At 55.2% G+C, this 108,054-nt stretch carries 134 protein-coding genes, 8 tRNA genes and 1 pseudogene (2 of these 143 only partly in view); 27 read left to right on the top strand and 116 right to left on the bottom strand.

All coding sequences use genetic code 11. From position 1 onward, the window contains the following. The 53 genes from B5F39_RS02800 to B5F39_RS02550 all read right to left on the bottom strand — a co-directional run. Nucleotides 1-318: the start of a DUF2612 domain-containing protein gene (locus tag B5F39_RS02800; protein ID WP_087363604.1), read on the bottom strand. It extends 354 nt beyond the left edge of the window; 318 of the gene's 672 nt are visible here — the first part of the coding sequence; the start codon lies at nt 316-318; its stop codon lies beyond the left edge, outside the window. Further along, nucleotides 311-1,519 (bottom strand): baseplate J/gp47 family protein, encoded by a 1,209-nt coding sequence (locus B5F39_RS02795; RefSeq protein ID WP_087363602.1) that lies wholly within the window; start codon nt 1,517-1,519, stop codon nt 311-313. The genes B5F39_RS02800 and B5F39_RS02795 overlap by 8 nt, the downstream gene beginning before the upstream one ends. A 15-nt stretch (nt 1,520-1,534) precedes the next feature. After that, nucleotides 1,535-1,891 carry a hypothetical protein gene (locus tag B5F39_RS02790; RefSeq protein ID WP_087363601.1) on the bottom strand — a complete coding sequence of 119 codons (357 nt, stop codon included), beginning with the start codon at nt 1,889-1,891 and terminating at the stop codon, nt 1,535-1,537. Nucleotides 1,892-1,910: 19 nt separating this feature from the next. Then, nucleotides 1,911-2,528: a hypothetical protein gene (locus B5F39_RS02785; RefSeq protein ID WP_087363599.1), complete on the bottom strand. Its 618-nt coding sequence runs from the start codon at nt 2,526-2,528 to the stop codon at nt 1,911-1,913. After that, entirely contained in the window at nt 2,518-3,393 is an 876-nt protein-coding gene (locus B5F39_RS02780) for a hypothetical protein (protein ID WP_087363597.1), read from the bottom strand. Before B5F39_RS02780 ends, B5F39_RS02785 begins: the two co-directional genes overlap by 11 nt. A gap of 11 nt (nt 3,394-3,404) precedes the next feature. After that, on the bottom strand, nt 3,405-3,728 hold the full coding sequence (locus B5F39_RS02775) for a hypothetical protein (protein ID WP_087363596.1): 324 nt from the start codon (nt 3,726-3,728) through the stop codon (nt 3,405-3,407). Continuing rightward, nucleotides 3,728-4,288, bottom strand: a complete 561-nt coding sequence (locus tag B5F39_RS02770; protein ID WP_087363594.1) for a phage baseplate protein — start codon at nt 4,286-4,288, stop codon at nt 3,728-3,730. The genes B5F39_RS02775 and B5F39_RS02770 overlap by 1 nt, the downstream gene beginning before the upstream one ends. A 277-nt stretch (nt 4,289-4,565) precedes the next feature. Continuing rightward, a complete protein-coding gene (locus tag B5F39_RS02765) occupies nt 4,566-6,356 on the bottom strand; it encodes a hypothetical protein (protein WP_087363592.1) in 1,791 nt (596 codons plus the stop codon). Between the two features lie 183 nt (nt 6,357-6,539). Next, nucleotides 6,540-7,031, bottom strand: a complete 492-nt coding sequence (locus B5F39_RS02755) for a phage tail assembly chaperone (protein ID WP_087363590.1) — start codon at nt 7,029-7,031, stop codon at nt 6,540-6,542. A gap of 23 nt (nt 7,032-7,054) precedes the next feature. Continuing rightward, nucleotides 7,055-7,504, bottom strand: a complete 450-nt coding sequence (locus B5F39_RS02750) for a hypothetical protein (RefSeq protein WP_087363588.1) — start codon at nt 7,502-7,504, stop codon at nt 7,055-7,057. Between the two features lie 13 nt (nt 7,505-7,517). After that, nucleotides 7,518-9,020 carry a DUF3383 domain-containing protein gene (locus B5F39_RS02745; RefSeq protein ID WP_087363586.1) on the bottom strand — a complete coding sequence of 501 codons (1,503 nt, stop codon included), beginning with the start codon at nt 9,018-9,020 and terminating at the stop codon, nt 7,518-7,520. Nucleotides 9,021-9,096: 76 nt separating this feature from the next. After that, nucleotides 9,097-9,699: a hypothetical protein gene (locus B5F39_RS02740; protein ID WP_087363585.1), complete on the bottom strand. Its 603-nt coding sequence runs from the start codon at nt 9,697-9,699 to the stop codon at nt 9,097-9,099. Then, nucleotides 9,674-10,129 (bottom strand): hypothetical protein, encoded by a 456-nt coding sequence (locus tag B5F39_RS02735; protein ID WP_087363583.1) that lies wholly within the window; start codon nt 10,127-10,129, stop codon nt 9,674-9,676. The genes B5F39_RS02740 and B5F39_RS02735 overlap by 26 nt, the downstream gene beginning before the upstream one ends. After that, on the bottom strand, nt 10,126-10,725 hold the full coding sequence (locus B5F39_RS02730) for a hypothetical protein (protein WP_087363581.1): 600 nt from the start codon (nt 10,723-10,725) through the stop codon (nt 10,126-10,128). Before B5F39_RS02730 ends, B5F39_RS02735 begins: the two co-directional genes overlap by 4 nt. After that, a complete protein-coding gene (locus B5F39_RS02725) occupies nt 10,706-11,092 on the bottom strand; it encodes a DUF4054 domain-containing protein (protein WP_087363578.1) in 387 nt (128 codons plus the stop codon). The genes B5F39_RS02730 and B5F39_RS02725 overlap by 20 nt, the downstream gene beginning before the upstream one ends. Nucleotides 11,093-11,109: 17 nt before the next feature. After that, nucleotides 11,110-11,454 carry a hypothetical protein gene (locus B5F39_RS02720; protein ID WP_087363577.1) on the bottom strand — a complete coding sequence of 115 codons (345 nt, stop codon included), beginning with the start codon at nt 11,452-11,454 and terminating at the stop codon, nt 11,110-11,112. Between the two features lie 183 nt (nt 11,455-11,637). Continuing rightward, nucleotides 11,638-12,666 carry a major capsid family protein gene (locus B5F39_RS02715; protein ID WP_204245020.1) on the bottom strand — a complete coding sequence of 343 codons (1,029 nt, stop codon included), beginning with the start codon at nt 12,664-12,666 and terminating at the stop codon, nt 11,638-11,640. A 24-nt stretch (nt 12,667-12,690) separates the two neighbouring features. Continuing rightward, complete coding sequence (locus B5F39_RS02710) at nt 12,691-13,365, bottom strand: hypothetical protein (RefSeq protein WP_087363575.1); 675 nt, start codon at nt 13,363-13,365, stop codon at nt 12,691-12,693. Nucleotides 13,366-13,379: 14 nt separating this feature from the next. Continuing rightward, the gene (locus B5F39_RS02705; protein ID WP_087363573.1) at nt 13,380-14,912 is read right to left on the bottom strand and encodes a DUF2213 domain-containing protein; all 1,533 of its coding nucleotides are present in this window, start codon (nt 14,910-14,912) and stop codon (nt 13,380-13,382) included. Nucleotides 14,913-14,960: 48 nt separating this feature from the next. Next, nucleotides 14,961-16,718 carry a phage minor head protein gene (locus B5F39_RS14390; protein ID WP_087363571.1) on the bottom strand — a complete coding sequence of 586 codons (1,758 nt, stop codon included), beginning with the start codon at nt 16,716-16,718 and terminating at the stop codon, nt 14,961-14,963. Between the two features lie 11 nt (nt 16,719-16,729). After that, complete coding sequence (locus B5F39_RS02695; RefSeq protein ID WP_087363569.1) at nt 16,730-18,355, bottom strand: DUF1073 domain-containing protein; 1,626 nt, start codon at nt 18,353-18,355, stop codon at nt 16,730-16,732. 3 nt (nt 18,356-18,358) lie between these two features. After that, nucleotides 18,359-19,789 carry a phage terminase large subunit gene (terL, locus tag B5F39_RS02690; RefSeq protein WP_204245019.1) on the bottom strand — a complete coding sequence of 477 codons (1,431 nt, stop codon included), beginning with the start codon at nt 19,787-19,789 and terminating at the stop codon, nt 18,359-18,361. Nucleotides 19,790-19,824: 35 nt separating this feature from the next. Further along, the gene (locus B5F39_RS02685) at nt 19,825-20,163 is read right to left on the bottom strand and encodes a hypothetical protein (protein WP_143330626.1); all 339 of its coding nucleotides are present in this window, start codon (nt 20,161-20,163) and stop codon (nt 19,825-19,827) included. A 153-nt stretch (nt 20,164-20,316) separates the two neighbouring features. Further along, a complete protein-coding gene (locus B5F39_RS02680; RefSeq protein WP_087363563.1) occupies nt 20,317-21,555 on the bottom strand; it encodes a DNA modification methylase in 1,239 nt (412 codons plus the stop codon). Nucleotides 21,556-21,973: 418 nt separating this feature from the next. Next, nucleotides 21,974-22,372: a type II toxin-antitoxin system HicB family antitoxin gene (locus tag B5F39_RS02675; RefSeq protein ID WP_239391050.1), complete on the bottom strand. Its 399-nt coding sequence runs from the start codon at nt 22,370-22,372 to the stop codon at nt 21,974-21,976. Between the two features lie 40 nt (nt 22,373-22,412). After that, nucleotides 22,413-22,607: a type II toxin-antitoxin system HicA family toxin gene (locus B5F39_RS02670; protein ID WP_087363559.1), complete on the bottom strand. Its 195-nt coding sequence runs from the start codon at nt 22,605-22,607 to the stop codon at nt 22,413-22,415. A gap of 63 nt (nt 22,608-22,670) precedes the next feature. Beyond that, nucleotides 22,671-23,183, bottom strand: a complete 513-nt coding sequence (locus B5F39_RS02665) for a hypothetical protein (RefSeq protein WP_087363558.1) — start codon at nt 23,181-23,183, stop codon at nt 22,671-22,673. Nucleotides 23,184-23,293: 110 nt separating this feature from the next. After that, nucleotides 23,294-23,494: a hypothetical protein gene (locus B5F39_RS14190; protein WP_087363556.1), complete on the bottom strand. Its 201-nt coding sequence runs from the start codon at nt 23,492-23,494 to the stop codon at nt 23,294-23,296. Beyond that, complete coding sequence (locus tag B5F39_RS02655; protein WP_087363554.1) at nt 23,491-23,745, bottom strand: hypothetical protein; 255 nt, start codon at nt 23,743-23,745, stop codon at nt 23,491-23,493. Before B5F39_RS02655 ends, B5F39_RS14190 begins: the two co-directional genes overlap by 4 nt. 84 nt (nt 23,746-23,829) lie before the next feature. Then, nucleotides 23,830-24,237 carry a VRR-NUC domain-containing protein gene (locus tag B5F39_RS02650; RefSeq protein WP_087363552.1) on the bottom strand — a complete coding sequence of 136 codons (408 nt, stop codon included), beginning with the start codon at nt 24,235-24,237 and terminating at the stop codon, nt 23,830-23,832. 714 nt (nt 24,238-24,951) lie between these two features. After that, on the bottom strand, nt 24,952-25,482 hold the full coding sequence (locus tag B5F39_RS02645; protein WP_087363550.1) for a single-stranded DNA-binding protein: 531 nt from the start codon (nt 25,480-25,482) through the stop codon (nt 24,952-24,954). Beyond that, complete coding sequence (locus tag B5F39_RS02640; protein WP_087363548.1) at nt 25,479-25,670, bottom strand: hypothetical protein; 192 nt, start codon at nt 25,668-25,670, stop codon at nt 25,479-25,481. The genes B5F39_RS02645 and B5F39_RS02640 overlap by 4 nt, the downstream gene beginning before the upstream one ends. A 191-nt stretch (nt 25,671-25,861) precedes the next feature. Then, nucleotides 25,862-26,068 carry a hypothetical protein gene (locus B5F39_RS02635; protein ID WP_087363546.1) on the bottom strand — a complete coding sequence of 69 codons (207 nt, stop codon included), beginning with the start codon at nt 26,066-26,068 and terminating at the stop codon, nt 25,862-25,864. Further along, nucleotides 26,059-26,700 carry an FAD-dependent thymidylate synthase gene (locus tag B5F39_RS02630; protein WP_087363544.1) on the bottom strand — a complete coding sequence of 214 codons (642 nt, stop codon included), beginning with the start codon at nt 26,698-26,700 and terminating at the stop codon, nt 26,059-26,061. The genes B5F39_RS02635 and B5F39_RS02630 overlap by 10 nt, the downstream gene beginning before the upstream one ends. Nucleotides 26,701-26,727: 27 nt before the next feature. Then, nucleotides 26,728-27,486 carry a DUF3310 domain-containing protein gene (locus B5F39_RS02625; RefSeq protein WP_087363542.1) on the bottom strand — a complete coding sequence of 253 codons (759 nt, stop codon included), beginning with the start codon at nt 27,484-27,486 and terminating at the stop codon, nt 26,728-26,730. Between the two features lie 170 nt (nt 27,487-27,656). Beyond that, nucleotides 27,657-28,130 carry a hypothetical protein gene (locus tag B5F39_RS02615; protein WP_087363539.1) on the bottom strand — a complete coding sequence of 158 codons (474 nt, stop codon included), beginning with the start codon at nt 28,128-28,130 and terminating at the stop codon, nt 27,657-27,659. Further along, on the bottom strand, nt 28,127-28,285 hold the full coding sequence (locus B5F39_RS14185) for a hypothetical protein (protein ID WP_158095907.1): 159 nt from the start codon (nt 28,283-28,285) through the stop codon (nt 28,127-28,129). The genes B5F39_RS02615 and B5F39_RS14185 overlap by 4 nt, the downstream gene beginning before the upstream one ends. Nucleotides 28,286-28,412: 127 nt before the next feature. After that, nucleotides 28,413-29,237 (bottom strand): hypothetical protein, encoded by an 825-nt coding sequence (locus B5F39_RS02610; protein ID WP_087363537.1) that lies wholly within the window; start codon nt 29,235-29,237, stop codon nt 28,413-28,415. Between the two features lie 87 nt (nt 29,238-29,324). Next, nucleotides 29,325-29,741 (bottom strand): YopX family protein, encoded by a 417-nt coding sequence (locus B5F39_RS02605; protein ID WP_087363535.1) that lies wholly within the window; start codon nt 29,739-29,741, stop codon nt 29,325-29,327. Further along, entirely contained in the window at nt 29,728-29,904 is a 177-nt protein-coding gene (locus tag B5F39_RS14180; protein WP_158095906.1) for a hypothetical protein, read from the bottom strand. The genes B5F39_RS02605 and B5F39_RS14180 overlap by 14 nt, the downstream gene beginning before the upstream one ends. Beyond that, nucleotides 29,901-30,275 (bottom strand): hypothetical protein, encoded by a 375-nt coding sequence (locus B5F39_RS02600; protein WP_087363533.1) that lies wholly within the window; start codon nt 30,273-30,275, stop codon nt 29,901-29,903. The genes B5F39_RS14180 and B5F39_RS02600 overlap by 4 nt, the downstream gene beginning before the upstream one ends. Before the next feature lie 147 nt (nt 30,276-30,422). Then, nucleotides 30,423-30,587: a hypothetical protein gene (locus B5F39_RS14175; RefSeq protein WP_158095905.1), complete on the bottom strand. Its 165-nt coding sequence runs from the start codon at nt 30,585-30,587 to the stop codon at nt 30,423-30,425. Continuing rightward, nucleotides 30,584-30,958, bottom strand: a complete 375-nt coding sequence (locus B5F39_RS02595; protein WP_087363531.1) for a hypothetical protein — start codon at nt 30,956-30,958, stop codon at nt 30,584-30,586. Before B5F39_RS02595 ends, B5F39_RS14175 begins: the two co-directional genes overlap by 4 nt. Beyond that, the gene (locus B5F39_RS02590; protein WP_143330624.1) at nt 30,955-31,359 is read right to left on the bottom strand and encodes a hypothetical protein; all 405 of its coding nucleotides are present in this window, start codon (nt 31,357-31,359) and stop codon (nt 30,955-30,957) included. Before B5F39_RS02590 ends, B5F39_RS02595 begins: the two co-directional genes overlap by 4 nt. 254 nt (nt 31,360-31,613) lie before the next feature. Beyond that, nucleotides 31,614-32,789: a DnaB-like helicase C-terminal domain-containing protein gene (locus tag B5F39_RS02585; RefSeq protein WP_087363527.1), complete on the bottom strand. Its 1,176-nt coding sequence runs from the start codon at nt 32,787-32,789 to the stop codon at nt 31,614-31,616. A gap of 4 nt (nt 32,790-32,793) precedes the next feature. After that, nucleotides 32,794-33,732 carry a hypothetical protein gene (locus tag B5F39_RS02580; protein WP_143330623.1) on the bottom strand — a complete coding sequence of 313 codons (939 nt, stop codon included), beginning with the start codon at nt 33,730-33,732 and terminating at the stop codon, nt 32,794-32,796. Nucleotides 33,733-33,867: 135 nt separating this feature from the next. Then, a complete protein-coding gene (locus B5F39_RS02575) occupies nt 33,868-34,287 on the bottom strand; it encodes a hypothetical protein (protein WP_087363524.1) in 420 nt (139 codons plus the stop codon). 63 nt (nt 34,288-34,350) lie between these two features. After that, nucleotides 34,351-35,283, bottom strand: coding sequence for an ATP-binding protein (locus B5F39_RS02570; RefSeq protein WP_204245018.1), 933 nt, complete (start codon nt 35,281-35,283; stop codon nt 34,351-34,353). 13 nt (nt 35,284-35,296) lie between these two features. Beyond that, complete coding sequence (locus B5F39_RS02565; protein ID WP_087363521.1) at nt 35,297-35,662, bottom strand: hypothetical protein; 366 nt, start codon at nt 35,660-35,662, stop codon at nt 35,297-35,299. After that, complete coding sequence (locus B5F39_RS02560; protein ID WP_087363519.1) at nt 35,662-35,967, bottom strand: hypothetical protein; 306 nt, start codon at nt 35,965-35,967, stop codon at nt 35,662-35,664. The genes B5F39_RS02565 and B5F39_RS02560 overlap by 1 nt, the downstream gene beginning before the upstream one ends. Then, entirely contained in the window at nt 35,964-36,146 is a 183-nt protein-coding gene (locus tag B5F39_RS02555; protein WP_087363517.1) for a hypothetical protein, read from the bottom strand. The genes B5F39_RS02560 and B5F39_RS02555 overlap by 4 nt, the downstream gene beginning before the upstream one ends. A 2-nt stretch (nt 36,147-36,148) precedes the next feature. Further along, on the bottom strand, nt 36,149-36,301 hold the full coding sequence (locus B5F39_RS14170; protein WP_158095904.1) for a hypothetical protein: 153 nt from the start codon (nt 36,299-36,301) through the stop codon (nt 36,149-36,151). Continuing rightward, nucleotides 36,298-36,561 (bottom strand): hypothetical protein, encoded by a 264-nt coding sequence (locus tag B5F39_RS02550; RefSeq protein WP_143330622.1) that lies wholly within the window; start codon nt 36,559-36,561, stop codon nt 36,298-36,300. Before B5F39_RS02550 ends, B5F39_RS14170 begins: the two co-directional genes overlap by 4 nt. Nucleotides 36,562-36,700: 139 nt before the next feature. Here B5F39_RS02550 and B5F39_RS02545 point away from each other — a divergent pair, with 139 nt between their 5' ends. Continuing rightward, the gene (locus B5F39_RS02545; protein WP_087363513.1) at nt 36,701-36,943 is read left to right on the top strand and encodes a hypothetical protein; all 243 of its coding nucleotides are present in this window, start codon (nt 36,701-36,703) and stop codon (nt 36,941-36,943) included. On the opposite strand, the gene B5F39_RS14165 is transcribed toward B5F39_RS02545, so the two are convergent. The 7 genes from B5F39_RS14165 to B5F39_RS02515 form a co-directional block, all read right to left on the bottom strand. Then, entirely contained in the window at nt 36,940-37,104 is a 165-nt protein-coding gene (locus B5F39_RS14165) for a hypothetical protein (protein WP_158095903.1), read from the bottom strand. The two genes, B5F39_RS02545 and B5F39_RS14165, sit on opposite strands and share 4 nt — an antisense overlap. 20 nt (nt 37,105-37,124) lie before the next feature. Then, complete coding sequence (locus B5F39_RS02540) at nt 37,125-37,430, bottom strand: hypothetical protein (protein ID WP_087363511.1); 306 nt, start codon at nt 37,428-37,430, stop codon at nt 37,125-37,127. Beyond that, nucleotides 37,427-37,756 carry a hypothetical protein gene (locus tag B5F39_RS02535; protein WP_087363509.1) on the bottom strand — a complete coding sequence of 110 codons (330 nt, stop codon included), beginning with the start codon at nt 37,754-37,756 and terminating at the stop codon, nt 37,427-37,429. Before B5F39_RS02535 ends, B5F39_RS02540 begins: the two co-directional genes overlap by 4 nt. Nucleotides 37,757-37,999: 243 nt before the next feature. Further along, nucleotides 38,000-38,248, bottom strand: coding sequence for a hypothetical protein (locus B5F39_RS02530; protein ID WP_087363507.1), 249 nt, complete (start codon nt 38,246-38,248; stop codon nt 38,000-38,002). Nucleotides 38,249-38,266: 18 nt separating this feature from the next. Next, complete coding sequence (locus B5F39_RS02525) at nt 38,267-38,788, bottom strand: hypothetical protein (protein ID WP_087363505.1); 522 nt, start codon at nt 38,786-38,788, stop codon at nt 38,267-38,269. Then, a complete protein-coding gene (locus B5F39_RS02520; RefSeq protein WP_087363503.1) occupies nt 38,763-39,866 on the bottom strand; it encodes a ParB N-terminal domain-containing protein in 1,104 nt (367 codons plus the stop codon). The genes B5F39_RS02525 and B5F39_RS02520 overlap by 26 nt, the downstream gene beginning before the upstream one ends. Before the next feature lie 106 nt (nt 39,867-39,972). Next, on the bottom strand, nt 39,973-40,206 hold the full coding sequence (locus tag B5F39_RS02515) for a hypothetical protein (protein WP_087363500.1): 234 nt from the start codon (nt 40,204-40,206) through the stop codon (nt 39,973-39,975). A gap of 412 nt (nt 40,207-40,618) precedes the next feature. Between B5F39_RS02515 and B5F39_RS02505 the strand changes: the two genes are divergently transcribed. The 5 genes from B5F39_RS02505 to B5F39_RS14160 all read left to right on the top strand — a co-directional run bounded on the left by B5F39_RS02505 (nt 40,619) and on the right by B5F39_RS14160 (nt 43,936). After that, nucleotides 40,619-41,518: a LexA family transcriptional regulator gene (locus tag B5F39_RS02505; protein ID WP_087363496.1), complete on the top strand. Its 900-nt coding sequence runs from the start codon at nt 40,619-40,621 to the stop codon at nt 41,516-41,518. Nucleotides 41,519-41,537: 19 nt separating this feature from the next. Beyond that, nucleotides 41,538-42,629 (top strand): type I restriction endonuclease, encoded by a 1,092-nt coding sequence (locus B5F39_RS02500; RefSeq protein ID WP_087363494.1) that lies wholly within the window; start codon nt 41,538-41,540, stop codon nt 42,627-42,629. Between the two features lie 9 nt (nt 42,630-42,638). After that, nucleotides 42,639-43,493, top strand: a complete 855-nt coding sequence (locus B5F39_RS02495) for a ribosomal protein L7/L12 (protein ID WP_087363492.1) — start codon at nt 42,639-42,641, stop codon at nt 43,491-43,493. A gap of 2 nt (nt 43,494-43,495) precedes the next feature. After that, nucleotides 43,496-43,714, top strand: a complete 219-nt coding sequence (locus B5F39_RS02490; protein ID WP_087363490.1) for a hypothetical protein — start codon at nt 43,496-43,498, stop codon at nt 43,712-43,714. 63 nt (nt 43,715-43,777) lie between these two features. Next, complete coding sequence (locus B5F39_RS14160; protein ID WP_158095902.1) at nt 43,778-43,936, top strand: hypothetical protein; 159 nt, start codon at nt 43,778-43,780, stop codon at nt 43,934-43,936. Here the strand turns inward: B5F39_RS14160 and B5F39_RS02485 are convergent. From B5F39_RS02485 to B5F39_RS02475, 3 genes are all read right to left on the bottom strand, one after another. Beyond that, the gene (locus tag B5F39_RS02485; RefSeq protein WP_158095901.1) at nt 43,928-44,602 is read right to left on the bottom strand and encodes a hypothetical protein; all 675 of its coding nucleotides are present in this window, start codon (nt 44,600-44,602) and stop codon (nt 43,928-43,930) included. The genes B5F39_RS14160 and B5F39_RS02485 overlap by 9 nt on opposite strands. Before the next feature lie 231 nt (nt 44,603-44,833). Continuing rightward, nucleotides 44,834-46,036, bottom strand: a complete 1,203-nt coding sequence (locus B5F39_RS02480) for an integrase arm-type DNA-binding domain-containing protein (protein ID WP_087363486.1) — start codon at nt 46,034-46,036, stop codon at nt 44,834-44,836. A 210-nt stretch (nt 46,037-46,246) separates the two neighbouring features. Next, a tRNA-Leu gene (locus B5F39_RS02475) sits at nt 46,247-46,330 on the bottom strand. Between the two features lie 180 nt (nt 46,331-46,510). Between B5F39_RS02475 and B5F39_RS02470 the strand changes: the two genes are divergently transcribed. The 3 genes from B5F39_RS02470 to B5F39_RS02460 all read left to right on the top strand — a co-directional run bounded on the left by B5F39_RS02470 (nt 46,511) and on the right by B5F39_RS02460 (nt 48,973). After that, nucleotides 46,511-46,735 (top strand): FeoA family protein, encoded by a 225-nt coding sequence (locus tag B5F39_RS02470; protein ID WP_087363484.1) that lies wholly within the window; start codon nt 46,511-46,513, stop codon nt 46,733-46,735. Next, nucleotides 46,732-48,777 (top strand): ferrous iron transport protein B, encoded by a 2,046-nt coding sequence (gene feoB, locus B5F39_RS02465; protein WP_087363482.1) that lies wholly within the window; start codon nt 46,732-46,734, stop codon nt 48,775-48,777. Before B5F39_RS02470 ends, feoB begins: the two co-directional genes overlap by 4 nt. 121 nt (nt 48,778-48,898) lie before the next feature. After that, nucleotides 48,899-48,973: transfer RNA gene (locus B5F39_RS02460), tRNA-Val, on the top strand. 77 nt (nt 48,974-49,050) lie between these two features. Here the strand turns inward: B5F39_RS02460 and B5F39_RS02455 are convergent. The 5 genes from B5F39_RS02455 to B5F39_RS02430 all read right to left on the bottom strand — a co-directional run bounded on the left by B5F39_RS02455 (nt 49,051) and on the right by B5F39_RS02430 (nt 51,245). Continuing rightward, nucleotides 49,051-49,497 carry a hypothetical protein gene (locus B5F39_RS02455; protein ID WP_143330621.1) on the bottom strand — a complete coding sequence of 149 codons (447 nt, stop codon included), beginning with the start codon at nt 49,495-49,497 and terminating at the stop codon, nt 49,051-49,053. Nucleotides 49,498-49,715: 218 nt separating this feature from the next. Then, nucleotides 49,716-49,967, bottom strand: a complete 252-nt coding sequence (locus B5F39_RS02445; protein ID WP_087363476.1) for a hypothetical protein — start codon at nt 49,965-49,967, stop codon at nt 49,716-49,718. Beyond that, nucleotides 49,945-50,289, bottom strand: a complete 345-nt coding sequence (locus B5F39_RS02440) for a hypothetical protein (protein WP_087363474.1) — start codon at nt 50,287-50,289, stop codon at nt 49,945-49,947. Before B5F39_RS02440 ends, B5F39_RS02445 begins: the two co-directional genes overlap by 23 nt. A gap of 4 nt (nt 50,290-50,293) precedes the next feature. Next, the gene (locus B5F39_RS02435) at nt 50,294-50,689 is read right to left on the bottom strand and encodes a D-Ala-D-Ala carboxypeptidase family metallohydrolase (RefSeq protein WP_087363472.1); all 396 of its coding nucleotides are present in this window, start codon (nt 50,687-50,689) and stop codon (nt 50,294-50,296) included. Nucleotide 50,690: 1 nt separating this feature from the next. Further along, nucleotides 50,691-51,245: a lytic transglycosylase domain-containing protein gene (locus B5F39_RS02430; RefSeq protein WP_158095900.1), complete on the bottom strand. Its 555-nt coding sequence runs from the start codon at nt 51,243-51,245 to the stop codon at nt 50,691-50,693. Nucleotides 51,246-51,319: 74 nt separating this feature from the next. Here B5F39_RS02430 and B5F39_RS02425 point away from each other — a divergent pair, with 74 nt between their 5' ends. Together B5F39_RS02425 and B5F39_RS02420 are read left to right on the top strand one after the other, a co-directional pair. Continuing rightward, complete coding sequence (locus B5F39_RS02425) at nt 51,320-51,562, top strand: type II toxin-antitoxin system Phd/YefM family antitoxin (protein ID WP_087363469.1); 243 nt, start codon at nt 51,320-51,322, stop codon at nt 51,560-51,562. Next, nucleotides 51,559-51,936 (top strand): type II toxin-antitoxin system death-on-curing family toxin, encoded by a 378-nt coding sequence (locus B5F39_RS02420; RefSeq protein WP_087363468.1) that lies wholly within the window; start codon nt 51,559-51,561, stop codon nt 51,934-51,936. Before B5F39_RS02425 ends, B5F39_RS02420 begins: the two co-directional genes overlap by 4 nt. Before the next feature lie 221 nt (nt 51,937-52,157). On the opposite strand, the gene B5F39_RS02415 is transcribed toward B5F39_RS02420, so the two are convergent. From B5F39_RS02415 to B5F39_RS02400, 4 genes are all read right to left on the bottom strand, one after another. Continuing rightward, nucleotides 52,158-52,823 carry a hypothetical protein gene (locus B5F39_RS02415; RefSeq protein ID WP_087363466.1) on the bottom strand — a complete coding sequence of 222 codons (666 nt, stop codon included), beginning with the start codon at nt 52,821-52,823 and terminating at the stop codon, nt 52,158-52,160. Between the two features lie 27 nt (nt 52,824-52,850). Then, the gene (locus B5F39_RS14685; RefSeq protein ID WP_204245017.1) at nt 52,851-53,402 is read right to left on the bottom strand and encodes a collagen-like protein; all 552 of its coding nucleotides are present in this window, start codon (nt 53,400-53,402) and stop codon (nt 52,851-52,853) included. A gap of 61 nt (nt 53,403-53,463) precedes the next feature. After that, the gene (locus B5F39_RS02405) at nt 53,464-55,068 is read right to left on the bottom strand and encodes a hypothetical protein (RefSeq protein ID WP_087363465.1); all 1,605 of its coding nucleotides are present in this window, start codon (nt 55,066-55,068) and stop codon (nt 53,464-53,466) included. 57 nt (nt 55,069-55,125) lie between these two features. Further along, complete coding sequence (locus B5F39_RS02400) at nt 55,126-63,633, bottom strand: hypothetical protein (protein ID WP_087363463.1); 8,508 nt, start codon at nt 63,631-63,633, stop codon at nt 55,126-55,128. 100 nt (nt 63,634-63,733) lie between these two features. On the opposite strand from B5F39_RS02400, the gene B5F39_RS02395 reads away from it, so the two are divergent. Beyond that, nucleotides 63,734-63,991: a type II toxin-antitoxin system RelB/DinJ family antitoxin gene (locus tag B5F39_RS02395; RefSeq protein WP_087363461.1), complete on the top strand. Its 258-nt coding sequence runs from the start codon at nt 63,734-63,736 to the stop codon at nt 63,989-63,991. A 54-nt stretch (nt 63,992-64,045) separates the two neighbouring features. Next, on the top strand, nt 64,046-64,450 hold the full coding sequence (locus B5F39_RS02390) for a hypothetical protein (protein WP_204245016.1): 405 nt from the start codon (nt 64,046-64,048) through the stop codon (nt 64,448-64,450). A gap of 234 nt (nt 64,451-64,684) precedes the next feature. Here B5F39_RS02390 and B5F39_RS02385 read toward each other — a convergent pair whose 3' ends face one another. Genes B5F39_RS02385 through B5F39_RS02320 form a run of 15 tightly spaced genes read right to left on the bottom strand, consistent with a single transcriptional unit; the run spans nt 64,685 to nt 77,349 of the window. Beyond that, nucleotides 64,685-66,376 (bottom strand): hypothetical protein, encoded by a 1,692-nt coding sequence (locus B5F39_RS02385; protein ID WP_143330620.1) that lies wholly within the window; start codon nt 66,374-66,376, stop codon nt 64,685-64,687. Between the two features lie 13 nt (nt 66,377-66,389). After that, on the bottom strand, nt 66,390-66,983 hold the full coding sequence (locus B5F39_RS02380; protein ID WP_143330619.1) for a hypothetical protein: 594 nt from the start codon (nt 66,981-66,983) through the stop codon (nt 66,390-66,392). Beyond that, nucleotides 66,983-67,459 carry a hypothetical protein gene (locus B5F39_RS02375; RefSeq protein ID WP_087363456.1) on the bottom strand — a complete coding sequence of 159 codons (477 nt, stop codon included), beginning with the start codon at nt 67,457-67,459 and terminating at the stop codon, nt 66,983-66,985. The genes B5F39_RS02380 and B5F39_RS02375 overlap by 1 nt, the downstream gene beginning before the upstream one ends. Before the next feature lie 2 nt (nt 67,460-67,461). Beyond that, entirely contained in the window at nt 67,462-68,535 is a 1,074-nt protein-coding gene (locus B5F39_RS02370; protein WP_087363455.1) for a hypothetical protein, read from the bottom strand. A 10-nt stretch (nt 68,536-68,545) separates the two neighbouring features. Beyond that, entirely contained in the window at nt 68,546-70,078 is a 1,533-nt protein-coding gene (locus B5F39_RS02365; protein WP_087363453.1) for a hypothetical protein, read from the bottom strand. Between the two features lie 4 nt (nt 70,079-70,082). Further along, the gene (locus B5F39_RS02360) at nt 70,083-70,757 is read right to left on the bottom strand and encodes a hypothetical protein (protein ID WP_143330618.1); all 675 of its coding nucleotides are present in this window, start codon (nt 70,755-70,757) and stop codon (nt 70,083-70,085) included. 28 nt (nt 70,758-70,785) lie between these two features. Further along, entirely contained in the window at nt 70,786-71,181 is a 396-nt protein-coding gene (locus tag B5F39_RS02355; protein WP_087363450.1) for a Bbp16 family capsid cement protein, read from the bottom strand. A 15-nt stretch (nt 71,182-71,196) separates the two neighbouring features. Further along, on the bottom strand, nt 71,197-72,204 hold the full coding sequence (locus B5F39_RS02350) for a major capsid protein (protein WP_087363448.1): 1,008 nt from the start codon (nt 72,202-72,204) through the stop codon (nt 71,197-71,199). A gap of 13 nt (nt 72,205-72,217) precedes the next feature. Further along, complete coding sequence (locus B5F39_RS02345; protein WP_087363447.1) at nt 72,218-72,892, bottom strand: hypothetical protein; 675 nt, start codon at nt 72,890-72,892, stop codon at nt 72,218-72,220. Nucleotides 72,893-72,906: 14 nt separating this feature from the next. Further along, nucleotides 72,907-73,245, bottom strand: a complete 339-nt coding sequence (locus B5F39_RS02340; RefSeq protein WP_087363445.1) for a hypothetical protein — start codon at nt 73,243-73,245, stop codon at nt 72,907-72,909. A gap of 11 nt (nt 73,246-73,256) precedes the next feature. Then, entirely contained in the window at nt 73,257-74,915 is a 1,659-nt protein-coding gene (locus B5F39_RS02335; RefSeq protein ID WP_087363443.1) for a portal protein, read from the bottom strand. Nucleotides 74,916-74,917: 2 nt separating this feature from the next. Next, nucleotides 74,918-75,145, bottom strand: a complete 228-nt coding sequence (locus B5F39_RS02330; protein WP_087363441.1) for a hypothetical protein — start codon at nt 75,143-75,145, stop codon at nt 74,918-74,920. 16 nt (nt 75,146-75,161) lie between these two features. Continuing rightward, the gene (locus tag B5F39_RS14150; protein WP_158095899.1) at nt 75,162-75,302 is read right to left on the bottom strand and encodes a hypothetical protein; all 141 of its coding nucleotides are present in this window, start codon (nt 75,300-75,302) and stop codon (nt 75,162-75,164) included. Nucleotides 75,303-75,313: 11 nt separating this feature from the next. Next, nucleotides 75,314-76,705: a hypothetical protein gene (locus B5F39_RS02325; protein WP_087363439.1), complete on the bottom strand. Its 1,392-nt coding sequence runs from the start codon at nt 76,703-76,705 to the stop codon at nt 75,314-75,316. Beyond that, nucleotides 76,702-77,349, bottom strand: coding sequence for a terminase small subunit (locus tag B5F39_RS02320; protein ID WP_087363437.1), 648 nt, complete (start codon nt 77,347-77,349; stop codon nt 76,702-76,704). The genes B5F39_RS02325 and B5F39_RS02320 overlap by 4 nt, the downstream gene beginning before the upstream one ends. A gap of 77 nt (nt 77,350-77,426) precedes the next feature. On the opposite strand from B5F39_RS02320, the gene B5F39_RS02315 reads away from it, so the two are divergent. Both B5F39_RS02315 and B5F39_RS02310 read left to right on the top strand, forming a co-directional pair. Beyond that, on the top strand, nt 77,427-77,711 hold the full coding sequence (locus tag B5F39_RS02315; protein WP_087363435.1) for a type II toxin-antitoxin system RelB/DinJ family antitoxin: 285 nt from the start codon (nt 77,427-77,429) through the stop codon (nt 77,709-77,711). After that, complete coding sequence (locus tag B5F39_RS02310) at nt 77,698-77,988, top strand: type II toxin-antitoxin system YafQ family toxin (protein ID WP_087363434.1); 291 nt, start codon at nt 77,698-77,700, stop codon at nt 77,986-77,988. Before B5F39_RS02315 ends, B5F39_RS02310 begins: the two co-directional genes overlap by 14 nt. Before the next feature lie 243 nt (nt 77,989-78,231). On the opposite strand, the gene B5F39_RS02305 is transcribed toward B5F39_RS02310, so the two are convergent. The 10 genes from B5F39_RS02305 to B5F39_RS02260 form a co-directional block, all read right to left on the bottom strand. Beyond that, nucleotides 78,232-78,672, bottom strand: a complete 441-nt coding sequence (locus B5F39_RS02305; RefSeq protein WP_158095898.1) for a sigma factor-like helix-turn-helix DNA-binding protein — start codon at nt 78,670-78,672, stop codon at nt 78,232-78,234. Between the two features lie 330 nt (nt 78,673-79,002). Then, the gene (locus B5F39_RS02300; protein WP_087363431.1) at nt 79,003-81,270 is read right to left on the bottom strand and encodes a VapE domain-containing protein; all 2,268 of its coding nucleotides are present in this window, start codon (nt 81,268-81,270) and stop codon (nt 79,003-79,005) included. 58 nt (nt 81,271-81,328) lie between these two features. After that, nucleotides 81,329-81,682: a hypothetical protein gene (locus tag B5F39_RS02295; protein ID WP_087363430.1), complete on the bottom strand. Its 354-nt coding sequence runs from the start codon at nt 81,680-81,682 to the stop codon at nt 81,329-81,331. Next, complete coding sequence (locus B5F39_RS02290; RefSeq protein ID WP_087363428.1) at nt 81,683-81,898, bottom strand: hypothetical protein; 216 nt, start codon at nt 81,896-81,898, stop codon at nt 81,683-81,685. After that, on the bottom strand, nt 81,895-82,146 hold the full coding sequence (locus tag B5F39_RS02285) for a hypothetical protein (RefSeq protein ID WP_087363426.1): 252 nt from the start codon (nt 82,144-82,146) through the stop codon (nt 81,895-81,897). Before B5F39_RS02285 ends, B5F39_RS02290 begins: the two co-directional genes overlap by 4 nt. Further along, nucleotides 82,143-82,535 (bottom strand): hypothetical protein, encoded by a 393-nt coding sequence (locus B5F39_RS02280; protein ID WP_143330617.1) that lies wholly within the window; start codon nt 82,533-82,535, stop codon nt 82,143-82,145. Before B5F39_RS02280 ends, B5F39_RS02285 begins: the two co-directional genes overlap by 4 nt. A gap of 179 nt (nt 82,536-82,714) precedes the next feature. Next, the gene (locus tag B5F39_RS02275) at nt 82,715-82,915 is read right to left on the bottom strand and encodes a hypothetical protein (RefSeq protein ID WP_087363421.1); all 201 of its coding nucleotides are present in this window, start codon (nt 82,913-82,915) and stop codon (nt 82,715-82,717) included. A gap of 14 nt (nt 82,916-82,929) precedes the next feature. Further along, complete coding sequence (locus tag B5F39_RS02270) at nt 82,930-83,307, bottom strand: helix-turn-helix domain-containing protein (RefSeq protein WP_087363419.1); 378 nt, start codon at nt 83,305-83,307, stop codon at nt 82,930-82,932. A gap of 108 nt (nt 83,308-83,415) precedes the next feature. After that, nucleotides 83,416-83,724, bottom strand: coding sequence for an aminopeptidase P family protein (locus tag B5F39_RS02265; RefSeq protein WP_143330616.1), 309 nt, complete (start codon nt 83,722-83,724; stop codon nt 83,416-83,418). A gap of 176 nt (nt 83,725-83,900) precedes the next feature. Next, the gene (locus tag B5F39_RS02260; protein WP_087363416.1) at nt 83,901-84,089 is read right to left on the bottom strand and encodes a toxin-antitoxin system HicB family antitoxin; all 189 of its coding nucleotides are present in this window, start codon (nt 84,087-84,089) and stop codon (nt 83,901-83,903) included. A 62-nt stretch (nt 84,090-84,151) separates the two neighbouring features. Here B5F39_RS02260 and B5F39_RS02255 point away from each other — a divergent pair, with 62 nt between their 5' ends. Together B5F39_RS02255 and B5F39_RS02250 are read left to right on the top strand one after the other, a co-directional pair. Beyond that, nucleotides 84,152-84,652 carry a DUF6864 domain-containing function gene (locus tag B5F39_RS02255; RefSeq protein WP_143330615.1) on the top strand — a complete coding sequence of 167 codons (501 nt, stop codon included), beginning with the start codon at nt 84,152-84,154 and terminating at the stop codon, nt 84,650-84,652. After that, nucleotides 84,645-85,013, top strand: coding sequence for a hypothetical protein (locus B5F39_RS02250; RefSeq protein WP_087363412.1), 369 nt, complete (start codon nt 84,645-84,647; stop codon nt 85,011-85,013). The genes B5F39_RS02255 and B5F39_RS02250 overlap by 8 nt, the downstream gene beginning before the upstream one ends. A gap of 157 nt (nt 85,014-85,170) precedes the next feature. Here the strand turns inward: B5F39_RS02250 and B5F39_RS02245 are convergent, their stop codons facing one another. Both B5F39_RS02245 and B5F39_RS02240 read right to left on the bottom strand, forming a co-directional pair. Further along, on the bottom strand, nt 85,171-85,386 hold the full coding sequence (locus B5F39_RS02245; RefSeq protein ID WP_087363411.1) for a hypothetical protein: 216 nt from the start codon (nt 85,384-85,386) through the stop codon (nt 85,171-85,173). Between the two features lie 38 nt (nt 85,387-85,424). Then, on the bottom strand, nt 85,425-85,691 hold the full coding sequence (locus B5F39_RS02240; protein ID WP_087363409.1) for a helix-turn-helix transcriptional regulator: 267 nt from the start codon (nt 85,689-85,691) through the stop codon (nt 85,425-85,427). A gap of 142 nt (nt 85,692-85,833) precedes the next feature. Here B5F39_RS02240 and B5F39_RS02235 point away from each other — a divergent pair, with 142 nt between their 5' ends. The 5 genes from B5F39_RS02235 (at nt 85,834) to B5F39_RS02215 (ending at nt 91,569) form a co-directional block, all read left to right on the top strand. Further along, nucleotides 85,834-86,388, top strand: coding sequence for a helix-turn-helix transcriptional regulator (locus B5F39_RS02235; RefSeq protein ID WP_087363407.1), 555 nt, complete (start codon nt 85,834-85,836; stop codon nt 86,386-86,388). A gap of 94 nt (nt 86,389-86,482) precedes the next feature. Continuing rightward, nucleotides 86,483-87,541 carry an HNH endonuclease gene (locus tag B5F39_RS13955; protein ID WP_143330614.1) on the top strand — a complete coding sequence of 353 codons (1,059 nt, stop codon included), beginning with the start codon at nt 86,483-86,485 and terminating at the stop codon, nt 87,539-87,541. Nucleotides 87,542-87,665: 124 nt separating this feature from the next. Then, a complete protein-coding gene (locus tag B5F39_RS02225) occupies nt 87,666-88,427 on the top strand; it encodes a hypothetical protein (RefSeq protein ID WP_087363403.1) in 762 nt (253 codons plus the stop codon). A 3-nt stretch (nt 88,428-88,430) separates the two neighbouring features. Then, on the top strand, nt 88,431-89,930 hold the full coding sequence (locus tag B5F39_RS02220) for an ATP-binding protein (RefSeq protein WP_087363402.1): 1,500 nt from the start codon (nt 88,431-88,433) through the stop codon (nt 89,928-89,930). A gap of 1 nt (nt 89,931) precedes the next feature. Further along, nucleotides 89,932-91,569, top strand: coding sequence for a hypothetical protein (locus B5F39_RS02215; protein WP_087363400.1), 1,638 nt, complete (start codon nt 89,932-89,934; stop codon nt 91,567-91,569). Between the two features lies 1 nt (nt 91,570). Here the strand turns inward: B5F39_RS02215 and B5F39_RS02210 are convergent, their stop codons facing one another. After that, on the bottom strand, nt 91,571-92,737 hold the full coding sequence (locus B5F39_RS02210) for a tyrosine-type recombinase/integrase (protein ID WP_087363397.1): 1,167 nt from the start codon (nt 92,735-92,737) through the stop codon (nt 91,571-91,573). 408 nt (nt 92,738-93,145) lie between these two features. On the opposite strand from B5F39_RS02210, the gene B5F39_RS02205 reads away from it, so the two are divergent. The 4 genes and pseudogenes from B5F39_RS02205 (at nt 93,146) to B5F39_RS02195 (ending at nt 94,673) form a co-directional block, all read left to right on the top strand. Next, on the top strand, nt 93,146-93,511 hold the full coding sequence (locus tag B5F39_RS02205) for a hypothetical protein (RefSeq protein ID WP_087363395.1): 366 nt from the start codon (nt 93,146-93,148) through the stop codon (nt 93,509-93,511). A gap of 143 nt (nt 93,512-93,654) precedes the next feature. After that, entirely contained in the window at nt 93,655-94,164 is a 510-nt protein-coding gene (locus B5F39_RS14380; protein WP_204245015.1) for a DDE-type integrase/transposase/recombinase, read from the top strand. Nucleotides 94,165-94,179: 15 nt separating this feature from the next. Beyond that, nucleotides 94,180-94,389, top strand: a pseudogene (locus B5F39_RS14375) (IS3 family transposase); the annotation flags it as partial. A gap of 59 nt (nt 94,390-94,448) precedes the next feature. Further along, nucleotides 94,449-94,673, top strand: coding sequence for a transposase (locus B5F39_RS02195; RefSeq protein ID WP_158095897.1), 225 nt, complete (start codon nt 94,449-94,451; stop codon nt 94,671-94,673). A gap of 33 nt (nt 94,674-94,706) precedes the next feature. On the opposite strand, the gene B5F39_RS02190 is transcribed toward B5F39_RS02195, so the two are convergent. From B5F39_RS02190 to B5F39_RS02165, 6 genes are all read right to left on the bottom strand, one after another. Then, a tRNA-Gly gene (locus B5F39_RS02190) sits at nt 94,707-94,781 on the bottom strand. A gap of 35 nt (nt 94,782-94,816) precedes the next feature. Next, nucleotides 94,817-94,893: transfer RNA gene (locus B5F39_RS02185), tRNA-Asp, on the bottom strand. Between the two features lie 23 nt (nt 94,894-94,916). Next, a tRNA-Gly gene (locus B5F39_RS02180) sits at nt 94,917-94,991 on the bottom strand. 10 nt (nt 94,992-95,001) lie between these two features. Beyond that, nucleotides 95,002-95,077: transfer RNA gene (locus tag B5F39_RS02175), tRNA-Phe, on the bottom strand. Nucleotides 95,078-95,083: 6 nt separating this feature from the next. Continuing rightward, nucleotides 95,084-95,160: transfer RNA gene (locus B5F39_RS02170), tRNA-Asp, on the bottom strand. Between the two features lie 17 nt (nt 95,161-95,177). Further along, a tRNA-Val gene (locus B5F39_RS02165) sits at nt 95,178-95,252 on the bottom strand. A 191-nt stretch (nt 95,253-95,443) separates the two neighbouring features. Between B5F39_RS02165 and B5F39_RS02160 the strand changes: the two genes are divergently transcribed. Then, nucleotides 95,444-96,364 (top strand): carbohydrate kinase family protein, encoded by a 921-nt coding sequence (locus B5F39_RS02160; protein WP_087363390.1) that lies wholly within the window; start codon nt 95,444-95,446, stop codon nt 96,362-96,364. A gap of 130 nt (nt 96,365-96,494) precedes the next feature. On the opposite strand, the gene ppdK is transcribed toward B5F39_RS02160, so the two are convergent. From ppdK to B5F39_RS02110, 10 genes are all read right to left on the bottom strand, one after another. Continuing rightward, entirely contained in the window at nt 96,495-99,128 is a 2,634-nt protein-coding gene (gene ppdK / locus B5F39_RS02155) for a pyruvate, phosphate dikinase (RefSeq protein ID WP_087363388.1), read from the bottom strand. A gap of 81 nt (nt 99,129-99,209) precedes the next feature. Next, nucleotides 99,210-101,264, bottom strand: a complete 2,055-nt coding sequence (gene glyS / locus B5F39_RS02150; RefSeq protein WP_087363386.1) for a glycine--tRNA ligase subunit beta — start codon at nt 101,262-101,264, stop codon at nt 99,210-99,212. Then, entirely contained in the window at nt 101,264-102,163 is a 900-nt protein-coding gene (gene glyQ, locus B5F39_RS02145; RefSeq protein ID WP_087363384.1) for a glycine--tRNA ligase subunit alpha, read from the bottom strand. The genes glyS and glyQ overlap by 1 nt, the downstream gene beginning before the upstream one ends. Nucleotides 102,164-102,207: 44 nt before the next feature. Further along, nucleotides 102,208-102,924 carry a DNA repair protein RecO gene (gene recO / locus B5F39_RS02140; protein ID WP_087363382.1) on the bottom strand — a complete coding sequence of 239 codons (717 nt, stop codon included), beginning with the start codon at nt 102,922-102,924 and terminating at the stop codon, nt 102,208-102,210. Continuing rightward, nucleotides 102,921-103,838 (bottom strand): GTPase Era, encoded by a 918-nt coding sequence (gene era / locus B5F39_RS02135; protein WP_087363380.1) that lies wholly within the window; start codon nt 103,836-103,838, stop codon nt 102,921-102,923. Before era ends, recO begins: the two co-directional genes overlap by 4 nt. 6 nt (nt 103,839-103,844) lie before the next feature. Further along, entirely contained in the window at nt 103,845-104,258 is a 414-nt protein-coding gene (locus tag B5F39_RS02130) for a cytidine deaminase (RefSeq protein WP_087363378.1), read from the bottom strand. Between the two features lie 4 nt (nt 104,259-104,262). Beyond that, nucleotides 104,263-104,754: an rRNA maturation RNase YbeY gene (ybeY, locus tag B5F39_RS02125; RefSeq protein ID WP_087363376.1), complete on the bottom strand. Its 492-nt coding sequence runs from the start codon at nt 104,752-104,754 to the stop codon at nt 104,263-104,265. Then, on the bottom strand, nt 104,729-106,849 hold the full coding sequence (locus B5F39_RS02120; protein WP_087363374.1) for an HDIG domain-containing metalloprotein: 2,121 nt from the start codon (nt 106,847-106,849) through the stop codon (nt 104,729-104,731). Before B5F39_RS02120 ends, ybeY begins: the two co-directional genes overlap by 26 nt. Beyond that, nucleotides 106,800-107,807 (bottom strand): PhoH family protein, encoded by a 1,008-nt coding sequence (locus B5F39_RS02115; RefSeq protein WP_087363372.1) that lies wholly within the window; start codon nt 107,805-107,807, stop codon nt 106,800-106,802. Before B5F39_RS02115 ends, B5F39_RS02120 begins: the two co-directional genes overlap by 50 nt. Nucleotides 107,808-107,821: 14 nt before the next feature. Next, nucleotides 107,822-108,054 carry the 3' portion of a NifU family protein gene (locus B5F39_RS02110; protein ID WP_087363369.1) on the bottom strand. It continues 1 nt past the right edge of the window, so only the last 233 of its 234 coding nucleotides appear in the window; the start codon is cut by the window's right edge — 2 of its three bases fall inside, at nt 108,053-108,054; it ends in the stop codon at nt 107,822-107,824.

The following is a 108,054-nucleotide window of genomic DNA, read 5'->3' as shown; positions in this document are numbered from 1 at the left end:
GGCTAGCTCGTAGAACTCGCCCAGGGTCGCGGAGTTGTAAAACGGCGCTTGGTTGAACGGGTTGAGCTGTGAGCCGTCGAAGCCGAAGTATTCGCCGCTCGGCACCAACATGCGGCGCGGAACGGCGACTATCTGCCCCCAGATGTCGAGTCCTATGCCTTCCGCCGTGTCGAGATTGAAAATCTTCTCGTAAAACGTGTTGATGTCGCTGTTAGGGTCTATACGCTTCGCCGCCGCCTCGATGATTCCGCGGAGGTGCGGGCTCGCGCCGTACTGAGACTGTATCGTCTCAAGGTTGAGCTCGTGAAAATCAATCATCGTTCTCGATTACGACGGTCACGTCGTCCTCCGTAAGCACCGGCTCGACGTTGCCCGGTATCGTGATGTAATTGGACAGAGCGCCGTTGTTAAGCCCTATCTGTATGTCCACTAGGTCAACGACTCCGGCGGTCTTGATGGCGGCTATCGAGAAGCGGGACGAGTAAACGACCTCCGCAAGCCCGACGCGCGTGTTGCCGCTATTTTCGTCGTTGCCGTAGAAGTCGTTGACTATCGCTGCCTTGAGGTCGTTGACTATCGTTGCGGGCGTGCGCTCCGTCGCGCGTATCGTCACCTGCACCTGCACCGGCTGGGGCGTGGGGCGCAGAATGTAATAGTTGTAGACTCCGCCAGTCTCGTTGGTGTACGTAACCTCGGTGTTCCCGGTCGTGCCGCAGCCGTTTCCGAGCTTCATGTAGATGGCTTCGGCTATCTCGTCGTTGTCGCCGCCGTAAATGCAGATGGCGACGGAATGCCCCGGTATTTCCACGCTCCACAGCGTCGTGGGCGAGTCACCCCTGTTTTCGAGCACTTCCACGTCGAGCACGCCGTTGATGTTAGCCAGCGTCCCGTAGACCGCCGCAACCGAGCCGTGCGCGTTGTTTGCCACGCTCGCGTAGCGCCGCGCCTCGAACTCCGCGCGGCTTTCCTCGTCGCGCCCAGGTACTCCTGCGACGGCGTTGTTCACGGTGTCCCAGCCGGGTATGACCGTGACTATCGTCGTGCAAGTGTTCGCGCCGACGTCGATAGGCCCTGTCTCCTCGAGCGCAAACTCGACGTTCGCGACGCCGGTGTCCGGGATTGTGGCCTCGCCGACCGAGGAAAGCCTGTATCCGTCCGTGTTCTGGATTATCGCGCCCTGCGGGATAACGGTACCCTGCAAGCCCGTACACTGGCACGTGACGACCGTCGGTTCGGCGGTCTTTCGCGTGATGAAATATATCTTCGCAATCGCGTCCTGAAAGCGTCCGTCCGCAACAAGCGGATTGAACTGATTTGCGATGTTGAGCAGCTCGGTATCCTTAGCCGTGACGAAGGCGGTCAGAGAGTCGATTATCTGCCCCGCCGGAGACTCCGGCTCGGTGTTGAGCGTCGCGTCTTCGTCGTCAAATATCGCCTGCCAGTCCGCGACTATCGCGGCGCGTATCGTCTCGCTGTCCTCTGCGGACAGCCCCGTCTGCGGGTCGAAAGTTATTGCCATTCGCTCACCTCCCCGTCACAGCTCCACGCGGAGGGCTTCGCCCTCGTCCGTTATCGCGTCTATGTAGCCCTCAAGCACGCGCCCCGGCGTTATGTCTGTTATCGTCACTTCGGAGTCCGCGATATTCTCGACTTCGTTCGCCGCTTTGCGGAAGCGCGAGCGGACGACCGACGCGGAGGGCATGAGCCCGAGGTCAATCGCGAAGTGCGGCACTCCCTTGTCCTTAGCGAGATATGCGTCGTTGGTGAAGAGCCGTACCGCGTTCGCGATGTTTTGCGCGTCACAATAAAGCCCGTCCGTGAGAGCTATGTCCCCGGACGGGCTTAGAAAGATGTCCCATTTGTCGTTGAGTAAGAGAGAGCGTTTTTTCATGTTTTCATGGCCTGCCTCCTTATAGCGGCGGCGACGTCTCGCCATGCACCCCCATATGGGTGTGGTTGACTAACGATTTTCCCGACGCTATCACGTCGCCGCTCGGCACCGTCACCGTAGGCGCGTTGACCGTCACGCCGCCCGATGCCGTTATGACTATGCTTTGGTCTTGCTTGACCTCGATGTAGACCGACGGCGCGCGGTTGAGGAAGCCGCCGATGTAAAAGCCGTCGGACATCGAGAACTTGCGGAACGACCCGGGCTGCACCGGCTTGTCCTGCATCTGCGCGACGTTGGAGCAGTCGGACTTCGCAAAGACCGCGAGGCCGACATCCCCGACAACTGGGTCGATTACCAGAGCCGCGACGCCGCCCTGCACGCGCGCGTAAGGCACTCGGAACAGCTCGGCGGGGTCTAACGTCTCGCCGAAGCCGTCCACCTGGCAGACGAGCGGTTTGACCGTGACGTAGCCCGTCGCCGCGCCCGCGCCGCCCGCGTCTACCGCCGTCACGATTACCGGGATGGCGGTGTTCACGAGCCCGAGAATCGTGTTACGTATGAGGAACTCCATCGCGTTGAACTCCGACGAGCCGGACGTGAGCCGCTTGTTGCCCTTGACAGCGCCGTTACTTGGCATTATTCCCGCCTCCTATGTAGGCCGCCTCGATGGCGGTGTTCCACGAGCCGCCACCCGTCACGTAGGCCGAGAGCTTGTGCGTGAGCTTCGTTATCTTCCAGCGCCCGGACGCGCGCGGCACGATGCTTTGCAGCTCTATTGCGCCGCCCTGCTTGAGGTTCGGGTCGTAAAAACACGAGCATGCGATGCCGTCCGACGTAAAGCTCGGATAGCCGACGAGCCCCGTCTCGACCGAAAGCGGCACGTTGTCGCCGCGCGGTTTGTCATACTCCATGAGCACCATCGTGTCGTCGTCTATAAGCAGCTCCGCGCCTACCTCGTCGGCAACGGCTTTGGCTTTCTCGATGGGCGAGCCGTTGAACGTGGCGTTGCGGACGCTCGCCGTCACGCCCTCATTGCGGAAGCTGTAGCCTATCTCCGTAGCGAACTGTTTGATAAGGTCGGCAGCGAGAGCTTCGCCGTTGACGCTCATAGGCTTCGCGCCTATCTGCGCCGCGTAGCCGCCGGATATAGCCTCGATTTTGAACCACACCTCCGGCGCACCGGAGAAGTCCGCGAAGGCGCTTGTTATCTCGCCTTTGAAAACGACGTCCAGCTCCTGTCCCTGAATCCCGGCCTCTATCGTAATCGTGTTTTTGAGCGATTGAAGCGGCTGGAACGCGAGGAAGGTCATCTGCTCCATGTCGTCAAGCCTAATGTTCGCAATCTTGACCGTCGCGCTGTTTTTCTCCGGCAGTCCGGGCTTTGAGACTTCGACCTCAGTGGCAAGCCCTTCGATTATCTTTGTGTTGCCGCCCGACGAGAACGTACCTTGCCCGAGCGTTATCGTCGTGCGAATGGTTTTTAGTGAGAACGACTGCGGCATCTCCGCGCCTCCTAGTACTGCAAGGCGAGCGGTACTTCCTCGCCCTCGGAGAGATAGAGCAGTACGTAGCGGTCTGCGAGCCCGTCCCACTGCGGCGATTTCTGGTTACCCTGCGTGTCCCAGAAGTGCAGCGAGCCGCGGAAGTAGAGCGACGGGAACTGCGTGATGCTCGCGCCGTTGCGGCAGATAGCGCCGCGGCATACAACGTTATCCCCGACGGTAAGGTCGAGGAACATCAGCCCGAAGCGCCAGTAGACGAATATCGTACAGTTCTGGTTATCGAGGACGACCTGAAACTCCTGCGACGGAAGGTTTTTGAGCGGTATCTGAAGCATTACGCACCGCCTCCAGTCAATGCGTCCTCCAGAGCCCTCGCCATCGTCCTGTTGTCTACGGACTCTTTTGTCTTATCACTTGGCTCCTTTGGCTGAGTGCGCCCCGTCTTCTGCTTGCTCGCGTTCGAGGCGTTTTTGCACTGTGTCGTCGTGAGCGTCGCCGTGCCGGTCTGCACCTCGCGTATCTCCTTGATACGCATATCGACGATGAGCAGCCCGTTGCCTTGCCTCTGGTTGCGCATGTAGTCGTAGGATTCGAGCGTGAGGTTTTCGTGCTCATAGTCCGGCGTGACGAGCGAGAACGTGTCCGTGCCGCTCTTGAGCTTCTTGAGCGTTTCCTGCGCCTGCTGGAGCTCCGAGGCGTCGCCCTCGATGGCGAGCCGCACGCGGAACACGTCGGAATACTGCGTGCGGTTGTAGGCCGCGAATGAGCCCTGTTCGAGCGCTTCTTCGGGTACAACGCTGTCGCTCTGGACGTGAGTCTCGAGCATGGAGGTGAACGTGATAAGCGTCCGTCCCTCCTGCATCAGCGTCCACTGTTCGCGGGTGTTGTCCGGCATTGGCAAACCACCTCCCTTAAAGTTATACTATGCGGGTTGCTGCTCCCAATCCGGCAACGGAAAGGGGGTGTATCTTGTGATATTCATCTCTTTTTTGGTCTCTGTCGCGGCAAGTGTAGCCGGTTACTACATTTGCAAATGGCTGGACAAGTAGGCTAGCAGCAATCAGCCAGCAACAAGAACGCCCCGGTGCTCACCCGGGGCGTTTTGGTGTATCTGTGATACTCATCTCTTGGTTAGCTATATTTTAACACCAAAGATTACAACGTCAAGCTAACTACTGCACCACCCCCGCGTTTACCTGATTAACGGTGAACTTCGCCACATTCTTTTGCAGCCCTTTACCGATGTCGCGGCTTATGCCCTCCGCGTCTGTCGCCTGCGTCTGCACTTCGATTTTCCCGATATTGACGCTCGTGTCGCTCGTGTAGCTGTTGCCGCCCGCCGCCACTCGCGCCGGAGATATAGCCTGTCCGGCTCCGCCGCCGAGCGGGCCGATGTGATTCAGGCCGCCGGTCGTGCCTGCCGCCTCGTCAAAACCGAAGAACCCCTTGACGGCGTTCCATCCCGATTTAACCTTCTCAAAAGCTGTCATAAACGGCCCTGCGATGGCGTCAACTATGCCGTCGAATATCCCCTTAAACCAGTCAACTGCGCCGGAGAAGATAGAGACAAGTCCGTCCCAGAGTGCTTGCGCGCCCTCCTTGACCGTATCCCAGTTCTTGTAAAGCAAATACAACGCGCCAATGAGAGCCATTATCGCGGCAACTACCCATGTTATAGGGTTGGCGAGCAACGCGGCTGTGAAGCTCACGACGGCGGGGATTACCGTCGAAATAATGACGGCTGCGACTTTGACAAGCTGCAATCCGAGAAGCTTTAAAACAGCTATCACCGCGCCCCCGACATTGCCGACAAGAGTAAAAACTTTTATCAAAGGTGACATTACGCCGCCAATGAGTTTGACTGCTCCGAATGCGCCGCGTAATGTCCAAAGTCCTGCGACGAGCGTAGCGATGACCTTTCCGACGCTTAGCACTGTCGGAAGAATGTTTTTGAGAGTAGCGATAAAATTTTCTACACTCGCCTTGACTTCCTCCGGCGTGCCGAACTTACTCCAAAAATCGCCGAAGGCTGCTTCTTTCCCGTTCATCCAGCCGAATAAGTCTTCCAGCGCCAGCGCCAGCGCGACGGCTCCCGCTATTAACAGCGTGAACGGATTTGTCAACGTCGCCTTTGCTAGGCGGGCAAGAGCCGGGAGCGCTACCGCTGTAATCGCTGCGGCGAACATTTTGAAAAATATTTCTACGGAATCTTCATGCTGCCGCATGAACTTCACGGCTTTGTCTATCCAGTCGACCATCTTCGTCATAGCCGGGACTATCATGCGCAAAATGACTGCGCTCCCGGCCTTCATGCTCTGCCACAAGTCCCCGAGCTCGCGGTTAAAGGTCTTCGCTATCTCCGCGTCGCGCTTTGTGTAGACGCCGAGCTCGCGCTGTTCGCGGAAGAGCTCTTCGAGCGCGTCGCGTCCCTGCTGTAAGAGAGCAATCATGCCGGGGTCGAAGGATAGCTGCATACCGTAGCCGGTAGCCTCCTGCGCGCCGACCGTCTGAAAAGCGTCAGCAAGGTCAAGCAGCACGGCCTCCGAGTTCCGCGCGGCTCCGTTTACGTCGGTCAGAGATATGCCAAGCTGTGCCGCTATCTCTTTGAGCGGGCCGGAGTCAAAGCGAGTCGCGTCCGTGATATAGTCGTTCATGTCGCGGAAGATGTTGCCTACCTCCTCCGCTTCGACGCCTGCCGTGCGCGCCGCGCCCTGCCACTCCTGCAAGCGCTCTATGTCCATGCCGAGGCTCTGCGAGAGACGGTCAAGCGCCGTCGCGCCGTTGACGTAGCTGTTAAACAGCTCGCTTGCGGCGAACGCTCCTGCTATCGGCGCGGCAATGTTTTTGACGAGATTGCCGATTTTAGACAAGCCGGACTGTATCATGCCTTCGGCCTTGTTCATGCCGTCTTTTACGCCTCTGGGGTCAAGCCCAAGCGAGATTACAAGTTCGTCTATTGTCACGGTCTCACCTCCCCCGCGGCTTCTGCGTTTTCAATATCTGGCGCTCGTTGTAGTTGTTGACGCAAATCACCTCATACATATCAAGCGCGTCATCATAGCTGTATATGGTCTGGAGTTCGTGGAGCGTCGCGAGCTTATGAGAGACTATCGTCCCTATAAGCCCGCTGACGTTGGGGTAGTCCGCTAAGCGCGGCGCGGGATTTTGAGGGTCGTTTCCGCCTTTGAGGATTTGAGCGGGGATTGCTTGCCGTTCCCGTCCGTGCTCTTCTGCGTAAAAAAACCGCCGAAGCACACCGACAACGCCTCCATTTGCAGCCGCACGATGGTCGTGAAGTTGGAGACATAGCCGTCTATGGATTCTCGCGTGCATGGATATTTCGCGTTGTCCACGACGCGCGAGCAGCAGGACAGAAGCTCGTCGAGCAGCGGCTGAACCTTCTCCGGCGCAAGCCCCTTGAAAAGCCCCAGCCCGTGCTCGCGGAACATTTTGCCAACCCACGCCATAGAGAAGTCCGTCTTTGTGTCTACTGTGATTCCGGCCTCGCCCGCACTCGCGGCAAGCAGAAGCCCGGCACGCAGCACCCAGTTGTACTGCTGCGTCGCCGACATCTGCGTTATTTCAAACGTGAGCGGCGCGTCACCGTCCATAAGCTCTATACGTTTTATTCGTCTCATTGTTGTACCCCCTGATTACCGCTTTATATCGTGCTCACGTCTAGGTTCTGGAAGTGGAATGTCCACTGCGTCGGGTCGAGCACGCGCGCGGCGTTCGGGACCCACGTCGCGTTATGCAGCACGCCCTCGCTCCACGTGAACACCTGTCCGATAGACGGAACGCGCGCGACTATCGTGCAGTTGTACGGCCTGCGGTTTCGCGTCTGCGCCATCGCTAGATTCTTGAACGTTTCGTAGAGCGGGCTGGACGCTTCAAGCGATATGGTCAGCGTCTTGATGTTCGGCGTCTGCCCCGCGGCGAGGTAGCCGTCCACGCCCATGCGAGTCTCAGCGAACTGCTCGTCCTCCGACGAGTACATCTGATCGGCAGAGAACTGCTGCACCGTGATGCCGTTCGGGCATATCTCTTCAGCCGAGAAAACAAGCTCGATATTTGCGGAAGTTATGTCGTTGCCAAAAGCGGATACTGACATTGTGCTTCACCTCCTACACAAGCGCAGTGCTCGCTACGACAATGCGCTGGACGCTGCCCGCATACGTGTACCAGACGCTTACGTTCGGGCTGTCGCGCGTCACGCGCACCTGAGCGCCCGCGTCCTCAACCTGTATGTAGTAGCCGTTAATCCACAACTCGTTGCTGATGTCGAGGCCGGCCTCGTTCATGACCTGAGCTTTCTGCGACTCGGAGAGCGTTACGCCCGTGTCTATGCAGCCGTTCTTGATAGCTCGGTTGATGGGGTCTTGCAGCCACGAGCGGATAAGCGTATAGCCGCGCTCGTTGTACGGGACGCGCCCCGCGCTGTTGAGTCCGTTCATAATCGCGACCTGCATGACGTTCTTCAGCCAGATTGAATTGATATACGTGTCAATCCAGTTGTAATCTCCGAACATCGCCCCCGGATAGAAGAACGTGAAGTCGTCGTTACGAGTGGCGTAGGTGCCGATATAGCTGCACTTCTTATTTTCAAGCAGGTTGGCGGTGGTCTCGTCCGTCACAGTCGCAGCGAGCCCGTCAACGTGCTTGAATGCTGTCGTGATAACGCCCTGGTTCCGGTTCCAATCGATGGACGCGACCGTACCGAGAACGAATACCGCCGTGTCCACGTTAGCGTAGACGAGCGCCGTAGCGCCGTACTCCGCCGCCTCTATCTGGTCTGCTATGCTCGACGTAGAGCCCTGCGTCGTGAGCTGCGGGTCTACGCTCCACGGGACATAGAGATAATCCACGCCCTGTCCGGACGCCCACTCTGCGAGTGCAAGTATCTCGTCGTCCTCCGCTTCGTAGAGCGTCGTAAACGTTACCCAGTTCTGCGTCTGCTGCTTGATAGCCGCCATGTTTGCGGTCTCTGACAGCACATCGCTGCCCTGGGAGAGCACCGCGCCGGTGGCTTCCGTTAGGCAGAGCAAGGCGGACACGTCCGTGCCGCTGTCGCCCGCCGAAGCGTAGCCTATCGTCGACTCCGCGCCGGTCGTCGGGCTGTTGATTTGGAACGCGCCCGTGAGGCTCGAATAGGTGACGGTCGTAGAGGGTAGTTCCCCCGCGAGCGCGGTCTGTATCGTCTCCGCCACGTCTGAATAGCTCGTGTCTGCGTTGAAATCAAGCCCCGTCACGGTGTAGACTGTGCCGTTGATGGTGACTTTCATCGCTCCGTCAGTGACCGCCTGCAACGAGGCGAGCGTGCCCGTGAACTTGCCGCCGCGTAAAAACGCAGCGCGGGCTTCGCTTACTCGCGCGCCGAACATGAGACGCTTCGGCTTCGCGAAAGAGTTGTTATAACCAAGGAAATACTGCGTCGCCTGTGCGTACTCCGCGCTGTCGAGGCCGAAGTACGAGCCTACCGCGTCGGCGGTCGTAAACTCCATGACCATCGACGAAAGCGGCATGAGCGTGTTCTCTGTCAGTATTAGCCCGTTAAACTCTAGGTCTGTGCCTCCGGGCTGTATCAGCCTCGGATTTATCGACACAATCCATGATGCCGGTATAGGCATATTTATCACTCCTTTTTGTGCGTTTGGCGTGTGTTTGCAACGCACGCCGTGCGTTTTTTCGTGTGTTTCGCGTGTGTTAGGGCTTGTGGTGTGCGTCCACGTTTTCAAGCCGCTTGAGGTTCACGGCGTCGAACCACGGCAATTCAGCCGAGACCGCCGTCCAGAAGGAGAGCCGTACGGTGGTCATCCAACGGCTGACGTACTGCTTTGCGTCACCGATGAAGCTCAAATCCTGCGCGTCCGTCGCGTATAAGCATCCCATGTCATATTGCGCGAAGAACTGCGGGCCGAAAGACGAACGCGCTACAGTCTCGATAGACTGCGCGCGCCGCCGCGCGAAGTCGCGCCCTGTGTGCGGGTCGGAGCAGAAATCTATCTGCACGTCGCAGAGTATCAGCTCCGAGGTAGTGAGTACGCCGTCCTCGTCTATGGCGGCCTGTGAAGCGTCGAAGGTCTCGACGTTCGTGCCGCGCCTAAAATGGCTGATGATAGACATGACGGCGTATTCGTTGTCGTGCGGCAGGCTCATACGGTTCGACCAGCCGCGGAAGATGCGCCCAGTCTTGGAGGCGTCCGCCATTGCCGGAAGCCCGAAGGTCTCGATGAAGTCATAGACGGCGCGGTACACGTCCGGCTCGTCTACGGCCTTGAAGTTAAGCGGCGGGGGGAAAGTCGCCATCGTCGCCGCCTCCCTCGTCTATACCGGCGGGCGGAAGCTCCTGCAATGTACCGAGGACGCACACCCAGCCGACGCCTGCGAAATCGTCCGGCGATGCGGTCACGAGCCACCATGTACCGTCAGCGCGCTTTATCATGTCGCCGTTTCGTGCGAACGGGCGATCTATCGGAGCGGGCGGCATTGCCGCGCTCGCGTAGAGATAGAACCGCATAATGACGGTGTTTTGGCTCGTCCGCTCGACAAGCTCAAGGTCTGCGTTGTTAGCGCTCTGCACCTGTGCTTTGACCGTCTGCGGTGCGGCGTATTGTGCAGTTACAACTCCGTAGCTGTTGACCTGTCCTGTAGACTGGTAGAGAGTCACCGTCTCGTCCGGGTGTACCGCCGTTATTGCGCCGCGCACGATGTTGTGGAGGTTGAGGCCGCCGCTCATCCTTCGACTACCTCGTAATCGACGGCTTCCATCATTTGGCCCGTGTCAATGAGCGGGTGTTCAGGGTTGGAGGTTTTGCCCCTCTTGAGTTTGGCCTTGATAGTTGCGGGCTTTAATGCCTTAAAGTTGCCGGATTCAATTTCCCTCTTAACGTCGGCTTTCATTGCCTCGCCGATTTTGTGCATCGCGGGTTTTGCCGTTCCCTTGGTGATTTCTCCCTTTAACATCTGCGCAAGCTCCTTGCACCATTCCTCCTGGCGGTGTTCGACCGTTTGCCGCAAGAACGGGCGTGTCGGCATTGTAAATGACGATTTTTTTACGTGTCCTTCAAGTAAGATAGTCGCCTTTTTACGCTTTACCATTTTCAGCTTGCCCGTTTTTTTATCCTCACGGAAAGGCATGAGCTGCGTATGCTCTGGGATTGGGATAGTCATGCCGAACTCATGGGCGGCGGCGTACTGGACTATAGACTGCCCCTCCGTCGTCGTCGAGCCCTGCAATATCCCGACTTTAACGCCGACCTTCTGCGCGGCTATCTTCGCGAGCAGCGCTTTATACTTCTCGCCGCCCGTGACTTTAACAACCTTTGTAGGCATAGTAACGCACCCCCACTCTGTACGGCCTCATGGCCTCCCAGTACGCAGCCCCGCAAGGGGTCTGCAAGTACCACCAGTTTTGGAGCGTGTACGGCGGTGCGGCGAAGCCGGAGGACACGCTGCCCTCGGTCGCGCTCGTGAGCGGCCCGACTACCGCCCCGCGCTGATAGAGCGTCGCGAGGTGGCAGACGAGCATGAAGAGTATGACCTGACGCGCGTCGAGGTCGCTGATTACGGAGCCGTCGCGGTTAAGCCCGCTGATAATGCAGGCTACATCCCAGAAGCCTTGAAGCTGCTCGTCCGATATGTCCGCAAACTGCGGATAGGCGGCGCGAAACGCCGCGATGTCGAAAGAGATAACAGCCATGCGGCGCGCCTCCTTTCTTAGTCGTCGGTCTTGGGCTCAGTGCGCGCGCGTTTCGGGTCTATAGGCTCGTAGCCGTTGCGCAGCCCGCGCCTGTCGTTGAGCTCAGACTTCGCCGCGTCTTCGGTCGAGACCGCGAAAATCAGCCCGTTGCGGAAAGCTGGCATCTTCGCGTATTTCGTCTCGACGGCCTCCCATAGCCCTCCGTCCACGTCCGGCGTGCGCCCGAAAGTCCCCGCCGCGGGCAGTATGCCCTTCGGCAGCCCGCGCAGGTTCGTCGCGTTGCCGTTGATGAGCAGCTTCTGCTCGACGCCGTGAGAGTCGAGCACAGAGAAGATGATGCTGCGCGGCGAGTTGTAAAACACGGTCACGCGCCCCTGATATTTCCGCGACGGTGCGGAAATAAAAGAGGCGGCGGAGTTTTTAGGCTCTGCCGCCTCAACAGAAGGAGGGGAGGTGATTGAGGATGTCGTGTTTATTTTTGCCGCTGATGTTTTTCGTTTTACCGTTGCCATAGTGTGCGCACCCCCTGTTGTATCAAGGCTCTATTAGAGCCCTTCCATCGTCGCTATCGCGAACGGGTAATAGACTATCGCGCCGTAGGTCGTCGCCGTGACCTTCTGCTTGTAGCTGGACAGCTCGCGGACGACCGGGAGCGCGCGGTACTTCTCGCCGAAAGCGAGCTGCGCCGTCGGTATACCGAGGATTTCCTTCGCGATGAGCATTATCGTGTTGCCGCTCGTCGCGTTGTAGAGTTCCGGCAGCTCTACGAAGTCGAGCCTGTCCCCGTACTCGTTCTTGAGCATCTGGCGGACGGAGAGCCCGAACTGGTTAATCTTGCCGAGCTGGGAATTGCTCTGCGGCGAGAGTACGAGCACGAGCGGCGTGTCCTCGGTGATGTTGCCCTGCGAGTTCTGACGCAGCGAGGCCGCGAGCGCGAGCACGTCGTTATATATCTCGTCGGCGGTCTTGTCCGCCCACTCCGTGCCGCCGCCGGTTGCGGCTGTGCCCGCCGTTATCGAGGCGTTGAGGTTCGGGTCGTTGAGCAGTCCGTATATTTCGCGTCCCTGCACGCCGAAGAGATAGAAACGGTTAGAGTCTATCTCGATAATACGCGCCGCCGCCTTCTGTTTCTCCGAAGCGAGATTCATCTTCGCGACGGAGGCCATGTCGGACTCGAGGTCGCCGTACTTGATGGTCGTCTGGAATATATACTGCTCGCGGGACGGCCAGTTCTCGTTGACTCCGGCAACGCCGCCGTCGGCATAGTCGCTGTACGGCGTCGTCACGCCCGTGTACTCCTGCACGCGGAACTTGAAGTACGGGGTCGTCCAGTCGCCTTTCTTGACTTCGGGGAATATCTTCTTCGCGTTCCTCGGGGCGGTCAGAATCTCGACGACCATCGGGTCAATATAGGCGAGGATTTCAGCAGGGACGGCGGTGTTCGGCGTGGTGATGAGCGCCGCGTCCTGTGCGAGCTGCTCCATATAGGCGTGGTCTTTGATGTTCATCCACGCGCGCGCCTGCGGGAAAATAAAACCGCCCTCGCGGGCGGCCTCAAAGGAAACGTTAATCATATCGTTATCACTCCTTGTCTCTCGTTATGCTCCGGTCGGGGTCGTCCACTCCGTGCCGTCCGCGCCGCTGTTGACGGTAAGCACCTGCCCCGCCGTACCTACCGCGGTCACGCCGGTGCCGCCGTTGGCTATCGGGAGCTGTCCAGTCACGTTGGAGAGGTCGGCCTTGGCGTAAGAGCTGAGGTCTGGCGAACTGCCGCCGGAAGAAGCTACAACCGGGGCCTCGTTGGAAATGATTATCATGTCGCCCTCATTGCCTGCAGTCATAGCGCGCCACGACGTTTCGACCGCGCCGCTCTGCGAGCTGCCCGCTTCCGCGAAAGTGGCCGCGCCGGTAGTCGTGTTTGCGAAGACCGCCATGCCGACGGTTACTGTCGTATTTGCCGGAATATAGAAGTCGCCACGAAGCGCGACGGCGGTCACGTTCTGGCCTTTGGGGATTATCAGCGTGCCTTCCGAGGTCAGGTCGTAGTTATAGACCGCCAGAATGCGCTCGACGAAACCGAGCGGAGCGCCCGTACCGGTGTTGAGTACCTGCTTCGGGTCTGTAGCCTCGGCGGACTCCCAGACGAACGAGCCGACAGTGATGTCCGCCCCTGCGGTGTAGTTCTGCGGAGTGTAGACGAACGGGTTCTGCGAAGCCCTATCCCCCTGCACCGCCGCAGCCTGATAAAGATTTACCGATTTCTGTAGTGCCATAGTTCACAGCCTCCTTACTTCTGGATTCGCGCGAGCCCGTCAAACGCGCCTTTGAGGAAGTCGCCGCCCGCGGAGTCGTTAGCCATCTGCGGGGCTCCCGCCGCCCTATTCTTGTTGCCGCGCACGAGTTTAAGCATCTGCGGGAACGCGGACGGGTGGACGTTGCGCACATCTACGCCTGCCGCCGTCAGGGCCTTGCGGTATATGTCGTCAGCGCTGTCGAACGCCATCGGGTCGGCGAGTATCCCGAGCACTGGGCGGCAGTCGTTGGCGGCCGCGTAAAGCGCCTTGATGTGGGCTTTCGTGTCCGCGGCGACCTGTTCTTTAGCTTTCTTGATAGCCGCGTCCATCGCCTCGCGCTGGTGTTCCAGTTCGCGCTTCATTCCTTCCGACTCGTGCTCGCGGTCAAGCTTTTCACGCTCCGCACGGTTGCGCATAAGGTTCTCGCCGTACTTAACGCCCTCAGCGAAGGCCTTGGAGCTTCCGGGGTCGTCCGCGTCCACGCCGCATTCGTCCATAGCGCGGCGCATCCCTTCGGATTCGTGTTCGCGGTCAAGTTTCCGGCGCTCTTCCGGGTCGCGTTCAAGCTCTTCACCGTATTTGACGCCCTCCGCGAACTCGCGGCTGCCCTTCTCGTCGTCCTTTGCCGGGGTAATAACGTCCGTGTCCGTGGCGGGCGCGGATTTAAGCTCTTCGAGCATCGCCGCTATCCCGGCCTTCGCGTCCTCGTCCGCTTCGGGGAAGAACTTGGCGACGATCTCGTCTATGCTTGCCCCCGCGTCTATGTCGAGGTTGATTGTGCGCGGGTCAAGCCCCTCGCGCTGCGCTTCCACAACCTGCACGGCCTTCATCATTGCGGCGAGATTGACTTCCATGCCCTCTATCGCGGGCACTGCGTCGAAGGCAAGCACGCCCTTCTTGGTCGTTTTTTTCATCTCTTTTTGCGTCCTCCTTTGAGGGGCCAGCGCCCCCAGTGATTTAGGTTTCGCGTCCGCGACGGCAACGTCCGGCCCCGCGCGCCCCTCTTTGACTAGCGCGACGTGATTGGCCCTGATGTCCGTCATGCGTCCGTCGTAATGCTCGCCGCCGAAGATGCCGCCCTGCATGACGGGCGTGTACTTATAAGCGGCGGAAAGCTCCTTGTAGTCCCCACGCTCTATCGCGTCTATCGCCTCGCCGTCCGTGATAATCAGTGAGTTGACGACGTAAGGCGAGCGGAACTCCGCGTCGGTGCCGAGACTGCCTATGACATACTCCTTAGCGGGGCACGCGGCGTTAGTCTGATGATGCTCGAAAAGCAGCGGCATCCCGTTAAAGCTGTCCGCAGCCTTCGCCAGCTCGTCCGCGGGGCGGTACATGTAGTAGAGCCGTCCAGGCTCGAGCCCCAGCCCCTGCCAGTCGGGGATTTCATTGCCGTAGTACGGCGCGACCTGCTCCTTGGTGATGTTCGACGCGTCCACGTGCAGATAGCCGTTGTCGTCCTTATGACGGCGGCTAGCCGCGGCGTCGAACGCAATGCGGTCGCTGCGGGGTCTGTCCCGTATCATGCAATCACTCCTTTGTGTGTTTCCGTGCGTTGCCTTACTAGCTAATCACTATGATATAATAGGTTTATAAGTACAACGGCAATTATGCGCAACGGTATGGTCTGCGATATACCAACCTAGCGAAGTCTGGAGGTTATAAACATGCCCAGAAAATTCACTGACGCGCTTATCAACGACGCGGTAAAACGTCTCTCCGAAGGTAAGATGCTTAAAACGGTTGCTGAAGAGCTGGGGGTCTGCCCCGACAACCTCTCCATTCATGTTAGGAAGCGTGGATTCACCATTCCACGAAACCGACGAACCGATGATAGAACACTTGTCCCCGAAGATGAGGTCATATCCATGTACAAGTCCGGCGTAAGCGAGCTGGAAATTGCCCGCCATTTTGGGTGTTCCCGCAATGTCATTCGTCGTCGCATTCTGCGAGCTGGGATTACCCCGAGAAATGGAAAAGAGGCAAACAAGCTCCGCTATCGTGAGACTACCGAGGAATACAGACAAGCGCTTACTCACGCTGCCCGTGAAGCTCGTCGCGGAGAAATGCCCCATAGCCAACGATGTCATTACGCATCCTCCCGAGAGGACACCGGCAATGCCTCTCACTTCGGACCTGGTGAAACCGAACTCGCGTCCTTTCTTGAACAAAGAGGTTTTCGTTTTGTCCGTCAAAAAGCTATTGACATCTATAACGTCGATTTCGCCATCGGACACGTCGCCGTGGAAGTCACACTCGGCACAACCAAATATCGAGGCAGAAGCACCATGTCCAACAAACGCCTCAAAAAAATTCTCGAATGTGGGTATAGCCCCATAACGATTGAGTTCTCTGACGTATCTGTCCTTAGCGCCTATCTGGAAAATATAATCTCCGCAATCAACGAGGCCGGCAGCCTTCCACCCTTCAAGAGTGAGTATTGGATGATTCGGTGTTACTCTAAGGACTACACCGTTTATCGTAACGAGCTCGGTCAGTTCGCCTCTGTAAAAACGCCTGTACAGCTTTTCTACGAACGGAAGTCCATACAACTTTGAATTGCCTGGGAAGCAGTTCACCAGCTCCCCCGGGAACACCTCGCGCCCCACCGCGCTGTCGTACATGCCTTTGGAGAGGTCGAACTCCTTGCCGTTCATCTCCACGTGCGTATGCCGGTACGTCTTCCCGGCGCTGGTGTGTATCCAGATGCCTTTCGTTATCCCGAGGCTCTGCATACGCGCGCGGGACAGGTTCTCCGTCGCCTTGTTTGTCTGGTCGCGCGCTATCATTGCAGCGCGGCGGCGCGTTATCTGGTAGCGCTTGCCGAGCTCGTCCGTCAGATAGCCGAGGTCTCGCCCGTTCTGCACGCACCGCTGCACAAGCCCCTGCACCTCCGTAAAATAGTGCTGAGGTATGGACTTTATCAGATTGACGTTCTCAATGATGATAGACTGCAGCACGTCGCGCTCGTGGCGGCTCATGTAGCGGAATTTGACCGTGAACAGCTCGGCTATCCCCGCCGCCTTGAATGCCTCGCGCGTGGAGTTGCGCACGTGCTGCGAGTTCTTATCCGCGAACCACTGTGCGAGCGTCTCAGCGGCCTCGTTGTACTTTTTGAGCCAGTCGCGCATGACGCTCTGCAGCTCCTGCGACAAGTCGCGCGCCGGGCCCGCGTCCTGCGTTATCTGGTTTTCGCGCCTGCGGTAAGCAGCGCGCATCCACCAGATGACCGAGCGCTGCATGTCGTCTATAAGCTTGTCCAGCTTCTCGCGGTACTCGCGCTCGAGCGCGGCAGCCGGACGTACCGCCCTCAGCGTCCTTTTAACAGCCATCTCCGCTCCTTCTAGTAGACCTGTCCGGCGAAGTCGCGGTCGTCAAGGTCTGAGCGCCCGGGCTCCTGCGCGCCCTCCATCGGGAGCGCGAGGTCTGGCTCCGGCACTTCCGCGCCCGGGTCTATGTTTGTAAACTGGCTCTTCGGGTCTTCCGCGAGCGCCTTGCGTACTTCCTCGCCGCTCACGATGCCGCGGTCGAAGAGCGTCGCCGCAGTGTTGGCCTTGACGAGCTGCGTGTCCGCTACAGCCTTGTCGTCGTCGTCCCCGAGCGGCGGGAAGGTGAAGGTCAGAGCGTCGTCGATAACGCCGAACTTGTTGAGCTGTAAGATGTCCAGCGCGTGTTTCAGCGGCTCACGGAATATCTTCTCCTGTATGCTGTTGATATGGTCGTAATGGTTCTGCATATCCGCGTCGCCTGTGGCGTTTAGCCCACCGGGGGTGACGCCCCAGAGCTTGACGACCGGCTCTCCGAACATCGCCGCGACTATCTCCATCGCCTGCCGCACGATGTCTGTAACGCCCGAGAGCGGAGTTTCGAGCTTTATCATGTCTTCCATGTCCTTGTCTATGAGCGCCACGCCGTCGTTATCGCACATCTGGACGAAGTACCTTATGCGCTTGTCAATCTCTCCGCTCGCGCCGCCTGCAAGCACCGCCTGCATATCCGTCTTGAGGACGGTCAGGCTGAACTTGGTAAGCAGCCTCGCTTCTGCCTCGCGGCAGCTCGTGAAGTGCGTGACCGCGTCGAGCACAATCTGCGCCAGTGGGATGCCGAAGAAGTTGTACGACGGGAGCAGCAGCGTCGGCGGGCGGTTCTCGGTGAAATACAGGAAGCGCGAGGCGTGTATCTCCGTGCCAAGCACGTACCACGTCTCAGGCCGGAAGTAACTCGCAGAGACCGGGTTGCTCGCGTTGTAGAAGCCAGGCGCGATGTTGAACGGCTCGACGAGACGGAAGCCGCGCAGCGAGCCCTGCGAGAACGTGTCGGCGTCAAGACGCAGCGGGGTTTTGAGGTCTTCGTCGGTCAGGTCGCCCACGTCAATGTAAGCCAGACAGCCGCCGAAGTAGCCGCTCATCGCGGCGGCCTCGCGGAACAGCCGCCTCAGCCCGAACGCCTCCATCTCGCCGTTGAGCGTCTGGATAATGCTGTCGCCCTCTGCCTCCGGCGTTACCGGGACAACGCCGCCCGACAAAAAAGGCGAGCCGTTAAGCCCGCCGTCTATTTCCTGCTCCTGCTCTTTCTGCGCCGCCGGGTCTTTGCCGTTGTACGTCAGCTCTATCCACTTGCGCGTCATTTCGTCGGCACGCATCTCGACGCCGGAGCGGATAAGCCCGTCCTGCGTGAGATTGGACAGCACGCCGTAGCCCACAAACTGCGACGCGTAGGCGAGCATCCCGTTGCAGAGCGTGTGTTGCAAAAGGTTGTACACGCCTGCGGAGTCGAGCGCCGCGCCCTGCGCAATCCTGGCGTTATCGGCACCGCGGAAGCCCAGCGTCTCGCACGGCTGAAACATGGCGCGGATTGCGCCGGGGGTGAGAACGCCCGCGCCCGCGCCGCGAGACGACAAAGCCTCCGCGGCTATCTTCATCGACGGCGTTCGGTATGCCGCCTTTGGTTTTCGTTGTTTTCGGCTCATGCCTTACCTCCTGTATAGTCCGCGCGGCTGTAGTATCGAGGGGTTAATGCGGATAGACGGGCGCGCCGTGAACTGCCTCAGCGCCTGCGTCGTAGCGTCAACCTGGTCGTCGTGCGCAGCCGTCGGGAACTGCGTCAGCTCGTCTATATACTCGCGCGCCCACTGGCACCATGACGGATTGGGGATATATACGTTCCCAGCCTCGAAAAGCGGCGTGACCGCGTAAGCCCGCGCCGTCTTTGAACCGTCCGGCTCTATAGGCACGATTCCCGGCACGTGAGACTTGAGCGCGCTTATCACCGCCGGGCCGTTGGCCTTGTCCTCAACGAGCTTCTTTAGCGCGCGCGGGTATTTCTGCGACAACGCGACAAACGCCTCCATAGTGGCGACAAAATCCATCTGCCGCCGCACCTGGTCGAGAAGGAAATAGCGCGCGTCCTTGCGCGCCCAGACCTGCCCGACAACGAAGTCCTTGTCGTCGCCCTCTTTGAAGGTCATATCCCATGAGATAATCGTTTCGTCGAAGCTCTGCGGCAGATCCGCCGGGTTATACAGCCTCAGCCACTCAGTGCGGAACACCGCGCCGCCCTCGACTGTCGGGTGCTGCTGATACAGCGCCTCCCAGTCGCGCGTGCCTATGGCGGCCTTGATGCGCATAAGCTGATCGAGCGGGTAGCGCTCTGGGTGAAGAGCCTCGCCCTTCTTGCGGTGCGCTTCGTCGCACGTCGCTATGGCGGGATAGTCCACTATCTCCCACTGGTCGCCCTCGCCTGTCTTCGCGGCCTCGATAAGCCGTCCCGTAAGGTCGTCCATGTGCCAGCGCGTGGCTATGACGAGTATGCCGCCGCCGGGCGCGAGGCGCGTGTAAAACGTCGAGGTGTACCAGTCCCATATCTTTTCCCGTATCGTCGGGCTGTCCGCCTCGGCGCGCGATTTGAAAGGGTCGTCGATTATCATAATGTCAGCGCCCATTCCGTTAATGCCGCCGCCGACGCCCGCGCTGCGATAACTGCCGTTGTGGCCGACTATCTCGAATATGTCATTGTTGCGGACGTAGCCGCTGCGCCCCGTCCTCGCGTTAGCCCCTGGGAGTCGCGTGTCAGAGAAGATGCTTAAGTATGGAGCATCGTCCATTATGCGCTGCACGTCGCGGTTTATACGCGACGCCAAGTCCGCCGAGTAGGACGCCGCTATAACGCTGATGTTCGGCTCGCGTCCGAACGCATAGGCCGGGAAGCGGCGCGAGGCCAGTTCTGACTTTCCAGAGCGCGGCGGCATACAGATAATGAGGCGCGGAGAGCGCCGCGCCCGCACATCGTCGAGAAACCTATCCAGCCGCAAGCATATCTCTTCGTGGCACCAGCCCATGAGATATGACGGATATGTATAGCGGACGAAGCCGGACATGGAGTTAGCCGCAATGCTGCGGCGCAAGGTCTCCCGGTCTAACTTTGGCTGTGCGGCGCGGCTCAATTTTCCTCGCCGCCTTTGTCCTCCTTGAATGCGTCACGAGCAAGAGACGTAAGTTCTTCATGCGACAGTTTAGAGAGGTCGTAGAGCGGCGGTCGCTCGGGGATTAGCGGAGCCCCGTCCGCGCCGGTTATTTCCGTCTTGCTAGCTGGCATTTCGCCGACAAGCTGCAGCACAAGCTCCGCGCTCTTGATGTTCCCCTTCTGTGCCTGCTTCATAAGACTCATCAGCATGAGAGAGAGTTGATTCTGGTCTTGCTCGTCGATTCCTGCCTCCGACATATATTTCGCGAGGTTCCGCTGCGAAGCATCAAGGGGCAGTCCGATAAGCATCTTCATGTACTCTTTAGCGGCCTTAATTTTACGGCGTTTTCTGCCCGACGCGCGCCCCGCTTTTTGCGCGTTCTTGCGGCGTTCTTCCGGGGTTCTATCGCTGTTAGACACTAAATTTTCAGGGTTGCCTCGCGGCATAAAATCACCGCCTTTCTACGTCTATCCCGGAAATATCTCACCTGTTTTCTCATGTATCGCTTTGCCACCAGTCAGTGCCTGCCAGCGACGAATGATAACATCGACGTAATGCGGGGACAGCTCCATCATGTAGCATACACGTCCAGTCTGCTCGCAGGCTATGAGTGTTGAACCTGAGCCGCCGAAAAGGTCAAGAACAAACTCACCAACTTGCGAAGAGTTCAATAAAGCGTTGACAATTAAGCTGACAGGTTTCATTGTAGGATGCAAGTCGCTTTTTTGCGGTTTCGGTATTTCCCAAACGCTTTTTGTAAATTCGCCTTTGCCGTAAAAACAATGCTTTTCTGCCCAGCCAAATAAAATAGGTTCGTGTTTATACAAGTAATCGGCACGTCCAAGCACATGATTATTTTTTAGCCATATCAGCTCATGCTTTACCTGCCAATGGGCGGAAGCCATCATCATCATCATCATCATGTGTGCGCCACCTTGCGGCATAGTGCAGTAAATAGAGCAATGCGGCGCGGCATATGCCCTCATATTTGCAAACGCTGGTCCCCATATCTTTTCTGCAATTTCGCCGTCATCAGCATAATTGTCATTTTCTATCGGTGTTTGAATGCGATTGCCAGGGGCAACCGCATTCAGGTATGTGTTTTTCGACGAGTAATCAACATTGTACGGCGGGTCTGTAAAAACCATGTCTGCCATAGCCCCGCCCATCAATACCGCCACATCACCCTCTTTTGTGCTGTCTCCGCACATAAGTCGGTGCTGCCCGAGAAGCCATACATCACCCAGCTGCGATACTGTGTCAGATTGCGGTTCAGGTGCTTCATCCTCTATGATTTCAGTTCGTACGCCATCAGATGGTAAGCTAAATAACCCTTCAATTTCACTCGTATCCCAGCCTGGGACATCTATATCCGGCCCCATTTCTTCCAATAGATTTTTGAGCACCGCCGTGTCCCAGTCGGCTAACTCCGCCGTCCGGTTGTCTGAGAGTGCGAGCACAGTCGCGTCTTCATCGTTAAGGTCTCGATACTCGACCCAGCCTTCGGTGATGCCGAGTTCCTTCATCGCCTGATACATACCGTTCCCAACAAGGATGCGCCCAGTGCTTTTCTGCACAACAAAGGGACGGTACTGAGGATTCTTCTGTAGGCTTCTCTTAATTTCTTCAATGTTGCGCTTGTCGTGCTTACGCGCGTTCTTTTTGTCGGGTTTTAACTCCGACAGTTTAACCTTTTTAATATCCACTTTAGCACCCCCATAAAATTACCCCGCCTCGCTTTGGTCGCTTTCGCGTGCCTCCGCGTGCGGGGTTCGTCTGTGTGCTATGTCAACCTCTACCATTTTCGTGAGGTCACGAAAATGATACCCCGCGGAATGGCGGGAAGCAATCTCTTCCTCTGCTGCCAGACCGCGGGGCGTGGCGCGCCGTGTTCTTAGGTCTCATCGTCGAAATTCGATGATACTAGTGTATCGGCTTTTTCCAGATTTTTTAGGGAGACTTTCAGGGAGGTTTTTATGGAGCGTTTTATGGAGGTTTTTCTGGAGCATTTTAGGGAGAAAAACCTGGAGCGATATTTTTTTCTTATCATATCGGTGACGTTAACGATATGATAAAAGCTAGACGCAGACAATAAAAAAGCCGCCCCTTCGTGGGCGGCCCTTCTTATACGTTGAGCTGTTGTCTCAATGCGTTTTGCAAAACATACGAAAAATTGACGTTCTCCTTCTCCGCAAGCTCATTCAGCCACGCGGGGATTGTTAACGTTTTCTTCACGGCTCTATTGCGGTGCGGCTCTCGGTAAAACGCAAGATTGACATCGACAAGCATAGCACGCTGGTTACTTTCCAGAGCCACGTCCTTTAGCGGCGTAGGCTCTTTTATCTCGTCGCCGTATTCCTCGGAGACGAGCAGCCAGCCACGCATCGCGTCACGCGCCATAAAATAGGCTTCCTCGTCATTTTTCGCGCACGATACGCACCCCGGCAAATCGGGGAAAGTGATCGTTATTCCGTCATCCGCGTAATCTAATATTGCAGGATAGATATAATTATCTTTTGCCATTTTGTGCATTCTCCTTTCCATGTTGGGGAGATAAAGGGGATTAAAATTTAATCCCCGCTTGTGTAAAGATACTTTTTACTGTCCCATACGGTAGGTCTTTTTTAGGGTGAGGCACCGTAACTGTCCCCTTTTTCGTTGGGTGACGGAATTGCTTGTGTGTGCTTTCTGACCTCACCTGAACCCATCCGTCTTTTTTAAGTACCTTTATCACTTCTCGTGAAGACCAACTCTTCATTGAATCAGCTCCCCTTGTTGTTTATAATTATAATACGTGTTTTTATACGTGTCAAGATGCGCTTTACCCAGCCAGCTCAAAATCTTCCCCGCCGTACACGACCATCATCGCGATGTCCTTGACCGCCTCGCGCCTGTTCGCGTACAGCGTTTTCATGTCCATGCAATACTCCCCAGCAAGGGCTTCAAGGCTTTTCGCTCCGGGCATCCCAGCCATACCGATGCGTTTCAGCAACTCGCACCGCTGCGGATCGTGGCGGCGGTAGTCGTTGACCGCGGAGATGAGTGCATGCGTGCCGCCGTAGCGGTCGAGCGCCGACATGTACCGCCGCGCGCCCTCTATCGCTTCGACGCGGCGCTGCGCCTCCGGGATTTCCGGCCCGCCCTGCACATGGACGGGCTCGCTTGAACCGTTTCGGAGGCGCAGCATTTCCGCGATGTCTTCATCGCTCGGCCACTCTTCGCGTCCGCACAGGACAAGATAGCCGACCGGATGGCAGTCGAGCATGAGCGAGATTATATCCATTATTTTAATGACTTTCGTTTGGAGTATGAGAAGCTTTTTCTTCCTGCCCATGTATGCGCGTACCTCCATGATGTATAATATCTGTACGCGCATATCACCTTTACTGGAGTTCCCCGTTAGCCGTTTGCCCCGGCGGCGGGGAGATTTTTATGTCTTGGGCCTTATCTTGGGCTTATCTTGGGCCTCGTCTTCGGGAATTGCTCTAAATGTAACCCGAAGCCGCTTAAAGTACCCATAGTACCGATAGGCTCGGCTATGCTCCACACTGCCACAGCCACGCCCGTATATATGCTGATTGCTGCGAGCAACGCGCCGCCACCGATACACGTAGCAACGCCAATGTAATAAATCACGAGCGTCATTTTCTCGCTTTCTTTTTCTTCCTGCGGTTCGGCTGCGGTGGTTTAACCGGCTTCGGCTTGCGCGTTGGCGCACACTCGATGTTGCCGTTCGGCGCGATACGCCCGGGTTGGGCCTGCGTTATCGTCCACTTGTAGACGCTGCTTTCACGCTCGCCGCTCGACCGCGGGTATCGCGCGTGAAGCCAGCAGACGAACCCACACAGCGCAAAAAGTGCAGCAAGCATTAGTACGGCTGCGGTGTTATCAGTCATTGCGTAAATCCTCCATCATCGGCAGCACCAACGGACACGTCAGCCCAATTAAAACCGTAAGCACAAGCCTGTTTATCTCTTTTGTCATGCCGCATCCCTCCCCAAGTAAGACGTTATCGCGCGGAAAGCTTCGTCGCAGCCTTTGCAGACGACGACGGCGTAGCTCTGCGCTCGTAGAAGCTCGATATATCGTTTCTGCTCTTCACTGATGCGCCCGCCCTTCCGGCGCTTCATCTCGATGAAAAGCCCGGCGTACCCCTTGTGAGGGTAGGCGAACATCAAGTCTGGCACGCCCGCGCGGACGCCCTCGCGCTTGAGGTCTACCGCCGTTTTGATGTGCCGTCCGCCGCCGTTTGGGATAGCCCAAAGCAGAGCCGCCACATCGCGCGGGAACGCCGCGTTTACCATGCGGATTAGCTGCGCCTGCTCTTCGTGCTCCGTTGGAACATATCCGTCTCTGTCAAAAGAGAATGCCTTGCGCCTTATCCTCATCATCCGTCCTCCTTTCAACAGGGGCGCGCTCGCCCCACCAGCAGCCGACATCAGGGTCTATGTTCTGTGGCTTCGGCACATGCGGACTGGCGCAGATTGCCTTGCGGCGCTCGTCAATGCCTCGGAAGTAAATGCAGCCTTTAATGCAGGGTAGGCGGGACATGGTGCCCATTTCATCCCATTACTTACACGACGGCCCAGCCGTTGTGCTCAACTTCTCGTAGAGTCGTGAGCTCTAACGTTTTGCCATGTTGAAGTTTAAGCTCTTCTAAAATTCGTTTTATGCCTCGTCTGCGAACTCGAACATATAAATATTTTTCTTTTATTCCCAAGAGGCGTGCTAGCGAAGCTAGAGTGTAGACCTTTCCTTCACAGAGAATGTACGTATTCATCGTTCGTCGTTTTTGGTTCTCAGACATCGGGAGAAAACGACAATTGGAAGGACAATAACCACCGTCTGTATCAATACGGTCTAGAGTTAAGTTGTTGGCATAGCCATGAGATAACGACCATGCCTTAAAATTCAAATAGCTTTTCCACTCATCGCACATTTTGATTCCACGACCGCCATAGTTTGAGTAACATTTGTTATTAGGACTATCGCACCGATTTCGCATGCTGAGCCATATTTGATATAAGCGTATATATCCATCCTTGCCGTTTGCACAACCATGTCGTTGTTGCTTATGCCTAAATTGTGCTTTGTTTACCTTATCAGAATGGGATAGACACATCGCTATCGCCTCCATGTATTTCAGAAAAATCTAGTGGGAACGAATCGAACTCATCCTCGAAGCCCATCTCACCGCGCAGCGATGTCGCATCAGAGCCGCCCGGGTAATACTGAGCCGCGGGTGCTGGTGCTGGCGTGGAAGAGGCCGAAGCCCCAGCCGCCTGCCCGTTGTTTTTGCTGTCCGGCATAAGAATGATATTGTCCGCGACAACCTCTGTTACCCATTTACGCACGTTGTTTTTGTCTGTGTAGTCGTAAGAGTGCAGTCGTCCCTCTACAAGTATCAGCTTGCCCTTGCGGCAGTACTTTTCGAGCAGATCCGCCGCGAACCCCCACGCCATGACGGGGTGAAACTCCGCCTCGGCTTTTTTCTCTCCAGTTGTCTTGTCCTTCCGCTCGCGCCCGCACGCCAGCGATATGCGCGCGTTCTTTTGCCCTCCCTGCGTAGTCCGCACGTCCGGGTCTCTCGCGAGCCGCCCCGTCAAAATGACTTTGTTAAAATCTCTGCTCATTTTGTTTCTCCGCGGACAAATTTGGCCATCGAACAAAGTACAAGCACATCGACAAGCTCTATTAAAATTGGGGCGTACTCTTCATATTCTTCCTTCGTTAAAAGCTCTTTATCTAAGCGAATGGCCTTTCTCAACCTAAGAGTTGTGCTATTTACAACTTCTATTAGTTCCGGCGTAATTTCTAACATCATGATTCCTCCTTATGCTCTGTTCCACGACGTGCCGCCGCCCGGCTTCCAGACCGCAGCACCCCTTGACTTAAGTTTTCCAATCCCGCAACCGCGCCGCACGTCTACATCGTTGCCGACTAAAACGCTTTTAGCACATACGACGCGCGCGGGCGACGTGTGCAGGTCGAGACGGTGAAAGTACCGGCACTCTACGCAGCGCATAGTTTTAGCTCCATCGCGAGCTGGTCGAGCCGCGCCTGTGCTTCTTCTGCCGTGTCGAAAGTCTCCGTCACCTCCGGCTTAGGCGTCCGCCGTCCGATAGCGGAGTAGACGCCATATCCACTGACGGGCGCGCGCTGGACGAAGTACTCGCGCCCGTTTGCGTCCCAATAGGTGTATGTAATTCTTAGGCGCATTTGTCCGCGCCTCCGAACACGCAGAAGCTCACAAACTCGCCGTACTCCCGTCCACGCATCTGCTCTTTGATGGCGTCGAAAAAGCCGTGCCACTCCGGCAGACGGTGATTTTTGCGCTGTGTGTACATGTTTTGCAGGGTCTTCGCATTGAGACAGACTATACGACGCTGGAGAAAGCCTTCGGGAAGGTCGTTTTTAAGGTCAAGAAAGAGCCTTTGCTTCTCTTTCTCGTTCGCCTCGTTGACATAAACACTGCGCGTCAAGTTCAGCACGCGAAGCATATCGGCTCGTGCCCCACGCTCGAAGTCTGAGGGTTCAAGCTCGCGCGCCATAATCGTGTGCATGGTGCTTTCGCTCTGCTTCGTCACGCCGACACGGTATGTGTCGAACTCTTGCCACCAGTAGCGCGGAGCCTTCACGTCAAGCGTGAGCGTTATCGTCTCAAGAAACTTGTTGTGTCCGCCGCCTGTTTTGTGTGCGAGTCCGCGGGCTATCTGCATAAGCCGGTCGTAGCACTCGGCGCGCTCAAGGTCTTTCACGTTTTCAATGCACGACGTAAGCCCGTAGCTTAACCCTATGCCGAAGAGTGCTTCCGTCACGAAGTGTGGACCGCTGATAATTACTGTTTTCATCTCTGCATCTTCTCCTTTTCTTATTCGTTAGATATACGGTTCAAGGTTGGGCGGCGTGAAGTTCGGGCCTTTCAACACTTTTCCGTCGTCCCGCTTGATAGGCTTACCGTCCTCGCCCAGCTTACTCATGTTTGAGCGGTGGACTTCTCTGAACGCGGCATCGAGGTTGAAGCCCATTTTGAGGGCGAGGCCGATTAGGACATAGATGCTGTCGCAGATGGCGTCGAGGATTGCTACCTTAGCGTCTCCCCCTCCCATCCAGTCGTCAAAAGCAACGTTCAGTTCGTTAATCTCTTCATTTATAAGTTCTGCCTGCGTAGCAAGAGTGTCGAGGTATTCAACATACCTGAGCGCCGGGCCGGGAAGAGTCGGAACGTCGTAGGCTTTGTTGAATTCTTTTACGCAGTCAATCCATGATTTCTGCTCGGGGTCGGGTGAGGGTGCTTCTGCGGATTTCTCCGTCCCATGTGCTTTTGGGGCGGCATACAGATAGCAGCCCGGCCCAATCGTTTCAACTTGCGCCTTCTTCATCGGGTCTATCGTCTCGCCACGCGCGGCACTGACGTACCAATCCGCGTACTGCCTGACCTTCTCCATCTCTTTCGCGGGGTCGTCTTTATGCCCACATCTGAGCGCATATTTGACTACGTTACCGTGGCAAAAGCCGAGGAACTGCTCTTTTGTCATCAGCCGCTGCATTATCTCTATGGGCTGCTGTGCGAGTGTCTGGTAGTGCGTCGCGTCTGCGGCAGTGCCGCCGTGGGTGGTGCTAGTTGTCTCGTTCATCGTTCGCCCTCCTGTTCCATGAATAAGCCGCTTCTTCGGTGCTTAATGTTACTGTTCCTGACGCGCCGCACGAAAAACAGAACACTTTATATCTCACGTCACCGCAACCTTCGCTATGCGTTATCACGACCTCCGGCTCGGCATTGCCGCAAAACGGGCACGACTCGAGCTTAGCGGGCATGGTCGTCCTCCAGCGGCTCGGCGGGGCGTTTCCAGCAGTCGGAGCAGGTCAAGCAATTTCCGTCAGCGTCCCGCGGACAACTAACATTTGGCTGTTTATATCCGGCTTTTCTAAAAGCATCGCTGAATCTAACATCCCCGGGGCATCCTCCTACCCTTACGAATGATGTTTCTACCACTTCGAGCAACGTCATTGGTCTCTTGTGCGCAACTTCCTGCCCCTCGATGTCCTCTATAAGGTATTTCAACTCGCGCTTTACCTCGGTGTAGTTCCCTATTTCCTCTGCACTCTCTTCCAATAGGTCGTTACATAGCCTGTCCAGAAATTCGCCGACATCGTCATACTCTATAAATCCCTCTCCACGCAATTCGTTCAATATCTGTTCACAGTTTCTTAGGCTGAGCGCCTCAAATAGTTTTTTTAGTGATTCAAGCTGTTTCTCCGTCACTCTGTATTCTTTCATTTGCTCGCACCTCCCAATGGCTGCTCTGAAATGCAATCAACGATATATCTCAAAAATGCAGTCTCAACGTCTAAACAAGCTTCCGCCTGTTTGATAAAATCCGCTAAGTCCTCAAGCGCACGTAATTGTTTCTGCGTTACTCTATATTCAACCATTGTTAATTAACCCCCTTATCCTTGTGTTCCGCCGCGCACTCCGCGCAGCAAGGTACTTCAGCGCCGTCAACAACGACGTAATCGGCGCATCAGGTGTCGAGCGGGGTTCCGCAAAAGTGGCAGATAATCATATCCCCAGCCTCCTTCTTGTGGCGTTGATAGCCGCGGGGCGCGTCCATGTTGTCTGGAATCGCGTCCAATCCCGCGTTTTGAGTGTTGGCTTATCCGGCGAGCGATAAAACATTGCAAAAGGCGTAGCTCCGTTTTTCAGTACCGTCATACAACGCGCATCCGCTTTGTCGATTGTGTCTCCCGGATAGCCACAGAGCACATAGCAACGTACTTTGTGTATGTGATACCAGGCAGACGCGCGGCAAAGCTCAAGCGCATAGAGCAGTGGGTCAAGATCGTCCGGCGTGTCGTATGCGAAAAACACTGATTGCGCCTTGATGCGCTCAAACGCCTCGACATGCCACGGCTTGAGCCTTTTAGCCTCAAGCCCGCCCGTAAACATCACAGACGGTTGGTGCTCAAGCATTGCAAAGACCGCTTTGACGTGTTCGTCAGAGCAGGCGAGCAAGTTATCGTCTAAGACATTATTCCCCTCGGTAACTGTCAACTCGCGCAGCGGCCCTTCACGAGTCGGAACAGAGCAGAACCAGCAACGGTTTGGGCATCCGCGCGATGTGATTACATATCCGCGTTTGAGATACATTCCGGGGGTAAAATCCTCGCCGCGCATTCCCGTCGCCGGGCCGCCTATCTTGACCGGCGCAATCCGGCTGTAGGCGCGCGCCAGACGCTCTGCTTCGGGCAAATCCCACGAAAACGTAACGCTGACGTGAACCTCGTCTATGTCGTCCGGCAGGAAAAGCGGCACGTCGCCTACAACGGCGTAGTCGTCCGTCGGTGTGCAGGACGTTCGGCGGGGAAAGACTCGTAAAATTGGCATTATAAGCTCCTTTCTATCTGAACTTTTTGCTACTCGTATTTCGCGTTTTACGGTTCGCAAAATGGTTTGTGTGGAATAAACGATTTACTAATTATTGAGCAGCCCCGCGTCGTCGTGTATGTTGCCGACGACCTCTAACTCTTTCAGCACTCCCCGCTTTGCAATATCAGGTAACAGATATTGGCAAAATCCCGATTCTTCATCGTGAAAGTAAAAGCCGCCGTTTTCGTATTTAACGGGGCCGCGCATTGGGAACTGGGCATTGTTGCGGGACAGTATGTCGCCCTCGTAGACTTCTACGCCGTTCTTGTCCTTCAGCCCCGTGTACTGGCCTACGGTGGTGGGGTCAACGGGAGTGCTTATTACAACGTGTAGCCCAGATACTTCATGCTTATAAAGGCGGTTGACAGTGACTTCACCATCTTTCGCGCGCAGAGTGCATAGGTCTCCGTATACCCATTCGCCGTTTTCTGCGTCTTTGCCGCGGAATTTAATCTCTCGCATCTCCCTTGCCTCCAGACTTTATGTTGATTTTGACTGAACCCGTTATAAGCATGAGCAGCAGTATCGCAAAGTAGACGCCCCAACTCGCGTCCTTATAGATCGCAAGCGCTAGCAGGGACGCGCCAGAGATTACCCACGCTATGAGATATGCACATGCAATCATTTTGTTTCCGCGTCTCCTTCCAGCTTGGCGAGCAGGGCACCTATTTGCTCTTCCGCCAACTGCGCTTCACACCAATCGCAACTAGGGCAAGTGTAGTAACAGTGATAATTGCACGCTTCTTTTATCCCGTCTTGTGCTTGTTTCAATACCTTTATGACCTCCGGCATGAGGTTCGCGCATTTCGCCATGTATTCCATCGCGGCACGCCCTTCTGCCGTGTCCTGCTTTTTTGTAGCGTCGCCCTCCCTGTCCTCCATAATCCAGAAGCCGCTACCGTTTTTCGAGTCGATGTAGTGAACGCCGTCCCCATAAAACGATATGCCCCACGGCAGCGGGAAGTATTTTTCAAACCCTTTAGTCAACTCGCTCATCGTCCTGCACCCTCCCTTCCAGCCACTCATTGATTCCATCTTCGCAAAGTTTCGTTCCGCAGTCAGACGTGCCCCTATAAGCGCACGTCTCGCATGGGGTTTCACCTAATAAGTGCTTTTTCCCTTTTGTGTGTTCGAGGTTCGTCATTAGTTTTCCACCTCTTGTTCCAGCCACTTCTTGATGCCCTCTTTGCAGGACTTAAAACTACAAGGGGCGAGATTATAGTAAGCGCAGCACTGACAAGCCTCTGATTCCAATAGAGTTGCCATCTCCTCCGTGGTCATTATGCGGATGCGTTCAAAGTTCGTCATTTCGCGGCCTCCTCCGGCAAGTCCAGCGGATGCCAATAAATACTCAGTTTGTACACTCGCCTATCTTCGCTTATCCCCCACACACCGGCGTACTGCTCTTCTACCTCTCTGGCATCGCCCATAACAAAAATCTCATTACCTTCGCATGTTTTGTAATACAACAGCACATATCCCGTCGCAGTAGACAGTGGCTCGTCTTGATATTTCCTCCACCTGTATTTTTCTTCCAGCCCTTTGACCTTCTCCGCAAGCTCCACCACAGCCAGCGCTGTCATCGTGCCGGGCGTCGGCGCGTTTGGGTCTCCGAACTTCTCTTCGTTTTCCAGCCAACTCCGCGCGATTTTGATTGTTTCTTGCGTCGTTTCGGTCATCTTCTCCGTCTCCTTCCGCGGTATTCGTCCCTGCTCACCCTCGCCTTGCCTTCGTTCCACGCCTCTACCGCGCGCTTTCGCGTCAGACGCCGGATAAACCGCCCGCAGTGCGGGCAAAATACCGCAGTGCCCGAGACGCCGTCCGCGACGCATATATCCTCGCAGCCGCATTTACACGCTTTTATCTCTTCCGGCATTCCGCTCCGCCTCCTCCTGTTCATATAAACGTCTAATTTGGTCAAGCCGTTTCGCGTGTCCTGCTCCGTCTTGTAAAAGCCCTCCGGGTACCTCACGCCGTGAAGCTCGCCCATAATCACGAATGGCGTCTTTGGGAACATCTCGCTGCGCTCGACCGTGAGCCTGTCGTCGTACCGCGGCAATTCAAGTGTCAGTTTTTGCAACTCAGTCAGCAACAACACCCCATTTCCCCGTTTTTGGCTCTATCTCGCACGACAAGGTGCGTAACTTGTTTTAGGCATAACGTTTATCGTCTTTACAAAAGTGCTAACCTTGTCGTGGACGGTAGGCCGAAAAACGGGTATATGGCGCGTATAGGGTGAGCCCTGTTTTCGGGTCGTCCGTAAAAGCTTACTGCTACGCATCTTCGAACGCCTGAGGCTTACGATGTTGACGAAATCGATTTCGCCGACATCTCTTACGCATCCTCGAATACCTGGGTCTTGCGCTTACGAAACACACGCTGCGCCGTTCCTCGGAAGGTCATCATCGGGCCGTTATAATCAAGCTTCCAACTTGAGCCTGCTATTCCGCTGCGCGTCTTCGTGATTGTTGCAATTATTTTCGGCATGGTGTCATTTGGGTCGTTTGACATATCGCGGTACAGCTCAATTTCTACGTCCGCCAGCTCGTTAACGATGCCGCCGCCGCGGGCCGAACCGCCCATTCCTCCAGCAGCCTGTTCGCGTCGCGAGGACATAGACATCTGCGAAAGTATAACTATCGCAGTCCGGTATTGGCGCGCGAGGTCTTTCAGCATGAGCATAGATTCGTTCACGGTGTCATAGTCGCTTTGTCCAAGCTTCTTGAGCAGAGTCAGATAATCAATAGCCAGGAGCCCCGGAACATTGAACTGCACGTACCTCGCGAGCGTGTCTATCGTCCAGAGGGGGCCGTCTGTGTTGCCCAGCACCGTCATGCGCCCAGAGAAACGCCTGCCTATGCGTTCTTTCGCCGCTTTGTACTCTTCGGCGCCGGCTCGGTACTTGTCTACGAGCACGTGCCGCCCACAGCGCATTTCCCTAAGCATAAGGCGCTCGAATATAGCGGGCTTATCCATGTCCAGCGAAAAAAACGCGACTGGTGTGGGGCTTTCTGCTACCCATGTTTCAATCCCGGAAAGCAGAAGCGACGTTTTCATTGAGCCCGGGTTGCCTATGATTGACATAATCTGGCCCTTCATCACACCGCCTCCCATCGCGTCGTCGAGCTCGTGAACGCCGAAGTGAAACTGCTCCGTGCGGTAGTCGATCATGGCCTCCATGTTTTTCAGCTCAGCCCTCATGTCGTTGGGCTCAGTCAGCGCCGGGTCATTGCTTTTCGCGCCCATACTGCGGCGTTCGGCTACTAGCGCCTTGAAAGCGTTGACCGCCATCTGCGAAACATCGGCCGCAGAGATGAACGGAGGCTCCCCGCACATCCGAACGCTAGTCATAAGCTGTTTCGCTATGTCCGTCGGCTTGCCGCCCCGGCTCGCCCACCACTTAGCCTCTTCGCCCAACGCAATGCACATTTGCTCGAGCGTTTCCGCTTCAGGCCTGTTGAACTTCGCCCCCGCCTGCTTGATGTTTAACGGCGATACTGGCCTTTCCATCCTGCTAACTCACCGCCTTATCCGGTTCTCCGTCCTCGGGCCACGGGGCCCATTCCCACACTTCGCCACAGTTCTCGTAGGTCATCGGTTCTTCCCCCCGGCTTGCCTGCGGCTTGGGCGTGGACGAGGGCAGAGTGGAACCGCGATTCTTGTAGCGCCCTTCAAGCACATTCGGCATATTCCCAGGCCTAATCAGCCATTCCAAATCTGCCATGAATGGGCGCCTTGACTTGCCCGGCGGACATCGGCCGCAGAGAAAATCACTCGCCGCGACGGTCTCGAAGTACTGCCGCCACCACGCGAGGTTTTGTCGCGCCTTGTCCTCGCGCCATCGCGTTCGCAGCATGGAGCGCCGAGAGTCGTTCCAGACCTTGACACGCGGGAGCATGGGCAAAATCTCGTGGTAAAGCCCGATTATGGCCTCGTGAGGGCAATCATTCGCCGACGCGCTGGGCGCGCTAGCGCCAGTCCCCGGCTCCGGCAGGGGACGTGTATTTGTATTTTCAAGTTCTCCAGTTCTCAAGTTCTCAAGGGCGAAGTGCTTGTTGCCATGGTCGCAAGTGCTTTCGACCTTGGTGGCAAGGGCTTCGCACCTTGGTAACAAGTCTGTATTGCCCTGGGGACAAGTGCTTGGCTCTTTGCACTGACATGGTTCGGCGTTGTTCTGCCGTCCTGCCGCATTTTTAGGCTCGCCCTCTTCCGGCTTAATAGCGCCATTCCGCACCATTTCTAGCTCAAGCTCGCAAGGCGGAATAATGCTGTCCGTTTCATTCTGATGGGGGCGTTGATGGAGCAGAAAATTGGGAATCCAAATGTAATGCTTGCCATCGACCTCATAACGGACAATCAGCTCATTGGTTATAAGCTCATTGAGAAGCGAGGAAATATCTACGTTGTCATACGGGAAAATCGCCGCCTTTAATCTCTTAGGACGATCTTCCATTCTCCCCCTTCGGTCTGCATAGCACCATAGCCCCTCAAAGAGAATGCGGGCGGCGAAGCTACACTCAGCAAGCTGTTCACTGGTAAAAAATCCCGGTTTTATATATCGCGATCTCATTGAAGGGCCTCAGGGACTTTAATTCTTTTCTTGGCTTGTTGGACAAACAGGCGCGCTTTTTTCTTCCTGTTCCAGCTCTATTTTTGCCCTTGTCCGTGTATCCTGTTCCGCCAATGCGGTCGCCTCAAGGTACGCATAGTCTACCCACCTTGTCAAACAGCAGCTGCCATCTTCCATGTCGATAAGGTCCTTGTCTTTAAGGGCTCTAACGACTGCCGCGCTCGTACCTTCGGCGAAATCAAACGCTGCATCACATGTATCAGTATCAAAATAGACATAATGTCCGTCGCAGGAATTTCCGTTCTTCATTACATGGTTTATCAACATTATGTAGACGAGAACCGCCTTGCCTCTTGATACTCCGGCGCGCCTGGCTACGGCTTCAAACACCGGGTCATATATTTCTCCCTCGGGAAAAGGTATCCATTCTCTTTTCATCTTTAATTCCTCCTTATCTAGTCATCAGTGGCTATTTCCAAAATGGAAATAGCCACCGTCCAATCACGCAACCTTACGCCCTATAGCGTCCTGCGCTGCCTGTATGCAGACCTCTATGTCCCCGAGCTCGAGCTCGCTCATGCTCTTGATGTCGCGTCCGAGCGTCTGTTTTATCCACGCGCCGCACTCGTCTTTGCGCAGCCCGAGCCCCGCGTCGTCGGTCAACATACCGATAAGCGTGCGTTGTGCCTGCTGGGCTTCGGTGAGCGGCTTCGGCGCGGCCTGTGTTTTGTTCGGGCGCACAGTTTCTGCCGGTAGGCCGGTCTCAAGCCATGCCCTGAGCTTTTCCCCAGTCTCCGGCGTGATTTTGAAAATTTCGCCGTCGAAGAGCGACGTACGGTCTTTTGTAGCCTCCGCCATGTGCTTCTGCTGGTCTATCTCAAGGACGACCGTAAATTCATAGTCCATGCCCTCACGCTGCACAGGCGCGAGCCCTATCTTGACCGGTTTGATTTTGCCGGTGCGCTCGTCCTTCTCCATGTCGTAAGCGGTCTTAGAGCGCATCGTAGCAATTATGTGGCACGGGCTTTGCAGCATTGCGTCTACGAGGGCGTTGTGCTGCGGCGTCACATCGCGCCACGCGGCGAAGTCGTTGCCGCGTCCCTTGCGCTTGTCCACCATTTCAAGCACGCCGCCTGCGCCCGCCCAAGCGTGCGACAAGCTGTCTATGATGATGACGTCGTAACCCGCGCGCTCCGCTTCGTGGATAGCAGCTATGTATTTCTGCGGCGTAAATTCCGGCGCAAGCTGACACACGTCGTAGTCGCACATATCGGCGTAAAGCTCGCCGCTCCCGTTTTCGCTGTCTATAAGGGCGATCTTTCCTCCGAGCCCCTGCGCAATAAGAAGCGCACCGTATGTCTTGCCCGAACCCGACGGCCCGATGAGCCCGAGCCGTAATTTTGCCTGTCTGCGTTCCGCTTTCCTGAATGCCATTTCAATTCCTCCCTTAATTCCCGATGTGCGTCCTGTAGACAGGGCGCCCCGTCATGTCAAAATCCCAGTCGATTTCATAATCGTCTGCGAGCGGTATGGTTAGACGCGGCTCGCGGAGCCCTAGCTGCTCATCGAGCACGCGCTGTTCATATCTGCTCACGATAGGGCGCAGCTTCTCTTTGTCGCGCTCTATGTCGAGCTTATCTATCGCCTCGTGGAGTTTCATGCGGCTTTCGCTAAGCTTGCGGACGTACTCGGCCGGTACTGTGTACGTATCGGCCTCCGCGTCGGTCGTGCCGAAGCGGAGAAGGTCGAAGGCCGCCCCGTCCGTTTCACGCGCGGCGACTAATATCTTCGATTTCAGTTTGTCCAGCGTCATCAGTTCGTCACCTCTGCGCTCACCGGCGAGTCTGCGATCTCGCAGTATTCGCGTTTAAGCTCGTCGAAACGAGCCTCTGTCTCTCTGTACTCCTCAAAGCGAGGGCATTTTGCGTCAACCCAAAGGCCAGAAGGGCAATCGAGGTATTCATAGTGCAGCTCAAAGCCGCATATCTCTTTAGTACCGCTCCTAACCTCCGCGTATCTGCACTTATGGCAAAAGGCGTTCATGTCAAGTTTTTCGCTCAGCTCGTCCAGCTCGTTTTCTATCGCGTCGAGACGCGCGTACATCTCTTTGACCGTCATGCCGTCAGCCTCCATTCGAGCTCTTTCCCGTATCCGCACCACGCGCGGAAGCCCTCGAAGAACTCCATCTCTGTGAGAATCCGTGTTAAAATATCTGTGGTGTCTCTCGCAAAAACACCCGTTCTTTGACCGCTCACGGTGACCGCCGTGGGCGTCTCTTTTACTCCTTCAAAGCCCATTTTCAGTTACCTCCTTCCTCGGCTATGGCACACACCGCCATAGCCTGCTTTGCCGTCATAACGTCCGCGATGTCCTTCGCGTGCGGGTTAGTATTGCGTGCGTCCGCGGAGCAGACGTACTCAAGGATTTCGCGCGCCTTGTCTGCGATGGTCATTGCTGTTTCGCCTCCTTCATCAGCCTGTAATAGTTGGCCTGTATGTCCCAGTTGTCCCAGTGCTTGCGCCAGATGCCTCGCTCGCGAAGTATCTGCTCCACCATGTTGCGTATTGAGTGCCACGTGTAGCCGTACTCTTTTGCCTCGATGATTTGAGGGAGAAGCTCTTTCGTGGCCTCGTAGCATTCCTCGCGGCGGCGGTTCGTCGCCATCCGGCGCGGTTGTCTCGGTGCGTCTTGCAGTCGTTCAAGGATTGTCATTGCTCAACATGCCTCCTTTTTGCATTGCATTTACTTGCTTATATTATATGTTTTTATTTGCATTGCGTAAAGCTGTATTTGCATTGCAATTTCTTGTAAGTGCTATACTCTTAATGTATTCGCAAGAGGAGTGATGACGATGCCGAGAAAAACTGTAAAACCCAAAAAGAACCTAACCATTCGTATTGATGATGAACTGCGCGAGCAACTACAACTTTTAGCCAATATAGAGATGCGGTCTCTTGCAAACTTAGTCTATAGTGTGCTCACAAATTACGTCATTGATACAAGAGAACAACTAGGATACGTTTACTACGACCATGAAGAGGGAAAGTTTCTCACGGACGAAGAATTCAATAAAAAATTTGGACATATGTTCTAAGCACCTTGTTCTTTTCTGTGTTTTGCGATTATCCATCTGACAAACTGCGCCATCGTTCGATAGTTTTTGGCGGCCTCTGTTTGTAACCATGTGATTTCATCGACAGAAAACCTAATAGTTACATTACGTTTTTGCGGCTGGCCACTTTCCTTTTTGGGCATTGTATGATTCCCCCTTACTCCTAAAACGCCGCAGTCGTCGTTATCTTCTGCGGCTTGTAACCGTCCGCTGCCTTATCGTAGTGCCAACAGGTAAGCTCTACGTCACACCAGATGCAGGCGTTGACTACGGCGCAGACCGCCGGGGTCAGCCCGGTGCAGTACAAATCCAGCCTCTCGCCGTGGACTTTCGCAACCTTAGAGACCGCGGCGGTCGCAATCTCAAACAGCCGCGCGAAGTCCATCACGTCAACGCCGTCCGGGAATATTGCGGGAAGGCCGTCTATCTCCGGGTGAGAGTGGCGGCCTTTGAAAAGGATGAATTTCATTCTGCGTTTTCCTCCTCTGCCATTGAAGCATCTAGCGCTTCAAGAAGCTCCTGTATTTCCTCGGCGCTCATCTTCTTAAACGAGGACAGGACGAAGGATGCGGCCCGCCGCATTTCGGGGTTTTCAAAGAGCGATAGGAACAGCCAACGGGCCGCGCTTGGCGTTATGCCGCTGTGAGTTTCGACTTGTGCTTTACCTTCATCAACATTTCGTAAAATCGCGACTATAAAACAGTCGTCTTTTTGCAGTTTGTGTATTGCAGACAGCGTGGCGAATTTTATCTTTTCAAAATCCAAGTGGTCTATTTTTTGGGTTATTCTTCCCATGTTGCGTCTTCCTCCCAATCCTCCGGCGTCGCCTTGATGCAATCGCCGACGATGCCGATAAACATCAGCGCTATGAGCGCAAGGGCTTCCCAGGTCATTGCTCTATCCTCCCGTGTCGCCACTCTCGCGGCCGGCGTATCATCTCGCGCTCGCGCCGTGCGCTTTCTACGTGCGCCGCGAGCAAGCCGACCGCTACTATCAAAGTCAAGCAGCCGGTCGTGATAAGCAGATATGTGGGCGTGCTCATGCGGCAACTCCTTTACGGCTTTCCCTGTACGCCGCCCATATCTCTTCTGCTGGCCACTTGAGCGGAGCTGTCGCCCCGTACACGCCTTCAGGAACGCGCCTGCACATCGGAGCCGGAAGAGTGATTAACCCCTTCTCCATGTGCCGGGTGAGCGTCTGCCACGTGTAGCCGAAAATGGCCTCGACCTCGCGCTTGCCGATGTATCCGCGGCGCGGGATTTTACTGACGTCTATTTCTCGCTTCATTGCGATTCCTCCTTTAACCTAACCGGCGCGTCTCTCGCGTATATGCTCTTCTCGCCTTATCCGCTCGGACAGGCGGCGCTCCGCGACGGAAAAAACCTTTAACGCACCTCTAAGCTCGTTTCTGATTTTCCTTATGAAGTTGAGCTTTTCGCGCATAGACTCTTCGTCTTCGCCGAACAGGCTAAGCTGCGCGGTCAGCTCAAAAATGTACTTGCGTATCTTCCGCATAGCCCCGAACCACCATTGACAGCGGAAGCCGACCGCTGACATTTTTGCGGCGTCGTTCATCTGCTCTTCCAGCGTGTAAACGAAGATATTGCCTTGCCTGTGAGCTATGAGTCCGGCCTGACGCGCCGCAGCGTTACAGACTTTGCTGTTGTACATCTGAACAGCCTCGGTAAGATCCGTCACGGGGTCGAGCATTTCAATCAGCGTCGGCTGGTCTATGCTGCCGGTCTTTCTCGCGTAAGCCTTTACGTCTTCGATGTCGCCCCTGAACCGTTCGCGCTTTGTCTTAGTATTCGTCTTCGTCCTGCTCAATGTCTTCGCCTCCGTGTCTTGCGATATAGTCTTCTATCTCGGCGCTGAGTTCCCGATATCTCAAAAGCTCGACCGCTACAAACCCCGATAAGCTGTAAGCCGTGCTCAGCGTCATGTCCGGCGAATCGTGCCGAAGCTGCGATTTGAGCTCTTCCACCCATGCGCCGACTGGCTTCGCACGTTTATAGAACTCGTGCAGGGCCGTGCCCGGTATCGCCGCCGCTCCTTCGGAGAACGGAATCTGTATCGGCTTCTCCGGCGTTGTGGCTTTCTTCGTTATCTCGTAGGCGCGGTTTACTGTTATCTCGCCCCTGTTAGCGCGGTCGAGCGCTTCTTTGGCTTCAGGCACTCCGGCTTTGACGGCCTCGCCGACGGTCTGGAGCTGGTGGACGTAGTTCTCTGAAACGCCCATCTCATGCGCGATTTTCTTACGCATGTTGATTGGCGCGGGCTTAGGTGTTGATTGACGCCCTAAAGGTTGTGATTGCGCCGCCGAAGGTGTTGATTGACCTTCAGAAGGTGTTGATTCAATCGCTGAATGTTGCGTTTGCGATTCTTTTTCAGCGGTTCGCTCAATCGCGCCCTCGTAAATTTCTTCGATATTGAACTCGGGTTCTGCGACAGGTGTTTCGGTTTTATTTGAGGGTTTGTTGGTTTCCAACAAAGCCTCGTTTTTCCCTTCCGTCGCCTTGAGTTTTCGTGATGCACGCTCTTCTTTTGCGGCTTCTGACATTCGTTGAAGCCCTTCACGCTCAAACAGCGTCCGCAGTCGCTCAATCTCTTTGAGTTGCTGTCCCGGCGTCTTCTTCCTTTGCCTGTTCATGAAGATAATCCAGCGCTCTTCCTGCACGGCGTCGCGCGGCGTCATTACCTTCACGGGAACGGTGATAAGCCCCGCCAGTCGCGCCGCACGGTATCTGCGGTGGCCTGAAAGGATTGTGCCGTCCGGCTTGATTATCAAATCCGTGAGAATCCCTTCGGCCTTGATAGCCTCAACAAGGTCGCACACGTCCTCCGTCTCGCCGTATATCGCGATAGACAGCGGGTTCTCTTTGAGCTCGTAAATCGGTTTCTGCACGGACTCACCTCCTTGCTAATCTCTTCTAATCGCTCCTAATCACTGCTAATAACTACTAATCAGCAACTTGATTCCGTTATTCTGTTTTCAAGGTTCTTTCCCGCCTCTAGCAAACGCCGAGGCTGGTTAGTACCACCGAGATAGCCGCCTGTGCCTCAGGTGTCCCGAGGCTGCTCAGAAATCCCGCCGCCTCTGCCGCGAGCTTGCCGAGCTTACGTATCGCTTCCCGCTCCGCTGTGCCGAGTTGCCCTGTCACTATCCCTGCTGTGAGAGAAGCGACTTCCGAGCCCTCGTCCGTCGCGTCATGGAACTCTGCCGTTGCTTGCAGCAGCCCCGGCATACGCGCGAGCGCGGCTACACCGCCTCCCGTTCCCCCTGCTCCGGCTCCTGCGTGGGCAGGGGCTGGGTAGGGTTTCCGAGAAGATCGTCTACTGAGATGCCCGTGGTTTGGGAAATTAGAACCAATGTGTCTACGGATGGCTGTTTTATGCCTGTCTCAAGGTTCCGCCAAAAATTCTGACTAACATTGATTCTTGCACCAGCTTCTGCTTGGGTAAGGCCGTGAGACATTCTCCACGTCTTTAATAGTTCCCCTCTAAATGCCATTCAATCACCCCCTTACTCACTGGGCATATTATAGCCTTAGGTTTTATTTGTGTCAAACCCTAAGGCTATATTTATAATCAAAGGGTATTTGATTCTCTTAAAACCGTAGGCTATTATTGGGCTATAATGTCAGGGTGGTGTTGTATATGTTTTCTGTCGCAGAAAGATTAAAAGCCTTACGAGAGTCCAATAACATGACACAAAAGCAACTTGCCGATTTGGTCGGGGTTGCTCAGGTAATGATTTCAAAATACGAGAAAGGGTTGAAAAAGCCTGGCTTTGAAACAACTCAAAGACTTGCCAAGGTCTTTGATGTAAGCACAGATTATTTGATGGGCGTGACAGACCACCCTCGCAACGCCTCGCCAGTATTCGCCGCCATGCTGCGCGAATTTATTGAAGAAGACGTAGCACGCCTCGACGAGATTGCAAATCGCACCAACATTCCGCGCGAGGATATTGAGCGCTATGCCAAAGGCGAGATAGAACCAGCAGGCGGGCGTATGCGTATCATCACGCAGGCTATGGAGTCTATGGGGTGGAGGCCGAGGCTGAAATACAAAGAGCCTCAAGAAAAATCAAACGTTAGAAAAGTCAAGACCATCGCCGTCCCCGTAACCAGCATGGAGTTTATAGCAAGCTGTGGGACAGGTGCCGGGCTGTACGGAGTGGAAGCTACGCCGAACGATATTGTGTATATCGACCCATCGGACATACAGCATTACGACGATCTAGACCCGCCCTTCGGAATACACATAGAAGGCGAGAGCATGGTAGGAGCAGGCCTTGATGAAGGGTGTATCGCAGTCGTAAATCCTGCTGACGAAGTAATAAGCGGAGAAATGGCTCTTGTCGTCTGGAACGATAACTGGTTTATAAAGTGGGTAATGTGGTTCCCGGACGGCTCAGTCGAGCTACGCTCAGCAAATCCTGCATACGCACCTATACGGATAGAGAAAGAATACGCAACGCAAAAAGAGTGGTTTTGGGTAAGAGGTAAAGTCGTATCAATAATAAGAAAAAACAAGCCGCCGAGGGCTTTTTAATTTTATAGGAGGTGCCGAGATGGAGCTAATAGATTCAATAAAGGTAATTGCACAACGCTACAAACAGATGCAAGGAAGCATCCAGACCGAAGAGGCTGCAAAGACCGCTCTCGTCATGCCCTTTATTCAAGCGCTGGGCTACGACGTATTTAATCCCTCCGAAGTCGTACCTGAGTTTGTTGCGGACATCGTGGATAGGAAAGGCGAAAAAATCGACTACGCTATTATGAAAGACGGCGCGCCGATTATGCTCATTGAATGTAAGTGGACTGGTACAGATTTAACGGCTGACAACAGAGCACAGCTCGCGCGCTATTTCATGGTTGTTCCTGCTCGTATCGGCGTGTTGACCAATGGCGTAGATTATGAATTTTATTCAGATCTTGATGAAGCGCAGAAGCTCGATAATAAACCTTTCTTAAAATTTAACATCAACGAAGTAAATGACGCCGTTATACGTGAGCTGAAAAAGTTCTGCAAAAGCTCTTTTGACATTGATTCCATTATTCCCGCCGCTGAAGAACTGAAATATACGAACGAACTCAAAAAGTATTTACTTGATATGCTTAATGAGCCGAATGATGAGTTTGTAAAGTTCATGTCCCGTAAGGTCTATGATGGGCGGCTTACGTCTGGACTCATGGAAAAGTTTACAAATATAACCAAACGGGCATTTGGACAGTTCATCAGCGAGCGCGTGAGCGATAGGCTAACCTCCGCGCTAAAAGAAGAAAAAGATGCTTCAAAGGCAAAAGAAGAAACTCCACAAGAGCCAGAACAGCCAGAAAGTGAGGACGAAATAGTTACGACACAAGAAGAAATAGATGCTTACAATATAGTCAAGGCTATCCTTTGTAAAACCGCCCCCGTCAATCGGCTGATACTACACGATTATAAAGGGCATTGTAGTGTCTGTCTTGATGATAGACAGAAGTGGACAATCTGCCGTATCCGTATCCAGAAACGTTCAAAATCAATAGATACTTTTGAGGAAAGCAAAGAAGGCGTTCGCCATACCATAGAAACCCTTGACGACATATACAATTTTGCCGATGCGCTCATTGCCACAGCCACCAGATATGTAGCCGAGAGCACCGAGAAGAAAGGCTAGTATAAAAAAATGGCAGACAAGAATGTCGTAACTGCGGGCGCTTATAAAGGCGCAAAGTTAGTGATTCGCGGCATAATGTCTAAGGAGTTACGTCTTGAAGAGCAAAAACTTTTCGGCGCGAAGCGTTTTACATTAAACCGTCAGACTGTGCGGAAGGTCGGCATCATCGACACAGACACGACAAAGAGCGCGTCTTCTGCTCTTCTGCGAGGCGGCGCTGGGGTTGTGTTGCTCGGCGGTGTCGGAATTGCGGCGGCTCTATCTGCCAAGAACAAAAAGACTCACCAAGTTATGATTACGTTCAGCGACAATAAAGAATGTGTCGCTGTCGTTGACGGCGATGTGCTTACAATGCTGCAAGATTTAATTCTAAACTCTCAGGGTGTAGACCGGAACTTTGATTTTTACGAAGGCCGCCATCGCAACGACGATGAGGACGACTACGAAGACGATGAGCCGGTACAGCAGCCGCAGCCTTCCGCGCCTTCGTCGGATTTAGCCGGACAGCTTGCGCAGCTCGCGGCGCTTAAGAATGCGGGGGCGCTTACTGAGGAAGAGTTTGCGAAAGCAAAAGCCCGACTGCTAGACAGTAATTCTTCTTCGGCATCAAAAGCGCCAGAAAAAATACCCCAGCATGACGAGCTTTTCGACGTAATATTAACCGAGCATAGTACTGATTTTAATGAACGAATCAACCTTATAAAAGCTATGCGAAGCGTTATAAAACTAGGCATGCGCGAGGCGAAGGAAGCCGTAGACAACACGCCGTCCACGATAGCGCGCGGCGTATCGCGTGAAAAGGCCGAGCAGATACGTGAAGCAGCTGAAAATAACGGCGGCGAAGTTGAAATAAAAAAGGCATAGCCATGTCCCTATATGAGCAGTACCGTACCGTCTACCTTGACGGAGAGCAGGCGCTGAAGCAGTTCGGCAAAGACCACGCGGCGGGGTTTTACGTCTACCACATCACGAAGGATACAGCCGGGCCGTACCAGACGCGAGAGGGCGCGCTGCGCTACATCGAGGAAGAGATTTTCAAGGAGACGTATCCAGAACTAGCGGCGGAGGAAAACAAAGACAGGTAACAACAAAACCAGCCCGGGCGGTGCGAACGTCCGGGCTGTTCAGTGTGGTGAGGAGGTGAAGTTATGAGCGAAAAAGCTAAAGAGCCGAAAAGCCCGACGATGGCGTATGACCATCAGACGGTAAGCGCGAAAATTCGCGTCCCCGTGGACAGGCCGACTGCCGAACCATCAAAGAACAACGAGACGGAGGCGAAAAGCGGCGAAGCTGATAACTCAAATTAGTTCGTATTTCCCTTCAAAGAGTTCGTCCAGCTTCTTACCGTAGAAAGCGGCCAACTCCGTAACCGTGCCGCTGTCTGTATTCACCGCCCGCGCCCATATTGATATTTGGGCGCGGTTCTTTTCCAGAAAATCGCTATCAAGCGGCGGGTAGCAGTCTATCAGGATTTCTCTGTACTTGTCAGACTTAACAAGCAACGGCCCGATTACGGCTTTCTCTGGTTCTCCGACCCGGTAGACTTTGGCGATAACACGATATTCCGACCTGTCCGGCATCTTGTCAAAGAAGTCTGTAAAGAACGCGCTGACGGCTCGACCACCCGGATGGTCTACCGGAAGGTTGTGCAGCTTGCTGTGCCACGCAGCAGGCTTGTTTGCAAGTTGTCCAAGTTCACGGCTGAATATCCCGACTACTGTCGCTATCACGACTGATGTTACAGAGGATATTATCAAGCTCACCCCGGTTTGTTGTGCGGGCTGCCAAACGTAAGACATTGCCCAAGCCGCCGTGTACCCGCAAAGCCCAAATATGAGCGCGATTGTTATATCGTGTTTCTCGTGTTCAAGGTCATCACTTCGATAAACAAACGGCTTATATACCCACATCCCCAGTATGCCGGGAATTACAAGGACTATGAACTTGACTAAATCCGTCTCGATAAACGGCACGCACATCACATCCTTATCAAAATATATAATCATTATACACGCAGTAAGTATGTGCGGCACTGCCTTCAACTATCCGGTAACCCCGGATAGTTGCGCCACAAAATTCGGATTTTCCGAATTTAGTTGACCGGATTCAGATTTTAACTTGCCGCGCTGGAGCAAATTCCGGCGCGGCATTGTTAAAGTCCTGTGATAGTCCAGATATTTTTTACTTGCCTGTAACTTGCCGAGCTATGGCTTCGGCGGTATAGGCGTCCCGTCTCTAAGCGAGTCGAGATAGTCGGCGTACCACTGCATCATGACGCGCCGCTGTTCCATGTAATCGGCGTCGTTGTAAGTCAGCCGCACCGTGTTGTGGTCAATGTGCGACAACTGCACCTCTATCACATCTGGGCGGAACAGCATCGAGCTGTTAAGTAACGTCGAGGCCATGCCGCGGAAGCCATGAGCTACCATGACATCATGCCCGTACCCATGTTCCCGCAGGATTTTATTCTCTGCTCCTTCTGAAATACACCGCGAGCCGTCCCATGAGCATAAACCATGAAAGAGATAGCGCCCGTGCCCGGTCATCACGCGCAAGTCATCAAGCAGGGCTATTACCTGGCTAGCGAGCGGGACGATATGAGGGCGGCGCATTTTCATTTTTTCCGCAGGGATTCGCCACTCTTTATGTTTTAAGTCAAACTCACTCCATTCGGCGCGCCGAATTTCTCCGGGACGGACAAAGGTATAGGCGTGCATTTGCAGCATGATTTTCATTGTGGGCGAATTAACTCTATCCCGTATATCTCGTAGGAACCGGCCGACTTCCTCCGGCTCCGTAATGCGCGCCAGATTCTTCGACACAACTCTAGTGAGCGCGCCGCGAAGCGCATATGTCGGGTCATATTTTGTATATCCGGCCGCTATTGCGTAACGGAACATCTGCCCGCAGAGCTGACGCACCATGTGAGCCGTTTCTACGTGTCCTTCGTCTTGGATTTCATGCAGCACACGGACAAGCTCGCTGCTCGTAACCGCTCCGATCGGATACTCGCCGTATTCAGCAAGCACGCGCTTCATACGCAGCCCGGTTTTATAAACGTGCGTTGGCGTGCATTCTTTGCATAAACGCTTTTCTATCCACTCGGCATAGACATCTTTGAGCTTTACTTTCTCTATGTCCGGCGTCTCGGGGTTTATTCCGCGTAGAATTTTCGCGCGAGCTTCGTCACGTATCGCACGCGCTTCTTTGAGCGACATTAACGGATATTCCCCGATTTTCTTCTTTTTCTCTTTTCCGTGAAGAGAGTACCTTATCCGCCATGACTTATGCCCGGTCTGCGGGAACACCTCAAGAAACAGTCCTCCTTCGTCCATGATGGTGCCCCGCCTGCCGGATTCCATCGCTTTTTTTATCTCTTTTGCAAGCGTTTTTTCAGTCAGAGCCACTATTCATCGCCACCTCTCGGCACATAGGCCCGGCACAAAATAGCTAAATATGGGTTCTGTTTGGTTTGGTGCCGACCTCGTGCCGTTTTTTTACTTCGTTTAGATTCATCAAGTTTCAACGAGTTGCGGTGATATAATAGCACAAAAATCAGGCTATCACCTGATTTTTATTAGAGTTTCAAGGAGTTGGGATTAGTTTAGCAGAATGATTGGTGCGGGAAAGGGGACTTGAACCCCTACGTCATAGACACAAGATCCTAAGTCTTGCGCGTCTGCCAATTCCGCCATTCCCGCAAGCCGACAGGCTAGAAGCATTCTACATTGCAAACAACTTTTAGGCAAGTGAAAAATTAACGCCGCGCTCCGTATGCTGCGGACGTGCGGCGAACGGTTATCATTGACTTACCGTTTTTATGCAATGTAAAATGAAAGTTGTTGCTAAAATTTTGCATACTTTCTGAGGAGGGGGAAAATATGCTTTTGAAGGACGCGCAAATCGGGCTGACATACGTCGTTGAGAGTATGTCCTTGCCCTTTCAGCTTGAACGCAGGCTAGAAGCGCTCGGGATGACAAGAGAAACGTCCGTCTCCGTCCTTAACAGGAAGGGCGACGGCATTCTTATCATAAAGCTGCGCGGGACGCGCTTCGCGCTCGGGCGTAATATTACAAGAAACATCGAAGTGAGACCGGAACAATGAGCGAACAAATGACGATAGGGTTCATAGGGAACCCCAACTGCGGCAAGACGACTCTTTTCAACGCCTATACCGGGGCCAACCTCAAAGTGGCGAACTGGCCGGGGGTCACGGTCGAAAAAGTAGAGGGAGCTATCAAGGATCACGACGTCGATATACGGCTCGTAGACCTTCCAGGGACGTACAGCCTTACCTCGTACACGATGGAGGAGACCGTATCCCGCAGCTTCATCATGAGCGGCGAGGTGGACGTCGTCATCAACGTCGTAGACGCTTCGGCGCTCGAGCGCAGCCTTTATCTGACGCTCCAGCTGCTTGAGCTCGGGCGTCCCGTAGTGCTGGCGCTGAATATGATGGACATAGTGGAAAAGCGCGGAATGGAGATCGACCTCCACAGGCTGCCGGAGATGCTCGGCATTCCCGTAATACCTGTATCGGCGAGAAAACGCCGCGGACTCGACGTGCTTCTTCACGCCGCTATACACCACAAAGATCACAACACTACTGACAGACTGATACACATCCACAAATATACTTCAAAACACGAGCACGACCACCACTCGGAATTCGCCATGGTCTACTCAGACGCCATCGAGGACAAAATCGACCAGATCATCCCCGAGCTGAAAAGACGGTATCCAAATCTGGTCAACTACCGCTGGCACGCGCTGAAGCTGCTTGAGGGCGACAAGGAGATAAGCGCGAAGTATCCAGTTGATATGCCGGACGTTCTGGATGGAAATTACGAGTCCGACATCATAAATCAGAAATACGACTTCATCAGCGAAATCATCAAGGAAGTCATGCTCCACAAGGAACGCCAGGACATGCTCACGGAAAACGCCGACAGAATACTGACGAGCAGGGTGTGGAGCATCCCGATATTCCTCGGGCTCATGGCCGTCATTTTCTTCCTGACCTTTACGGTCGGCGACTGGATAAAGGGATACTTCGAGTCCGGCATCGACTGGATATCAGGCGCAGCCGGAGGGCTGCTCGGCGCGGCAGGCGCGGGCGAGGTCGTCTCGTCGCTCGTGATAGACGGGATAATCGCAGGCGTCGGCAGCATCGTGACCTTCCTTCCGAACATCCTTATAATGTTCCTCTGTCTCGCTCTGCTCGAAGACAGCGGCTATATGGCGCGCGTCGCCTACGTAATGGAAGACGTGATGAGCAAGCTTGGACTCTCTGGCAAGGCCTTCATACCGATGCTGCTCGGCTTCGGCTGCACAGTGCCCGCAATAATGGCATCGCGCGCGCTCGAGAACGAACGCGACCGATATAAGGTCATGCTCGTCACTCCATTCATGAGCTGCAACGCCCGCCTGACAATCTACATCCTTTTCTCTGAAATGTTCTTCGCCGAAGACGCGATGATAGTCGCCTACTCTATGTATCTGATCGGAATAGCCGTAGCTATCGCAGTCTCCGCCGTCATCCACCTGATCGATAAGAAAAACAACGTCAACTACCTGCTGATAGAACTTCCTGAGTATAAGACGCCCGACTCGAGAACGGTCGCGATTTACGTATGGGAAAAGGTCAAGGATTACCTCGGCAAGGCCGGGACTACGATTTTCGTAGCTACGCTTATCATATGGGCGCTGCTGAACTTCGGTCCTGACGGCTACTCCGCCGACATGTCCAAAAGCTTCGGGGCCTCTATAGGAAAGCTGCTCACGCCGTTCTTCAGGCCGATAGGCCTCGGCTTCTGGCAGATAGACGTCGCGCTGATCGCGGGTATATCCGCGAAAGAAGTCGTCGTGTCGAGCTGCGCAGTCCTCTTCGGCATCGTCAACGCCAGCTCCCCCGACGGCATGTCGGCTTTCGCCCAGGAGCTTCAGGCAATCGGCTTCACGCGGCTGAACGCCTACTGCATGATGGTGTTCTGCCTGCTCTACATACCGTGCGCGGCGACGCTGAGCACGATACGCAAAGAGTCGAACAGCTGGAGCTGGATGGGCTTCGCCGCATTCTTTCAGCTCGCGGTGGCGTGGCTGGTGACGTTCGCGGTCTATCAGGCCGGCTTAATACTCATAGGCTGACGCTATGTCCAGGCGGCGGCGCATAACTTTTTTCGGCACCATATACGCCCCCGCACAGGAATTTTTACCGAAGCTATTGAAAAATCACGTCTTTGCCGATATAATATCTAACTGTTGCGGCGGGCGATTAACTCAGCGGTAGAGTGTCACCTTCACACGGTGGAAGTCGTTGGTTCGAACCCAATATCGCCCACCATTGATATTACAGGACTTTCGGAGTTTTCCGAAAGTCCTTTTTCTTTTTCGTCTACCGCTCGTCTACCGTCTGCTTCCTCAAAACCTAATGACCGAATACACAACACCAACGCCGCAAACGGCCTCATCCCTAAACGGGTCATACCCGCCGAAGAACCCGACGGACCACGGAGACGAAAGCCTCCGGTTCTGTTTCGAGAGCTTTTCAGCTTCTGCCGTCCACGCGGCGCGCTCCTCAGCTACGGCGGCCTCCAGCACGCTGAATTCCTTCGTTATTTGCTCAAGGCTTGCGTTCTGCGCGGCGAGATACTCGCGCAGCGCCGTCAGCTCCACCGCCTGCGTCTCGATAAGCTCAACAGTGTCGCGCCCGTCTCGTACCGGCACGACATACGACGGCTCAGTCAGACTGTACCCCGTCGGTCTGAGTTCGACTGCTGCGGTATCGTCTGAGCAGGCCGTTCCAGCGGCGAGCAATATCGTCGTCAGTATCAGCGCTGACGCTCTGAGCAGCTTTTTCTTTCGCATCCTTCACAACCTCCGGCAGTCTGTCTCTTTGCTTCTGGGCTTCGGTTATCGTCTCGCTTATTTTCCGGGACGCATCTTCCGTAGCCGCAATCTCTTCTACCGGCGCGCGTATGTCTCCGGCGTTTCTCGCGTTGGTCCACACCGCGCACAAAGCCCCAGCTACAAAGATTGCAAGTGCGGCTACAATCCACAGCCACTCATGCTCTTTGAATAAGTCCTTAACGCTCATCGCGCGGCCCCCTCGGACGCTTCACGGCCTCGTAGCCGGACTTGCCCGCGGCGGCAGCGAACACCACGCCGCCGAAGTATATGCCGAGCTCCATAGCGTTCGGCGGAACGTCGCGTCCGAGCGCCCACGATAGGACGAAGACGAGCATAATAGCCGCCCACGTGAGTATCGCGAGCGGCTTCGTCCACGGCAGCGAGTTGAGGTAGCCGAACAGCCTGCTAATCTTCGTCTTTTTCTCCATAGTCGCGCCTCCCTATCTCAAGTCTCTGGTCAACGATTCTGTCTATCCAGCCGCCGCCTTTATGTACAGCGACTGCGACCATCGCCGCAATTCCGTAAGAGCCTATCTTCAACTCCTGCCCCAGACATGTGACGACGAAGGCCAGGAACATATCGGACGTAACGCCGACTATAAGCTTCGTCAGCCTGAAGCGTTCTCTCCCCAGGTGTTTCTGCAAAAAATCTACCAAGCTCGTCACCATGCCGACGAGCAGAAAAGGAAACAACAGAGTAAACACGCGGCGGCAGCTCTCGAAGAAGTCGTTTATTTCCTGCTGGCTCATCGTCTTATTTTCTCTTCGTCCGTCTGTCCCAGCGGGCCCTGCGTCCGCGCACGTCGACGTGGATGCCCCAGTTGTATATGCCTATGCCTCCGTTCGCGAACTCCGGTATCTCCTCTGCAAATTTCTTCAGCTCCTCCGGCGTAAGCTCCTCGCACCATATATCCGCGGCGAGCCCCTTCACGTGCATGCTGTTCTTCTCTCCGCCCACTTTCTCGTTCCACCACGGACATCTGTATCCCGAATTGACGAATATCGCTACACCAGCAAGGTCGCGCAGTTTCTGCACGGCGTTTATAAGCTCCTGCTTTATCCCGTAGTGCAGACACTCGAAGCGGCCGCACTTGCAGGCGAACTCGGTGACCTTGAAATTCTTTGTGCTGTGAGCCATAGCTTCCTGCATGTTAAACCTCCTCTTTAAGCCATGTTTCGTAACGCCGCCACAGCGAACAGACGTTTTTCGCGTAATCCGAGGAACTACCGGCGCCGTTGTACCTTCCGGCAACAGCGCGTATTATCCTGGCGTCTATCTCTTTTTCCAGTCCGAGCGCGCGGCTGACGTTGTCGTTATATCTGTTCAGCTCTTTCTTAAGCAGCACGCCGAGATGCGCCGCTCCGAAACGGACGTTCTGCGCCGGATCACAGACTATGGCGACTACATTTCCCTGCCTCTGTTCCTCGCTCATATATCCCCAGGCAAGCGGCAGCATAAGCTGCATAAGGCCGTAGCTCGAAGCGGCCTGAGAAACGCTTATGCCTGCTTCTGCCGCTACCTCCTCGCATCTGGCTTTATATTTCTTCTCATACTCCGGCTCATAGCGCACGGCGTCCTTGTCTCCGCCGGATTCCTGCTCTATAACGGCAAGAATAAGGGCCGCCGGACATTCCGTCTGACGGCCCCAGTATTCGGCGAGTTTGCGCCACTGCGCGACTTTTTGGTTAGGCTTCCAGTCGTTCACTGTAAACGCCTCCTTTATATAGGTTATATTTCTCCTATTTAAGCTATAATATTTCTTGAAAGGATGTGACGGCTATGATGGTAAACACGGATAATCTTATTTCTATAACCGAAGCGAATCAGAATTTCTCAAAGGTCGCGAGGATGGTCGATGAAAAAGGCGCGGCTGTCATTCTAAAGAACAACGTGCCGCGCTATATCGTCATAGAGTTCAGCCGGGCAGAGCAAATACAGGAAGCCACCGACGAGGACGTTATGAGCATCTCCAAACGCCTGATAGAGCAGAACCGCGAAGCTTACGAGGTCCTCGCCAAGTGAAGACGCTGAGCAAGCGGCAGATACTCGCCCTGCACGAATACCTTATAATCGAGACCGGCGGACAGGCCGGACTGCGCGACGATGGGCTTCTTGAGTCAGCCCTCGCCGCGCCATTTGCTTCCTTCGGCTCCGAGGAGCTTTATCCGACGCTCGTACATAAGGCGGCGCGCCTCGGATTCGGCCTGGTCAAAAACCACGCCTTCATCGACGGCAACAAACGCATAGCGGCGCACGCGACGCTCGTGTTCCTCGCCATCAACGGTATAGAGCTGCGATACACACAGCAGGAGCTCTCCGACATATTCCTGAAGCTTGCAGCGGGCGAAGCACAGTACGAAGATCTGCTCGCGTGGATAAAGGAGCACGACGCATAGACACATAGAAAAGAAGAGAAAAAGCCCGGCGCAGTGCCGAGCCTTTTGTTTTTCTATATGACTGCGCAGCGGACCGGGCGCATTTCCTACAGCACTTCGCCACCGCAAGGCTCGCCAGTGTCCCACTCTTCCCAAACATATTCGTCCGCATATTCCGCAATACGCTCTTTCAAGCTCTTATGAACGCCCATATCCACAGCAGCCGCCTCCTTGCCGTTATTTTACGCCGTCTCCGTTATCTCCGTCCACTGCCAAAGCCCTTCGGTGTCCGGCGTCCAGACGCAGGCCGGCATATCCGCCTCAGCCTTGTAAAGCCTGTCGTTGTAGCTGTAGTAGCTGTCTTTCTCCACGTCCATGCCGTAGATATAAACGTAAGGATTGTCCTGCGTACCGTCCGATTCCGTGCCTGTTTCGGGGTCGACGGAGAGCGGACGGTAGACGGCAAGCATCCCCTCTCCGCTCGGCGGCTGGTATTCCTGCGCCGTCACGCCAGCTGATACAACGACTTCGTAGACTATGCCGTCGTGCTGTATCCTTCGGCCCTGCGGATATGTCTCGCCGACCGTCCAGACGGGGAAGAGCTCGGCTTTGGCGAGCAGCGCAAACTCCGAAGATGTGAAGCTCATGGTCTGTACCATGTTCGCTCGGGATTTGGAGGCGAGGACGGCGTTGGCTTCACGCTCTGCCGCCGCGCGCTCGGCTTCCGCGATTTCTTCATCGGTCGGGACATACGGTTCTTCAAGCGTCACTTCGTCGGGGTGTGCTTCGGCGTATGCGTTTATCTCGGCCCACTCTTCGGCGAACTCGCCTTCGTTGGGGACGTGATAGGGCATACCGTTTTTTTCGATAACGTAGCTGTTGTCTATGGTGCGTTTGATTATCTGCATTTATTGACACTCCTTCATCTACGCTGATTACTGAATACGCCAACAGAACCAGTTATTTGCTGAAACCTGTGCAGAAGTAGACACACTCGATATTGTAGTTCCGCCAGCGAGTACGTTTGCTAGTCCATTTACACCAGTTGGATTAGCCATACCCGCTGGCGAGTCGACACCGCCAATGAATATAACTACCCACGTGCCACCTAATGGCGTGGCAGGTTTATTGCTGCTAATTGCGGCACCCCGCCAATAACTCGCCGTAGGCTTCAGCGGTCCAGTATATACGCCGCTGGGGCCCTGCGGGCCGGTGGCTCCGGTTGCACCTTTAGGTCCCTGTGGACCCTGCGGACCGGTCGCGCCGGTGTCTCCCTTAGGCCCCTGAGCTCCGGTATCTCCCTTCTGCGCTATCTGTCCCCAGTACGACGTGTTCGTCACGGCGGTTCCCGCCGGCGCGCCGTCTTCCGCGATGCAGAGGTAGCTTGAGCCGTCCTTGATCACCATATCCAGGAAGTCGTATGCTTCCGTCTCGCTCCATGTTCCCTTGTGAAGCGGATATATCGCGCCTATGTCTATTTCCGACATTTCGTTTTCCTCCTTGCAGGTTTTCTTTTTTTGATGTTTGGACACGCTTGCGCGTATCCGTCTATCCGTTCGTAACTATGACGAGATGGTTCCCGACAAGTTTCGCGCCGGTCACGCTCGCTCCTGCAGCCCCCTGCGGCCCCGTCGCTCCGGTGTCTCCCTTCTCGCCCTTCGGTATGCCGAATGAGAACGAAAACACTTTCGCAGTATCGTCTCCGGAAGCGGTTACAGTAACGGTAGGAGCCGCAGTCGAGGCAAGCTGCGAAGCCGTCGCCGTCGGTGTTCCGAATCCCGCGGCGGCTCCGTCCGCCCCTGCCGGACCGGCGGCCCCGGTGTCGCCTTTATCGCCTTTGTCTCCCTTAGGCCCCTGCGGCCCCTGTAGATTTCCGTTGTCTACCCATTCCGTGCCGCTCCATATATAAATGGTGTAGGGCGCTGCGCTTCCGACACCGTAAGAGTCGCCTATGCCGGGAGACGTTACGGCGCCCTGCAAAGCCTCAAGGCTCGCGTAGTAGCCGAGTATCTGAAAGTCTTTGCCGGCCTCTCCCGTATCTCCCTTGTCCCCTTTGTCGCCTTTATCGCCCTTCGGGCCGGTCTCTCCGGTATCGCCCTTGTCGCCTTTAGGCCCCTGTTCTCCGGTCGCGCCCCTAGGTATGCCGAAGTTGAGCACCGCTGCATATTCGTCTCCGGAGTTGGTTACGGTCGCGCTCTCGCCTTCGTCCAATGTCGTGACGGTTCCGACGGTAACGGTCGCGGCGTCGCCTTTGGCGCCGAAGCGCATCCACACGTTTCCGTCTGCCGGCGCGACGCCTACGGTCGGCTCAGTGCCGTTATGCAGCCACCACGAGCCGGAATATTTCACGCAGTCGAGGAACGAATAAAGCGCGTCGGCCTCATAGTCTCCGACAAAGGCGATTCGCACGCGCCCGGCGTCGATTTTCTCCTCACCATCGGAGTAGACGATTATGTGGCCCGCCGTGTTTATCTTTATGTCGTCCTTGCCGGATTCTCCGTAATAGTCGACGACGAGATGATTGCCGCGGATTCTAAAGCGCCCGAAAGAAAACGGAATATAATCCTGAGCGTGTTTGCGGGCTTCTTCGGCATATTCTTCGGCGTCTGCGATAAGCTTCTCCATCTCCGCAAGAGCGGCGTCTATCTGCGCCTTGTTCTCTTCGGAAAGATTCTCCGCTATCTGCTTGGCCTCGTCGCGTGCCGCCTTAGCCTCGTCCACTGCGTCGAGCAGCGTCTGATATGCTTCGCCGGAATCCGTCTGGTCGACGGGGCCGACGACTGCGCGCCGCAGCGTCTCCGTAATCTGCTGGATCATCATCACGATAAGGTCGAACTGCGTCTCGATATCCTCGGCAAAGAACTCCCCCTGATTCAGCAAATCCAGCAGCTGAAGAACAGGCACGACGCGCATGATGATAATCTGGTCCTCCGCAGACAAAGGCGCCTCGCCCGTCCCCTCCGGCGGATAAGTCACAGTCTTCTCCAGCTCGTTAAGCGTAAAGCCGCCCGAAAGCTGTACGGACTCCTCCTCCCCGCGCTTTACCCACACCTGAAGGTGGGCCGCGTCGTACAAAAGAAACGAATACGGCCACACCCTCGTCACGCCGTTCCCCGCGTAAATATGCTTGTTTACGTCGCTCGGTACGGTCACGATACCAGCTCCTTTCGTATATAAACAGCGCCCCGCAGGATGCGGAGTGCTTCGTTCCTATTCGTCCTTCGGCTTATACCCGCCGCCTAAAATCAGATAGGCCCACGGGATAGCCTCTTCCTCATCGTAATACGCCCAGAATGCCTTCGCCGCCTGGATCATCTTGCGGTTCGGCACGCCGTAACGGTAGCCAGCGACAGTCGCCGCGCCTTCCGCCACGTCGCCCCATTCGATATCCTCGCCGCTAAGCGCGTTACCGCCTTGGCGCATCGCTATCTTAAGCAGCCGTGCCAAAGCGTCGAGACCGCCCTGCGCCGGAGTGAGCTGTACGCCGAATTTGAAATTATTGTCTATCGCGCTTCCAAACTCCCTCGCGAAGGGAACCGTAGAAAGCGGCGAAAGCAATACCCTAGCCGTCGTCCACTTCGCCCAGCTCCACATGGGGTCCTCGCCATCCTCCGGCTCCGGGCCGTTCCCGCGAAGCAGCGCCTCCGCAACGCTCTGCGCGATAAGGATATAAAAGGCGTAGCTCGCCAAGTCCTTAACGCGGTTTATCCCGTGCTCATACTTCACGCGCATGACGGCCTCGTTCTGCATCTGATACATGACGCGGAACCACGAATAAAACATCGTCGTCAGCTGCCCAATAGTCCCCGAGCGCTCGAAGGAAGTCAGGTCCGCGATAGTGGAAGCGCTCTGCGTCTGCCGTATCACGGAATCCGCGTAGGCGACCGCCTTCGCCTCGCTGCGGTAGCGTTTCAGACCTATCTTGTAACACTGAGCCCATCCCGGTACATTGCACATATTCTGGAAGAACGGATATATTGAAAGGAACATATCCGCCGCTCGGGAAATCCCGTGGTCGTTAGTCGTCCAGTTCTGCCGCAGCTTACGGACTTCAGAGTTGCCGTCGTCCATCTGCTCGCGCATAAAAGCGGACTTCTCGCGCACGAAGTCGTAAGTCCTGCTGCCCGGGTTCAGCCCGTCGAGTATGGCGAGCGCCGTATTAACAAAGCCGATACGGTGCGCCAGCGGGAAATACCCGAGAAGCTGCGAAACAGCGCCGCCCAGGTTGCCGCCCAGCGCGAACATCGCCGTCTTGCTCTTTATCCCGTTGACTATCCTGTCCCCGGAGCCGGAAGCGACGCCGTTATTCTTCGTATTCGCCGCTATGTCGTTCAGCCACTTCCTGAAATTCCTGTACCCCCTGTCGCCGTAGACCGCCGTAATGACGCTCTTCACCTTATCCAGCCGCAGGATCTTCCCGGCGTCGCGCAGCACCGAAGCCATCTCATAGTCGTGGATTACGTTGGCGACATGGTTGTCCAGCACCGAAAACGAAAGCAGCGGCGGTCGCCCAAGCACATTCTCCGCTCTAGCCTTTCTGTGTCCGCTTTTCGTATGCTTCGAGGCAAAATTCAAAGGCGCGGAAGCAAAGACCTCCTCGCGCTCATTCTGCGCCGCCGCCGTCTCCGAATAGCGCAGGTCCGTGACGATGGGATAATACCCGCCTCTGAAGGTACCATACTTAGTGACGACCGGCTTAGCCTCGACCTTCTCGATAGTCATACCGGTCATAAGCTCGTGAACCTTCTTAATCTTCGGCCACATCGTATCGAGCAAGTCCCAGACGCCCTGCACATATTCCCAGTCTTTCTGCGACATCTGCTCTTTTATCTTTTCTATATCCGCGTCCGTCCAGCCCCAGCCGTCCTTGAGGCGCGCCAGGTTGTCCGCGTTGCCCATATTGAGCGCCGCGCAGATGATATTCTCCTGTGTGAAAAAGCTCTTTTCCTTCGTTGGAACGTGATAAACCTTCCCCGTCTCGCGGTCGGTCTCGCGCTTATACTCGTGAATGCCTATATCCTTCGGCGTCATATCGGCCTTGAAGTCCTTGCCGTAAACGCGCAGCTTGAGGCTTCGGAACTCGCCGAACATACGATTCAGCTCCGCATATTCGCGACTCACAGCCTCGCGCACGGGACGGAAAAAGAAATCCTGCATCGGCCCGTCGTCCTGGAAGCCGTCCAGCCCGCGGCACATAGCCTCGATGGTATTCAAATCAAGCAGCACATCCGCGGCTACGTTCGGATCCTTGCGCGCGACTTTGATATGAGTGTCGCCGTCGACCTTATCCTTGCCGAAATACCCCTGCGCCCGCTCGACCACCGCCGCCTCAATTCCCGAAAGTTCCAGATTCTTCGCGCGCGCGATAGTCTTCTTCTCGTCGCGCCCCGTCTGCATGATGTTCTGGACGGCGTTGAAAGCGTTCTCAAGCTGATGTACGAAAAGCCCTTCGTACTTCATCTGAGACTCGCTCTGAGCTATCCAGTCGGGAATCATAAGCGGTACGCCGGCATCAGTCTGCCCCTTTATAAATTCAGAAAGAGACTTCGCCTCCCGGACGATGTCCTTCGGAGTAAGCGCCGCGACCTCTTTCTTCGTCCGCTTCGTGAAATCGAACCGCGTCAGCAGCATATCGAGCTGGTAAAGAAACTCGGGAATCATGCCGAAGGTCTGCTTCTGCTTGCGGTTCGAATACTTCACAAGCCGCGAGCGTATATACTCGGCGCGCCTGCGTGCGCGGTACATCGCGCGAATCATCTCGTGCGCATGGAGCTCCTTCTCCCGCGCCTCACGGAAGGCCTTTTCATCGAAGTTACGAAGCGCACGGTCCGCCGCGGCTCTGGAATCTTTCTCGACGCGCACCCAGCCCGTAACGTCGTAAAGCTGCTGAACAGTCATCCCTGCGACCTGATTGCGTGCGGCGGTCTTAGCGGCGTCGTGCAGTCCTTTCCTGCTGACGCTTTTCTCTATATGCGTCCTGAAGCCGCTGAGATAACGGTTAAGAGCTCGGCGCGTCCAGTCTTTGTTTTTCTGCTCGATGAAAGAAGCTCTGCGTCGTTCGCCCATAGCCTTGTACTTTTCTTCGAGCTCAGTCTTTCGCTTCTGATACCTCGCGCGTATTTCCTTGCGCAGAGCGACCGCCTTGTCATGGTTTTCCTTCATCTGTGATTTGAGCCGTTCCGCGGCGGCTTTGTAACGAGCTTTAGCCTTGCCCGTTTTTTCCTCGGCCTTTGCCTCTATCCGCCTTATCCTTTCGGCGTTGCGCGCAGCGCGGCGCTCCTGGCCAGCCACGTGTTTCTTGTATCTCGTGCGGTACTCGTCCATCACCTCGCGGCGGCCCTCCTCGCGTGCAAGGTCAAGCGGCGACTCCGGCACCGCCTCCGACATAAGCAGATTGAAAAGCCCCGCCTCTCCACCGACGCGGATGCCCATGCCGTCGAGCTCCTGCGCTATGTCGTTGAGGCCGCGCCCTTCTTTTGAGAAAAACGAAGGGCCGTAACGCTTCAATAGCGCCTGCGCGTCCTCCTGCCCCATCTCGCGGGCCACATACGAATAACGCGGCCGTCCGTGCGCGCGCATCCACCTGACTACGTTAGTACGCGAGACGGGGTCTTCGTTTTCTACCCTAGCTGCTTCGTCCGCTTCGAAAATAGCGCGGAACTCGGCTTCTGCCTCCTCCTCGCGCGCGGCAAGCTCGAGCGCGTCGTCGAAATTCGCCTCCGCTTCCGCGGCGAGCCTCTCTCCATGCTCATCGTTCTCGTAAAGCGCGGCCTCCGCCGCGGCGTCCATAGCCGCAGGCGACGAAAAAGTGTCCGTAAACTCGCGCGCGACTATCTCGCGCACTCTCGCGTCGACCTCTTCCTTTATCGTCCGCCGCCCCGCCATCGCGTCTATCATCTCATGCGCGCTCTTGAAGTTCAGGCTGCGCGCGGCGAACTCAATGTCAGTCATGCCGTCATCGGCGATACTCCCTTCCGGCATAGCCGAAAGCACCGTCTCGCTGAACATATCCACGACGGCGCCCGGATTAAGGCGAAGTTCAGGAGCCTGTTCCATCATAGCCAAAGCCCTGTACCCGGGCTCGGCAAGTACGGCCTGAAGCACCTGCGGGCGAATTTCTTCCGCGCGCTCCGCCATCTCGCGCCTGCGCTCCGGCATATCTTCGGAAAAAAGCAGCCCAAGCAGATTTTCCTTAGCGTCCTCGTATGGGTCGTAAGCAATATCATATTCCGGTTCCGGTTCGCGAACAGGCGCAAACGCGGAGTTCGCCTCGTCCGTCTCGCGCGCCTCCGCCTCGGCGGCTTCGCGACGCGCGGCCATGACCGCGTCCACTTGGCGTTCCGCGCGAAGCTGTTCTATGGCCTCGTCCGCAGCCACCATGCGGCCGAACACGCTGCGCACCTCGTCGGACAGCTCCACGTCAAGCTCCGTCAGCGTCCTGTAGATGTCGCAGAGCCACTTCTTAAAACGCCGGAACACGGAAAGCAGCTCGCGGGAATTAGCGGGGGTTTTCCCCTCCATGAGATACCGCTCGAAACCGCGCGCGAAATACTCCTGCGCCGCGCGGTCGTAGGCGGCTCCCGCTGCGCTTCTCCGTTCCATACCGGAAGAAAGCCACTCTCGGAATCCGTCAGCGGAAAGCCCGCCGCGTTCGCCTTCAGCGACGAACTGCGCCGCCTGGCGCGCAATATTCTCCGCGTTCTCGCCCCACCAGCGCGAAACAATCTTCAAATCCCTGTTCCACTCCGCCTCCGGCCCCTCCCATGCCGCTGTGTTCTGCACGGTGTCCAGCGAGGCCAGATTCCGCAGATGCCAGAAATACAGATGCGCGAACTCATGCACGAAAGTAGAGCGGTCGGCGTCCTTCCCAAGATGTATAGTTATGGGCGCACCCTGATACTGAGGGAACGTTATCGAGCCGCGGGACGGCTGAAGATATGGATTTCCCCCTCCATTGTTTGCTGGATTTGCTATAATATCTATAGTGCCGGTGTCGCTTCGGGCGTAGAGAGTTGGGGTGTTCCTTATGGAATCTGCATCGCTCGTGCCGGCCTTTATCCACATAGTATCCGTTACAAGCTGTTTTTTATTTTTACCGCGAACCTCTTCCACATAAAACGTACTGCCGTTGGGCATATTCTTGACATATATAATACCTTCGTTGCCGATTCTGTTCTTTGTGCCAAGGACGATAAAATCCGGTGAAGCTATAACCTCGGGTATTTTTAACAAATCATTTTCGGTAACGGGGATTTGACCGCGCGACCGCTCGCTCTTCTCATCGCCGTGCTGCTTAAAAATATGCCGCACGCTGCTCGTATCAATACAATGGCGGTAACCGGCAATATCAAGCCCGCGTGACTGAAGAACCGTATCGGAAAGCCACTGCTGCACGCCGCTGATAATTTCAAGGCGATGCTTTGTTTTATCAGAAAACGCTACGTCTATGACACGTTTTATTGCTTCCTTTGCCCTTTCAAACAAAGCGCCGGCCTGATAATACGTCTGCATGACATCGACGTCATTATCGTCGAAGACGACATAACTACGCCCATCCAGCTCGCCCTCATAAGTTACGCCTTTCACGCCGTGTGCGTTAAGCGTTTCGGACGCCGCCCTCGGCGAATCCGTCATAATCACGATGCCGTTATACAGCATGCGCCCGTCCATGCGTGAAAGCAACTCGTCAAGCGAAGCGACGTCTATGGCGGCCTTCTTTTCTGCCCTCTTCTCCTCGATGCGCCGTTCGTTCTCTTCCATCTTACGCGTAACCTCGGCAAGCCCATCAGTAACGGCATCCTTCTCCGAAGCAAGATATGCCTCGTCGCTTTCAAGCCGCGCAATCTGTTCCTCGTAATACATCTCGTGCAGATACTTCACTCCGCGGTCAAAACGCGCCGTATTGCCTTTTTCGACAAAAAGTCCCCTGTTTTCAGACGGCCTTTCCGCGTTGACGGTATTCAGCGCGCTGCGCCTGCTGAGCAGTTTCTGACGTTCTCTCCGCAGAGCGTCTCCCTCTTCTTCGAGAGATGCGTCCCGTCTGACCAGAGCCTTCAATTCATCGCGGACGAGAGCCAGTTTTTCGGCGGGAAAAGACTCATAAACAGCCTTCAAAGCGCTGCGGACGGTTTCCGGCTGCTCCGCGAAGTTTTTCTGTTCGTCTAGCAGAACATCATTCTCGGGAATATCCACTTTATAAAGCTGCCCGCGGCTCCGTCCCGACCGCAGCTTTTTGCGATAGCCTTCGCTGACCTCCCTGTCTCCGGCGAAATACAGCCCCCAGCCGTGAGCCTGCGCCCCCTCGCCCGTGCCGATATTCTCCGTGCTGAACCTATCGAAGCGGAACGGAGAACCGTGCCACGCTGTCTGCTGAAACGTCAGCCCCGTAACATTCCCCGTGCCGTCCTTCTCGATGACGAGCGGGAACATCCGCTCCATATCCTCGGCCAGCAGCTTCTTATTGCCCCTCGTCTTTTCGTCGAGTGCGGAATTGTACATCCCCGCGAGCCTGCGATAGGCCGCGCTGCGAATAAACGAATCCGCCGCAGCGGTCTCCGCGTCTATCCCGCTTGCCTCCATCTGCATACGGCTCGCCTCGTAGACACGCCGCGCGGAAGCTTCCTCCTCGCGGGCCTCGTCCGTCCTCGCGCCGATATTGAAGAAATCTTCGCGCCGTATCTCAGAGATGCTTTTGTCCGCAGCCTCAGCCTCGGCTAACGTCATGCCTCCGCGCGAAAAGCGTATATCTCTAGCAATGGCGTCGTATATCTCGTTTACTTTCGTTTCGTCGGACGATTCTACCGCGTCGAACAGCTTAGCGGCCGCGAGTTCCATCTCGTAGCCGGTCTGCATGGACTCGTTGTATTCGTCCTCGGTAACGCCGAGATAATCCTGCGCCCAGTCTGCGGCGCTCCCATAGTCCTCATAATTCGGAAGAAGCCCCTGCTGGAAAAGCGTCTCAACTTTTTCAGCTCCGATATAAGCCCGGCTCAGGTCTGCGTTTTCAAGCACCGCCTCCCTGTGTTCGCGGCTCATGGAAGGAAAACGCTTGAAGACCTTCGACGCGCCTATTCGTTCCTTGAAGTTGTCCATCTTCATATTGAACAGCTTCGTCTGCGCAGCCTCGAACTCTCTTCGCGTCAGCTCGCCGTTGAACCGCCCGGCGGCGAGCCCCGCGACAGGGCCGACCGCGGAAATAAGCGCGAAAGAATAAAGCGAGGACATAAAAGTATCCGTCAGCTCCGCGGTAACATCGCCGAGCCTGCGCGCGTTATAGCCGTCGAGCAGCGCGTGCTTCTGCATCTCGTCGACAGTAATCGGCACAAGCTCCTGAAAGACCTCCGTCATAGACTCTGCAAATACATTGCTTCCCCAGTAACGTGCCGCCTGCCCGTACTTCCCCATACTCGGCAGGGCCGAAAGCCTGGAGGCGATATTCTGCGAGACTGACTTCATCACAGCAGGAGAAACGACGCGGCGCGCTACGCCGGTAAAAGGCCGACCGGCGACCGTCCACTCCGTAAGTTCAAGAGCGCCGTTGACTGCTCCGACCGCCAAGCTTCCAAGCCCCGCTGCAAAATTCGAGATATATTCGCCGTCGGCTCCGCGCATCATACGCCGCTCTATAAGGTCGAGCCCCATTTCTGTCTTTGAGGCCTGGGTAAAAACTCCGGCCTTCGTACCGAGCCACCAGCCCGCCGCCGCGCCGGCGAGAACCGCCCCTCCTACGGGATTCAGCACAGAACCGGCAAAAGCCGCGGTTCCAAGCGAACCGGCATAAGCCCCAAGCCCTGCGCCGGCAGCGCTCATAAGCCCAGAAGTCCACGCTCCCTGCGCCTGCTGTCCTATGAACTTTCCCGTCTCATAAAGCATACCGGAGAGCCATCCTTCCGGCTTCTCGCGGTCGAGCGCCAGCACGCGCTTCTCAAGCTCTACCCACTGAGCCTCGCTTCCCCTGCCGAGAGAATTTGCGAGGAAAAGGTTATGCGCCTCGGTCCCGATCGCGCTCATCTCATAGCCCGAGGTGATACCTTTACCGAAAGACGTATCTGAAGCCCAGCTGTCGATTGCACGGACCGCCTCAGCTACAGTCTGAGAAACAGGCTTATCCCTCAGACGTACCAATTCCTCTTCGGAAAGCCCGTCCCAGCCGCCTCTGCCTATAGCCCTGGGATTCAAAAGCGGCAGAGAGGCTAGCATTCCTGGGCGGTCCTTCACGTCCAGCGTCGGGACCGACAACCTCGGCACAATGCGTTCGTTTCGCAGATAGGCCAGCTTATCCTTATAATTCAGCCTCAGATACGAAAGGCTGTGCGTTACGTCCTCTATGTCTGCAAGCCCCTGCACGTCGTCGTGAGCCGAAGCCATAACACCGTCGCCGGTCATAAACGAAGCCGTCACCGGAGATGCGTCGGCGAGCTTCTTCCAGTCCGGCGTGCCTTTTTCAAGCAGAGCAAGGCGTTTTTTCGCTTCATTTGCATATTTGTCGCTGCGCTCCTGCACCCAGAGCGGCACGCCCACGCGCTCCGCGTTCCACGCGCGGGCCGCCGCCTCGTCGGGATTCTCCGTAACGTAACGCTCATAACTCCGCTCAAGTTCATCCACAAGCGGATTGACCGAAGAGAGCCCCAGCGCGTGAGCCTCGTCCGCCGAAAGCGCAGGCCCGACCATAATCCCGGAATTTCCTGTCCTGCTCCTCACCTCGTCATAAATCCCCATAACGCACCTCCGACAACAAAAAAGCCGCCCATCAAGAGCGGCCTGATTTAATACTGCGTATTCGCTTAATGCTATAATTCAAAACAAAGGAGTGATACAAATGCCGTTGGTCACAATGTCCATAAGAATGGACGCGGAAATAAAATGCCAATTTGAATATTTCTGCGAAGAAGTCGGCCTCACGCCGACCGCCGCAATAAACATCTTCGTCAGGACCGTCCTCCGCGAAGGAAGAATCCCCTTCGAAATAAAAGGCGACAGAGAGCGCCATGAAAAGCAAATGGAACGCCTCCGCAGCGGCATTGAGCAGCTCAACGCAGGCAAAGGTCAAGAACACGAGTTAATAGAAGACGACTAATAAGCACAAAGCCGTTTACATAATGCTATAATGCCGCGTGGAGCGTGATCAGACATGGACAGGCAGAAAGTAGGCATCATTTCGGAAGAAATTATAAAACTTCTGTCCCTGCCGTATGCCGCAAACTCCGAAATATACATAAGCCCCGGCAACATCGCGCACATAAAAAACAAACATCCGCAAGACTTTGAAAAATACGGCGCTGACATAGAAAAAATCATCGCCGCTCCCGATTACGCAGGCCTTAACCCCAAAGACGGCTCAATAGAATACGTCAAAAACTATCTTGTTGACACCGAATACGTGAAAGTCGCAGTCAGAGTATCGCGTGGAGGAGTCCTCTTCGTCCGCTCCATGTACGTCCTCGGCACCCAAAGGACGCTCAACTTCATCGCCGCCGGGAAACTCAAGCCGCTGCATTCGCCGTTGACAGAGGAAGCGCAAGACAATAAGATATAGCCAGGAGGAATAAAACCCTGAGGACGGAACGGGCAGCCGTCGCCCCTCGTAAGAGGTTAGGAGATGCGGAATCGTCAACCCGCCTGGTTTTATTCCCCCTTAAGCAAGACGGAAAGAGAGGCGCAAGCCTCTCTTTTTTCATGCGCGCTGCACACAGCGCCCCTACCTTCTCCAAATCTCCGCCTCGTCCGGCCTCGGAGCCGAAACGGTCCCCGTAGGTATGCCGTCAAATCCCTAAGGCGAAACCTCCGCCCCGCCGTCAATATCCACGCCGCTCCCGTCTGGGAAGAACAGCTCGTGATACCGCCCGTCGGCGTCCTTGATATACCAGCGTCCGCCCACTTGCTCAGCTTCAGGAGGAATATAACCGCGCCTGACGCGCCGCTCTGCGGTGCGCCCCGCCACGTTCCGCCTCGTTCCGACCACCTCCGGCGCAAGTATCATATCCATAAGCTCTATAGCCATCTCCGGGGTAATCGGTCCACTCTTGTCTTTGTCGTTCTTCATCGCTTCGAAATGGCTCTGATAAATCGCTTTCCAGCGTTCCTGTTCGGAGATATCCTTGATACCCGCCTTTTTCAGCTTATCCTTAAAGATGGACGAATATCCTATTTCCATCTTTACCTCAACGTCGGACTCGCCGCGCCGCAGGCGGTTATAATATTTCCTGAACTCGTTCAGCACCTCGCTCCCAACCTTATCCCCATACTTCGCTCTGAAATCGGACATCGTCGGGCATACGTCGAGAATCTTCCCGCTATTGCGAAGCTCGTCAACTTCCGCAACGGCGTCCCAGTCGATACGGAACCCCGTGCGCCCCGGCGCATAATCCCCGACGCGGAAATGAGCGTCGCGTTCGCGCTCCATCGCACGCCGCGCCCCGTTCGACGACCACGTGAAAGAATCGATAGCGTCGTTCACGGCTTTTAGAGAAGCGCCGCTGTCCATCATACCTAAAATCTCGTCGGCGTACTGCTCCTCCCGGAACTTCCTGTCGCTCCATTGCTCGCGCCAATACGATTCAGCAGCGGCGACGCGCTTATTCTCTTCAGTACCGCTGTAGTTATCACGTATAAAGGCGCGCGCACTCTCGAGCCCGTCAAAGCCGTATTCCTCAAAGAGCTTAGGCGTATCCTCCTGAAGATGCGCCTCAAGCGCCGCCGCCTCAACCTTAAGCCGTACATTCTCGGCGGCCGACTCGTCCATAAGCCCGGCGTTCTCGCGAACGAAAGCCTCGGCGCGCAGCGGATCGCGCTCCGCCATCAGCAGCGCAGTCTTTGAAATAAGGTCGGAACGTACGCTCCTTGCATTCGATGAATTCGCCTCCTCGCCCTGGTCGCCGAAAAGCGCCATAGTTACGGCGAAAATGCTCTCTTCCTGCGTCTCAAGTGAAATACCGTCAGGCGCAGTCGCAAAAGCCGCCACCATATTATCCAGCGTCTTCGCCGCCTCGGTCCTGCGGTACTCCGCCATGGCGCGCCCCTCGTACCGCATCGCGGAGCGGTTCACGTCCCTATCGTAAGAGGCAGCCGACTCCATAAAAAGCCGCCTCTGACGCGAAGAAAGCCCTTCGGCCACCTCACCGCGCAGCTCGTTGTGCGCCTCGCCGACGCGGTAGGCCAGCCCCTCGGCCCCTGCGCCCTGGGCGTTCATAAAGCCGGAATCTGCGTTATACAGCATCTCGGAGCTTCGCTTCACGTAATCGTTATAAGCCGCGAGCGCCTTCGCCCTGTCTCTGTCCTCCGCCATCTTGTCCAGCCCTGCGGCCAATACCAGAATCCCGCGTCCAAGCTCGCGGGAACCGGCTTCACGAGCTGCTGCTGCCCTCATATACCCGGCGGCCTCGGGCGAATTTGTATCGCGCCGTACGGAGACGGGCCCCTCGTCGCGCACAGAAGGAAGATTAAGCGGTCCTGCCGCCTTCATTGTGGATTCCCCCTCACCCCAGCCGCTTTATAGCGGAAAGCCCGAAAGGCCCCGCGTAGCCGCCGCTTTTTTTCGTACTTTTCTGCCAGCCGGTCATGTCGTCCCACTTGCTCGACACAGTGCCTGCGGCGGTAAGCAGCGAACCGGCCAGCCCGGCGCGCCCGGCGTTCTCGACCGCCGAAGCGTAAGCCTCGCCTCCGGCGCGGGCCCCCGCCGCCTGATGCTCGTACCCTGCGGCCTGGTTCACATACCCGAACCTCCGCCTCTGATAATTCTCCCGCATAAGATTCCTGTCGCTCTCCGCCTGAACCTCTGTAGCCGCGTTCACGTCAGCCGCCGAACCGGAATCGACGAGGAGGCCGGAAGCCCCTGCGGACGCACGTCCCGAAGCAGCGACGGCGTGCTGACGCTTCTGAAGGTCTGAAACCTCGTTCGCCCCCTGCCGCGAAACTGCGTCGGCCTCGTTCCTCGCCTGAGCCGCATTGAACTCAAGCGCCTGCGCCTGGTACTCAGACTGCATCCTCGCGGCGTTCGCCTGCTCGCGCGCCGCCTGCATACCAGTAATACCTGAATAAACGCCTCCTGCGACCGACAAGGCAGTCGCCATCACAGCAGTACACACTTGTCACCGCCTCCTATCCGAAAAGGAATAAACCGAAGTCCGTAAGGGCCGCGCGGCACAGCCTCCCCCATCTCGAAGCCGAGACGCGAAAGCCACGCTATGCTCGCGCGATTCCGTTCGTCGACGAAATTCCGCATATTTGGAAACCGTTCGCGCACACGCGGAAAAATACGAAAAGAAAGCTCCGCGAACTCCCGCCGGTGAAAATCCAGCGCCCGCGTCCCCACCAGCCACGGACACGCCCAATACCAGTCCTCGATACAAACGCCGAAAACTCCAAGCACGCGCCCGCACTCGTCATACCCTGCCCAGCAGTAAGAAGGCGAAGCAAGCCACCCTTTCATCACCGCCAGACGCGCGTCCCCATCCGACGCAATAAGCTCCGCCTCGTCCGCCGGACGTATATCGCGGAGGACTGCCTCGCAGTCGCGCCGCTCGGCGCGTCTTAGAAAAATCGCCACGACTATCCCCCCGTCTCCACTTCGGCGACAAGCGCGAGAATGGAACAGGGCAGCGGATAAGGCGCCCAGCACGTAATGCGCCCCTGTCCCCAGCCGCTCGACAGATGCAGCTTATAATCCTTCGTATAAAGTCCGACAGGCTCGTTATAACGCTCGTCCGTCCTCTGCGGGGCCTCCGACAGAAGCCCTTCCTCGACCGCAGTCAGCCCGGTTCTGTCTGAAGTATCGCGCGGACTTTTCTGCGAAACCTCCGTCCCGATAAAAAGCCCCCGCGTACGCTCCACACGCGCCGTAACCGAAGAAATACGCGACTTCCTCGTAAGCTGCGTGCCGTCCTGACGTCCGTAGACAAGCTCGAGCGTCTCAAGCAGCGCCGCATAAGGAAGCCCGACGTGTACGACGGAAGCCGCATGAGGCAAAACGACCTTGCCGTTCTCGACCGTCAGCCCCTCGATAACGTTCCCGTCAGCAAGACACACAACCTCGCGACCCTCAAGATGCGAAAGGCCGGAGACCTCGCGCGAAGGCGTCTCAAAACGCGCGGTGATCCCCGCGTCCACGAAGAAAGCCTCCTCTGGAGAAAAAGCCTCCGCAGGCGAAAGCAGCTCGATAAACCGCTCATCCCCGCGCCTGACGCAGAGATAAACGTCGTCCACGCCCTCGGAAACGACCGCCGCGACGGACTCGGCAAAGCCATCCGTTGGAAAACGCCCCCAGGCGACGACCTCCTGCTCGCGGATATAAGTCAGCGCAATAAGCGAGCCGTCGCTCATAACGGTCCAGCACATCGAATCCGGCTCCTGAGCAAAAGCCCAGTCCTTAATAGTCCAGCGCTCGAACAGATGGCGCGCAAGCATCGTCAGGTCCGTCCCCGTATAACTGTCCGAGACATATTCATATCCAAGGTCGCGGATACGCAGCCCGCGCGACTGCACGAACAGTACCATATTTCCAATGACGATAGGCTCGATGCGCGCGCATCCGCGGTTCCCCTGAAGCCCGACCTCAACGTTCGAAGGCGTCAGCGCCCCGCCGGCGGCCCCGGGCGAAAGCAGCCACTCGCCGCCCGACGTCATAATAAGCAGCTTATTTATTCGTCGAAACGAAATAATTTATATCGTAAAGCTTGCGCGACACAAGCGTCCCAGAGACGGCCTCGTCGTCCAGCACGTCGAGCGAAACGCTGAAATCGTAATAATCGCCCACCGCAGACAGCCACCAGCTCTGCGGCTCTTCGCGCGTCGCCCCCATGGCGAGCCGCTCCTGATAAAACCCGACAGCCGAGGGCCAGCCAAGCACGTCGCTCCACGAGCCCTCCTGCCAGTTCAGCGTCGCGCGCGTCGAAGCCGCCTCAATCTCAAGAGAGACGACCGCCGAAGTAGGCGAAGAGACGGAAACGACGCGCGCGACAGCCTTATGATAGCCCGCCATGGCGACGAGCTGGAAATAGCCTCGGTCCTCCTCGGAATTTCCCTCCGGCACGAACGAAGTAAAAGAAACGGCGCGCAGCCTCAGCTTCGTCGGCTCCTCCACCGTATCCTGGTCGCTGTAATTCTTCGCATTCCCGCAGCTTGAGGTCGTTCCCTCGTCGTAAGCCTGCGAGATATAAGTCTTATACTTCACCCAGGCATTCTCGTCCGCGTCCCAGTATTCGAGCACAACCTCGCCGCCCCAAAAGCCGCCAGACTCAAGCCTCCACTCCTTATATGCGGTAACCTCAAGCGGCCATCCTGACGAAGATGGCATAAGGACCTTGCAGGATATATCCCCCTCCTGCCATGTCGGAGAAGGAGAGAACTCGATCACATCGCCGTTGACAGAGGTAACGACGGAACTCAGACTTCCGAAAAGAACCTGGCGTCCAACAACAAACTGTTCACGCTGCGTATCGGTCTGGCAAATGAACCTTCGAGAGAAAACACCGCCTCCGACTTCAGAGGTATTTTGAAGTCCATAAATCGTCGTCTCCGTCCATACTCCGCCGGAATCCCCCGACGACTTCACCATAACCTCGTCCACGTGATGCGTCAGCGAAAACAAAGCTCCGACGTGCCCCGACTCAAAAAGCGCAGACGAGGCCGTCATCGTCACATTGCTCCCCGACTTCGCCGAAAGCGCGAGAGTAATATCATCCTGCGCCGCCGTCTTATTGCGGAACGGCCCGCCGCTGAAAGCAAAATCTTCCAGCTTCCATACCGCGTCGCTCACGCGGTAAAGCTCCATCGGCCTGTAATCCTTATGCACGATATAAAGCACGTCCGCCGACTGCGTGAAAGAAAGCCCGTCGAGGTCAGCCTCAAGATAAGGAGTAACAAGCTCGTAAGGCGAGCCGCCGCTCATAATCTGCGCGCCGCCGCGGAAAAAACGCACATACTTATTCCCGAACTCAAGCACATAGCTCTGGTCTATGGAATACTCAAACTCCACGAGGCGGCAGCGCCCCTTAGCCTTCGCGACAAACCTCATCCCGGGACGCTTCGAGACGCCTCCGTGCGGATGGATTATAAAATTCTCGCACCTCGCAAGCCCCGCCGAATACTTCGCAAGGTCGGGCCGCCCGTAAAGCGACGGCGAAATCTCGCCAGTGGCGAAAGAAGTCTGTATCGTATAAATGCTCATGCGCCTACGACCTCGCCTTCAGATATTCGTCGCCCCATACGCGCGCAGCCTCCATGCTCTCGTTCGCGTCTGCGGCAGCGGCGTTACCGACCGCCTCGCGGTAGAAATTCGCGAGATGCTCTCGCTTGTTAATATTCCCGCCCGAAAGCGCCACAGAAAGCTCCATAGCGATGCGCCAGGCGAGAGCCTCGGCAAAAAGCGGCGGGAAAATATCCTCCGCCGGCAGCTTCGTATATTCCGCATAACCCTGATAAAGGTCAGTGAAAATCATCCGTTTTCCGCTCACAGTAAACTGACGGAAAAGCCCGCTCTCCGTCTCCTCGTTGAAAACCCTATGCAGATAAAGACAGTTAGCCGGAAAGCCGTAGGCATACTTAAAACCCGGGACCTTTACCTCCGCCTCCGGCGGAAGAGCATCCGCGGCGCGGCACCACAGCCACGGATGCTCCGCAAGCATCGAGCGCAAAGCGGCGCCGTAGACCGACGAACACAGAGCCGCCTCCGTAGAGGCCTCAAGCAGAGACGAAATCATCCTAGTGCCGCCCACCAAACACAGCGCCCTGTTACATATGGAAACTGCGTTCTCGACGCCCGAACCAGCCGCGTTCTCCATAAAAATCACTCCCTCGACAGTCATAAAAAAAGAGACGCAGAGCGTCCCCTTTTCAATAACAGTCAAAAAGGCGGGGAAAATTCCCCGCCTCCGGTTAAATATCCTCCCAGCTGTGCGTATCGCCCTCGACAAGGAAAATATCCAGCTTGCCGCCGGTAAAACTCCCCGAAGCCGTCACGTTCGCGCGCAGATAACGCTCCGCGCCTCGCGGCACGCGCACCGCGAACAGCTTCGCGCCGGCGGCGGCCTCCGCCGTCAGAATATCGCCGGAGCTGAAAAGCGTCTTCGCCGACGAAAAGGCCGAATCATCGTCAGTCTGTATAGCTACCTCGAAACTCGTCCCTCCGGCAGCAGCCTCGCTGCACTGGCAGACGATAAGCAGCTCGCTGCCGAGCGTATCTCCGCCCTCCGTAAGGTCGAGAATGTCCGAAGCCCCCGCAGTCGAAAGCGCAAGCCCCTCGCAGAGCACAAGATTAGAATCCAGAATCATGCAAAACACTCCTTCCTAGGCCACTGCGGCCTCGTCGTTGCGGATCGCGTCCACCTGGCGGATAGGCACTCCCCAGAACTTCGTTACGGGCTTTCCGCCGACCTCGTCTATCTTCAGCGCCGCAGTCTCGTGATTCGCCACCATAAGATTCAGCGCCGTCATGACGGTGCGGTTGCAGTAGATGACGCGGCGGCCCATATCCGCCTTCGGGAACTTGCCGAACGCCTTAATAAGCAGATTTATGAGATTCGCGCCCGAATACCCGCTCTCGCCCGCGTTCGCGAGGTCGGAGACGTCGATATTCGCGATACGCACGCCGTAACGCCAGTCGCGCACGCAGAAGCCCATATCCCACTTATAATGCGTGACGTAAGCCTCGAAGTCGTTCCCGTCCTTATCCTGCACAGTCTGCTGTCCCCTGTCGTCTACAGTGACGCCCGCCTTCGACCCCTTCGGATAAAGGCCGTGCATAGTCTGGCTCCCCCAGTTAAGGACGTAAATCGAAGTATTGTCCGTCCCGGAGCCGCCTCCGCTGATAACGTTGAAGCCGATCTTCCGCTCGTCCGTCGAAAGAGTGCCGTAGCGCGCCGCGAGCCCGGTGAACTTAGCCTTGTCGTTCTTCTCGTTCCCGTAGATGAGAGTATCAGCCATAGTCTGCGAAAGCCCCTCAAGAAAAGCGACCGACTCCGAAAGCAGAAAAGCCCCCTTGTCCGGCGACATATCCGCGAGAGCCTTGTCCACCTTGCTGTAAGTCTCAAGCATGCCGCATGCGTCCTGAATCTGCTCCGTCGTACTCTTCTCCGACTGCACGCCGCCGTAAAGCCTGCGCCACGTCCCCGCCGGCAGCCCCGTGCGCACCGTCGTCCTGTGAACCATGCCGTTATTGCACTGCTCGAACATCATATCCTCGAGAATGCTGTTCTGCTCCGAAAGAATCTCCACGATCTTTGCAATCTTGCCGTCGCCGTCCGTGCGGCGTGCGACATCCATAAGCGAAAGGCTCGTGCCTCCGATAATGCTCATAACTTTCTGCCTCCTAGTCCTTGAGAGATTTATCGAAAATCATCTTCGCCGCCGCCGCGGCAGGCTCGTCGGAAGAAGCGGCGGCACCCGGGACGAACCGGTCGTCCTCAAGCTCCCTCGCTATCTTCACCATGACCTTCACGAACGGCGGATAATTACCCAGGCCCGAATCGTCGAGATAGTTGTAAAAATCCTCGCTCCCGTACTTGATAAGCATCTTCTTCACCGAAGCGAGATTCTCCTCGTACTTTGCGCCGCCTATCTCTGCGTCGTTCTTCAGCTCCTCGCGCCAGCTCTTCACAGTCTCGCGCTCGGCCGCCATCTGCCTCTCGCGCGCCGCCGACATACGCCTTATATAAAGGTCGGCGACTGCCTGCACCTGCTCGTTCGAAGCCTTGAGCTCGTGCATAATAGGAGTGAGCTCTGCGAGCCCCTCCTCGTCGAGCGTCCAGCCATCCGGCATCTTAAGCTCGTACCTCTCGGGAACCTCGGGCGCTGAAGCCTCATCCTTTACGGCGGTTTTTTCAGCCGCGCCCTCTGCGCTCTCCTTCGTGCTCCCGTCTCCGGCGGCCTCAAGCCCCTCCGTAAGCAGCGAACCGTCGTCGTCCCCGCCGGACTGCGGAACCTCTGCGTTCTGCGTTTCGGGCGGCGTCTCGTTCACAGCCGCGTTCACATTCTCATCAGCCATAAAAATTCCCCTTTCTAACATTCATACACAGCGTTCCCTTCGCCCTTAGAAACGGCGAGCGAGCGCTCCTCGACCTGCGCGAGCCACTCGCCGTACTCCGCCATACAGGAAAGCGGAGCGGCCCCGCCCGCGCGCCAAAGCAGCTCGAACACCCGCTGGCCCACGTTGCGCTCGCCCTCGCGGAAATACGTGTCCCCCGGCGTCGGCGAATCCCTCGCTGAATTACGCAGAAACCCCGTCTCCTCAAGCAGAAGGCCGCAAAAAATCCGCCCCTCCGGCAGAGCCAGAAGAGCGGACGCGAGCTTCGCTTCACCTTTCAGCCGTTCCAGTCGGAACGCTTCATCCTTATTCATGCCTTCGCCTCCTATGGGCCGCCCATAACGGCGGAAAGCGCCGAATTAGGCCGCACGTCCGTCTCCGAAAGCAGCTTCGCGCCCTGCGCCGCCTGCTGGGCGGACTGGACGGCCTGCTGCGCCTCCATAGCCTGCTCCTGACGCGCCATAGCCTGACGCCTCTGCTCGCGCAGAGCCTCCACCGCCTTCGGGTCGCGCAGCATCTTCGCCGGAGCGCCAGACAGCTTGCAGTACTCGCGGATAGTCTCGTCCACGTCGAGGGCGTCCGCCGCTTCGGGGAAAGCCTGCACGAGAGAGCCGACGAAGCTTACCCCCTGCTCGATAGGCTTCATCCCCTGCATCTTTTGCGCCTGCGCGAGAATAGAGACGAACTCGATGTTTATCTCCTGCCCACGAATAGCCTCCGGCGCGGGAGGGATGAGCCCCGACTCGTTCATAATCGCGTAAATGCGCGCGATAGCAGGAGAAAGCAGCTCGCGCTCAAGCCTCGCAAGCACGGGGCCGAGCACAAGCATCTTCTCCTCGTGCCGCTCTATAATCTCGCGAGCCGTCATCTGCGGCGCGTCTCCGCTCTGAAGCATGAGAAACAAATCCGTAAACATCGTCCCGCGTATCGCGTTGCAAGTCTCCGTTATAACCATCTGCAAAGCCGAGATATCCAGATTCACGTTATACAGCGGGATAATCTGCTGAAGCTGCGCGTCAGGGACGTAAGTCACGCCGTTCGGCATCGTCCGCACCTTGCTGCGCCGCAGAGTCTCGCCGGCCACGAGCGGCGGAGCCACCTGCTTGCGCACCGCGACGGCCCTGTCACGTATCTGGATGCGCAGCTCCTTCGCGTCGGGCAGAGCCTCGGCTCCTGGGCCGTAGCCGTAAGTGTCGCTGTCCACGCAGTGCCAGCGCGGCGTCATGGCTGGAAAAGAGCCGTAGCCCTTCACGCGAAGCACTCCCGCCGATGCGCCTCCGCCCGAATCCTCCCAGTAGACGGAGCGCCACGGTTTTTTCGTCAGCTTCTCAAAATCCGGCTCGATGGCCTGATGCACCGTAAACTGCGTAAAAGGCGAATTACGCGCCGCGTAGCGCACTCCCTGCGAACATTTCTCCTCTCCGAAAAGGCTCGTCATCTGCTTCGCCGTAAGCGAGAAATCCCGGTAAATGCAGTCTACGTCGTACCCGTTCGAAGCGCCGAGCCAATACCGCCCGCATGTCAGCGTGGAGCAGCGAATGACGTTCTCGAAATCCGGCTCTATCATCATCACGCCAGTTCCGAAGGTAACCAGCTCGTCATAGACGTTATGCAGCGCGTGATAGAAATTGCTCCCCTGCATAACGCGCATCATGCGCTCGTGAACGTCGTCGAGCCACGCGCGCACCTCCCAGTCGGAATTTGCCTCCGCGTCGTGCGTCGAAAGCATATACCACTGCCGCGACGGCGAAGTAAGGCCGCTCTGAAGCCCCGCGACAAGCACGGACCGCGCCTTCATAGGCACGCTCGAAAGCACGCGCCCCATGTCCGGCAGAATCCTGTTCGCCTGCTCGCCTGGAAAACGCCCCCGAAACGGATGGATATAATCGCGCAGGTCGCGCCACAGCGGCTCGATGAACGACGCCTCCGTCTTAAGAGCGCCGCGCCTCTGTTCAAGGCCGCGCCGTAAAGCAACGTAATCCATAACTATTCACCGCCGAACGTCTTCTTACCGCCGCCGGAGCTTTCAATGCCGCCGGCGCCGCCTTCGTTTCGTATAGTCGCAGCCGCGCCCCTGCGCTTACGCTGCTTCTCAAGCGTCCGTGAAAGCGAAAGATCGCTCTCCTCGGTAGCCCCGCTCGCGACGCTCGTCGTGCCGGGAACGGCCTTAGGCACCGGCGTCGGTTCATAACTCCCGCCTCCGCTGCTGCACATGGCAAATCACCCCTTTCTATGAATAAACGTCGAAATCCTCGTCCACCGAAGCCTCCGGCTGCGGAAACAAATACGCCCCGTCCGGCAGCCTCGGCAGAACAAACCGAAAAGCCCCGTCCGCCTCAAGCGAAGAAAAAACATCCGCCTCGCGTCCCATCGTTCAGCCCCCTATCCGTAAAGGTCGAAATCCTCGTCCGCGGTATAGTCGGACGAAGCAAAACGTTTCGGACTCTCGCGCTTCCGCACCTCCGCGCCGAACGTCACCGCCAGAGCGTCGGCAAGGTCGGGGCTTGCAAGCCCGCGCTTCTTCATATCCTGCTTGCGCTCGAGCTGAAGCTGCCCGCGGCTGTTCGTGCTGTATTCCGGCCCGACAAGGTCGTCGCGCAAATCGCCGTCGTCCGGTATAGCGCCGCCCTCGTAAAACCATTTCCGCATCCTGTACCAGACCTCCGTGCGCCTGTTGTGGCAGTTATCGAGCAAAGCCTTCTCGCCGGCGTAAAAAGCGATAGGCGAACGGTTCATAAGCCGGAGGCTCGACATAACGGCCTCGCCCACGCCCGTAGCGTCCACGATAACCGCGTCGGCCTTATACTCGTCCTCGAACATAGCCACGCGCGAAGCCAGCTCCTCCGGCCTAACCCCGCGCTTCTGATACAGAATCTTCGACATAAGCCCCTGACGCAGAAAGACCACGCTCCTGTCCCCGCCGAACATAGCCACGTCCACGCCTATGACGACGGGCGCGAAATCGAACATCTCCTCGCGCAGATGGCGGCCCATAGCGGCCTCCACCACGTCCCCCGGCATAAACTGCATCTCTGAAGCGTGCGGAAACTCGCCCAAAACGCGCACGCGGTACATATCGCTGTCCTCGCCGTACTCCTCCGCTATCTCTTTCGCGTAAGCCGGCGAGACGCGCGGCGAATCCAGACACGAAAACTGAAAGCGCGTCCAAAGGTCGCGGTTCTTATGATGAGAGTTATAGAAATACCCCGTAAGCCTGGTCGGGTTCGCCGCCATAAGGATACGCGCCCCCTCCGTAGAAAGCGCGCCGCGCGCGACCTCGAAAACCACCTCGGGAATACCGGAAGCCTCGTCGATAAGGAAAATCATGTGCTCCGCGTGAAACCCCTGCAACGCCTCGGGATTCTCCTTGCGTCCCGTGCGCGCCGCGATGAAGCCCGGCGTTCCCTCCATCGTAATCTTGTCGCCCTTAATCCTTACGCACGACCTCCACGGCTCAAGCATCTGCGCGCGCCACTTATCCACCTCCGGCCAGATAATATCCGAAAGCTGGTGGGCCGTCGGGGCGGTAGCGGGAATCTTGACGTCCCAGAAGCATGTTATCCCCCACAGCCCTATCCACGCGAAAAGGCAAGACTTGCCCGTCCCGTGGCCGGAGCGTATAGAAACGCGAGCGCCGGGCGAAGCCATAGCCTCGAGCACCCCGCGCTGCTGTTCCGTAGGCGCCGCCCCGATACACTCCACGACGAAATCATAAGGCGAAGCCCGCCACCGCTCGACAAGAGAAACAAGCCGCTCTTCGTCCACGTCCATCATTCAGCCGCCCCCTCCGCAGCGCCGGAAGCCCGCCGGCGCGCCTCAGCCTGCTGCAAAATAACCGAAGGCGAAACGTTCACGCTGACGGAAGTATCGGCCTCCTTGACCCCCGCAATCTCGGCCAGCAGCTTCGCAGCGGCTATGACGTCGTTCATCTCGACCTCGACCCCGCCGTCCGAATGCTCAGTTGCGGGAATGGCTTTTATCCTCTTGATAGCCCCAGACATCTCCTCAGTCAAACAGGTCGTCGGCACGATGAGCATGTCGCCGAAATCGAGCACCGTCTGGCCGCCGTTCGCTTCCGCAAGCTCTTCAAGTACAGCGCCGCGGCTCGGGTCGTCGCGCCCCGGTGAAATATGTACTATATCCGTGACATGCGTGCTCACTATTCCCGCGAGCCTGCGCATGATAAGCTCTCGCACGCGCTCCTTATCGTAGCCGGATGCGACGAGCGCATCATTACGCAAAGCCTTGATACGACTGATAATTTTAGGTTTTCTTAGGTTCTTCGAAGCCTCGACGGCAGCCCCGGCTTCGCCGTATCCGGCACGTATGGCCGCCGCCGTTGCGTTGCCTTTAGGGTCGCTCACATACTCCTGACAAAAACGTTCCTGCCTCTCCGTAAGCCCAAATTCATTCGCCATCCGCACCACCTCCGTACACAAATGAGATTATTTGAGATACAATAGATACAGAAATAATAACAAAGGAGTGAAACACAATGCCCAAAACAGAAATGCTCCACATAAGAGTAGAGCCCGAAATAAAACAGATGGCCGACCAGACCTTCCGCAGTCTGGGACTAACCACAGCCGACGCCGTAAACGTATTCCTTCGCAAATCCATAGACGCAGGCGGCTTCCCCTTCGCCGTCCGCCGCCGCCTCAGCAAAGAAACGCTCGAAGCTATGGAAGAGGCATGGCGTCTGGCTCGCGACCCTAACGCAAAACGCTATCATTCCATGGAAGAAATAATAGCGGGGTTGGAGTCCGATGACGACGAATAAATACGACGTTATATGGACAAGGCAGTTCAAAAAGGACTTCAAAGCCGCCAAACGCCAAAGAAAAGACATTACGCTTTTACTTGACGTCATTGAAATGCTTGCCAATGATATACCTTTACCGCCGAGGCATGAAGACCATGCGCTGACCGGCAACTGGAAAGGCTATCGCGAATGCCACGTCTCGCCCGATTGGCTTCTCGTATATATCAAAGAAGCCGATGTATTAGTCCTCACCCTCTACCGCGCCGGCAGCCACGCGGAAATCTTCGGCAAATAAATCCCCACACCCGACAAAAAGCCGCCTTCCTCAAACGAGGAAAAGCGGCTCTGTCTTCTTGTCCTCCGCCCCTGAGGGCGGTTCGTTTCTCTGCGGCTTTCGCCAGCATAAAGATTATACCACGAAAAACCTGTCAAAAAACTGACAACAATTCAGACACAATTTGACCTTTGACATTTTGACCAATGCTCCGCCCGGCACACTAGAGAAATGACTTTCGCTTTACCCGCGCAAGCGAAAAGTTCATTTCAACGCGCCCGTGCGCCAGTCTTCAAGAAGCGGCTGCACCTCAAGAACGGGGCGGTAAAGCCTATTCAGCGCTTGGCTGATATGCCGGTAGACGCTTCTTTCGCTGAACCTAAGTTCCGCCGCGACGTCTGCCACCTCCATCTTCCGCCAGTACCGCAAAGCCAAGATGCGCCGTTCTTCATCCGGCAGCTTACAGTAAGGCTCGTAAATCCCCAGCATAAGAGCCGATAGCCGCCGGAGCACCGAATCGTCGTAACGCTCGAGATACCTATCCGCCGCACTGGTGACGCCCCCGCCGTCCACCCTCTCGCCGTAAAGACAGCCGCCGGCGAGAGCCTTGGCGTCCAGCATAAGCTTATACCCGTCATAATCCCGCTTGATAGCCGGGAAATCCCTCACCGCCCCCTCGGCGATCCTCTGCCTGTACGACGCCACCGTCATTCCTCCTTCTCATGGCGCGGACGCTTTTCTGTGTCCGCAAAAATGTCCGCGAGGAATGTCCGCAAACGAAAAACTAAGGTCATCACTGTGTTTATATATACTTGCGGACATTGCGGACACTTAGAACTCATAATTTAGAAAATCATACGAGAGAAAAAATCCTAAATTTAAGTCGAAAAAAACGGCCAAGTGTCCTAAAAGGGTACACTAATCCAGTCATACCAACGACTTTCTTTTTTGCGGACACATCTGCGGACACTTTTGAAGCGTCCGCAGATGTATCTTCAAAAACCTTGATATGACTGGATTCTTAAATGCGGACGTTTATCTGTAAAGATATGGAATGTCCGCACCGCCTTTCTCTTTCTTGGGAGGAAGAAGCCACATACGGGCACGGTCATGCCCACTACGCTTACTCGTCGTTCCCGTCAGCTTACGCAGCACGCGCGCCGCCTTCATTGCGTCTCCCGGGCGCGGGACGCCGACAAAACCGGCCTGTATAAGCGCGTCGGTAGCAGTCATCTCGCGCCAGAAGCCGCGGTCAAGTTCCCAATTCAATCCTTCTGTAAGAAGGTCCTCTATGGGGTTCGGAGCCTCGAACTGCCAGTTCTGCCGCGCGAGCTCGGCCTCCTCATCCTTCGTAAGCCACCACTGCCCGAGCGGGTCGTCCGTGCCGCGCATATAATAATCCTCGTAGACTTCGGCCCATATCTGCTGCATGTCGCGGCGGTCTATCATATCCATGCGTTCAACCGGAATGCACCACCATCTGGAGTTCCCCGTGTCGTCTATGAGGATCTCGCGCTGGTTCACAGTAGCGCCGAAGACCGTACGCCGCTGGAACTCGCTCATGCGCCTCCCCCACGGCATTCGAAGCACGTCTGTGCTGCGCGTGAGAAAGTTCTTCAGCGCAGACATATCCGACCGCTTGAAAGTCCCCTCCAGCTCGCCCAGCTCCGTAATCCAGAAGGAAATAGCGCGCTTCAGGCTGTCCTTGTCGTTCGGGTCGAGTCCTATGCCCTCGTTGAAAAACTCGTCGCGCCCAGCAAGATTGCGGAACCACGTAGTCTTCCCTATTCCCTGACCGCCGATAAGCACCAGCACACCCCGGTAGTGGAACCCACGCGGATGAAAGGCAGCCGCCGCCGCGGAGACAAGCCACTTCCGCATAAGCAGCTCCTTGAAACCGCGCGGGAAGCCTTTCTCCTCTACAACGGAATCATAGACGTTCCCGATGCGGTGAATCCCGTCCCACGGCTCGGAGAGTATCCACTCACGCACAGGATTGATAACGTTCCTCGCCGCCACCTCGGACAGAAACGGGTCTACGTTGCTTGAAGGAAAGCCCCACTGCGCGCAGAGCGAGAGAATATGCCCCAGCGTCGCGTTCTTCACGTCGTCGCCGCAGTACTCCCGCCCCGGAACGCTTATGATGCCCTCCTTCTTGATCTCGTCATATTTTACACTGATACCAGCGTAAGCTAGCAGCGCCTCGAGATTCGCGATAGTCCCCTTCGGCCGCCCAGTAGTCTCGCTTACATGCACAAACTGCGGATATGCGTGCCGCACCTTATATTCAGAACGTTCCTTGAAGCGCTCCAGCTTGGCGAGCATGGCGGCGCGCGTTTTCTTAAGCCCGAACTTCGCCGCAAAGTCGTTCCAGTCGGAAAGCTTCTCTCCTTCGTCAAAATCAGGGAAGACGAACGGAATCCCCGTCTCCTCAAATATTTTGAACGCAGCCGCGCCTCCGGCGTTGCCCATCCTCTTATAACGGTCGTTGTCCGCCGCGACGACGAATTCCGTTTGTTCCCATTTCTCGCGTACGTTGTCTATAACAGGGCGTAAGTTACCGCAATCAGCCGCGACAATCACGTCGTCTCCCAGAGCATCCGCAATGGTGCTACCGGTAGCCCAGCCCTCGCAAACCCAACAACGCGCTGAAATCACAGACGGCAGTCCGCCGCTCTCCGAACATCCGTTCGTGGAAAGAGCCTTTTTACCCCCTTCGGCAAGCTCACGCTGCCCCGAAAGAAAACAGAAATTCCCCATCTTGGGAGCGTCCTTCTCAAAACGCTTGGAACCGTCGCCGGAAATAGTCTGTACAGTAGCGATGCTTCCGTCAGGGAAATAATAAGGGATTACAAGCAAATCGCCAAGCTGTCTCGCGCCGTGCGCGCCTAAAAGCCCCTTCTTCAAAATATACTTATGAAGCGGGTTCGCCTCAGAGGCCGTCTCCCACTTCACGCGCGCGACGTTTATAGCCTTTTCGCGCGCTATGGCCTTCTCTTTGTCGCTCTCTTCCTTACGCGCGGCGCACTCTTCGACGTACCGGCGGCGTTCTTCATCCGTCCAGCTGGAAGCCGCTCCGTTGCGGAAAAACCAAGTCGTATAAGGAACGCCGTGAGAGGCCTTATAGCTCTTGAAATAGCCGGCGGGCGACTCGTCCATATAGACGCAGTACTCGCCGGATTTTTCCCGTCCTTTGTCGCCGCGCACCCTATAACGGTGCTTGCGCCCGTCCAGCCGCAGCGTGTCGTTATCCGCCGGAGCGATCCCCGCCTCAGCCATCGCGTCAAGAAAAGCGCGCTCCACGTCGTAATAATTGAAATCCGCTATCTTGCCTCACCTCGCATTCAGACAAAAACGAAGCTTACTGCCCGCTATCAGGCGCAGAAACGGCCTTCCTCGGCCTTCCGCGCTTACGCTTCGCGCCTGTCTCAGGCAGCGCCTTCACGCCCGTCTCCGCCTCATAGCGCTTGTCTATCTCGGCAAAAAACTCGGCGAGCGCCTTCTCCGAAATAAGCACGTTCACATTTGAACGGATAGAATTCTTGATAACAAGCCACGAATGCCCCGCGAGCCTCGCCGCGCGGATCTCCGAATAAAGCTCCTTAACGAGCTCATACTTCACGGCATTGCACCCGCCGCGCTTAGCCGGAGACCGCGCAAGCTCAGTAAGTCCCATCCGCGCCCTGCCTAAACCTGGCATATCGAAATCAGCCATCTATCCAACCTCCCCGTCCCAGCAGTGCATACAGCACAAACACCTGGGACAACTTCCGTCACTCTCGCTTGGCCCGCCGTCAAAAACATCGCCCGGACAGCCGAACGCGGCGTGAAAACGGACCTGCAAGGCAAAACGCAGCCTCTTTATCTCCGCCGGCGCCAGCAGCTCATCGTCGAACCTCACCCCGCGCATGACCTTATCGAAATAAGTCATCCCCGTTCCTCCACCCTCGGCCCCCAGCAGCCGCGCGCAAACTTCGGGCACTTCATGCAGCCAAGCGGCCCAAGCGGCACGCGCTCCGGCATCTCGCGCCCGACATAAAAATCGCGGCTGGAACAGCAGCACACCGCGAAAAACGCGGGAGAACGCCGCGCAAGACGCAGCGCGAAAGCAGAAAAACGCTCACGCAGCCCCGGCAGCCGAAGCCCCTCAAGCGCAAAATTATCCCCGAACACTGTCATAACGCGCCGCCCTCCTTCAAAACGGACTCGCACAAAACTCCGTCCTCCGGCCCCATCGCCGCCATGCGCGCGACCCTGGCCCTGTAATCACGATACCCGCGCAGCCTATCTTCCAGCACCGATATTTTCTTCTCATACTTCTCGCGCATCTTCTCGACAGAGACGGCGTTCGCCTCGCACGCCTCAGCCTCATCGCGCAGCCGTGCAATCTCCGAATTGGCGCACTTCAGCCGCGCCGTAAGGTCGTCCCGTTCGGCACGGACGCGCTCCAAATTTGCTGACGTCTCCCCAGCGGCGCGGATATCCTCTGCAGCGACAGCTACGCCGTCGCGGAAAGCCTTATACTCGCGCCGTAAATCCTCGCAGGCCTTGGAAGCGCCTGAAAGCATAGCCTTATAATTATCCCGCTCCTTAGCAACGAGCTTCAGCTCGCGAGAAACCCGCACAAACTCGGACGAATCCCCATTATCGGCAAAAGCCCGCATCTCATTCACAAACGCCGACAACTTCGCGTTCTGCTCGCTGGAAAGAAAATCGAAATCACACTCAAAAGCCATGAACAAAAACCTCACTTCCCGGCCTTCACCGGCGCGTACTGAACCCGCATAGCGCGGCACACGCCCTTAGTACCTTCGCTCTCCTCATACAAATCGCACGCGCCGCACCGCAAAGCAATCTTCGCAATATCGCGCAGCACCGAAACCTGCGTCCGGTTCTCGCGCTCGTCGAAAACATGCCTCCGCTCCAGCCTGCCGCACGAAGCCACCATACGAAAAACTGTACTCACCGCGCTCCGCAACCTTCCGACACCGCGCGCAGCCGCCGCTCCATAGGCGTAAGATTCTGCACACACTCGCGCTTCGTCGAATCGCGCCACGCCTCGAGATCCTCCAGCGTGTAATACACGCGGTTCCCCTTAACGTGATACGGCGGCCCCACAGTCTTACTCCTCGGCATCCGGCTCTTATTAAGAAAAGCCTTCGACACCTTAAGAAAAGCCGCCGCCTCCGCAGTAGACATATTCCGTGGATCGGCCCCATCCGAAAGCGCCTCAATACGCTTAGCCTCAAGCAGCCGGTCCAGCTTCTCGTTAAGCGCCGAAAGCTGCTCCATAAGCGCCTCCGCGTCCACCGCCACAACAGAAGAAAACAACTCCGCCATAAACACCGACCTCCAATCCCAACCCGTGATACAATAACGGGACACTGTTATTACAAGCTGTTGCACCTCCCTATGCGGTATTCGCAGTACCGCATAGGGAAACAGCTCCTATTCATCGTCCAAAAGCCCGCGCAGCTCCCTGTCGCGCCGGATATGCTTATAAATATCTTCCACATCCCATTCCTTAATAAACCGCACGTCAGTACCGCAATTCTCCATATGTTCAATAACAGCGGAACCAATATCCTTCCACGAATACCCAAGATTCACCGCCTGCGTAATCTCGTCGAACATCTCATTCACGACGGGATAAAGACGCTTAAGCTCCGCCTTCGGCGGCTTCCCGCGCTTTGGCTTCACCGTTATGTTCTTGCTTTGAAGATTTTCAACCAACGTCATAAAAATCACCTCATTCATATAGTCGCTTTGCGATTATTGCGACTTGAATCTTATCACATCTAATTTATCATTGCAATGCGACTATTGCGATTAAGGAGGAATAACATTGTCTCAGCTCTATGTCAGACTCCCAGAAGAACTCCATACCAAGTTGCGTGTTATTGCCGCATTAAAAAATGAATCTCTCAACCTGACTATGATTGACGCTGCTCAGACTTACGTTCATCAATGGGAGGAAAAACACGGCGAGCTTCCAACGCCTCCGTCAGCAGAGTGACGATGCACGCATTGAGAGAAACGTCATCTTTCGCGGCTTCTATACGCAAAGCCTTATGTAAATCCTCAGACATACGCACGTATGCTTGTCGAATATCGTTTTTCATCAGAATCTCCTATACTCACAGCAGATAGTAACCATGACCACGAAAAAGAAAGGAGTATTTTTATGAATCAAACATCATCCAGAGAAATACCACGCCCTGGGAATCCACAAATAGAGGCTGAATCTTTTGCAATATTTCGCCTATACAGCATGGTAAAAACGCTTACGTTCATGACGGAGGATCTTGGAAATTTTGTTCTGAAAACAGAATTTAAAGAAGATATATCGCCACAACTTACACCAAGAAAAATTTTTTTATTTCTATCTTTTAACTTTATGAGCATTGATAATGTTCCCCCATCTATTGTTGCAGCTCCGATTCAAATCGAAGGCGCTCAAAATCCAGACCCTGACTTCTTTAACTTACTTAATATCACCTTAGTGAATTTCGATGACTCCACCCCTGTGTACAGCAAAGAGCCCGTATACTTAGCCACTGTATGGGGCAAAGAAATCCATCTTCGTGTCAAAGTACAACGCCCGTACGAAGGGGCAGATTTTAGAGACATAACGCTGACATTCTTCCAGAAAAACATAACTAAGAAGGAATCCAGCCATGCTTAAACAAGAACCTAGCAACGCAAGTCATTACACGCTGGACGATATTTACCAACTAATACAAAATAAACCTTCTGCTCAAACAAAGCAGACAGCAGAACAACAAGTTCCAGGCTTATCCGAATCATATCTCCTAGAATGTAAAAAGCTTGAATTAGAGGCAAAGGCAAAAGAGCTTGATACGCCGATAATCGCTCGATACATAGGCACTGGAGACAGTCTGAAAACAACTATTCTATGGTCGATATCACTGTTGCTCATTGTTGCATTATTCTGGGCCATGCATCTTACCAAGAGTGACATTGCTCTTACCATCGTTTCGGTCCTTGGCACTCTCGCCGGATACATAGCCGGAGCCAAACATTGACTTCTCTCTATATTGACGGTCCTCTCGACCGCGCAAAAAACCGATAACAAAGCAGATCACTGTAGAAAATGCGTACAACCAGCCGCCCAGTCTATATCCCGCGGCCACGGCAAGTATTCCGATTAAAAAAGCGAAAGCTCTCTGCACATTCCTCACCTCAGCCCCGTAAGGGGCTTTTATTTTCGCCCCCATCCAGGGACCGAAGCGCCGCAATAGCAGCCCCCTTCGCCTTGTCGAAAAGCTCGGAAATATCCGCCTCGCTTGCACCCTCGCGGCTTGTGCCGCAAAACTCCACATGCGGCCGCCCGTCCACGAAGGCGAGCTGCACCTTCATCTCGTTTTGAACGTTCATCGAACATTGCAGATTATTCATACCCTTCGCTCCTTCCAGACGAATGACTAACTCCAGCCTTACAGCCGGACGCTCTGCGCCTGCCTTCCCCCGGACCCCCGCGGAACACGTTTCCTCGCCACCTTCCGGGGAATCTGAGGGTTTTCGTCACGGAGCAGTTCATCGAGGGTGCATCCTAAAAAATCACATAAATCTGGAAGAATACCATTATCCGGGCTACTTACATTGTTACGCCAACGTGACACAGATGCCGGTGTCGTGTGAAATCTTTCTGCTATTACAACATTGGTAATATTCTTCTCTCTCATTATCTTGTCTAAATTCAACTCAATCACCTCCGTGAAGTAATAATATTACGCATTGCGTAGTATTTCAATGGGCCTATATGCTCATACATACACACTACGTAACATTAAAGTTACACAATACGAGCTTGTATGAATATTACGTTTTGCGTATGCTATAAATATGAAAGGCGAGCGCATAACCAAACGACAGAAAGAAATACAGATAAAAACTAAAGATTTACTTGAAGGACTTAATATATCAAGTGCAACTTTATCGCGTTGGAAGAATAACATAAATGAGCCAGACGATGAAACAAAGCTGAAGTTAGCTCAGTTTCTGCATACAAGCGTTGCGTACCTCATGGGAGAAAGCGATGAGCCTGAGGTCGAAATACAGTTACTAGGCTTAGGTCTTCCGAAAGAAAAACACCAAGGCAGCGGTGTAACGAATCCTTTTATCAGAGCAGGGGCGACCACATACGACAGAAAAACCGATAGGAAACAATTGCTGGAATATGACGAATCCAACTCTCAAAACATGAAAGCCGTAGATCCTCAAAGCACAATATTAACTCTGGGAACCGACACGATAGCGCTATTGCTTCGCGACAAAGTGAAAACCGAAGCCCACCTATACGACAAAACCAAACGTGAGATAATTGCGCAGGCACTGCACGAAACACTGGCAATTCTCATTATAGAAGACAACAAAAAAACGGACGAGAAGACAGCATAATTTACTTGTTTCCAACAAAATAAGCAACACTACTATAGGTTCGTAAAAACGAACGAAATGAGTGCATAACATTTAAATAGGAGACATAAACAATATGGTGTTGAATATCATTCTTACAATTGTGTTTTTTGTGGCTTTGTTCGTTATTATTGAATGTATTTTTGAACCTACCAAAAAAGCTGAAGAAAAAGAAGAACGCAGACGACGTGAAAATGCAGCTCATTCCACGGCAAGACCAGAAGACGTTCTTACCGAAGGCGGCATCCCCAAGAGGACAGAACAGCGCCGTTCGCACAATGTACCGGAGCTCGTTGATACGCGAAAAGAGAGCGCAACAGTTCGTAAAGCACCGGCTGCCTCTTACCCGACCATCGACGAAATAAGGGCAAAGGGCGAAAAAATTGCACGGCAACCTTTAACAGAGCCAGTATTCGACCCATACTTATCGCTCATATCTCTCTTTGACCACGTAAGCAGAGAACTTGAACGGGACCTCATCCTCAGCCCAAACAACTGCGTGCTCTGCCGCAAACCGACCGTGCCTGACGACAGCCGCGTCACACTCACAAACGGCGCGCACGTCCATAAAACGTGCTATGAGGCCATGTGCAAAAAAGTAAGGTCGTTGACTCCTAACGAAATCTTCCCTGATGTTAAAGCAGAAGACGAAGCGCTCTTTGAACGCATTATGATGGTCAATGACTACTGGCCGACATATCCCGACGATTGGGAAAGCCGCAGACGCATAATTTTAGAGAGCGCTGATCACGAATGCGAAAGTTGCGGAGAAGACGGCAAACCTCTCCACGTACATCACATAAAAGAACTCTCTGCCGGAGGCAGCAACAGGCTCGACAACCTGATATGCCTTTGCGAAGACTGCCATAACGAAGTACATAACGGGCTCCTTGCAAAAGACATAGACATACGCAAAGGCAAAAACCGAACAAAAATCGACGACGCGATAAACAGAGACAGAAACATCGAATTTACCTACAAAGACACAAAAGGCAACTACACAAGAAGAACAGCGAAACCTCTCCGCTACGTAAAAACGCCCCACGGAGCTGCCGCCGTCCGCGCCTTCTGCTACCTGCGCAACGAAGAGAGGACGTTTGTTATAAGAAAAATGTCTAAGATGAAAGTATTGTAACAGACTGAGCGGCGAGAAAATCTACCACCTCCCGTTCGACTTAGGTATAATGAAGATGTTTTTAAATTCAACAATAAAAAAACAATGTTACATAAAAAAATAATTCGACAATGAGGGAGAATACATGGCAACAGGCGATCTGACAGATCTGAATAAAGAATTTGCCCAGTTTATCAAAGAAAAACCGGCAGAATCACGAGAGGAGACTCCGTTATACTCTTTTAAGCCTGCTATTGCTGTCTATATAGATCTACTAGGAATCAAGAAACAGATATATGACAGTATACATAATAAAGATGTCAGTAGCTTTATTCAAAAAATGGAGCAAATCAAAGATATTTTTCTTGACGAAACACAGCGGATCAAGAATGTGACAAGACTTTACATATCTGATTCATTTATATGCATATGCCCCGCATACGAGATTAAGGCACTAATCAAACGTTTAGCACGATTTCAATTTAGGGTATTAACGGAATGCCACAATTTACTGAGAGGCGCTATTGAGTATGGAGATGTCACAGTCGAAGATGAAGGGAAACAAATCATAGGACCTGCATATATAGAAGCATATTTGCATCAAGAACACGACGTTGTGTTTCCAAGAATAGTCTTAGGTGAATCCGTACTCAAGTTGCTGGACGATTCTAAAGTAGATAAGTCCCAACTTCTTTTTTCGTCTATTGATGGGGAACAATCAATAGATTTTATACAATGCTATGCCTTAGAAGAAAAAGTCTATGCCGATGACATCCGTCAATTATTTTATGAGACAGGTACTTTACATTATCTAAATACAGAAATAAAAAACTATAAGAAAAATATGCATGTTCGTTCTAAATACGTGTGGACAAAAAATTATTTGATTGAAAAAGGAGTCAAATAGAAGATGCAGCAGGAAATCCTCATAGGTCGCGATGTATTAGAGACATTAACATCTTCGTTATACGAAGATCCCATTATTATCTTTAGAGAGTACGTACAAAATTCACTCGATGCATTCAATATTGCAACAGAAGACACATCTCTTAAGTTTGATGGTTTTTGTGTAAACATAGACATAGACCAGAAAAACAAGGATATAGTAATAAAAGATAACGGATACGGAATAAAAGATAATTTCAGCACAATAATGCTAAGACTAGGAGATTCAGATAAACTAGGATCAAAAGGTAATATCGGGTTTAGAGGTATAGGACGTTTATCTGGCCTTCTTTTTTGTTCTCGGTTAACATTTGAAAATAAAGTTGCAGGGAAACAGCACGTGGATACATGTGAGTGGGACGGAGACATGTATCGTAGCATCTTGGAAACGAAAATAGCAAAAGACAGTAATCAAACTGTGAATCAAGTAATTAGCCAAATAGCAAAAATTTCATCATACGAATATAAAGGAAATCTAAATGACCATTTCTTCCAGGTAACTTTACATGATTATAATGAAGAGATAGATGAAACCATCAACAATATAAACTTTAAGCACAATATATCATTGCTACTCCCGATAAAATATTCAAAGACATTTAAATCACATACTCAAATAGAAGATGAGTACGAGAAAATAATGGGAAGTCCTTTATCTAAATATTTCTGTCCCGTGTTCTTGAATGGCGAAAAGTTAGAAAAAGAATATTGCGAAGATAACATTTTAGCTTCAGGTATAAAATTCTGGACTATAAATGGCATTGTCAATAGTCAAACGGAAGACATCGGTCCAATTGGCCTTTTATGGTTTACCTTCGACCAGAAATTATCAGCAAGAAAAAACGATAACTTATATGGAATTCTTGTCAGATCAAAAAATGTGCTTATGGGTAACAACGATACACTAGCCAATATATCATCTTCCAGTAGTACATTCATTTCAACTCACAGAGAATTAGTCCAAACACTTAGAGGTGTTTATGGAGAATTGCTGTTAGACAGCAACGTATTAGTTGATAACGCTAGACGCGACTGGTTTAAGCCAGACAAAAGCTCAAGACAACTAAAGTATACGCTTATAGATTTCATGGAGAAATTATTTAGATATAGATATGCATCATCAAGATATTTTAATAGCCATTCTACATCAAAATCTGATAAAATGAAAGAAGAGAATCTGCGCGAAGCATATATGAAATTATCTGTTTCGCCAAGTGAAGAAGAAGTTTTTGAATTCTGCAAGAGAGAGATTCAGAAACCAAGGTCTTTAAAAAATGCAGAAAACGATAACGATATTGAAGCGGAATTCTCTGCGATAGATATGCCGCTTCAATCGAAGACAAAGCAAAAAATATATGATGAGTTAATAGCGATCATTAAGTCGTTTTGTGAGAAAGAAAATAAATATGAGTTCTTTATAAAAATGAGAGCATATATAAAACAGTACTACGACAAAGAGGAATAGTTTGGCAAATATACTATTAGTAGAACCTGATTACAAAAACAAATATCCCCCTATCGGCCTTATGAAAATAGCCACATATCATAAGCGACGGGGGGATAATGTTGTATTCTATAAAGGCAAAGCCCCGTATCCTACTGTTATAAAATCAGACAGGGTATATATAACTTCGCTTTTTACTTTCTATTACGACATTCTTATTGATACCATCCGGCACTACCAGAATTTCTTACCGGAACAGACTATCTATATAGGGGGAATACTTGCGACAATAATGCATGATAAGCTGCAGGCCGAAGTCGGCCGGTCTCATGTAATTCCGCGGCAGTTGACTTCTTCGTTAATGCTTGGCTATGACGACAATGTAAATATCGATGAGTTACCGATAGACTACGATATACTGGACGATGTTAGGTATAAATACCCTGCGGCGGATAACTTTATTACTTATACAACAAGAGGCTGTCCACGCAGATGCAGTTTTTGTGCTGTTTCGATACTTGAGCCTGAATTTAAATACACCAATAATCTGAAAGAACAGATTACCGAAGAACGCAGGCTATACGGCGATAAGAGAAACATCCTGCTGATGGATAACAATATACTTGTTGCTCCTAATACAAAGCTGAAAGAGATTTGCGACACTCTCGTCGATTTAGGTTTCATAAAAGATAAGCCAACGTTTATTCCGGACAATCCTGCAAAAATATTTTTTCGCAAGTTAGAGACGAGGCTTGAAACTAAGGCCAGCATTATTATTCTCGTAGATAATTTTGTGGAATACTTCCTGAAATTCATAACGCGTATAAAAAATCAGGAAATATCAAATCGCCTAAGCAGTATGATTCCTCTCATGCAATCTGGCGTTCGGACACAGACATTGCTGGAGAATAAAAGCTTCATCATAGATGTAGTTGAACGTTATCGTTCTAAGAAGAAGATGCAGCGTTATGTAGATTTTAATCAGGGAATCGACGCTAGGCTTCTAACCGAAGAGAAGATGAAGATCCTTTCTGTCCTTCCTCTTCGTCCGTTCAGATTGGCGTATGACTCTTCGAAGTGTACAAAAGATTATATACGTGCTTTCGACATCGCATATAGGTACGGTGTCAGACATTTTTCAAACTACATGTTGTTTAATTTCAATGAGACACCTGGAGATTTTTGGAATCGCGCATGTAGAAATGTAAGACTATACAACAGTTATGAGGGCCTGCATGCATTTTCATTCCCGATGAAACTAGCTCCGATAAATATGACAGACAGAAGTTTTATTGGAAAGCATTGGAATAAAAAATATCTTAGTGCTATGAACGTAATTCTCAATGTCACGAAGGGAGTAATCGCCCGTGAAAAGGATTTCTTCATGCGCGCGTATGGCAAAGATATTAAAGAGTTCCATGAGATATTGACTATGCCTAATGAATTTATAAAGTACAGGAAACTATTTGAAGAGTGTGGTCTCACGGAAGCATGGCGTCGTGAGCTGCATGCGCTCGACCGCAATGAACGAAAATGCCTCTTAAAGTACCTCTCAGGAGAAATGAGTACTTCTTTTGCATACCATAAAATCTTAAGGTACTATAAAATCACAAGACATCAATTAGTATCAGGGACACTTAACTTAAACGACTACCTATAACTCAAATACACTCCACCGCCGCCCGCAGCCCCTGCGGCGCGAGATGCGCATATCTCAGCGTCGTCTTTATATTCTTATGCCCCAGCAGCTCGCGCACCGTATTCAGAGGGATGCCGGCGATTACGAGCTGCGAAGCAAACGTATGCCGCAGGTCGTGCCAGCGCAGATGCCCCAGGCCGGAATCCGCCAGCAGCCTGTACCACGCCTTATTCACGTTATAAAACATTCCGCCCATCGGCGCGGGAAACACAAGCGATACAGGCCCCGCCTCCGGCATCTCGTCGCGCCACTTCTTCAGCGTATCGAGCGCCGCGCTGTTCAGCGGCAGCGTCTGCGCCGTCTCCGACTTCGTGCCGCCAGCCTCGATATACATAGTGCCGTGAACGAGGTCGATATTCCGCCACATCAGCGTCACGAGCGTCCCCCAGCGCACGCCGGTATTCAGCGACACCAGAACCATAGGCTCAAGCGGATCGGCAAAAGTGCCGCCCAGCGGCTCTGCGTAAATACACGGCTGCGCCTTAGCGCGCACCGCCGCGTCACGCACCCGCAGCGCCTCTTTCAGCACGGAAATCTCATCTTTCGACAGGAAACGCCAGCTCTTCTTTGAATCCGTCTCCTTCAGATGGTCCAGCTCCTCCAGCGGATTCTCGGAAATCAGCTTGCGCTTCACCGCCCAATTCAGCATAGCCGTCAGATAAGTCGCCGCGCGGTTCAGCGTGGCGGCCTTCAGTTTCCGCTTCTCGCGCATCTCGCGCCGCCACAGCTCCATATCTCCGAGCGTAAGGCTTCCCGCCGGCCGGTCGTCGAAGCGCGTAAAATACCGCTTCAATCCCTTGACCGTCTCCTCTCCGCTCTTTCGGTTCTCAATAACCCACGGTGCATAATACTTCTCGCGCAGCAGCCCGCACGTCAGCTCCGGCTCCGGAACGGCGAGCGGGTCCTTCCCTTTCGCAAGAATTCCAAGAAAAGCCTGCGCCTCGCGCCGTGCCTCCGAGAGCGAAACATACTCAGCGTGGCCGATAAACCACCACTTTCGCTTCCCCTCAAACTTATAATCGAGATACCACGACTTCCGCCCCGAAGGCTCAACCCTGAGGACGAATCCCTGAACGACGCTGTCCCGATAGTCAGTCCTCTTTTCAGGATTGGAAATTGAGGAGATCATACTCTGTGTAAGCTTAATTTTCACGTCTTATTTCCTCCGTTTTTCGTCTACCGCTCGTCTACCAATTTTCTAAAAAAATTATAGCATAGCAAAAAACACAAGGAAATAAAAAACGCTATAAATCCAGTAATAACCAATAAAATCGCGCAATTCAACTTTTCGTAGAATTACGCGATTTTACTATTGAACACCTTCACACGGTGGAAGTCGTTGGTTCGAACCCAATATCGCCCACCATTGATATTACAGGACTTTCGGAGTTTTCCGAAAGTCCTTTTTTTTCTCGTGCACTGCTAAACTAATCCTGTACACGGAGGGGGTAGAAAAGAGCCGGGATATAATTGCTTTTGTACATGACAATAATATCTTGGGTCATAAGTACCGTACTTATAGTACAGGAGGTCAGCAATGCGATACACGAAGGAAGAACGTCTTGAAATAGGACGAAAAGTTGATGAAGGAATTATGACACGCTATGAAGCTGCTGAAGATTACGGCATCAGCGACGATACGGCGAGGGACTACATGCGGATGTACCGCGATTCCAACAGCCTTCCGCCGAAGTCTTCAGGAAATAACACAGGCTGTTATGTTCATGATTCTTCCGAGCGTCCTCTCGACATCTCGGACTACGAGTCCATGACGAAAGAAGAACTCATTCTTGAGCTGATCAAAGCCAGAGTAGCGGAAGCAAGATTAAAAAAAGGCTACGAGGTGAAAGGAGATGGTCAAACAAAGGAATATATTCTTTTAGACAGCTCGAATACCAAGTAATACTGGAACTCTCCGAGTATTTTCCCGTCTCCATTCTATGCGATGTTACTGGAATTCCGAGAAGCAGCTTTTATTACTGGAAACGCAGTGTGTTCGAGCCTTCCAGAAGGGCTAGAGACTTTGCCGGAAGCGTGATGCTATTTATGGAATATCATCAAAAATATCCATCGCACGGATACAGGTGGCTCAACGCGAAGATACGCCTTGACACTGGGATAATCCACTCCGATCCTTACGCGCATAAATGCTGCAGGGCCGCCGGTATAAAAAGCAAAACAAAACGCTACAGATATAAAAAGCCCGGCAATCCGTATAGGCTGTTCCCCAACCTTCTCCTCGCCGGGCTGCCGGCATACGCGCCGATGCAGTACATAGCGAGCGACATGACGGCGTTCTGCTTCAAAGGCACGTACTATGAGCTCACACTGTACATGGACCTGTGGAACAACGAGATAGTAAGCCACGCGCTGTCTTCAAGACGCGGCGACAGAATGACGTACATAAACGGGCTGGAAGGACTAATAAGGAACAAAGATAAAGAAAAGGAATGGCAGACGATACTTCACACAGACCAGGGAGCAGTATACGCCTCCAGGAAATACAACGACATATTGAAACTGAACCACATAGCGCACTCCATGTCCAGAGCCTGAACGCCTACGGACAATGCGGCGATGGAATCGATAAACGGCTGGCTGAAAGCAGAGCTGTTTACAGACTTTCACGTAACAGGCAAAGAAAGTATAGAGCATGAGATAGAGGAATACATAAAATTCTTCAACGAAGAGCGTCCGGCCTATGCTTTAGGCTACATGACGCCGAAACAGTACAAGGATGCATATGGCAAAAACGACAGTTTTAGGAGTAGAAACGTGTAGAGTGTAACTAAATGTCCCCCTGGTGTACGGAGTTAGGGAAGGCAACTGTCCAATTTTTGTTGACTAGCGCAAGGTTCATCATGGACAATGCAGCATTCCACAGGAAGGTGCATCTGGAACGCATAGCCGCAGCATTCGGACACATGGTTATATTCCTGCCGCCGTATTCGCCTGAGCTGAACCCGATAGAGAAACACTGGTCCGCGCTGAAAAAACGCTTACGCGGCGTTATGAAGTGTATGGATTCTATTGATAATGCTATCGCATTCTGTCTCTCAAGTTAATCGACTATAAGAGGCAGACAGATAAGCAAAAAATGGAGCGGAAGACGGGATTCGAACCCGCGACCCCAACCTTGGCAAGGTTGTGCTCTACCCCTGAGCTACTTCCGCTTTCTATTTAATATTTAATTTTACCGCCTAAAAAGTGGCGGAGCTGACGGGACTTGAACCCGCGACCTCCGGCGTGACAGGCCGGCGCTCTAACCAATTGAGCTACAGCTCCACGCCAAAAACTCAATTTTTTAATGGAGCGGAAGACGGGATTCGAACCCGCGACCCCAACCTTGGCAAGGTTGTGCTCTACCCCTGAGCTACTTCCGCATCTTAAAGATGGTGGCGGGACCCAGAATTGAACTGGGGACACACGGATTTTCAGTCCGTTGCTCTACCTACTGAGCTATCCCGCCGTAAAGTGGCGGAGCTGACGGGACTTGAACCCGCGACCTCCGGCGTGACAGGCCGGCGCTCTAACCAATTGAGCTACAGCTCCACTTTTGTCGTGCTTTTTGGTGGGCGGAATAGGTTTCGAACCTACGACCCCCTGCGTGTAAGGCAGGTGCTCTCCCGCTGAGCTATCCGCCCGCGACATTGTTGCTTGCCGTACCGCATCAGCGACAACGAGAGATATTATAGGCATTTTCTGAGAATTGTCAACCGTGCTTTGCATTTTTGCCATTCCAATTTCGCGGCCGTTTCATATGGTCCGAGTTAGCGCTCTGCCGCACGCTTTCATGCTAAGATAGTGGCAACGATATGTTAAGGGAGTGTGTCGTATGTCCTGCACTGCGGTATTCGGGACTGTATTTATGGACTGTAAGGGCTTCGCGGCGAACCGCTACGATCCTCTGGGACGGAACGTGGGGTCCGTGCGTTTTATACACGGAGGGGTCGGGCGCAATGTGGCGGAGAATCTCGCTCTTACTGGAGCCAGTCCGGTTTTCGTCTCTTCTGTGGACGAGGGGCCTCTGGGCGAAGATGTTTTGTCGCGTCTTTCGGCGGAGGGGGTGGACGTGTCGCGTGTAAGGCGCGCACCAAGTTCCGGCATGGGGATATGGCTCGCTGTAATGGATGAGCGCGGCGAGCTCGCTTCGTCCATTTCGCAGATGCCGGACCTTTCTATCATGGAGAGGATTGTTGCGGAGGAAGGCGATGAGATTATACGCGCGGCGGATAACGTGATACTCGAACTCGACCTTAACGATTATATTTCGTCGGAGGCGCTGCGTCTCGCACGCAAATATTCCAAGAGGGTGTACGGCATAACCGGCAATATGGAGGTCGTCCTCCGCAATAGGCACTTCCTGCGCGAGCTGGAATGCTATATTTGCAACGAAACGGAGGCCGGACGGCTGTTTGAGGCTCCCGTCCCCGCATGCGAGCCTGAGCGTGTTCTGGAGATGCTTGAGGGCTATGTCGAGGAGAACGGGCTTCGCGCCATGGTCGTTACGCTCGGCGGAGGCGGCTCTGTGTTTTATGAGGGCGCGTCGCACGACGGCGGCTTCTGTCCCGCAGTTCCGACCGACGTCGTCGATACGAGCGGTGCCGGCGACGCTTATTTTTCAGGAACGGTTGAGGCTATGATACGCGGCGTGCCGCTCCGCGAGGCGGTTGCATTCGGGACCAGGCTTGCGTCGTGGACGATACGAGAGGAGGGGCCGACTTGCCGCGCGCTTCCGGAGCCGCTTTTCCTATAGCTCTTTGTGACTGAGCCGCTACGCGCGCCGCTTCGTCCGGCGCGGATTCATCCAAAAATCGAGCCCCGTCCGGCGGACGGGGCTCGATTTACCGTTTTTATATTTTTATATCTCTACGGTAATTGCTTCGTTATTTTATTACGCCTATCGCTGCGAGCGCGGCTGAGAGTCTCGCCACGGGGACGCGGAACGGCGAGCAGCTTACGTAGTTGAGGCCGAGGCTGTTGCAGAAGGCGATGCTCGACGGGTTGCCGCCGTGCTCTCCGCAGATACCGATCTTGATTTCGGGACGCGTGGCTCTGCCCTTCTCAACGGCGATCTTCATAAGTCCGCCTACGCCGTCGCGGTCAAGCTGCGCGAAGGGGTTCGCCTCGAATACGCCCATTTCGACGTACTGACCGAGGAACTTGCCTTCCGCGTCGTCGCGCGAGTAGCCGAAGGTGGTCTGCGTGAGGTCGTTGGTGCCGCAGCTGAAGAACTGAGCGTATTCGGCGAGCTGGTCGGCGACCATCGCGGCGCGCGGGACTTCGATCATCGTTCCGACGAGGTACTCGAGTTCAACGCCGTGCTCCTTGAGCTTCTGCTCCGCCACTTCATCTACGAGGGCGCGCATGCGCTTCATTTCTTCCTTCGTGCCGACGAGCGGGATCATGATGTCGGGGATGACCTTTACGCCCTTCTTCGTGAGTTTGCAGGCTGCGTCGAATATGGCGCGTACCTGCATCTCGTAGATTTCAGGATAGATCATGCCGAGACGGCAGCCGCGGAATCCGAGCATCGGGTTCTGCTCGTGAAGTTCGCGGGCGCGGGCGATGGTGGCCTGTATCTTCTTGGCCTCTGCGCTGTTCGGGTCGAGCGTCTCGAGGGCCTTTGTGAGCTCCGGTATCTTCGGAAGGAACTCATGGAGCGGCGGGTCGAGGAGGCGTATCGTGACGGGCAGCCCTTCCATCGCCTCGAAGATGCCGTAGAAGTCGGCTTCCTGCATGACCTGGAGCTTGTCAAGCTGCGCTATTCTCTCTTCTTTCGTGGAGGAAACGACCATTTCCTGCATTACCGGCAGGCGGTCGGCGTCCATGAACATGTGCTCGGTGCGGCAGAGGCCTACGCCTTTGGCTCCGAAGGCGCGGGCGCGGCGCGCGTCTTCCGGAGTGTCGGCGTTGGCCCAGACCTGGAGGTGGGCGATCTTGTCGGCGTCGTCGAGGAGTTCGCGGAAGTTGTCGTCGAACTGCGGGTCGATGAGGTCTATCTTGCCCACTATCACGTCGCCGGTGCTGCCGTCGAGCGTGAGGTAGTCGTCCTTCTTGACCGTTACGCCGTTAACCGTGAAGGTCTCGCCGGCGAGGTCTATCTTGACGCTTTCCGCGCCGGAGACGCAGGGCTTGCCGAGTCCGCGGGCTACGACGGCGGCGTGGCTCGTCATTCCGCCGTGGCTCGTGAGGACGCCCTGGGCCGCGAAGAGGCCGTGGATGTCGTCAGGGGTGGTCTCGGGACGGACGAGGATGATCTTCTCGCCTTTTCCGCCGCGCTCGGCCGCTTCGTCGGCGTCGAATACGACTTTACCGACGGCAGCGCCCGGAGAGGCGGGAAGTCCCTTGACGAGGACGTCGCGCTTCGCCTTCGGGTCGAGCTGCGGGTGGAGAAGCTGTTCGACCTGCTCGGGGGCTACGCGCGAGACTGCGGTCTTGGCGTCGATGAGGCCCTCGTGGAGCATGTCCATAGCGATTCTGACGGCGGCGGCGGCGGTGCGCTTGCCGTTTCTCGTCTGGAGGATGTAGAGTTTGCCCTTTTCTACCGTGAACTCGATGTCCTGAGCGTCGCGGTAGTGGTTCTCAAGGAGTTTCGCGATGTCGCAGAACTGCTTGTAGACTTCGGGCATGGTCTCGCCGAGCGAGGCGATGGGCATAGGCGTGCGGATACCGGCGACGACGTCTTCGCCCTGGGCGTTGATGAGGTATTCGCCGAAGAGCTTGTTTTCACCGGTCGAGGGGCTTCTCGTGAAGCAGACGCCGGTGCCGCAGTCGTCTCCGAGGTTTCCGAAGACCATTGTGACGACGTTGACCGCCGTGCCGTAGTCCTCGGGGATGTTGTTGATCTTGCGGTAGGTGATGGCGCGCGGCGTGTTCCAGCTGCGGAATACGGCGTCGATGGCGAGGCGGAGCTGCGTCCACGGGTCGGTCGGGAAGGTGTGACCGGCCTCTTCGACTATCTTCTTGTAGTCTTCAACGAGCTTCTTGAGCTCTTCGGCGGGAATCTTGTAGTCTTCCTTGACGCCGGCGGCTTCCCTCGCCTGCTCGAGGCGCTTTTCAAACTTGTCGAGGTCGACGCCGAGGACGACGTCGGAGAACATCTGGATGAAGCGGCGGTAGCTGTCGTAGGCGAATCTTTCGTTGCCGGACGATTTAGCGAGAGCCGTCACCGTGTCGTCGTTGAGCCCGAGGTTCAGTATGGTGTCCATCATTCCGGGCATCGACACCGGCGCTCCGGAACGCACGGATACGAGCAGCGGATTTTCGGACGAGCCGAAGTTCTTCCCCGTGAGCTTCTCGACGCGGCCTACCGCGGCCTCGACGTCGCTCCATATGCCGGAGATGAAGTCGTTCTCTTTCCAGTACTGATGGCAGGCCTCTGTGGTGATGATAAAGCCCGGCGGCACCGGAAGCCCGATCTTCCACATCTGCGCGAGATTCGCGCCCTTGCCGCCGAGAAGCATGCGCATATCGGCGCTGCCCTCGCTGAAATCGTAGATGTACTTAGTTGACGACATTACGTTACCTCCCATGTTTCGTTATGATTTAAGCGGCAGATTAAACCACTTCGCAAAAACTATTTTATATCATACAAACGGCTATTTCAGTATGCTGAAATCACCTATCTGCATGAAGAATTTCTGGCACTCGTTAAGGAGCGCTATGCGGTTGGCGCGGATCTCAGGATCCTTGTCCATGACTAAGACGTCGTTGAAGAACTGCGCGATGACCGGCGCGAGCTCGGCCATGACGGCCGCCAGCGTCTCCCAGTCGCACTTCTCCACAGCCTCGCGCGCCTTGCCCGTGAGCTTTTCAAGCTCCTCGTAGAGCTTGCGCTCGGAGTCGGATCCGAATTTCGACGGGTCCACCTTGCCTGGCTCGCCTTCCGCCTTTGCGAGAAGGTTCTTGACGCGCACGGCGGCGGTCACGAGTTCGTCGAACCACGGTTCGCCGGCCGCCTTCGTCAGGACTTCCGCGAGACGGTAAATCTGAAGCGGACGCGACGGCGCTGCCTGGATCGCGAGCGCTACGGCCTCGTGATTGAAGCCCTTTTCGCGTAGCTGGACCTGCTGGCGCTGCGCGATGAAGGATTTGAGCTTTTCAAGGCGTTCGGCCGGCATTTCAAGAAGTCCGGCCGCCATTTCAAGAGCCGCGTCGAGATCGACGTCGAGCGACAGCCCCCAGATGAGCTCGTTTATAGTCCTCGCCGCGCGGCGAAGCCCGTAGGGATCCTGCGAAGACGTCGGCTCCATTCCTATCTTATAAATAGCGGAAAGCGTGTCTAGCCTTTCGCCGATGCCGAGCAGCGCTCCGTCGACATGCGAGGGGAGCTCGTCCCCAGCGAAGCGCGGCAGATACTGCTCATATATGGCGAGCGCTACCTCTTCGGGCTCGCCTGCCTTGCGAGCGTACTCGCGGCCCATGATGCCCTGCACATCCGAGAACTCGTAGACCATGCTCGTGACGAGGTCGGCCTTCGCGAGATCGCAGGCGCGGGCGAGGTTGGACATGTCCACGTCTGCCTTGAGGACCTCGGCGAGCCACAGCGTCAGCTTCTTTATTCTCTGCACTTTGTCGTAGACCGTGCCGAGTTTTTCCTGATACGTTACGTTCTTAAGCTCCTCAGCGTGGGCGTCGAGCGACTTTTTCTGGTCTTCCTTCCAGAAGAAGGCGGCGTCGTAGAGGCGCGCGCGCAGGACGCGCTCGTTGCCCTCGCGTACGACGGCCATGTCCTTCGCGCGGTTGTTGCTGACGCCGATAAAGTTCGGCATAAGCCTGCCGTCCGCGCCGTGAACCGGGAAGTAACGCTGGTTCTTCGCCATCGATAGAATGAGCACTTCGGCTGGGATGTCTAGGAATTCCTTTTCGAAGCTGCCGTAGAAGGGTATCGGGTACTCGTTGAGGTGTACGTTCTCCTCAAGCAGCGCGGGGTCTACCGTAACCTTCGCGCCAAGCTCTTTCTCTATCTCGGCGACTCCGGCGAGGATCATTGCCTTGCGTTCCTCGGGGTCTGTTATTACGAAGTTTTCGCGCATTGCGGCGTCGTAGGAATCGGCGTCTTTGATTTCGACCGCTTCCTTGCCCATGAAGCGGTGGCCGCGGGAAGTCGTGCCGCTCTTTACGCCTCCGAAAGCGACGTCGAGCGGCTTGTCGCCGTAGAGAGCGACGAGCCAGCGGACGGGGCGCGCGAAGCGGACAGTCTTCTCCGCCCAGTACATGCTCTTGGGGAAGGAGAGACGGTGCATTATCTTCTCGAGAAGCTGCGGCAGCACCACGGCGGAGGGCTGTCCCGCGGTACGCTTCTCCGCGACGACGTATTCGGCGTTTCCTATAGTCTCGACCTTCAGCTCGGAGACTTCCACTCCGCGGCTGCGTGCGAAGCCTTGAGCTGCCTTGGTCGGGCTGCCGTCGGCGCCGAAAGCCTGAGCTTTGAGCGGGCCTTTCGAGACTTCTACGGCGTCGTCCTGACGTTCGGCGACGTCCGCGACTTTAAGCACGAGGCGGCGCGGCGTGCATTCGGTCTTTATATCGCCGTGCGCTATGTGAGCGCCGTCGAGCTCCTCGGCGGCGTACTGCGCCAGGTCGGCGAGGGCCTTCGGCATAAACCTCGCGGGGATTTCTTCCGTCCCTATTTCAAAGAGAAGGTCGGTCATTACCGCTCGCCTCCTTTTATAAATTTATCGAATTTATGCATGAGCGGGTAGCCCATTTCCTCGCGCTGCCTGAGGTAGGCGTGGCAGCAGGCGCTCGCCAGAGCGCGGACGCGGCCTATGTAGCTCGTGCGTTCCGTGACGCTTATCGCGTTGCGCGCGTCGAGCAGGTTGAAAGAATGCGAGCACTTTAGCACGTAATCGTATGCGGGAAGCACAAGACCGGCCTCGAGGACCCTTCTGGACTCGGCCTCGTATTTATTGAACAGCTCGAAGAGCATGTCGGTGTCTGCGATCTCGAAGTTATAGGTCGAGTGCTCTACCTCGCCCTTGTGATGCACGTCGCCGTAGGTGATGTCGTCGACCCACTGCAGGTCGTAGACGTTGTTGACCTTCTGGACGAACATCGTGATTCTCTCGAGCCCGTATGTCAGCTCCGCCGGAACCACGTCCATGTCGACCGCGCCCATCTGCTGGAAGTACGTAAACTGCGTTATCTCCATACCGTCGAGCCATACCTCCCAGCCGAGGCCCCAGGCCCCCGTGGTCGGGTTCTCCCAGTCGTCCTCGACGAAGCGTATGTCGTGCTCGGCGGGGTCTATTCCGAGGCATTTCAGGCTCTCGATGTAAAGCTCCTGAATGTTGTCGGGAGCAGGCTGGATGATGACCTGATACTGATAATAATGCTGAAGGCGGTTCGGGTTCTCGCCGTAGCGTCCGTCGGTCGGTCTTCTCGACGGCTCGACGTAGGCGACGCGCCACGGCTCGGGTCCAAGGACTCTCAGCGTCGTCGCAGGGTTCATGGTACCGGCGCCGACCTCCAAATCGTACGGCTGCTGTATTACGCAGCCCTGAGAAGCCCAAAAATGTTCCAGGCGCATAATTAGATCCTGAAAGTTCACCTTCTCTTACCTCCTTTATGATACGCAATAATTACCGCTACATTTTAGCGCAAATTTCTAAAATAAGACGACAATTTTTTTATATTCGCCGCATAAATTTCTTTAGCGTCGCACTTAGCGGCCCATTCCACAAATTTATCGTGCGGCAGCCCCGCCGCCGCGCGCAGTACGGAGAGCTCGCGTTCGGAAACGGGCGTCCCCTTCGCGCCGCGCGCGCAGTTTTCGCATAGCAGCCCTTCGCCGGTGAAGAGCGCTCCGACGGCGAGCTCTCCGCCGCAGCCGGCGCAGATCGAAAGCGACGGAGCCGTGCCCATGACGGCGAGCAGCCGCCACATGTAGCGGAATTCGACAGCCGCCGGCTTAGCCCCGCCGCGCAGCTCGAGCATCGCGTTCCACAAAGCGCGGAGCAGGCCGTCGTTGGAACAGCCGGACGGAGCTTCGTTCGCCGTAAGCCTGTAAAGGCGCGCCGCGCAGCTCAGAGCAGCCGGAGACGAACGCAGCGCGAGGAAGTCTTCTTTTATGTCCGCCGACTGGAGATAGAGACGCGCCGGACTCTGATAGAGCGAGAAGCACCCCCACACCATCGGCTCCGCCGCGCCGCCGAAGCGGTTCTTCCCGCCGGACGACGGCGCTGAGGCCCACCTAGGGCCGAAGCCGCGCAGGAATAACAGAAGGGACCGCCCCCCCTTGGAATCCTCTTTCCTAAGGAGTACGGTCCCGCTCTCTTTGTAGTAGCCCTGGCTGAGATCGTCGGAGATCAAGCGCCGTACCCCAGCCGCCTGAGCTCCTCGGGCGACTTGCGCCACCCGGGACGCACCTTGACCCAGAGCTGAAGAAAGACCTTGTAGCCGAACTTTTCTTCAAGCTCCGCGCGCGCCTCGCTGCCGATCTGTTTCAGCTTCGCGCCGTTTTTGCCGATGATTATACCCTTCTGCCCGGGACGGTCTACAACTATGGTCGCGCGTATCGTGCAGACCTTCCTGTCGGGATATTCGTCGGGGCTCTTGAACTCGTCGATTACGACGGCTACGCCGTGCGGCACCTCCTCGTCCGTGTTGCGGAAAATCTTCTCGCGTATGACCTCGGAGGCGAGGAATCTCTCGGTCGAGTCCATGAGCATATCCTCCGGGTATATCGCTGGCTGCTCTGGGAGCACGGCGCTTATCGCCGACGCCAGCTCATCAAGGCCGCGGCCCTTCGCCGCCGACACGGGAACGGCTTTTGTGATGTCCAGGTGTTTTGCGTAGACCTCGGCGCTCTTTCTGTAGTCTTCCGCGTTAGCGAGCTTGTCGGTCTTGTTCACTGCGAGGACTATCGGTAGCTTCGTCCCGGCGAGCGCCGCGAGTATCGTGCGGTCTTTCTCGCTCACGGCCCTGTCCTGCGCCTCGACTACGTAGCATATCGCATCGACCTGCATCAGCGCCTCCTCGGCCTCCTTCATCATAAAGTCGCCCAGCGCGTGCTTCGGCGTGTGGATGCCTGGAGTATCGACGAATACTATCTGCTCGTTTTCCGTGGTGTATATGCAGCGGACGGCGTTGCGCGTAGTCTGCGGCTTCGGAGAGACGGCCGCGACCTTCTCTCCGAGCAGCGCGTTTATAATCGACGACTTGCCGACGTTCGGACGTCCGAGCAGCGCCACGAATCCGCTCTTATAAGTTTTTTCGGAGCTCATTGTGTTTCACTCGCCTTTCAGAGAAAATCCAGACGGGAGCAGCTCGTTCAGCGCTATCGACGTAATGCCGCCTTCACCCTTGATTATGACCGGCATACCGCCGCTGAACTCGGCGAGGAACTGACGGCACGCGCCGCACGGCGGACAGAATACGCCATCCGGCCCCGCCACTGCGATTGCGACGGGGCGGGTCAGCCCCATCGCGACGGCAGTGGACATCGCATTGCGTTCCGCGCATATCGAGAGGCTGTAGCTGGCGTTCTCTACGTTGCAGCCCGTGACGACGCGGCCGTCGCCGAACAGTATGGCCGCGCCGACGGAAAAGCCGGAGTATGGCGCGTATGCGCGGCCGCGCGCCTCTTCGGCGGCCGCCATGAGGGCCTCGGCAGTATCTGACGAAAGCGGGTTCGAGCCGTTCATGGCGCTATTCCTCGAAGAAGTCCTTCACCATTCGCTCCTGCTTCTCCCACATACGGAGCTTCTCTTCCTCTTCGGCGTGGTCGAAGCCTATAAGGTGGAGGAATCCGTGGAATATGACGAGCGCGGTCTCGCTTTCGACGCTTTTGCCGTTTTCCGCGGCGTTTTTGGCCACTACTTCAGGGCATACGACGATGTCTCCAAGCGGAAGGTTCTCCCAGTCCGACGGAGGCTCGAAGTTTCCCTCGTCGTTCTCCCACATCGCGAACGATAGCACGTCGGTCGGCCCTTCTGCGTCGCGGTATTTTTTGTTGATTTCCGCCATCCGGTCCGTCCCTGCGAAGGTCAGGGATATCTCGCACTCGGCTACGGCCTCGGGCAGCGGCTTCTCCGCTTCGATGTAATCAGATATGACTTTCTCGATGCGTTCGGCGGTTCCGGCGTTCCAGAAATTACAGGCCGCCTCCTGCAGATCACCGCAGTGTATCGTCGTTTTCACCTTTTTTGTCCTCCTTCTCCCCGGCCGGGGCGGCGTCGCCGCGTTTCAGCCTCGCTTCTTTTATTATCTGGTTTATGTCCTTGACCTCCCTAGAGTGGTAGGTCGAACGGAACACGTCGAGGAACGCGCCTTCGATGATGGCGATCTCCCGCAACGTGAAGTCCGCGTCGTCCATCTGCCCGCCGTCTATCTTGCTCTGTATGACCTGCTTGATGAACTTGACGAGCTCGGCGTCGTCCTCAAACGGTTTGTTGCGCGCCTTGACGGCGGCCTCTACGGAGTCGGCGAGCATGACGAGAGCCGTTTCGCGAGTCTGCGGACGCGGCCCGGGATAGCGGAAATCCTCTTCCTTCACATCCTCGCCCAAGGCCTTCGCCTTTTCGTAGAAATATTTCTGTATCGTCGTGCCGTGGTGCTCGCGTATGAACGGGCGCAGCGCTTTCGGCAGATTCGTCTGCGCCGCTATGTCGAGGCCGTCCTTCACGTGCGATATGAGCACCTTCGCGGAGAGCTCGGGCGGCAGGCTGTCGTGGATGTTTTTGCCTGGACGCTGGTTCTCGACGAAATACTGCGGGTTCTTAAGCTTGCCGATGTCGTGATAGTAGGCTCCGGCCTTTACGTATAGGCCGTTCATATGCAGCTTGTCCGCAGCGGCCTCGGCAAGCGTGCCGACCATCAGCACGTGGTTGTATGTGCCTGGAGCCTCCATCTGCAGCCGCTTGATAAGCGGCTGCGAGGGATGACTGAGCTCGAGAAGCCGCAGCGGCGAGATTACGTCGAAGATGTTCTCCCAAAGCGGAAGCAGAGCCACTACGATCGTGGCCCATACGGCGCTGTAAAGAGCCGTCCCGAAGGCGAGGTTCCTGTCCACGTAGAGGTCGAGCCCCCAGTAGACGCATACGGAGACCACGCCGAGCGCTATGCCGAGCAGGAAGAGGTTGCGCCATATCGTGATGCGGTGGTTGGGCGGGTTGAGAAACATTATGCGCCCCACGCCGCCGGCGAAAGCCGAAAGTATGCAGCCGAGGCACACGATGCCTGGGTTCGTTCCGTACGCGAGGATAACGCTGATGACTCCGCCGCCGAATATCACGTGGAACGAGAGGGATACCGGCATGGTCAGACAGAGCCAGCCTGTGAGGCCGAGCACCGCCATAGAGTAGCCGCCGAGGCGCGCGAAAGCGACCTCAAGCGTCCATACGACCGAGAGCACCACTGCGACGTATATCCATTCGCGCATCGAGAGCTTTTCTTTGAGGCCGCCCTCTATCCAGACTGGCCAGAAGCTCCACACGACTATCGCGCCGAGCACGAATATCAGATGACGCCACGGGAACGCCGCGTCGGGGTAGCCCTGCGAGGCCAGCAGCCTCGCCGCCGACGGCGTGACGACTTCGCCTTTCTGCACGAGCACGGAGCCGGGACGTATCTCCTTTATTACCGCCGGGATCTGCGCCGCGACGTCGTCCTTGAGCTTCATCAGCATCTCGTTGTCGGGCTGCAGCGACGGGTTCATGATAACGTCAAGCATCTGAAACGCCACGTTGCGCTCCGACTGAGTCAGCGACGTCTGTTTGAGATATTTCCAAATCAGCGACGTCTGCTGGTCGCGGTCGATGGACTCGTTCAGCAGCTTCGGCCCAATGGATGAGACCGCCTCGCTTATAGCCTTCTGCGACGCGGCGCTCTGCTTGTTGTAGATGTTGAGCAGCGGCGCGTTGAAGAGCTCGCTCATCTTTCCTTCCTTCATGAGCGAGAGGCGGCGCGTCACCTCAGAGGCTATTTTCTCGTCCTGCACCATGACGGCGATTATGCGCGAGGTGGCGCGCTGTCGCAGCTCGAGCGTCGCGGCCTTGTCCTCGTAGCGCGACGATGTGAGCGCGAAGTACGTCTTCTGGGCGGGGAGCCCTATCTGATAGTTCTCCTTGCGTTCGAACAGATACCAGTTGAAGCCGACGAGAAGCGCGGCTACGCAAAGGAGTATAGCCCGGAATATGATATACTGCCTGTTCTCGGGCTTGTACGAAAACCTGCCGAGGATATCCCTAAGGGCGTCCGGCAGCAGGCTGCTTTTCTTCTCTTCTCCGTCTGTCATAATCTTCGTACGCCCTCACTATTCTCTGGACTATTTCGTGACGCACGACGTCCCCGTCGTTAAGGTTGACGAAGGCGACTCCCGGGATGTCTTTCAGAATGTCGCGCACGACCTTGAGCCCCGACTCTTTCGTGCCGGGCAGGTCCACCTGAGTTATGTCGCCTGTGACGACCGCCTTCGAGCCGAAGCCGAGGCGCGTCAGAAACATCTTCATCTGCTCCGGCGTGGTGTTCTGCGCCTCGTCGAGAATGATGAAGCTGTCGTTGAGCGTGCGCCCGCGCATATAGGCGAGCGGAGCGAGCTCGATGACTCCCTTCTCAAAATAACGGTCGAACTTCTCCGCCGGGAGCAGCTCGTAAAAAGCGTCGTAGAGCGGCCGCAGGTAAGGCGCGACCTTGTCGTTCATGTCCCCCGGAAGGTAGCCCAGGCGCTCTCCGGCCTCGACTACGGGGCGCACGAGTATGATGCGGCTCACCTTCGCCGATTTAAGGCAGGCGACGGCCTGCGCGGCGGCTAGGTAGGTCTTGCCGGTGCCGGCGGGGCCTATGCCGAAGGTGATGTCGTTTTCCCTTATCGCGCGGATGTAGTCCTTCTGCCCGTTGGTATAGGGCCTTATCGCCTTGCCCCTGTTGCTTATGCAGACGACGTCGTTGTAAAGCGAGCGCAGGTTGACCGTCTCGCCGCGCTCTATGCTGTGCAGCCCGTAGCGTATCTCCGCGCTGTTGAACTTGTGGCCGGAGAGCGAAAGCTCAGCGTACTGCACGAGCAGATTTTCGATTTTCTGAACCAGCCGCTCGTCGTCGCCCTTTATCGAAAGGGAACTGCCCCTCGCGTAGACCTTTACGGGAAAGATCTGTTCGACGAGGCGCAGTATCTCCTCATGCTCGGCGAGCAGCCGGACGACGGAGGCGTCCGTTGCGGAAAGGAGCGTCTCCGGTTCCTGGCCTGCCTCTTTCATTACTTTCGTGCGGCCTACGCCCTTTCCACGGCCTTGACTTCCGGCACCTCTGCTATGACGGCCTGCTCGACGGTCATGCGGAGCGTCTCGAGCGCGAAGGGGCAGGTGCCGCAGGCTCCCTGCATGGCGACGTAAAGAGTCCCCGTCGGCTCGTCGTATTTAACGAATGAGCAGTCTCCGCCGTGCATCTGAAGCGCGGGGGAAACCTTGTTGGTGAGTACGTCTTTGATTTTTTCTTCTGTGGTCA

Source organism: Cloacibacillus sp. An23 (genome assembly GCF_002159945.1).
GTDB lineage: Bacteria > Synergistota > Synergistia > Synergistales > Synergistaceae > Caccocola.
This window is presented reverse-complemented; position numbering and strand designations above follow the sequence as displayed.

Excerpts from the sequence above, each read along its gene's own strand:
- B5F39_RS02795 (WP_087363602.1), bottom strand. The coding sequence starts at position 1,519 with ATGGCAATAACTTTCGACCCGCAGACGGGGCTGTCCGCAGAGGACAGC.
- B5F39_RS02790 (WP_087363601.1), bottom strand. The coding sequence starts at position 1,891 with ATGAAAAAACGCTCTCTCTTACTCAACGACAAATGGGACATCTTTCTA.
- B5F39_RS02785 (WP_087363599.1), bottom strand. The coding sequence starts at position 2,528 with ATGCCAAGTAACGGCGCTGTCAAGGGCAACAAGCGGCTCACGTCCGGC.
- B5F39_RS02780 (WP_087363597.1), bottom strand. The coding sequence starts at position 3,393 with ATGCCGCAGTCGTTCTCACTAAAAACCATTCGCACGACGATAACGCTC.
- B5F39_RS02775 (WP_087363596.1), bottom strand. The coding sequence starts at position 3,728 with ATGCTTCAGATACCGCTCAAAAACCTTCCGTCGCAGGAGTTTCAGGTC.
- B5F39_RS02770 (WP_087363594.1), bottom strand. The coding sequence starts at position 4,288 with ATGCCGGACAACACCCGCGAACAGTGGACGCTGATGCAGGAGGGACGG.
- B5F39_RS02755 (WP_087363590.1), bottom strand. The coding sequence starts at position 7,031 with ATGAGACGAATAAAACGTATAGAGCTTATGGACGGTGACGCGCCGCTC.
- B5F39_RS02750 (WP_087363588.1), bottom strand. The coding sequence starts at position 7,504 with ATGTCAGTATCCGCTTTTGGCAACGACATAACTTCCGCAAATATCGAG.
- B5F39_RS02745 (WP_087363586.1), bottom strand. The coding sequence starts at position 9,020 with ATGCCTATACCGGCATCATGGATTGTGTCGATAAATCCGAGGCTGATA.
- B5F39_RS02740 (WP_087363585.1), bottom strand. The coding sequence starts at position 9,699 with ATGGCGACTTTCCCCCCGCCGCTTAACTTCAAGGCCGTAGACGAGCCG.
- B5F39_RS02735 (WP_087363583.1), bottom strand. The coding sequence starts at position 10,129 with ATGAGCGGCGGCCTCAACCTCCACAACATCGTGCGCGGCGCAATAACG.
- B5F39_RS02730 (WP_087363581.1), bottom strand. The coding sequence starts at position 10,725 with ATGCCTACAAAGGTTGTTAAAGTCACGGGCGGCGAGAAGTATAAAGCG.
- B5F39_RS02725 (WP_087363578.1), bottom strand. The coding sequence starts at position 11,092 with ATGGCTGTTATCTCTTTCGACATCGCGGCGTTTCGCGCCGCCTATCCG.
- B5F39_RS02715 (WP_204245020.1), bottom strand. The coding sequence starts at position 12,666 with ATGATTAACGTTTCCTTTGAGGCCGCCCGCGAGGGCGGTTTTATTTTC.
- B5F39_RS02710 (WP_087363575.1), bottom strand. The coding sequence starts at position 13,365 with ATGGCACTACAGAAATCGGTAAATCTTTATCAGGCTGCGGCGGTGCAG.
- B5F39_RS02705 (WP_087363573.1), bottom strand. The coding sequence starts at position 14,912 with ATGATACGGGACAGACCCCGCAGCGACCGCATTGCGTTCGACGCCGCG.
- B5F39_RS14390 (WP_087363571.1), bottom strand. The coding sequence starts at position 16,718 with ATGGCTGTTAAAAGGACGCTGAGGGCGGTACGTCCGGCTGCCGCGCTC.
- B5F39_RS02695 (WP_087363569.1), bottom strand. The coding sequence starts at position 18,355 with ATGAGCCGAAAACAACGAAAACCAAAGGCGGCATACCGAACGCCGTCG.
- B5F39_RS02685 (WP_143330626.1), bottom strand. The coding sequence starts at position 20,163 with ATGAAGATGCTTATCGGACTGCCCCTTGATGCTTCGCAGCGGAACCTC.
- B5F39_RS02675 (WP_239391050.1), bottom strand. The coding sequence starts at position 22,372 with ATGGCAAAAGATAATTATATCTATCCTGCAATATTAGATTACGCGGAT.
- B5F39_RS02670 (WP_087363559.1), bottom strand. The coding sequence starts at position 22,607 with ATGAAGAGTTGGTCTTCACGAGAAGTGATAAAGGTACTTAAAAAAGAC.
- B5F39_RS02665 (WP_087363558.1), bottom strand. The coding sequence starts at position 23,183 with ATGGGCAGGAAGAAAAAGCTTCTCATACTCCAAACGAAAGTCATTAAA.
- B5F39_RS14190 (WP_087363556.1), bottom strand. The coding sequence starts at position 23,494 with ATGACGCTCGTGATTTATTACATTGGCGTTGCTACGTGTATCGGTGGC.
- B5F39_RS02655 (WP_087363554.1), bottom strand. The coding sequence starts at position 23,745 with ATGACTGATAACACCGCAGCCGTACTAATGCTTGCTGCACTTTTTGCG.
- B5F39_RS02650 (WP_087363552.1), bottom strand. The coding sequence starts at position 24,237 with ATGAGGATAAGGCGCAAGGCATTCTCTTTTGACAGAGACGGATATGTT.
- B5F39_RS02645 (WP_087363550.1), bottom strand. The coding sequence starts at position 25,482 with ATGAGCAGAGATTTTAACAAAGTCATTTTGACGGGGCGGCTCGCGAGA.
- B5F39_RS02640 (WP_087363548.1), bottom strand. The coding sequence starts at position 25,670 with ATGTTAGAAATTACGCCGGAACTAATAGAAGTTGTAAATAGCACAACT.
- B5F39_RS02635 (WP_087363546.1), bottom strand. The coding sequence starts at position 26,068 with ATGCGCCTAAGAATTACATACACCTATTGGGACGCAAACGGGCGCGAG.
- B5F39_RS02630 (WP_087363544.1), bottom strand. The coding sequence starts at position 26,700 with ATGAAAACAGTAATTATCAGCGGTCCACACTTCGTGACGGAAGCACTC.
- B5F39_RS02625 (WP_087363542.1), bottom strand. The coding sequence starts at position 27,486 with ATGAACGAGACAACTAGCACCACCCACGGCGGCACTGCCGCAGACGCG.
- B5F39_RS02615 (WP_087363539.1), bottom strand. The coding sequence starts at position 28,130 with ATGAAAGAATACAGAGTGACGGAGAAACAGCTTGAATCACTAAAAAAA.
- B5F39_RS14185 (WP_158095907.1), bottom strand. The coding sequence starts at position 28,285 with ATGGTTGAATATAGAGTAACGCAGAAACAATTACGTGCGCTTGAGGAC.
- B5F39_RS02610 (WP_087363537.1), bottom strand. The coding sequence starts at position 29,237 with ATGCCAATTTTACGAGTCTTTCCCCGCCGAACGTCCTGCACACCGACG.
- B5F39_RS02605 (WP_087363535.1), bottom strand. The coding sequence starts at position 29,741 with ATGCGAGAGATTAAATTCCGCGGCAAAGACGCAGAAAACGGCGAATGG.
- B5F39_RS14180 (WP_158095906.1), bottom strand. The coding sequence starts at position 29,904 with ATGATTGCATGTGCATATCTCATAGCGTGGGTAATCTCTGGCGCGTCC.
- B5F39_RS02600 (WP_087363533.1), bottom strand. The coding sequence starts at position 30,275 with ATGAGCGAGTTGACTAAAGGGTTTGAAAAATACTTCCCGCTGCCGTGG.
- B5F39_RS14175 (WP_158095905.1), bottom strand. The coding sequence starts at position 30,587 with ATGACGAACTTTGAACGCATCCGCATAATGACCACGGAGGAGATGGCA.
- B5F39_RS02595 (WP_087363531.1), bottom strand. The coding sequence starts at position 30,958 with ATGACCGAAACGACGCAAGAAACAATCAAAATCGCGCGGAGTTGGCTG.
- B5F39_RS02585 (WP_087363527.1), bottom strand. The coding sequence starts at position 32,789 with ATGGAAAGGCCAGTATCGCCGTTAAACATCAAGCAGGCGGGGGCGAAG.
- B5F39_RS02580 (WP_143330623.1), bottom strand. The coding sequence starts at position 33,732 with ATGGAAGATCGTCCTAAGAGATTAAAGGCGGCGATTTTCCCGTATGAC.
- B5F39_RS02575 (WP_087363524.1), bottom strand. The coding sequence starts at position 34,287 with ATGAAAAGAGAATGGATACCTTTTCCCGAGGGAGAAATATATGACCCG.
- B5F39_RS02570 (WP_204245018.1), bottom strand. The coding sequence starts at position 35,283 with ATGGCATTCAGGAAAGCGGAACGCAGACAGGCAAAATTACGGCTCGGG.
- B5F39_RS02565 (WP_087363521.1), bottom strand. The coding sequence starts at position 35,662 with ATGACGCTGGACAAACTGAAATCGAAGATATTAGTCGCCGCGCGTGAA.
- B5F39_RS02560 (WP_087363519.1), bottom strand. The coding sequence starts at position 35,967 with ATGACGGTCAAAGAGATGTACGCGCGTCTCGACGCGATAGAAAACGAG.
- B5F39_RS02555 (WP_087363517.1), bottom strand. The coding sequence starts at position 36,146 with ATGGGCTTTGAAGGAGTAAAAGAGACGCCCACGGCGGTCACCGTGAGC.
- B5F39_RS14170 (WP_158095904.1), bottom strand. The coding sequence starts at position 36,301 with ATGACCATCGCAGACAAGGCGCGCGAAATCCTTGAGTACGTCTGCTCC.
- B5F39_RS02550 (WP_143330622.1), bottom strand. The coding sequence starts at position 36,561 with ATGACAATCCTTGAACGACTGCAAGACGCACCGAGACAACCGCGCCGG.
- B5F39_RS02545 (WP_087363513.1), top strand. The coding sequence starts at position 36,701 with ATGCCGAGAAAAACTGTAAAACCCAAAAAGAACCTAACCATTCGTATT.
- B5F39_RS14165 (WP_158095903.1), bottom strand. The coding sequence starts at position 37,104 with ATGCCCAAAAAGGAAAGTGGCCAGCCGCAAAAACGTAATGTAACTATT.
- B5F39_RS02540 (WP_087363511.1), bottom strand. The coding sequence starts at position 37,430 with ATGAAATTCATCCTTTTCAAAGGCCGCCACTCTCACCCGGAGATAGAC.
- B5F39_RS02535 (WP_087363509.1), bottom strand. The coding sequence starts at position 37,756 with ATGGGAAGAATAACCCAAAAAATAGACCACTTGGATTTTGAAAAGATA.
- B5F39_RS02530 (WP_087363507.1), bottom strand. The coding sequence starts at position 38,248 with ATGAAGCGAGAAATAGACGTCAGTAAAATCCCGCGCCGCGGATACATC.
- B5F39_RS02515 (WP_087363500.1), bottom strand. The coding sequence starts at position 40,206 with ATGCCGGGGCTGCTGCAAGCAACGGCAGAGTTCCATGACGCGACGGAC.
- B5F39_RS02505 (WP_087363496.1), top strand. The coding sequence starts at position 40,619 with ATGTTTTCTGTCGCAGAAAGATTAAAAGCCTTACGAGAGTCCAATAAC.
- B5F39_RS02500 (WP_087363494.1), top strand. The coding sequence starts at position 41,538 with ATGGAGCTAATAGATTCAATAAAGGTAATTGCACAACGCTACAAACAG.
- B5F39_RS02495 (WP_087363492.1), top strand. The coding sequence starts at position 42,639 with ATGGCAGACAAGAATGTCGTAACTGCGGGCGCTTATAAAGGCGCAAAG.
- B5F39_RS02490 (WP_087363490.1), top strand. The coding sequence starts at position 43,496 with ATGTCCCTATATGAGCAGTACCGTACCGTCTACCTTGACGGAGAGCAG.
- B5F39_RS14160 (WP_158095902.1), top strand. The coding sequence starts at position 43,778 with ATGAGCGAAAAAGCTAAAGAGCCGAAAAGCCCGACGATGGCGTATGAC.
- B5F39_RS02470 (WP_087363484.1), top strand. The coding sequence starts at position 46,511 with ATGCTTTTGAAGGACGCGCAAATCGGGCTGACATACGTCGTTGAGAGT.
- feoB (WP_087363482.1), top strand. The coding sequence starts at position 46,732 with ATGAGCGAACAAATGACGATAGGGTTCATAGGGAACCCCAACTGCGGC.
- B5F39_RS02455 (WP_143330621.1), bottom strand. The coding sequence starts at position 49,497 with ATGCGAAAGAAAAAGCTGCTCAGAGCGTCAGCGCTGATACTGACGACG.
- B5F39_RS02445 (WP_087363476.1), bottom strand. The coding sequence starts at position 49,967 with ATGGAGAAAAAGACGAAGATTAGCAGGCTGTTCGGCTACCTCAACTCG.
- B5F39_RS02440 (WP_087363474.1), bottom strand. The coding sequence starts at position 50,289 with ATGAGCCAGCAGGAAATAAACGACTTCTTCGAGAGCTGCCGCCGCGTG.
- B5F39_RS02435 (WP_087363472.1), bottom strand. The coding sequence starts at position 50,689 with ATGCAGGAAGCTATGGCTCACAGCACAAAGAATTTCAAGGTCACCGAG.
- B5F39_RS02425 (WP_087363469.1), top strand. The coding sequence starts at position 51,320 with ATGATGGTAAACACGGATAATCTTATTTCTATAACCGAAGCGAATCAG.
- B5F39_RS02415 (WP_087363466.1), bottom strand. The coding sequence starts at position 52,823 with ATGCAGATAATCAAACGCACCATAGACAACAGCTACGTTATCGAAAAA.
- B5F39_RS14685 (WP_204245017.1), bottom strand. The coding sequence starts at position 53,402 with ATGTCGGAAATAGACATAGGCGCGATATATCCGCTTCACAAGGGAACA.
- B5F39_RS02400 (WP_087363463.1), bottom strand. The coding sequence starts at position 63,633 with ATGGGGATTTATGACGAGGTGAGGAGCAGGACAGGAAATTCCGGGATT.
- B5F39_RS02395 (WP_087363461.1), top strand. The coding sequence starts at position 63,734 with ATGCCGTTGGTCACAATGTCCATAAGAATGGACGCGGAAATAAAATGC.
- B5F39_RS02390 (WP_204245016.1), top strand. The coding sequence starts at position 64,046 with ATGGACAGGCAGAAAGTAGGCATCATTTCGGAAGAAATTATAAAACTT.
- B5F39_RS02385 (WP_143330620.1), bottom strand. The coding sequence starts at position 66,376 with ATGAAGGCGGCAGGACCGCTTAATCTTCCTTCTGTGCGCGACGAGGGG.
- B5F39_RS02380 (WP_143330619.1), bottom strand. The coding sequence starts at position 66,983 with ATGGCGACTGCCTTGTCGGTCGCAGGAGGCGTTTATTCAGGTATTACT.
- B5F39_RS02370 (WP_087363455.1), bottom strand. The coding sequence starts at position 68,535 with ATGACGTCGGGCGGCGAGTGGCTGCTTTCGCCCGGGGCCGCCGGCGGG.
- B5F39_RS02365 (WP_087363453.1), bottom strand. The coding sequence starts at position 70,078 with ATGAGCATTTATACGATACAGACTTCTTTCGCCACTGGCGAGATTTCG.
- B5F39_RS02355 (WP_087363450.1), bottom strand. The coding sequence starts at position 71,181 with ATGATTCTGGATTCTAATCTTGTGCTCTGCGAGGGGCTTGCGCTTTCG.
- B5F39_RS02350 (WP_087363448.1), bottom strand. The coding sequence starts at position 72,204 with ATGAGCATTATCGGAGGCACGAGCCTTTCGCTTATGGATGTCGCACGC.
- B5F39_RS02345 (WP_087363447.1), bottom strand. The coding sequence starts at position 72,892 with ATGGCTGATGAGAATGTGAACGCGGCTGTGAACGAGACGCCGCCCGAA.
- B5F39_RS02340 (WP_087363445.1), bottom strand. The coding sequence starts at position 73,245 with ATGAATAAGGATGAAGCGTTCCGACTGGAACGGCTGAAAGGTGAAGCG.
- B5F39_RS02335 (WP_087363443.1), bottom strand. The coding sequence starts at position 74,915 with ATGGATTACGTTGCTTTACGGCGCGGCCTTGAACAGAGGCGCGGCGCT.
- B5F39_RS02330 (WP_087363441.1), bottom strand. The coding sequence starts at position 75,145 with ATGTGCAGCAGCGGAGGCGGGAGTTATGAACCGACGCCGGTGCCTAAG.
- B5F39_RS14150 (WP_158095899.1), bottom strand. The coding sequence starts at position 75,302 with ATGGGACGCGAGGCGGATGTTTTTTCTTCGCTTGAGGCGGACGGGGCT.
- B5F39_RS02325 (WP_087363439.1), bottom strand. The coding sequence starts at position 76,705 with ATGATGGACGTGGACGAAGAGCGGCTTGTTTCTCTTGTCGAGCGGTGG.
- B5F39_RS02320 (WP_087363437.1), bottom strand. The coding sequence starts at position 77,349 with ATGGCGAATGAATTTGGGCTTACGGAGAGGCAGGAACGTTTTTGTCAG.
- B5F39_RS02315 (WP_087363435.1), top strand. The coding sequence starts at position 77,427 with ATGCCCAAAACAGAAATGCTCCACATAAGAGTAGAGCCCGAAATAAAA.
- B5F39_RS02310 (WP_087363434.1), top strand. The coding sequence starts at position 77,698 with ATGACGACGAATAAATACGACGTTATATGGACAAGGCAGTTCAAAAAG.
- B5F39_RS02295 (WP_087363430.1), bottom strand. The coding sequence starts at position 81,682 with ATGGCTGATTTCGATATGCCAGGTTTAGGCAGGGCGCGGATGGGACTT.
- B5F39_RS02290 (WP_087363428.1), bottom strand. The coding sequence starts at position 81,898 with ATGACTTATTTCGATAAGGTCATGCGCGGGGTGAGGTTCGACGATGAG.
- B5F39_RS02285 (WP_087363426.1), bottom strand. The coding sequence starts at position 82,146 with ATGACAGTGTTCGGGGATAATTTTGCGCTTGAGGGGCTTCGGCTGCCG.
- B5F39_RS02280 (WP_143330617.1), bottom strand. The coding sequence starts at position 82,535 with ATGCTTTCAGGCGCTTCCAAGGCCTGCGAGGATTTACGGCGCGAGTAT.
- B5F39_RS02275 (WP_087363421.1), bottom strand. The coding sequence starts at position 82,915 with ATGGTGGCTTCGTGCGGCAGGCTGGAGCGGAGGCATGTTTTCGACGAG.
- B5F39_RS02270 (WP_087363419.1), bottom strand. The coding sequence starts at position 83,307 with ATGGCGGAGTTGTTTTCTTCTGTTGTGGCGGTGGACGCGGAGGCGCTT.
- B5F39_RS02265 (WP_143330616.1), bottom strand. The coding sequence starts at position 83,724 with ATGAATGAGGTGATTTTTATGACGTTGGTTGAAAATCTTCAAAGCAAG.
- B5F39_RS02260 (WP_087363416.1), bottom strand. The coding sequence starts at position 84,089 with ATGAAAAACGATATTCGACAAGCATACGTGCGTATGTCTGAGGATTTA.
- B5F39_RS02255 (WP_143330615.1), top strand. The coding sequence starts at position 84,152 with ATGAATCAAACATCATCCAGAGAAATACCACGCCCTGGGAATCCACAA.
- B5F39_RS02250 (WP_087363412.1), top strand. The coding sequence starts at position 84,645 with ATGCTTAAACAAGAACCTAGCAACGCAAGTCATTACACGCTGGACGAT.
- B5F39_RS02245 (WP_087363411.1), bottom strand. The coding sequence starts at position 85,386 with ATGAATAATCTGCAATGTTCGATGAACGTTCAAAACGAGATGAAGGTG.
- B5F39_RS02235 (WP_087363407.1), top strand. The coding sequence starts at position 85,834 with ATGAAAGGCGAGCGCATAACCAAACGACAGAAAGAAATACAGATAAAA.
- B5F39_RS13955 (WP_143330614.1), top strand. The coding sequence starts at position 86,483 with ATGGTGTTGAATATCATTCTTACAATTGTGTTTTTTGTGGCTTTGTTC.
- B5F39_RS02225 (WP_087363403.1), top strand. The coding sequence starts at position 87,666 with ATGGCAACAGGCGATCTGACAGATCTGAATAAAGAATTTGCCCAGTTT.
- B5F39_RS02220 (WP_087363402.1), top strand. The coding sequence starts at position 88,431 with ATGCAGCAGGAAATCCTCATAGGTCGCGATGTATTAGAGACATTAACA.
- B5F39_RS02210 (WP_087363397.1), bottom strand. The coding sequence starts at position 92,737 with ATGATCTCCTCAATTTCCAATCCTGAAAAGAGGACTGACTATCGGGAC.
- B5F39_RS02205 (WP_087363395.1), top strand. The coding sequence starts at position 93,146 with ATGCGATACACGAAGGAAGAACGTCTTGAAATAGGACGAAAAGTTGAT.
- B5F39_RS14380 (WP_204245015.1), top strand. The coding sequence starts at position 93,655 with ATGGAATATCATCAAAAATATCCATCGCACGGATACAGGTGGCTCAAC.
- B5F39_RS02160 (WP_087363390.1), top strand. The coding sequence starts at position 95,444 with ATGTCCTGCACTGCGGTATTCGGGACTGTATTTATGGACTGTAAGGGC.
- ppdK (WP_087363388.1), bottom strand. The coding sequence starts at position 99,128 with ATGTCGTCAACTAAGTACATCTACGATTTCAGCGAGGGCAGCGCCGAT.
- glyS (WP_087363386.1), bottom strand. The coding sequence starts at position 101,264 with ATGACCGACCTTCTCTTTGAAATAGGGACGGAAGAAATCCCCGCGAGG.
- era (WP_087363380.1), bottom strand. The coding sequence starts at position 103,838 with ATGAGCTCCGAAAAAACTTATAAGAGCGGATTCGTGGCGCTGCTCGGA.
- B5F39_RS02130 (WP_087363378.1), bottom strand. The coding sequence starts at position 104,258 with ATGAACGGCTCGAACCCGCTTTCGTCAGATACTGCCGAGGCCCTCATG.
- B5F39_RS02120 (WP_087363374.1), bottom strand. The coding sequence starts at position 106,849 with ATGACAGACGGAGAAGAGAAGAAAAGCAGCCTGCTGCCGGACGCCCTT.
- B5F39_RS02115 (WP_087363372.1), bottom strand. The coding sequence starts at position 107,807 with ATGAAAGAGGCAGGCCAGGAACCGGAGACGCTCCTTTCCGCAACGGAC.